This window comes from Blautia sp. St.27G3, assembly GCF_059728505.1.
This window is the reverse complement of sequence record NZ_BAAGFO010000003.1, coordinates 173,015-288,357: the sequence shown is the minus strand read 5'-3', so window position 1 is coordinate 288,357 and position 115,343 is coordinate 173,015. Positions and strand designations below refer to the sequence as shown.

Sequence of the window (115,343 nt, the reverse complement as noted above, 5' to 3'; positions counted from 1 at the left end):
ACCAGTTATGTGATTTCAGAGAAGAAGTTTATAAAAGAGAACAATACGAAACTGGAACCGTTAAAAGAATGGTTTGCAAGTAGTAAGGCTGTTAATGCTTACAACAACTGCATGTACTTTGATATGTGGGAGAAGTATGCAGCAGGGACAGAAGCTGCATGGGAGATGGAATCTCTGTCGATTTACAGTAGTCAAGAACATGAATTAATGCATATCAACAAAGATATGTATGGTGTGGTTGATTTCTTTGAAATGCCAGAGAAGCCGGAAGCTTACAGCTACTTCACAAGAAAGCTGCCACAAGACGGTGATTATGTACAAAAGAGATTCCCTAAATACAAGATTACTCGCATAGTAGGAACAGTGCTAGACAAGAATAAAGATCGGCACATGATCTCGTTACTGACTCCATCAGGAGTTGTAAGCGTAAAATTTGACAAAGGTCAGTTCGGTTATTATGATCGTCAGATTTCTGAAACAAATCCAAATGGAACAAAAACGATTCTGGAGAAATCGTGGTTCTCTCGTGGTAACAAACTATTGATTTGCGGATATAGGAATGAGGATCAGTTTAGAGCAAAGAAGTATACGGATACAGCATGGAAACATACCTGTAATCTTATTACATCAGTGAAAGACAATGGTAGTTTAGAGGTGTTGTTAGAAAGAGGAGGTGAGGAAGCTGGATGGCGATAAGTTAATAGCAACAGTAAAGATCAACACGGTAAGATTTTACAATGCTGGTTCAAATTTTGGCATCATCAGTTTCACTGTACTGGATTATGAAAGCAATAGCGAGGTAATAGATGTGCCAGGGCGTACAGTGGCAAAAGGTATTATGCCAGAACCGATCAAAGGTGCTACATATCATATAGAAGCTAAGGAAGTGTTAGATCCTAAATGGGGTAAGCAGTATAACATAGATCGGCTATATAGTAGCTTATTTGTCAATGAAGATGACACGAAGGCTCAGAAATGCTTCCTTGAAAGCCTTTTCACAGAGAAACAAATTGAATCTATGTATGAAAGCTTAAAAGATCCATATAAAGCTTTGAAAGATAAAGATGTGCAAGCGCTAGTATCTATTTCTGGATGTGGTTTTAAGACTGCATCCAGATGGATACAAAAGTTCCATGAGAACCTGAATAATTCTAAGGTGTACGTTGAACTAGCTCAGTATAATTTTTCCGCGAAGATGATTGATAAGCTGATTCAACACTACAAGTCACCTGACTTAGTAATTAACATCGTAAAGACAAATCCATATAAGCTGATGGAAGTATCAGGAGTCGGATGGAAGACGTGTGACGAGATAGCTCAAAAAGGGAACATGGACCGGCATTGCCCAGAACGTGTTCAGGCGTTCCTATTCCATCATTTGAGAACGAAAGCGGAAGAGGGGTACACTTATCTATATGCGAACGAACAGCTTATGGCGGCCATTATAGAGACGTTAGGAGACGATATACCAGATGCTCCGATACTTGAAGCATTAAAACAGTTGGAGGATAAGCTTTGGTGGAACCAAGACCATATTTTAGTCGGCCTTAAGTCTTATGTAATGTTAGAACGGAAAATTGCAGAGAAATTAATTGAATTACGCAATTCTAAAAATAATTTTGAGTATGTTAAGTGGCAATGGGTTATTAAAGAACAAGAAGCAGGACAAGGTTGGAAATATACGGATCAACAAATAGAAGGTATTAAAGCAGTGCTTGAGAACCAGGTGGTTGTGATAACTGGAGCAGCTGGATGTGGTAAATCGTCTATCGTTGCCGGAATGCTTGAGATTCTTAAAAAATATTCCTGTGTACAGTGTGCTTTATCGGGTAGAGCTGCAGCCAGACTTTCTGAGGTAACTCAATTGCCAGGATATACTATCCATCGACTGTTAGGATTCCCAAATGGTGACGAGAATCATCAAAAGTATGTTTACCATGAAGAAAATCCATTACCAGCAGACATTGTTGTAGTGGATGAATTCTCCATGGTAAGCGGTGATCTGTTCTGGGTTCTGATCAGAGCATTGAAACCAGGAACAAAGCTTATCTTGTTAGGCGATGTAGGACAGTTGGAAAGCATTGGATCATGCAATCTGATTAACGACATGCTTAAATCTCCTGAGATACCGAGTATTGCGCTTGATAAGATTCATCGACAGGCAGAAGATAGCGCGATCATTATGGAAAGCATGAGTGCAAGAAAAGGTATGTCAAATGTTCCTAGAGACTACGCAGGTGTTATGGTGAAGGGAAAACTACAAGATTTAACTTATGACTGTTTCAGCGATATTAATTGCACCTTTTATAAAATCCTAGAATATGCTTCTGAATTAAAGAGTAGAGGATGTTCAGTGCTTGACTCCCAAGTAATTGTTCCAATGAAAGATCGGCAAGCAGGAACTAACAATCTAAATCTTGCATTACAGGAAATCTATAATCCATTAGAAGGGCGAGAAGAGTTAGTTATATCCTACTCAAAAGATTTACAGATGCCTATGCGTGTTGGAGATAAAGTGATCAACACCAGAAACAACTACGGCGCATGTACTTATGTTGGGCAATGGCTTACCAAAACTAAGGAAGAAGCCAAAGAGATGGGAGAACCATGCCCTATCTTTAATGGAAATATAGGAATAGTAAAAGCAATTAATTTAAAAAGAAATGAGTTAATTGTTGATTTCTTGGATATAGGAACGGTGCTGGTTGAACAAGATAGATTGAAAGATATATCGCTTGGATACGCTGTTACTGTTCATAAATATCAGGGCAGTGAAGTGAAAAACGTGATCTTTGGTGTAGATTTTTCAGCATATGCATTATTAACACGTCAAATGATTTATACAGGAATTACAAGGGCAAAGTCACACTGTTATGTAGTAGCACAAACATCTGCTTTCAGATATGCAGTTGCTCAAAATGGTGTGAGCAAGAAACAAACATTATTACAGGATATGCTTCATGATGTGGCACATCCAAAAATGATTTTTTAGGAGGATATTATATTGACAGTACAAGAATGGTTAGGCGAAGAGAATCAATTAGGTATTGATATATGGGAAAAGAAGTATCGGTACAACGATGAGAGTTTTGACGAGTGGCTTGATAGAGTGTCAGGTGGAGATGAAAGTGTAAAACAGCTTATTAAAGAAAAGAAATTTCTCTTTGGTGGAAGAATTTTATCAAATAGAGGATTAGATAAATGCGGAAAAAAGATTTCATATAGTAATTGCTATGTGGTGTCACCACCAGAAGATTCAATAGAATCAATATATGATTGTGCAAAACAGTTAGCTCGTACATATAGTTATGGAGGAGGATGTGGAGTTGACATAGGGAAGCTTGCTCCTCGTGGTGCCAAGGTGAATAATGCAGCTAGAGAAACATCGGGAGCAGTAAGCTTCATGGATCTTTATAATTTAACTACAGATCTCATAGGACAGAATGGAAGACGAGGAGCATTGATGATTTCTATTCCATGTGATCATCCTGACCTTGAAGAATTTATAGGATTAAAATCTGATCTAAATAAGATAACCAAGGCTAATATTTCTGTAAGGATAACAGATGAATTTATGAAAGCTGTGATGGATGATAAGCCTTATAAGTTAACTTACCATAGAGATGAAACTGGAGAAACGATTGAGAAAGAGGTACGAGCAAAAGAGATCTTCCATAAGTTCTGCGAAATGAATTGGGATTATGCAGAGCCTGGAATGTTATTCTGGGACAGAGTGAGAGAATGGAATTTACTCAGTGAAGATATGGACTTTTCCTATGCAGGAGTCAATCCTTGTGCTTTAGCAGAGGTCTTGGGCGCAAGTAAAACATTCCGTAAAATCGGTGAACCCTAAGTCATAAGATATGGGAATACCGAGATCCCACTGCAGCACAGGGGATTGTAACGCATAGATGGTGAGCATTAAGTGAGCAATAATCCATCCACGAGTACGGAACTTTGGGAATATATTCTAATGATAAGGGGGCAAAAATAACTGATTATATATAAAGCAACAAATAAGGTCAATAATAAAGTGTATATCGGGCAAACAAAAAATACGTTAAAGTATAGAAAAAATCAACATGCTAGAGAGGCTAGGTGTAATAAAAGACCAACAGTGTATTTTCATAATGCGCTGAATAAATATGGAATAGACAATTTTACGTTTGAACAAATAGATCAGGCCAATACACATGAAGACTTGAATGAAAAAGAACGTTATTGGATTCAATATTACAACTCTAATAATAAAATGTTTGGTTATAATTTAGATTCAGGTGGGAATTCACAGGGAGAAAAATCAGAAGAAACAAAGAAGAAGATAGGTTTAACGACCAAAGAAAAATGGAAAGATCCTATAACAGCTAAGAAAATGAGAGATGGCCTGTTAAAAGGAACAGAAACTATGAAACAAAATATTAAAAAATACCCTATTGGATGTCCTGTTTGTAAGCAAATTTTTTATTATCCCCAGCATATAGCCAATTCAAAAAAATTTTGTAGTCTTGAGTGTAGTGCTCGCGCCCGTACTTGGGAAAAAGGTGTAGACGCAGCCGCAACAAAAACCCATCTTAAGAATCTTCGTTTAAAATCCACTATTAAACATAAAATAGAAGAATGGACATTAGAAAATCGAAGCCTTGTTTTAAATTGCCCATATAATAAAATTGTTCCAACATTACAACCTTTATTAGACTTAATGCAGGTAGAGTATGGAATAAAGGATATTCGTAGTCTATTTGCTTGTTATGAAAATGTAAAATCTAAAAAAGAATTCTTAAACGCATTAAAACATGTAATAGATATTTCCAAAGAAAATGTATGCTAGACTGGTCTGAATTGACAGACGTATCTCATAGACTTCTGCCGAACTATGAGTATGAAAGAAATTTCCAGAAGCAAAAGATAAAAAGCTTTTGCGGTAATAATTAGGAGGAGCCTCTTCCGGCAGGCGGGTCGTGCTTACTCGGTAGTATTAATCTATCTGAATTTGTAACCGACGACAAGAAATTTGATTATAAATCATTTACAGATGCTGTACATATAGCTGTAAAAGCTTTAAACAATGTCTTAGATGAAGGACTTCCGTTGCATCCATTACAGGAGCAACGTGACAGCGTTAGAGACTGGAGACAAATTGGTTTAGGTATCTTTGGTCTTGCAGATATGCTTATTAAAATGGGAATTAGGTATGGAAGCAGCGATTCACTGAGACTATGTGATGAAATAGGACGTACAATGGCTAGAGCGGCTATAACATCTTCTCTGTGGATAGCAGAAGATGCTAATCCATATCTTAAATGGAATGCAGAGAAAGTAATGGCATCACGATTCGCCCAAGGGCATATGCCATTATCTCTCAAAGATAAAATTTTCTATAATGGTTTAGCCAATTCACAACTCTTAACGATTGCGCCTACAGGTTCACTTTCGTCAATGCTGGGGGTGTCAGGCGGTATAGAGCCAATTTATGCGAACTATTATGAACGTAAAACAGAATCGCTACACGGACATGACGAGTATTACAAGGTGTATACACCTATAGTTAAAACGTATATGGAAGAACATGGTCTTACGGATGATTCACAGCTTCCGGACTATTTTATCACAGCTCAAGATCTGAATTACAAAGAGCGTATCGGGATGCAATCAGTATGGCAAGAACATATTGACGCTTCAATTAGCTCTACTGTGAATGTACCAAACGATTTTACCATTGAACAAGTTGAAGATCTATATATGCTTGCATGGCAAAAAGGTCTTAAGGGCGTAACAATCTTTAGGGATGGCTGTAAACGTACAGGGATCCTTTCTACTACTGGCAATTTGCCAGAACAATCCACAACACATCAATCAATTGAATTACAACGAGGCATGATTATTAAGGCCGACGATAATTGTGTAGGCCGTAAACGTACATTGAGAACTGGATGTGGCACACTTCATTGTGAAGCTTTCTTTGATCCAGATACCGGAGAGCTTTTAGAAACATATTTCAGCAAAGGGAGTCTCGGTGGATGCAACCAATTTATGATTGGTTTATCTAGGTTAATTTCACTTGCAGCACGAGCTGGGGTGGACATTTACTCAATTGTCGATCAACTTAAAAGTAGTGGGACATGCCCTTCATATGCAGTAAGAGCAGCGACTAAGAAGGATACAAGCAAAGGATCTAGCTGTCCTGTCGCTATAGGTAATGCACTAATTGACATGTACGAAGAGTTGCAGAGAGATTTGTCATGTGACTCTGATGCATCTCAAGAAGATGAAATAGCAACAGATAAACAAGTAATAAATCCATGCCCGAAGTGCGGAGAAGAGCTTCGCTTTGAAGGTGGTTGTATGACCTGTCCTTCATGTGGATGGACAAAGTGCGACTAAGGAGAAGAAGATGTTTTTAGTATTGATATGTAAAAAATGTGGACACCGTGTATATGTGGAGGCGGGACCACATGAAAGCTTATTTAACAAACTAGCTTCGATGCCAGAATATGACTGCCCGAATTGTGGCGAATCTGGATATGAAAATTGGCTGATCGGATGGACAGCCTCGCAATTTAATCAATAAGAAAAGGAGAAAATACATATGAGCAATGCGATTAGAAAAGTAGAAAGAGGAGTAGTTAGAAAACAGTCAACAAGAGGAGGATTTGTTGATGCATGGGGGGCCTACAGAGAAAAGAAGTGGGATGGAAATGTCCCACGAGATACCTCTAAGAAGAAAAGATACTTTGCAGACAACCCGAAGGTTCTGTGTGCAGAAATTAAAGCTACACATGCTATTAAAGAAGCATTTGCTAAAACCATCAAAGACTCAATTAAAGCAAAGCGTGAGGCTTCTAAGGAGGAGAACTAATGGAGCCGATCAGAATTAAATATTTTACCGATGAGATCGAAAAGCTTACAAAGATTGATAAGGGTGACTGGATTGATCTTAGGACAGCCAAAGAAGTTACATTAAAAGCAGGAGAGTTTGCTTTGATTCCTTTAGGAGTCGCTATGCGGTTACCAACAGGCTATGAAGCTCATGTTGTACCACGCAGCTCTACATTTAAGAACTTTGGTATCATCCAAACAAATCATCAGGGTGTTATTGATGAGTCTTATTGTGGAGATAATGATCAGTGGTTCTTTCCGGCATATGCTCTTAGAGATACTGTAATCCATGTAAATGACCGCATCTGTCAGTTTAGAATTGTTCAGAAGCAGCCAGAGATCCAGTTCGATGAAGTGGCTGTTCTCGGTAATGAAGACCGTGGAGGTCATGGTAGTACAGGTAAACAGTAATCAGTAGATTAAACAGACAACTATGGAGGGTTTCAGTAAAAAAATAAAGCTGTGACCAGTTAGCCACAGCTTTATTCACTCCTTCCTGCACTTTTATATTACTTATAAAAGCGACCTGTAATTTTTAATCCATCTCGCATGTTAAGTTTGATACTTATATTTCTAATTTTGTCGCATTTGGTTAACAAGAAAATTATAATTTTAGTACCACACAGAACACAGATGGAGCCAAAATAGAATGAAAAAGCGTTCATTCTTTATCGCCTCCTTGTGCAGAAAAGTCGCATAACAAGGAATGTTGGATATTCTGTCGTGCAAGTGGATTGCAATGCGCTACATACAATCACAAGAATATCTGAGAATATTATACAACAAGCGACGAGGGAAATAAATACTGGAATCATCTTTAGTTTTTATAACTAAAAAGAAAGGAACGTACACAATGAATAACAATCTTATAGAAGTAATTTTTATATTAGATGAAAGTGGATCCATGAGTCCACTCAAGGACGACACCATTGGAGGGTTTGACTCATTTATTGAAAAACAGAAGAAAGAAGCAGGAGAATGTAAAGTAACTACGGTGTTGTTTAATAATGCAGTATATAAAATACACGATGCAGTAGATATTAATGAAGTTACATCACTGGATATATCTTATACACCTATGGGGACAACAGCATTGCTTGATGCGATAGGAACAACAATTGATGAAGTTGGAATACGACTTGCTAATACTCCAGAGGAGGAGAGGCCGGGAAAGGTACTTGTAGTCATCACTACAGACGGTTACGAGAATGCTAGTAAGGAATACACACAAGATATGGTCAAACGTATGATTCAGCTTCAACAGAATACTTACAATTGGACTTTTATGTTCTTAGGAGCTGGCATAGACGCAAAACAGGTTGGCGGGTCTTATGGTATCAGCCATTCTCATACGTATACTAAGAGTGCTGGTGGACTAAGCAGTACATACACTGTCGTAGCTGATACTACATCGTATATGAGATCTAGGGGTGTAGTTTCACAAGATGAGCTGTCTGCAACAATACAGAAAAATTTGGAGAATATTCAGTAAGGAGGGCACTGTATGATTTACGTTACTGGAGATACTCATAGACACATAGATAGCTTGAAAATTAAATACCATGAAATGAAAGAAGAGGATTACCTTATCGTCTGTGGTGATTTTGGATGGTTATGGGACGACAGTGAATTTGAACATGAGTCGTTGGATCTTTTAGATAAAATGCCAGGTACGATCTTATTTGTTGATGGTAATCATGAAAACTTTCCTTTGATTTTTTCCTTCCCAGAAGAAGAGTGGCATGGTGGAAGAGTACATAAGATTCGCCCTTCTATTTTACACCTTATGAGGGGAGAAGTATTTGATATAGAAGGTAAGAAGATCTTTGTAATGGGCGGTGGAACTTCTGTTGATAAGGTGTACCGTATAGAAGGAATTAGCTGGTGGCCTGAAGAACTACCATCAGAAACAGAATATAAGAATGCGCTTGCTAACCTCGATAGAGTAGATTGGAAAGTAGACTATGTATGCACTCACGCAGCTCCAACCTTAACTCAGTATGAAACACTGAGGAAGTTATTAAAGCCAAATGTTTTAAAAGGATCAGATGACTTAACTGATTTCTTGCAAGAACTGGCTAATCAGTTGGATTATAAGATGTGGTATTTTGGCCATTATCATGGAGATATGCAAGTTAGTGAAAAGCATCATTTGCTTTATAACTCTATTATTCCAATAGAAGAGGTAACAGAAGGACGTATCGGTTAAACAGTGTAGACGATGTAAAAGCGTTATATTCTTTATGCTTTAAATACAAAGACGAGCTATCATTTGATGTTAAGTGTGGTAGCAGGACAATAGATGGATTATCTATCTTAGGTCTTACTATGCTAATGGGAAATACAGTTGTAGTCACCGCTATAGGTGATGAGAGTAAAGTACAAAATTTTTATGATAAATTGGAGGAATTATAAATGTTGAAATTTGAAAATACAGATACATATGGATTTGAACACGCACTCAGAGGAATGCGTAATCCTATGAATTCTTGGGACAAAGCTGATAGTTCGGCATTTTATGAAGAAAAGGCATGTGACAAATGTCCCAATAATATTGAGGAAACATGTTCAATGCTTCTTCCATGTCCAGTAGAGTTAAAATTTGTTATTGGACCAAATGATTTGAAACTCGCACAGTCGCTTATTAAAGCTGGATCAGAGCATCGTAAGTTCTTAAGACAGATCGAAGTTTGGGTTGATATTACGGCCCCGTTGTATTGGTGGAAAGAGTACGATACTTACAAAGTAGGAACTGTAGCGAATAGTTGTAGCACGATGCATAAGATTACAGCTAAAGCATTTGCATTAGCAGACTTTTCGTATGAACGCTTGGAGCCAATATCTCTAAAAGCCTTACAAAATACGATTGATGTACTTAACTACTGGAGGGAAATTTATGTGTTGGGCAACAAAGATCGCCAGCCGAAAGATAAGGAAGTATGGTATCAGTTAATTCAGTTACTGCCATCAAGTTATAACCAGAAGCGTGCAGTAACACTAGACTACGAAAACATCTATTCTATGATCCGCCAGAGACAGCACCATAAGCTTGATGAATGGTCAAAAGACTTTATAGCATGGGCAAGATCACTTCCGTATGCAGATGAACTTCTTTTCTATGGCTTAGACGATACAGAGAAATCTGAAGCGTCTGTCAGTGCCACAACTACCCCAGTACCTGTTGAATCAACTACACAGTTTGATGCAGTTAGTAAACCGTCTCATTATGCTGCAGGAGACATTGAATGCATAGATGCTATGATTGCGGCATATGGTTCAGAAGCTGTGAAGGATTTCTGCAAGTGTAATGCATTCAAATATCAGTGGCGGTTTGACAAAAAGAATGGCGAAGAAGATATTAAGAAAGCTCAGTGGTATCAGAACAAGCTGATGGAGTTAAATAATGCCAGTTAAAATAGTATATTGCGACTGCATAACATGCCCTAAGCAGGACTGTTATTATCACTACTGTAGAGCGCCTTGGGGAGAACCTTTTAGTATGAAAAAATATAAGATAAAGAATAAAGAATGTACAAAATATAAAAGTATTGAAGGAGAAAACGATGAAATTAAATAACATAACGAATATTGAAGGACTGTTTAAAGTGATTGACACGTGTCAGGGAAAAGTGGAATTGGTAGGAGACGACATTAGGCTGAATCTTAAGTCTAAGCTCGCGCAGTATTTCAGTATTGCGAAGCTGTTTTCTGATGGGTGTATTGATGAAATGGAGATCGTGACATACGATCCTAATGACACCAATAAACTGATTAATTTCATGATAAATGGTATGTAATAATAGAGGGTAGGGGTGGAGGAGGGATCTCTCTTCACCCTTAAAAATATTTATTGAACAGGAGTGATGAATTATAGGCCAACAATCAACAAATGAATTATTGAAGTATGCACTGGATAATGGTATAATTGACATGACAAGCATCCAGCAAGGTGTAGAGATGACGAAGAAAGAAAAAATTTTAAAAGAGCATCCTCAGAGCATTTGGCTGGGCAAAGATGGTTACTGGCATACTTACATTATCGTAAATGAAAAAAGAAAACACATCAAGAAAAAGAATAAGGAGGATATAGAAGCAGCCATTGTCGATAACGCCAAACAAGGTGATCAATTTTTATTTAAGTGTCGGTATGACATATGGGTGCACAGACAGGAAGTATGTGGCCGGTCGCCTAATACTATCTATAAGTACAAAGCTGATTATAAACGCTTTTTTGAAAACACTCCATTTGAAAAAAGAGATGTCAGGTATATAACAGAAGAAGCCATATCGGAACACCTTACTAATATTTTGACGACAAAAGAGATTCCCTATCGCGCATTAAAAGGTGCTTTTGGATATCTAAGGGGTGTATTTGAAAAATGTCGTACCGATAAGCTGATTAAGGAGAATCCGTGCGACTATGTAGACCTCCCTATATTCCAAAAACTATGTGCAGAGCCTAAGAAGAAAACAGCTAAAGAAAGAACAGTATCGAATGAAGAAAAAACAGCTTTAATTTATAAGTTCAGAAGAAGGCCAACAGTAGAAAAATGTGCCATTGAGTTCGCTTTCTACACAGGTATGAGAGCTGGAGAGTTATCCGGTTTAAGATGGAGTGATATAGATTTTGAGAACCAATTGATCCATATACATGCTTCAGAAAAACTTAACAGGATAACAGGAGAATATACCATTGAATGCACAAAAAATGGTAAAGAACGTTACATCCCTTTAACAGATGATATGGCGAAGGTTCTGGAAATGACTTATGAATTAGAAGAAAAGAATCGTTGGGTGACAGAGTTCGTGTTCAGTGGGGCGCATGGAAGAGTACATGCGAACTATATTTCTAATAGTGCCACAAAGAATACAAGCACAAGTGAGTTTTCCAGTCGCAAGGGGGTACATGCTTTACGTAGAACGCTGAATTCTAACATGAGGTGCAACGGCGTATCAGCAACAGTAGCAGCTGCCTTACTTGGACATAGTGAAAAGGTGAATGAACATAATTACACGTATGATGTGTCTGACATGGCAACGAAAAAGAATTGCATTGAGCAAGCTGGAGCCATCTAAATTAAAAAAGTTTTAAAAAATGAAAATAGTGCTTTACAAAATACGAATTTACTGGTATAGTATGAAACTGTGGTCAGGAGATACATACTGATTACGAAGTGGTTACATTTGATAACTACGATCTGAGAACCCTTATAAATCAAGGGTTGTAGGGTAGGGTAGTGGGTTCGATTCCCATCACCCGCTTTCCTGAGTCTGTAGCTCAGTTGGATAGAGCAACGGCCTTCTAAGCCGTGGGTCGGGGGTTCGAATCCCTTCAGGCTCGTTTTTAAAATATATGGTGGGTATAGCGCAGTTGGTTAGCGCGCCAGATTGTGGCTCTGGAGGCCAAGGGTTCGAATCCCTTTATCCACCCTGTTATTTTTAAATACCCCGTAGATTTCTGCGGGGTATTTGATTAATGGGTCATCGCCAAGCGGTAAGGCACAGGACTTTGACTCCTGCAGTCGCTGGTTCGAATCCAGCTGGCCCAGTTTACCAGTCTGTATGATCGTCTGGTATCTTTTGTTTAAAAGTTATTTGATGTGCGGATATGGCGGAATTGGCAGACGCGATGGTTTTAGGTGCCATTGGGAGACCGTGCAGGTTCGAGTCCTGTTATCCGCATCAGATTATGATGATCCGGGTCCTGTTCTCATTGAGGAGGCTTCGGATTTTTCCGTTCTTTTTCTTTTCTATTATTCGTTTATTCCTGGCATATTCTGCTGTAGAGGTTCCTTTTAATGTTCTGCGATTTGAAATTTTTATTTGTTTGGGAACTTTTCAGAGAGATGTGGAAAAGAAAAATGACGTTTGCATAGATGAGCATTCAGATTGTTTAAGGGGGAAAATGATGGAAAAGATGAGGCAATGCAGGTGGATTGCAAAAGGATGCATAAAATTTCTGTTTTTGTCGTTACTGGTATGCATTTGGGGGCAGAAGAGTGATGCGAAAGAGTCAAATGGCTTAAATTTTCAGGAGTTGAACAGTAAGACTACTCAAATCGAGGTTTTGCAGAAGACGGTGAAAGGTTTAGCCTCCGGGAACGAACTGTCGGAAGGGAAAACTTATTCAGGCCCGTACTCTTTTTGGTGCGGCAATCTGGATGATGATGTAGAACCAGAAATGATTGTCGGTGTCATCGAAATGGACGAATGGGATAGACCGGTTGAACGGCTGCTTGTTTTTGACTTGAAAGGAAAAGAAGAGGTGACCTCGGAATTGCTGTTTATCACAGATCCTCCGATACCGATTCGCTACGGATTCGCAAGCACAGCGGACGGGGAGCGTATGGTATTCAATTGTGTGGTATCAGCTGGAACCGGCGAGATTTCAGAAGGCATTGTCAGATTGAATGACAACAAAACAGAACTCGTGTATACGGAAACCGGAAGCTACAGTCTTGCCGACGGCGGGAGTTCTTCTTTTGAGACAGAAGATACTTCCGGTTGTTATGATCCTCTGAGTGAAGAGAATACCTACTGGGGACCGCTGGCGTCGACTGTAATAAAAACTCGTAATCTGGTATTGGGCGTGGATAACAACAGTTTTTATCACACTGAGGAAGGCCTTAATAAGCGTGAGAAATACGAGATTACGGAAGCACAGAAGAAAGTTTTGCTTGCCGGCGAAAAAAAAGGAACGGCTGCGGATATTGAAAGGCAGTTATCAAGAGAAAGAGGCGGGATTTGTTACGGCATTTCAGCTATGATGGGGCTTGTGAAAGAGGAAAAGCTTTGGGTTTCTGATTTTGATACAGAGGCAATGACCTTCTTCGGAATGGAGACACCGAATACCAATGACGACTTGTATCATGAGCTTTGTTACCTTTATATGATGCAGTTTTTGATGGAAAAAGAAGATTATAACAGTATTGTCCATACTGGCTGGTTTGGCCGATGGAAACCGGATGATCTTAAGAGCATGGTAGAGGAGATTGCAAATTCCGACAAACAGCAAATGCTGACCTACTCGTATGACGGGGGCGGACACGCGGTAGTAGTAAAAGATCTCATTTCTTATCCGACTTTGGGGATTTATGACCTTGTATTTTATGATATAAATTCTGTCAGGGAAGAGAATCCGGATGGTTTTTATTACCATATGTACATCAAAGATGATTATTCTGATTTTGTAATACAAAGTTATAGCCATGAGATTCGTCCGGATAATTTCAGTAATTTACAGTTAATTGATATTGATAAAATAGCAAAACATAAACCTGTGAAAGTATCTGAGGAGGATGTAGAGGAGCTTGACAGCCAAACGGAAAGCGATATGATAGAAAGCGGCAAGAAGTCTATTATATCTGTTATTCTGCCTCTTTCATTTTTACGGATCGACTGGGATTCTTCTTCGGAGGGAATCCTTTTAGAGGATGGACAAATGACGGGTGAGACTCAGGCAGTGAATTGGATGCCCAGTATTGTGAACGATTTGGGGGACAATGCAAGTCAGGTATACTCCCGCATGGAGCTTCCCGATTCCGGAAATTATTCGATAAAATGTTCGCCGGATGAGGATGTCAATCTCAGTATCAATACCGGAGAGGGCTATTATTTTATAGAAGCAAACGGCATTGAAGATGTTTCTGTTTCGGCGGAAAACGGAATTGCGTTTACCGGCGATGATTTTACTTTTCAGGCAGGACAGATGCTTACAGGAAATGAGGAAGTTATCCTTGCGCAGGCTGCTGGCACGGGCACAGGTACTGTCAGTATCAGTGAAACTGGAAATGAACTTCATGTGAACTCGCAAGAGCCTGTTCAAATTGAGAGCATTACAACAATACAGAACATGGAAGTCACACGACATGAAGTAAATCAGGAAACAACAGATTTTATTTGGAAGCCTGACAGCACACCAAAAACAGAGTCGTCTGTGAATTGGTCATTCATGCTGGGCGTTGGGATTCCGGTTTTGACGGTTTCCAGCGTATGGTTTGTTTTAGCTCATTAATCAATAAAGAAAAATAGACTTAGCTGAAGTCTAAAATGCAAAATGTGCACTATCCTGAATAACAAAAAACCGCGTAAATACGGCATTTCCGTAAATACGCGGTTTTTCAATCGTGGAGATAGGGGGACTCGAACCCCTGACCTATGCGTTGCGAACGCATCGCTCTCCCAGCTGAGCTATATCCCCAAAATGGAGTATACGGGACTCGAACCCGTGGCCTCCACACTGCCAGTGTGGCGCGCTCCCAGCTGCGCTAATACCCCGTTTCATTTCATGCTTCGCTTTGCGTTGCTATGAATAACTGCAAATGAAGCATGCTCCATACCTTCTATGGGAATCTTCTGTTTAGTTTTGCACTGTTTGTATTATATCATACGGAAGCTGAAATGCAATATTATTTTTAAAAATCGTTTTATCGTACTTTTCGGATCTCTGTGAAGGTGAGATGGAATGCACGGTTTATTTGCTTGATGCATATATTACGTTAAGCTGATAAAAAGGAGATTTTTATGAAAAGAAAAGTTTTGTCACTCGCATGTTCTCTGGGGCTGATGCTTGGCAGTATGTCCGGCGTTACAGCAGCAGAGGAGGTGGAAAAAGCACCGGAGCTTCAGGAGGTCACATTAAACGAAGTAGCACACTCTATTTTCTATGCACCGCAGTATGCAGCGATTGAGCTTGGCTATTTTGAGGAAGAAGGAATCAAATTGACGCTGGTAACTGGTTTTGGAGCAGATAAGACTATGACTGCTCTTTTGTCAGGTGAGGCAGATATTGGATTTATGGGATCGGAAGCATCCATTTATACGTACAGCGGCGGTGCTCAGGATACTCCTGTGAATTTTGCGCAGCTGACACAGCGTGCCGGCAATTTCCTGGTAGCAAGAGAAGAAATGCCGGACTTTTCATGGGAAGATTTGAAAGGGAAGGATGTACTTGGCGGTAGAAAAGGCGGTATGCCGGAAATGGTCTTTGAGTATATTCTCCGGCAGAATGGCATTGATCCGCAGAACGATGTCAACATAGACCAGTCGATTGATTTCGGTTCAACGGCAGCAGCATTTTCCGGTAATCAGGGGGAGTTCACCGTAGAATTCGAGCCTGGTGCCACAACGCTTGAGAAAGAGGGCGTCGGATATGTTGTCGCTTCTCTCGGTACGGATTCCGGTTATGTGCCGTATACGGCGTACAGCACAAAGACCAGCTATATGGAGGAACATCCGGATCTGGTGCAGGGTTTCACAAACGCACTTCAGAAGGGAATGGATTATGTGAATACCCATACACCGGAGGAAATTGCAGAGACAATTGCACCGCAGTTTGCAGAGACAGATCTTGAGACCATTACAACGATTGTAACACGTTACTATGAGCAGGATACCTGGAAAGAAAATCTCGTATTTGAAAAAGAGAGTTTTGAGCTTTTGCAGGATATTCTGGAAGATGCAGGAGAGCTTGAAGAACGGGTTCCGTATGAAGCGCTTGTAAACACAGAGTATGCGGAAACGGCAGCAAAATAGTTGGATCGATAGATCCGGTTAAGGGCATTTGTTGAATTTTATTTGATTTCTGGTTATAATAAGTAAGGACGCTCTGGCAGGGAGGATGCAGGGCGTTCTGCTTTTTGGTCGGCAGGAATGCTTTGGACATCCTGTCCGATTCTTATTTTATGCAAAGGTAAAAAGTAAGCGTAAATCAGCAAAACGCAACGTGTTTTGCGTGCGATAAATCTTTGAAAGGAGATGGAAAAATGAGGAGTGTGTTGGATTCACATGCCCATACGATTGCGAGTGGCCATGCGTATAATACGATTTATGAGATGGCGCAGACAGCGGCAGAAAAAGGACTTGAGCTGTTGGCGCTGACCGAGCATGCAATGGCAATGCCAGGGACCTGTCATGAGTTTTACTTTTTAAATCTTAAGGTTTTACCGAGACAGATGTTTGGCATCGAGGTGCTGTTTGGAACGGAAGTGAATATTATGGATTTTGAGGGGAAGCTTGACATGGAGCAGGGGCTTCTTGCACAGATGGATGTTGTGGTAGCCAGCTTGCACACACCGTGCATCCGGCCGGGAACGCAGGCAGAGAACACGAGAGCATATCTCAGGGTAATGGAAAATCCGGCAGTGAATATTATCGGGCATCCGGATGACGGACGTTATCCGGTGGATTATGAGGAGCTTGTGGCGGCAGCAAAAGAGCATCATGTTCTTCTGGAGCTGAATAACAGTTCTCTGAGTGCGAAGGGCGCACGCAAGAATCCGGTTCCAAATGACAGAAAGATGCTGGAATTATGCCGTTCTTATAAGACGCCCATTATTGTAAACAGTGACAGCCACTGTGCTGCGGATGTTGGGAACCATACGTATGCAGACAAGCTTTTGAAAGAGATGAATTTTCCAGAGGAGCTCATTGTGAACCGCAGCGTGGAGGAATATAAAAAATATACGAATCGGTTTCGGAAACAGAAACAGTGAGAGGAGAAAGTGGGGGATAGTTGCAGGCGGCGCAAGTTCTTAAAAATATATAAAACACTTTACAGTACTAAAGTAACGTGTTAAAATAAAAAGAGAATGCAGTTTTGCAACTATTGATATAGGAGAGGGCTGGATATGAGTAAAAAGATTCACACTGACGCAGTGGATGAGCTGTTTGAGGCTGTGATGTGTCTCAGAAACAAAGAGGAGTGTTATCTGTTTTTTGAGGATGTATGTACGATCAATGAGCTGCTTTCGCTTTCTCAGCGGTTTGAAGTGGCGCATATGCTGAAGGAAAAGAAGACGTATCTGGAGATTGCAGAAAAGACCGGCGCTTCTACGGCAACGATCAGCCGTGTGAATCGTTCTCTGAATTATGGGAACGACGGATACGAGATGGTCTTTGCACGTATGAAAAACGGAGAGACGCGGGAAATTAAAGAAAGCTGATACGACATACATAATGAAGCTTATTATTTCAGTTTCGAAAAGGGCTGTGCAGAAACATTGATTTTGCACAACCCTTTTTGCATTGATTTTATCTTCCATAATACCACTATTTTTTTTCGTCGGGTAATCTGGGCAGCGAGTCGACCATTTTTTCTATGACCTCTTTTTTCAAGTAAATGTCGAAACTGAGCAGGCAGATAAAGGAAAATAGCTGCATGAACTCGCGTTTTTCTTCCGGGCAGTCCTTAAAGGAATTGGCAGCGTGATGAAAGCTGTCTATGATATCCTGTATCGTTTCGCTGATCTGTGTTTTGCCGAGCGAATATATTTCGGAATAGATATTCTGAATATTGTAATCCTGATTTGCGTTAAAAAAGTGCTCTGTTACAGGCGTTAAAATCGCCTGAATGTCTCCGAGCGGAAGGAAACTTTTAAAATAATAGATAAAGATCAGAACCAGCATATGCTCTTTGGAGTACCGCTTTTTTTGCGGAGGCGGAAGGAGCTTGTTTTTCGTATAATTGTTTATCATGGTTTTGGTGAGGATTTTATCATCTTGGTAGCGTTTGGAGCCTTCCAGATGCTCTTCCATGAAGTGTGTGACCTGATCCATATATAAATCAATGTTCGGAATATCATTCAGCTGGATGTGATCCGTATTTGCCATCTGTTTTAGAACATTAGACAGAAGTTTTGTGTATTCCTGTTTCATGAATTCACCTCTTTTTACAAACTGTATTAAGGAATTGTAAAACGCCGGGAAAAGTTTCGCAATGATCCGTTTATAAACTGGATTATACAGTTTTTGAAAGGATATGACAAGTGTGAAATGGAGAGCTAAGGCTTGAAAAAAGCGAAAAAACAGGAGAAATGTTTGAAAAAGGCAATCTGAAAATAACTGAGGGAAGAGAATTTATGGTTGCAAGGAAAGCCTGTATCAGGTAAAATAAAAGTTACGGATTACGTCAGGTTCTGTCAGAATGCAGAAGAAAAAACATTTTTGATCTTGGCAAAGGAGGCAGCGGATGCGCAGAATGGAATTTAAAATGGAACGGGAGGGGCTGGTAAAACCGGGAGATCCGGTTACAGTTTCCGAAGGGGTACTTCCAGCGAGCTGGTATTATACGATTGAGCCGGCTATTGCGATGTCTGCAAATTATACGAACAGGGAACGGCTTGTAGTGCGGGAAGGTGTTGTGGCAGAGGTACGGGCCGATGAGAGCGGCTACACGGTTGTGGCAGAATTTGATGAGTAGAGAAGAACAGTGGAAAGAGGGAAAGGCGGAAAAACAGCATGAGTATATATGATACTTTAAATCCGGAGCAGTATGAGGCAGTGTGCCATTATGAGGGCCCGCTTCTGATTCTTGCAGGGGCCGGTTCCGGGAAAACGAGGGTGCTGACGCACCGGATTGCGTGGCTGATGGAGGAGCGGGGCGTTGATCCGTGGAACATTATGGCGATTACGTTCACAAATAAGGCAGCCGGGGAAATGCGGGAGCGCGTCAACCACATGCTCAATGGGGAAGCTGACCGGGCCTGGGTGACCACGTTTCACAGTACATGTGTCCGCATTTTGCGCCGCTACATAGACCGGATTGGTTTCAACACGAATTTTACAATTTATGACGCGGACGACCAGAAATCCGTGATAAAAGAAATCTGCAAACGGTTGCAGGTGGATACAAAGCTCTATAAGGAGCGTTTTTTTATGAGCGTCATTTCTTCCGCAAAAGATGAACTGACCGGCCCGGAAGAGTATGCGCTGAAAGCACAGGGGGATTTCCGGCTGCAAATGGCTGCCAGCGTTTACCGCGAGTATCAGAAGGAGCTCAAAAACTGCAATGCGCTGGATTTTGATGATCTGATTTTTAAAACAGTGGAACTGTTTCAAAGTTGCCCCGATATACTGGATTCTTATCAGGAACGTTTTCGATTCATCATGGTGGATGAGTACCAGGACACCAATACGGCGCAATTTAAGCTGGTGAGTATGCTGGCTTCCAAATATGGAAATCTGTGTGTGGTGGGAGACGACGACCAGTCTATTTACAAATTCCGGGGAGCAAACATTGGAAATATTCTGAATTTTGAACAGTTTTTCCCGGATGCGAAGGTGATAAGACTGGAACAGAATTATCGTTCTACCCAAAATATTCTTGATGCGGCAAATGAGGTGATCAGTCACAACAGCGGAAGAAAGAGCAAACGTCTGTGGACGGCAAACGGTTCTGGGGACAAGGTGAAATTCCGCCAGTTCATGAATGGTTTTGAGGAGGCGGAGTATGTTTCCGGTATTATCAATGGCCACGTACAGCGCGGTGACTGGAAATATGGAGCGTGTGCGATTTTGTACCGCACGAATGCTCAGTCGCGTATGTTCGAGGAGAAATTTCTGCTGGCGAACATTCCCTACAAGATTGTGGGCGGCGTAAATTTCTACGCGCGTAAGGAAATTAAGGATATCCTGGCATATCTGAAAACAATTGCAAATGCGGAAGATGATTTGGCAGTACGCCGAATTATCAACGTGCCAAAGCGTGGCATTGGCGCAACGACCATTACTCGCGTACAGGAATATGCGATTGCGCATGAAGCAAGTTTTTATAATGCGCTGCGTGTGGCTGAGACGATCCCTGGAATTGGAAAAAGTGCGATGAAGCTCCAGAATTTCGTACAGATGATTCAGACGTTTCGCAGTAAAGAAGAGTTTTTTACTGTGAAGGACCTGATTGAGGATGTGATCGAGACCACCGGTTACCGCAGAGAATTGGAAGCAGAGGGCACGGACGAGGCACAGGAGCGTATTGAAAATATTGGAGAGCTTTTGAACAAGGCAGCAGCCTACGATGAAAATCAGGATCATGAAACACACAGCCTGAATGGTTTTCTGGAGGAAGTGGCTCTTGTTGCGGATATAGACAGTCTGGAAGAAGATCCGGATCATGTGCTGATGATGACCCTGCACAGTGCAAAGGGCCTCGAATTTCCCAATGTATTTCTTGTCGGGATGGAGGATGGCATGTTTCCGAGCTATATGAGCATTACATCAGAAGATCCGCTGGATATTGAAGAGGAGCGAAGACTTTGTTATGTGGGCATTACGCGTGCCATGAAGCAGATTTATCTGACTGCGGCGCGGCAGCGTATGGTGCGTGGAGAGATCCATTACAACCGGGTTTCCCGTTTTGTTGAGGATATTCCGCAGGAGCTGTTCCAGCGGCAAGAAAATGTCTCCAAAGAAAAGGAACAGCCGAAAACGCAGCGTGAGCGGGCGCAGACGCATTATCAGCAGGCACGTGAAGTGTTCCGCACAAAAGCGTTTGTTCCGCAGCAGTTCCAGGTGAAAAAGTCATCTGAGCTCGACTATGCAACAGGCGACCGTGTACGTCACATAAAATTTGGCGAGGGAACGGTTAAAAATATCGTGGAAGGCGGCCGCGACTATGAGGTGACGGTCGAGTTTGACCGAGTTGGCGTGAAAAAAATGTTTGCTTCCTTTGCGAAGCTTGTGAAAATATAATAAAAGTCGAAAATTTTTATAGTAAAATTCCGGTCACTGTGATATACTATCTTAAAGTGAACGTAGGAAAAGAAAGGACGTGTTCAAAATGAATAAATTTGACGAACTTTTAGCATTATTACAGAAGAAAGAGGATGAGAAGCATAAAAATGCACTGCTCTGGATTCTGGCTGTGATTGGTGCAGTGGCAGCAGTTGCAGGAATTGCATACGCCGTATATCGTTATTTCTCACCGGATTATCTCGAGGATTTTGAAGAGGACTTCGACGACGACTTTGAAGATTTCTTTGAGGACGACGATTTCCCGGAGATGGACGAAGAGAAAGTTGAAAAGCAGGAAGAAAAGAAAGAGCCGGAAAAGGAAGCTGAGCCGGAGGCAGAAGTTTCAGAGGAGACACCGGAGCAGAAAGTCGAAGAATAAAATCAAGAAAAGAGCAGATGTCGACAGGCACCTGCTTCTTTTTATATCAGTAGGTAAAAACTGCTCGCGTGGAACAACATAGACAAAATAGTATTACGTCAGAAGTATTGAAATTTTATGTTTTGAGACAGGAGGATTACAGATTGAAAAAGGGACAGATTGCAGAAGGAATCATTGAGCGGGTGGACTTCCCGAATAAAGGAATTGTGCGGACAGAGGAAGGGAAGGTGATCGTAAAAAACGGGATGCCGGGCCAGAAGGTTCGTTTTATGGTACATAAAAAGAGAAAAACGCATGCGGAAGGCCGACTGATGGAGGTGCTGGAAAAATCACCTTTTGAAACAAGGGAGCCGCAATGCAGTATTTTTCCTGCCTGCGGGGGCTGTATGTATCAGACGATGGAATATGAGGAGCAGCTGAAGATGAAGGAAAATCAAATCCGGCAGCTTCTGGATGAGGCGTTGAAGGCAGGCGGACAGGTGGATGCGGACGGAAACCCGGACTACCAGTTTGACGGAATCCATCCCAGTCCGAGTGAGTTCGCCTATCGCAATAAGATGGAATTTTCCTTTGGAGATGAATACAAGGACGGACCACTCTGCCTTGGACTGCATAAAAAAGGAAGTACTTATGATATCCTGACGGCAGAGGATTGTAAAATTGTTCATACGGATATGAACCGAATTCTGTCCTGTATTCTGAAGTACTGTAAGGATAAGAATCTGCCGTATTATCATAAAATTTCTCATGAGGGTTTTCTGCGCCATCTTCTGCTGCGCCGCGCTCAGACCACTGGTGAAATTCTTGTCAACCTTGTGACAACGAGTCAGGCCGATTGGGATTTCACTCCTCTGGTGGAACAGTTGCGGGCGCTTGCTCTGGAGGGAAAGATTGTGGGAATTCTTCATATTATAAATGATTCTCTGGCAGATGTTGTTCGCAGCGATGAAACCAGAATCTTGTTTGGTCAGGATTATTTTTATGAGACAATCCTGGGGCTTCGGTTTAAAATAACGCCGTTTTCCTTTTTTCAGACCAATTCACTCGGCGCGGAAGTGCTGTACAGTGCAGCACGCGGGTATATTGGCGATACGAAAGATATGACAGTCTTTGATCTCTATAGCGGGACAGGCACCATAGCACAGATTCTTGCTTCGGTGGCAAAAAAGGTGATCGGTGTGGAGATTGTGGAAGAGGCTGTGGAGGCGGCACGGGAGAATGCTGCGTTGAACAACCTTACAAATTGCGAATTTATTGCAGGAGATGTTCTGAAGGTATTAGATGCAGTGACCGAGAAACCGGATTTTATCGTTCTTGACCCGCCGCGCGACGGCATTCATCCGAAGGCTTTGCCGAAAATTATTGATTATGGCGTAGAGCGGCTCGTGTACATCTCTTGTAAGCCGACGAGCTTGGTAAGGGACCTTGCGGTGTTTTTGGAGAAAGGATACCGGGTGGAGTGGGCGTGTTGCGTGGATATGTTTCCTCAGACGGTGCATACAGAATGTGTCGTGTTGATACAAAGGAAACATATCTAGAAATCCTTTATTTTAAGCAGTTTTATAAGCATTTTGTGTTTGTGGAAGATGAGAGAGGGAATCGGGATAAGAGGATTGAGAAGTATTTTGAGGTTTCGGCGGTGGTTGATGTGGGGTGTGGGGGTACAAAGGAATTTGTTTAATAAGAAAACATTAGAGGACAAATCAGTTGTTCGGAATTTCCGAACAACTGAAAGATATTTGGAATGCTTAGCCGAAAAAGAGATATATAATTTCAATGCTTGTGTTGCTTATCTAAAGCTATCATATAATACTAACTATGTATAGTTAAGATACTATTTGGAGGTGCAAGAGTGAAGAATGAAAAAAAGGAAATGATAGATAATAAAGAATTTCAGACTTTATATGATAAATCAAAGAAGTTAATTGATAGTGCCAGAAACAATATGGGTCAAATGGCAAATGCAATCACGGTACTCACCAGTTTTTTGTTAGGAAGATATATTGTTGAGCAGGAACAACAAGGCTCTGAAAGGGCAAAATATGGAGCTAAAATAGTAGATTCTTTGTCGACATATCTGACAGAAGAATATGGTAGAGGTTTTTCAAGAAGCAATGTGGCAGGGATGCGGCAGTTTTATGTGGCATATAAAGACAGGGAAGATGAAATTATCCAGTCGGGAATTGGACGATTCGAGCAGACTTTTGAAATTATCCAATCGGGAATTGGACAATTGGAAATGGCATATAACAATCTACCTTTTAAACTTAGTTGGACGCATTATCAGGTGCTTATGCGTATAGAAAACAGGGATGAAAGAGATTTTTATGAGAACGAGGCGATTCGCTCGAATTGGAATGTAAATACTTTAAAAAGACAATTTCATTCTAGCTTGTATGAAAGGCTTGCATTAAGCAGAGATAAAAATGATGTGATGAGGCTGGCAAATGAAGGAGCTGTTCCGCAAAAACCGCAAGATATTTTACATACGCCATATGTATTGGAGTTTGCGGGATTAGAAGACAGGGCTTCTTATCATGAAAGTGATTTGGAATCAGCAGTAATAGAAAAGATGCAAAAGTTTCTTTTAGAATTAGGTAAGGGTTTTCTGTTTGAACAGCGCCAAAAGAGATTTACATTTCATGATAAAAATTTTTATGTGGATTTGGTTCTATATAACCGACTGTTAAGATGCTATGTCCTTATAGATTTTAAAATTGATGAACTTACGCATCAGGATTTAGGACAGATGCAGATGTATGTGAATTATTTTGACCGTTATGAAAGGGTTGAGAGTGAAAATCCGACAATAGGTATTCTACTTTGCAAACAGAGTGATGAGGCTCTTGTGAATTTGACACTTCCAGAGAATGCTAACATTTATGCAAAAGAATATAAATTGTATCTGCCAGATAAAAAGTTGTTACAGAAAAAATTGAAGGAATGGTTAGATGAGGAACAGAAAAATGATTTATAATGTGTGAGAATGAGATGAAATATCAACTTGTCGGAAATTCCGACAGGTTCAAGAAAAAGATATGATTTGATAATAAAAATTGTGTGATATTAGAAAAAGAGGAGAGATACATATGAAAGCAGATAATTTGAGTTTTTTAGAGTTTATTGGGGCAGGTAAAAGAACTTTTTATATACCTGTATACCAGAGAAATTATGATTGGAAAAGGATGCAGTGTATTACACTGTTCAGAGATATAGAATCAATTGCAGTAGATGAAAATAGAAATAGCCATTTTTTAGGAACATTAGTATATGTAGAAGGAGAGTCCACAGCAAACTTCAGGCAATTTATCGTGATTGACGGACAACAACGTTTGACTTCTATTATGTTGCTTTTAAAAGCAATTTTAGATTCCACTTTAATAGAGGAATTGAAAATTGAGATAAAAGAAAGCTATTTGACAAATAGATTCAGCCCAGAAGCATTAAGAATAAAATTAAAGCCGATGAAATCAGATTCATGCAATTTTCAGAAACTAATTAATGATCAAATTGATGATATGGAAGAATCACAAATATTAATGAATTATAATTTATTTATGGATTTGATTAGAGAGTCGTTTTTATCTCCAGAGCAAATATATCAGGGGATACAGAAGTTAGAAATAGTATATATCCAGTTAACAAAGGAAAAAGAAAATCCACAGTTGATTTTTGAATCATTAAATTCTACTGGATTAGATTTGACACAGGCTGACCTTATCAGGAACTATTTATTAATGGGACAAGCTTATGACTGTCAGGAAAGATTATATAATAGTTATTGGATAAAGCTGGAGAATCTGCTACCAGATGCAATGATATCAGATTATATTCGAGATTATTTGACGTTAAAAACAGGTATGATTCCTAATAAAGATAGTGTGTATAACAATTTTAAGGAATATTATTTAAGACTAGACAATTATGATGCAGAGGGGTTTCTTGATGAATTGACGACCTATGGAGAATATTACAGTTGGTTTAAATATTGTAATAGTCCTGACGAGGAAGTGAATGGGAGGTTGTCGCAGTTACAGAGGTTAAAGTCAACGACGGTTTATCCTTTTTTGCTAAATATATTTGAAGATTGCTATATGTATCATAATATTGATATGCAAATGGTGTGTAAAACGCTGGATGTTATTCTATCATATGTGATGCGGCGGTTATTGTGCGAAATGCCTACAAATGCACTAAACAAAGTATTTGCTTCAATGGTAAAAGATATAGAACAATATAAAGACAAAGAGTTATGCGACAGGGTTGCTGCAGTATTAGCAGGGAAGAAGGGCAAGGTGGTTTTTCCAAATGACAATTTGGTAAGAGATAAATTGTCGTTGCGTGACAGCTATAAATTCCCACATATAAAGTATGTTTTAGAACAGGTTGAGCGTAAACAGGGAAAAGAAGTTGTTTCTTTTGATGAATTGACGATAGAGCATATTATGCCGCAGACGCTTAATGCAAAATGGAAAATAGATTTAGGTAAGAAAGCAGTGGAGATACATGAAAAATATGTTCATTGCATAGGTAATCTAACGGTTACTGGATATAATTCAGAAATGTCCAATGACAGTTTTGAAGAAAAAAAGAGATTGTATCAGGAATCCAATATCTATATCAATAAAGAGCTTTCTAAAATAGACGCATGGAATGAGGTAGAAATTGTCAAAAGAAGTGGATGGCTTATCGATGAAATATGTTCTATATGGCAATGTCCTGATGCAATTAGTTTGAGTGAAAATGATGTTGATACAAGAACTGAGTTTGATATAATGGATGAAGTTGATGTAACTGGTCGGACACCCTGTCAAATTGAAATATGCGGTGGGACGATTCCCGTGGATTCATGGAGAAGTTTTTTAAAGAGTATTTGTATGCAGATGTATGAATACGATGCTCAGATATTCCGAAGCTTGATTCGTCATAAAGATTTTAAAGGCAGGAGCAAACGAATTATAAATGATACGAATGATAATATGAGAGTGCCGAAAAAGATAGCGGAGGGTATTTATTTAGAAATGAATTTAAGTGCTAATGAAGCGTTGAACTACGCCAAGCTGGTTATTGATAAATATGAAGGAATGGAAAATGAATGTTCCTATAAATTGAAGCCAATAGCTTGAAAATTGTGTTCCTATAGGAGCAACGAGGCTGAAAAATTGTGTTTACATAGTAGCTCCAACACACGTTGAAACAATCTGTAAATTAGTGCGAAAATAAGCATGTTTAAGCGGTTTTGAAAGATGAAAAACATTGTTTTGCCTACCATCCCCCAATAACCTCAGCCTTTCTACAGAACTGTCTCGTTCTGTTTTATATGGGAGCGTCCCAAAGTTTGTGCAAAACTTATGCCATTGTAATTATAAATTCTGATAGAAGAAATGGAGCGATCATATGCTTTCTGCTGAAACACAAAAGATGTATGTATCTATTTTAAAAGAAGAGCTGATACAGGCAACGGGTTGTACTGAGCCAATAGCGATTGCCTATGCAGCTGCACGATTAAGAAGCATTTTAGGAAAAGAGCCTGAAAGAATTCGTGTGGAAGTGTCTGGAAACATTATAAAAAATGTTAAAAGTGTTATTGTACCAAATACAGGTGGACTGAAAGGGATATCAGCAGCTATTGCGGCTGGAATAATAGCTGGTGACGCATCCAAAATGTTACAGGTAATATCTTATGTTCCGGAAAAATTACATACCCAGATAGCTTCATATGCTGAAAATACCCCAATAGAAATTGTGTGTGCAGATACTCCCTATTTATTAGATATCTGTCTTATTGGGTGGAGGGACGGGCATTATGCGAAAGTGAATATTGTGAATAATCACAGTAATATTGTACTAGAAGAAAAAGACGGAACAGTACTGTTAGAAAAGGAAATCAGTAATTCCGCAGAAGACAGCCTTACAGATAAAAGTGTATTGAATGTGAAAGATATCCTGGAATTTGCAAATAAAGCAGATCTTAGTGAAGTAATACCATTATTGGAACAACAGATATCCTGCAATCTCGCGATAGCTGAAGAAGGACTGAAAAACAATTGGGGAGCTAATATTGGTTCTGTATTATTAAAGGAATATCCGCAGGAAATAAAAACAGAAGCAAAAGCATGGGCAGCGGCCGCAAGCGATGCCAGAATGAGTGGTTGTGAGTTGCCAGTTGTAATAGTATCGGGTTCTGGAAATCAGGGAATTACAGCTTCTGTGCCTGTGATCAGGTATGCGATGAAGCTTGGCGTTTCACGTGAGAAACTGTATCGGGCGTTACTGGTGAGCGATCTTGTTACCATACATCAAAAGAGCGGTATTGGACGTTTATCAGCATACTGCGGAGCCGTTAGTGCAGGCAGTGGAGCTGGGGCAGGAATCGCATATCTTTTGGACGGAAGTTATGAGGCAATTGCACACACAATTGTAAACGCAGTAGCAATCATTAGCGGAACAATCTGTGATGGTGCAAAACCTTCCTGTGCAGCTAAAATTGCGGCAAGTGTGGATGCTGGAATTCTTGGATATGATATGTACCGGAACCAGCAGGAATTTAAAGGCGGCGATGGAATTGTTACCAAAGGCGTTGAAAATACTATTGCCAATATCGGTGCATTAGCTCAGGAAGGTATGCGTCAGACTGATAAAACGATATTGTCTATAATGACAGAAAAACTTAAGAAATAGGCACTTGAAAATCCAGCAGAATAAGGGTAAACTGCGAAAATAAAACCAGTATACAAAAATCGGTGGGCTGCTTGTCCTGGCATTTCCAATTCTTTTGCTGATCGGGGTAGTATCGCTGTTCTGTTTCAGAAAACCGTGGTAAATCATAACAACAGTTTCAGAAAGAAGGATTGATTGGAGATTATTTTACAAATAAAACATCTGCAGGTATGATAAATGCAATGAATAAGAATTCTATTAATAAGAAAGGGCTTGGCATTGTAAAAATAGTTGGTAACTACATGGAAAAAATGAAATAGAAGTGATGGTAATATTGGAGATGAATATTGATAATGACTAACATATAATCAGAGACGTAATATTAAGATTTTGTGATATATTGGTGGCGTTTGTGGGAAAGAAGTAATACCGTTGAAACTATTGTGTTGATACAAAAGAAAACGTAACTTACAGTATATTGGAAAAGCTCAAGGTAAAAATAAGGCGAAGTTGCAAGGTTTCCTTCCGCTATTTAACGTTTATTATAAAACAGTCTGTTATAGAGCAGGCTGTTTTTATTATGCGAAAATAGGAGGAATTTAGATGGCTAAGGAGTATGGATATGTCCGGGTATCAAGCACCGACCAGAATGAGGATAGGCAGATGAATGCGTTACAGGAGAAGGGGATTTTAAATAAGAATATTTATATGGACAAGGTATCCGGAAAAGATTTTAACAGGCCAGAGTATAAAAAATTAGTTAAAAAGTTACAAGCAGGAGATATATTGTATATTCTAAGTATTGATCGTTTGGGGAGAAATTATGAAGAGATTCAAACACAGTGGAGGCTTCTTACAAAAGAAATAGGGATTGATATTTGTGTGATTGATATGCCATTGTTGAATACGCGGAATGGAAAAGATCTGATGGGAACATTTATTGCGGATCTGGTACTTCAGATTCTTTCCTTTGTGGCTCAAAATGAGCGGGAAACGATCCGAAAACGGCAGGCTCAGGGCATAGCTGCTGCAAAAGCAAAGGGGGTTCATTTAGGCAGGCCGGTGAAAAAAGCTCCGGATGGTTTCACAGAACTTATAAAGTTATGGGAAAAAAAGAAAATATCTCTTAAAGATGTTCTTGTACAGTGTGATATGTCAGAATCAACTTTCTATCGAAGAATCAGAGAACATAGAATTGTATCAGACAAAAGAAAGTAACTCTCAAAAGGTGTACCTTTTGATTAATTCTTAATATTTCAAAAATTAGGTAAAAATATATAATTTTAAAATAATTGTATTGTGAAATTCATTGATTTTTATATATCTGTATGCTAAGATAATGTTTGGAAAAGTAACTTTCAAAAAGTACACTTTTTGAAAAAGATATAGTATAGACCAATTACGAAACGGGTAGAAAAGCTGAGAAAGTTTCTAAGTTATAATATTATATAGAGACAGAAATGAAAAAAGATACTATGCCACTTATAAATGATTTTTGGCACAAGATAGCAAAACTTCTGCATAAAAATATTTAATGCTAATGCGCGTATAAGCGCAAGATTTTTGATTGTATGCTCAGCGGCAATCGCTTCTTTGCCTTAAGCGATCGGAGCGGTAGCATACGGACATCATGGTAAGGCGCTGTATGAAGTATTCAAATACATCGGTGTCTGCCCAGATGAGATCGGTTACAATCATCCCCGAAGCATGTACCGTATCGTACGGAGAATCCATTTGCATAAAAATCAGGAAATGGGGCTGTTATGCACAGAGCTGTATACCTGCTCTTTTCTTACAAAAATAACATGACTATGACGGTAACATCCTATCGGTTTTCAGTAAAAAATAAAAAGAATCTGTGAGTGAGTATGAAAAGACGTAGACGGAAGAAATATGCAGTGTACCTTGCACTGGCCGGATTAGCCGCCGCTATTATTCTGACAATAGTAGGGGGAAGTTATTATATTCGGTTTGTCGGAAACAAGGAGTGGAGGAAGCTGCACAGTACCAGAGAATGCAAGCGATATTATGTGATGATTCCGGACGATTCAGAATCCGTTTTATGGCAGGACATTTATAAAAGTGCCAAAGAAGAGGCGGAAAAGCACGATGTCTATGTCGAACTCTTGTGTGACTGGCGCGCTGAGGATTATAGCACGCTTTCTTACATGGATATTGCAAAAACATCAAAAGTGGACGGGATTATTGTAAAGCCGGATGGCACTTTCAAAATGACAGAGGCCATTGATAAGGCGAATGAGGCAGGCATCCCGGTTGTTACGATTTTGAATGATGATACGGCAAGCAGCCGGAAAAGTTTTGTGGGCGTAAACAGCTATCAGATGGGAACCACGTATGGCCGCCAGGCGCTGGAATATATTGATGCCTCCACCAAAATCATAACCATTCTTATGGACAGCCGAGAAAGCGGAAAAGAGCTGATTTTCAAAGAAATAAAGGCTACAATACAGGCAGGATTGCCGGCAGCGCTGAAGGAGCAGGTACAGATCCAGTTAAAGACAATTAAGGCAACCAGTACGTTCGAGGCGGAGGAAGTGATCAGGGATCTCTTTGTGCGTCCCGAGGAGCGTCCGGATATTTTTATTTGTATGAACGAGGTGTACAGTGAATGCGCCTGCCATGCGATTGTAGATTACAATCGAGTGGGTGATATTGCAATAATCGGCTCCTATCGTTCAGAGGTGATGTTGAATGCCCTGAGAAAGGGGACGGTGATGACTGCTGTTGCGCTGGATACGGAGCAGATGGGGCAGTGCAGTATTGAAGCGTTGGAAGAATACTACAGTATGGGACACACGAACAATTATTTTAGTGTTGGCCTGGACATTATTACCAGTGAAAATGTGGACCAGTACAAAAAGAAGAGCGACCAGGAGTGAGCGCAGGTGGGAAAAAGAAAAAAACAAGGGCTGTTTTGGCGGCTTTCAATCCAGACAAAGCTGATTATGACATTTGCGCTCACAGCGGTACTGATGTTTGTTATCAATATTATCCTTTATGGCGAGGTCAACCATTCCATGCGGTCGCTGGATGAAGTGTATGCCACCAACGTAAGCCTGAATGCCCTGGCTGAATGTCTGGAAGAAATTCACGGAAATATTCTGGAATATCTGAATACAAAGAGCAGCGATTCACTGGAGGATTACTATCGGAAGGTGCAGTCATACCAGGAGATGCTGACAAACTTTAATGACAAAACCGTGGATAATGAAATGAAAATTCTGGAGAGGAATATCTGCAAGATGTCAGAAAACTATCTAGTGCTGGCAGAGGAGACCATTCAGGCAAAGCGCGGCCGGAATGTAGAACGTTATAAAGCAGCTTTTGCCGAGGGCTCCAGAAAATATCAGTATATCCAGGATGCAGTTTATAATTTGAACAGTATGCAGTTCCAGAGAAATTCGACGAATTACCAGATGTTGCTGGAATCGCTTGGCTATACGGAAGTTTTAAGCTCAGGGATCGTGGTTATAGTGGCTGTTATCAACATTTTGATTCTGATTTTGTTACTGCGTACCATCACGGAACCGCTTCGCATGCTGGCTGTATCGGCAAACGAGGTTGCACGTGGAAACTTCGATATTACTCTGCCGGATTATGACAGCGGCGATGAACTGGGGGTCGTAACGCGGGCGTTTTCCAAGATGATTGACAGTCTTCGGGAATATCTTGCAAAACTGCGGGACAGCATGGAAAAAGAGCAAGAACTGAAAAAACGGGAGTTCCGTATGGAAACCTATCTGAAGGATGCGCAGCTGAAATACCTACAGGCTCAGATTAACCCTCATTTTCTGTTTAATTCGCTGAACGCGGGTGCTCAGCTTGCAATGCTGGAGGATGCGGAAAAAACAAGTATTTTTCTTGTAAAAATGGCTGATTTCTTTCGTTGTAATGTACGCAAAGCGGAAAAGACGGCAACCCTGCTGGATGAGCTTAAGTCAGTAGACAATTATGTCTATATATTGAATGTCCGGTTTGCAGGCGAGATCGGGTACGAAAAGGAAATTGCCCCGGGTGTGGACGAAGTACAGCTTCCGAGTATGATCCTGCAGCCGATTGTGGAAAATGCGGTGAATCATGGAATCCGCGATGTGGAATGGGCCGGGCATATCCAGCTTATTGTCCGGCATATATCGGAAGGACTGGTAATCAGTGTGAAGGACAACGGGCAGGGAATGACGCAGGAACGAATCCGGGAGGTTCTGGAGGGAAGAGTGCATGAAAATGAGGAACAGAAGGATTCTACCGGAATCGGAATGGATAATGTAATAAACCGTCTGGAACTGTTTTTTGGCATAAAAGGCCTGCTGCAGATTTACAGCGAGGGAATCGGAAAAGGAACCGAGATACGGATCATGATTCCGGAGAAGGCTCTGGTCATGCAGCAGCAGGCAAAGGAAGCGCAGGAGTGGGAAAAGATGCAGGGGCAGGACGGAGTTTTACCGTGACAGGTATGAGGTGTGAGATGTACAGAATTTTGATTGCAGATGATGAAGGAATTATGCTGGAAGCCCTGAAGAGTATTATTATAAGCAATTTTGGAAATCAGTGTGAACTGGCATTTGCAAAAACAGGGCGCGCGGTGGTGGAGCTGGCAGAGAGCTTTCGCCCGGATATTGCGTTCATGGATATTCAGATGCCTGGAATCAATGGGATACAGGCTATTAAAGAAATAAGAAAGTTTCATATTTCGACAAAGTTCATTATTATCACGGCATATGACAAATTCGACTATGCGAAAGAAGCCATTAATCTTGGGGTAATCGAATATCTGACCAAGCCGGTGAAAAAGAGTGTTGTGGTGGAAGCTCTGGAACATGTGATGAAACAGATTTCAGAGGAGCGCCAGAAGCGCAGTGATAACCTCAGAATACAGGAACAGCTCGAAACCGTCATACCGATTGTTGAAAATGGTCTGGTTAATAATATGATTTTGCAGGAACAGGGTGCCAGTGATATCAGTTACTATAAAATACTCCTCGATATTCGTCAGGAGTATGCGTATGTTGTTCTGATTCAGTTTGGCATTTCTGGAGAAAACGATGTTCTGACAACTCCGGTCGGAATGAGCGCACACATGCAGTCCCATTATGCGGAATGCCGTTCGATCTGCAAGGAATTTTTTCCATGTATCGCCGGACCGATCATGACCAACCGGATCGTTCTTGTTGTTCCGTGTGATGAGAGCACACAGGAGTATCGGAAACGAATTGAGATGATTGAGCAGGCGAGACATCTGACCAGGAAACTGAGCCGCCGTTTTGAAGCAAAATTCCGTGCAGGAATCGGGAAAACCTACCGAATGGAAGAGTTGAAACTTTCCTATTTAGAAGCGTATCGGGCGCTGAGCCAGAGCAACAGCAGTGTGGCGCATGTAGATGACCTGACTCTGCAAGGAGAATATACGGATGATTATCCGAAAGACATGGAACGAAGACTTTTTCAGCAGGTTACAAGAGGCGACCGGAATGGCATGCGGCAGACAGCCAATGAACTTTTCGACTGGATGATTCGTAACTATTATGATTACAGAGAAGGTATTCAGCTGAAAGTGCTGGAATTTGTTATTTGCGCGGAGCGGGAAGCATCTTTGAATGGCGGAATTGAACCGTATGGATTTCACTCCCGAAAAGATTACATGAAGATGGTGCTGGAATGCGCTGGTTATACGGCGCTTCGCGCCTGGTTTTTGCAAAAACTGGAAGATGTATGCAAAAAGGTTGCAACGAAGCAGGAAAAGCAGTCGGAAAGTATCGTCTCAAAGGCAAAGCTGTATATCAACCAGAATTTTTCAAAAGAGCTGACACTGGATGAAGTATCGAGAAATGTGAATATCAGCCCGTATTATTTCAGTAAATTGTTTAAAGAAGAGACCGGAGAAAATTTTATCGAATATCTGACGAAAATCAGAATACGGCATGCAAAGGAGCTGTTGAAAAACCCACTGCTCAGTATTAAGGAAATCTGTGTGATGTCCGGCTACAGTGATCCCAATTACTTTAGCCGTATTTTTAAGAAACAGGAGAGGGTGACACCGAGTGAATACCGGGAGAGTTTGTAATGGCTGAAAGAAAAAAAGGAAAAAGGGCCGCTTTCTTTGCCTGTGTTTTGCTTGCCAGCAGTATGCTGGGAGGCTGCGCACTGTCGGGAGAGCATGAAGAGGAAACAAAACAGTATCAGGAGGAAGGGCTTCAGGTGGGGATGAGCTTTGACTCCTTTGTGATTGAGCGCTGGCTTCGGGACCGGGATCTGTTCGAACTGACAGCCAAAAATCTCGGGGCTGCGGTGAATGTGCAGGTGGCCAATGGCGATCTGCAGGAACAGATTTCACAGATTCGTTATTTTATTAAGAAAAAGGTTGATGTGATTGTTGTGATTGCAGCAGATGGTGGAGGACTCAGCAGTGTGATTTCAGAGGCAAAAGCGCAGGGCATTCGAGTGGTTTCTTATGACCGGCTGGTGATGAATGCCAATACGGATCTGTATATTTCTTTTGATAACGAGAAGGTGGGCACACTGATGGGAGAGGCCATGGTTGAGGCGCTTCCGGAGGGCGGCAACATCTTTGCAATCTATGGCTCGCCGGCTGATTATAATGTATGGATGTTACAGAAGGGCTTTTGCGATGTGATTAATGACAGCGGTCTGAACATTATTTATTCGGCTTACTGTGAGAACTGGCTGGCAGAGCTGGCTTTTGACGCAGTCGAGAAAGGCCTTGGCAAGAGTCCGCGCAATCTGGTCGGCGTGATGTGCGGCAATGATGATCTGGCCGGCCAAGCTTTCCGGGCGCTGGCGGAGAATCGCCTGGCCGGAAAAGTCGTGCTGGTGGGGCAGGATGCAGACCTGGCGGCCTGTCAGCGTATTGTGGAAGGCACACAGACAATGACAGTCTACAAGCCGATGGAGAAGCTTGCTCAGAAAGCAGCGGAATTTGCCTGTGCGCTCGGGTATGAAAAAATGATGGAGGAAGGCCGCATCGACCGGTCAGAGGTTCCGGAGATCGCGCTGGAGCGGGAAAAAGAATTGAGGACACTCAACAAGATCAGCGACCGGGGAAGCGCTCTGGAAATCATGAAAAGACAGGCGAACGCAGAGGAAAGCAGTCCGTATGGACAGGACAGGGACGACGGCTTACAGAAGGAGGGCAATGTGCCGTACTATAGTCTGGAACCGATTGCCGTGACAAAAGAAAATATAGACGAGATGATTATTAAAAGTGATTTCCATACGCAGGAAGATGTTTATCTGAATGTAGAACGGGAATCAGAAAAGAAATAGAGTCTGTTTTGGAATACAGCTGGACAATCTTGTCGCAAAAATTTCCTGTATTTTACAGGAATTTTTTTTATGCGCTAAAAATATGAAGCTGATTGCAAACATGTCCAGATTTGTTTGTAGTAAACTAAAAATAACTTAAAAAGTGAAAACAAAAAAGGAGGAATTCAATTATGAACAAGAAAATTGTTATGATGACAGCTGTAGCGGCACTTTCCGTAGCAGCATTCGGAACAGTTGCAAGCGCTGAGGAAAAAAGTGTAATCGGTGTAGCAATGCCGACGCAGGACCTTCAGAGATGGAACCAGGACGGCGAGAACATGAAAGCTCAGCTGGAGGAAAAGGGATATACCGTAGATCTTCAGTATGCCGGAAATGATGTACAGACGCAGGTTTCTCAGGTTGAGAACATGATTGCAAACGGCGATCAGCTTCTGGTAATCGCTTCGATCGAAGGCGACTCTCTTGGAACTGTTCTTGCTCAGGCAAAAGAAGCGGGCATTCCGGTTATCGCTTATGACCGTCTGATCATGAACACAGACGCTGTTTCCTACTATGCAACATTCGACAACTATATGATTGGTAAAACACAGGGCCAGTTCATCGTAGATACACTTGATCTTGAGAATCAGGACGGACCGTTCAACCTTGAGCTGATTACAGGTGACCCGGGTGACAATAACGTGAACTTCTTCTTTGGTGGTGCTATGGATGTTCTTCAGCCGTACATCGATGCGGGCAAGCTTGTTGTTCCGTCAGGCCAGATGACAAAAGACGAAGTAGCTACAGTAAACTGGGCAACGGATGCAGCACAGGCAAGATTTGAGAATATCCTTTCTTCTAACTATGCAGATGGCACAAACCTTGATGCAGTTCTTGCATCCAACGACTCTACGGCTCTTGGTGTTATCAATGCTCTGGCAGCAAACTACACAGGCGAATATCCGATCATTACCGGTCAGGACTGTGATATTGCAAACGTTCCGCACATCGTAGACGGAACACAGGCAATGTCTGTATTCAAGGATACACGTGCTCTGGCAGCTAAGGTTGTTGAGATGGTTGACGCTGTTATGCAGGGCAACGAGGTTCCTGTTAACGATACAGAATCCTATGACAACGGAACAGGCGTTATTCCGTCATACAATTGCGATCCGACACCGGTTACCGCTGAAAATTACAAAGAGATGCTGATTGATTCCGGATATTACACAGAGGATCAGATTCAGTAAGACGGATACTGTAAAACAAAATGATACAGGCGGGCATGTCGCCCGCCTGTTGTACATGTGGGGTGCCACATGTTTATTTTATCTAGGTCTGGAGGGAGCAATTTTGGCAAAGATACTGTTGGAAATGAAAAATATTACCAAAACATTCCCTGGTGTGAAAGCGCTTGACAATGTAAATCTGAAGGTGGAAGAGGGAGAAATTCATGCACTGGTCGGCGAGAACGGTGCAGGAAAGTCCACTCTGATGAATGTACTTTCCGGCGTGTACGGATATGGTACGTACGAAGGTGATATCGTGTACGATGGGGAAGTATGTAAATTTCATGACATCAAAAACAGTGAGGAAAAGGGAATTGTTATTATTCACCAGGAGCTGGCACTGATTCCGTATATGTCGATCGGTGAAAATATGTTTTTGGGTAACGAACGTGGAAAAAAGGCTGCCATCAATTGGGATGAGACTTATGGTATGGCAGAAAAATATATGAAGCAGGTTGGCCTGTCAGAATCTGCAAGGACGCTGGTCAAGGATATTGGCGTCGGAAAGCAGCAGCTGGTAGAGATTGCGAAAGCACTGGCCAAAAATGCAAAGCTGCTGATTCTGGATGAGCCGACCTCATCTTTGAATGAGTCGGATTCCAGAGCGCTGCTTGACCTGCTGCTGAGTTTCAAAAAAGAAGGAATGACCTGTATTATCATCACACATAAGCTGAACGAAGTCTCCTATGTAGCGGACAAGATCACGGTAATCCGTGACGGTTCCACCATTGAGACGCTGGTTAAGGGAGTGGATGATTTGTCTGAAGACCGCATCATCAAGGGAATGGTTGGTCGTGAGATCGCCGACCGTTTTCCGAAACGCAAAGACAGCAAAATTGGTGATGTCAACATGGAAGTGAAGAACTGGACTGTGTACCATCCGCTTTATACGGAACGTAAGGTTGTGGATCATGTATCAATCAAGGTACATAAAGGTGAAGTGGTCGGCATATCCGGTCTGATGGGCGCGGGGCGCACTGAGCTTGCAAAGAGCGTATTCGGAAGGAGCTACGGAACGAATATCAGCGGAACGCTTCTTTTAAATGGCAAAGAGGTGCATCTGAAAAATGCGAAAGATGCAATCAGACATAAGCTTGCATATGTGACAGAGGACCGGAAAGGCGACGGATTGATTTTGGGTAATCCGATCAAGGTGAATACGACACTTGCGAATCTGGAGGCAATCAGCAGCCATTCTGTAATCGATAAGGATAAAGAATATGCTGTGGCAGTGGAATACAAAGAAAAGTTAAAAACAAAGTGTCCGACGGTAGAACAGAACGTTGGTAATTTAAGCGGTGGCAACCAGCAGAAGGTGCTGTTGGCAAAATGGATGTTTGCCGATCCGGATGTCCTGATTCTGGATGAACCGACCCGCGGTATTGATGTAGGGGCAAAGTATGAAATCTACTGTATTATCAATGATCTGGTAGCAGCAGGAAAATCTGTAATTATGATTTCTTCGGAACTTCCGGAGATTCTCGGTATGTCTGACCGGATTTATGTTATGAATGAAGGAAGGATTGCCGGCGAGCTGAAACGGGAAGAGGCTACCCAGGAAAAGATTATGTCCTGTATTCTGAAGTCAAGTAGTAAAGGAGAGTAAGCGATGGATAAGGCGAAATTAAAAGTAGGGATTCAAAAGTATACAATGATTATCGTACTGGTGCTTGTGATGCTGTTTTTTACCTGGGGTACTCAAGGAAAAATTTTACTGGCACAAAATATCACCAATCTGATCTCACAGAATGCATATGTGTTTGTGCTTGCAACCGGAATGCTGTTATGTATTCTGACGGGAGGTAATATTGACCTTTCTGTTGGTTCTGTTGTGTGTTTCGTAGGAGCAGTAGGCGGCGTTATGATGGAAAACATGAAATTGCCGGTGGGCATCGCAGTCATTTTAATGCTGCTGCTGGGCGCTGTTATCGGTGCATGGCAGGCATTCTGGATTGCATTTCTGCGTATTCCTCCTTTCATCACAACACTGTCCGGCATGCTTGTATTCCGCGGACTTTCGAATGTGGTGCTCGGAGGAAAGACGCTTCCGATTAAGTCAGAGATGTTTGTCCGGCTGTTTGGCGGAGGCGCAAACTGTTATGTACCGGATTTCCTTGGCAACGGAGAAGGGCTGAACCGTGTAGCGCTTGTATCGGGTATTCTTGCATGTATAATTTACATATTTGTTACCGTGCGCGGCCATGTGAACCGCGTGAAAAGAGGTTACGATACAGGAAACGTAGGCGCAATGTACGGAAAAATGGTTGTGATCTGCGCCGTGATTCTTGCTGTATCTTACAAGTTGGCACAGCATAAGGGAATCCCGACCTCTCTGGTATGGGTATTGATTGTTGTTCTGATTTACGGTTATATCACAAGCAAAACCACAATCGGAAGATATTTCTATGCCGTGGGTGGCAATGAGAAGGCGACAAAACTTTCCGGTATCAATACGGACAAAGTATACTTCATTGCGTATACGAACATGGGGCTTCTGGCTGCGCTTGCCGGTATGCTGACAATCGCACGTATGACGTCTGCCCAGCCGACTTACGGACAGAACTATGAAATGGATGCAATCGGCTCCTGTTTCATCGGCGGAGCTTCCGCATATGGTGGTATCGGTACTGTCCCTGGAGTTATTGTGGGTGCCGTGCTAATGGGCATTATCAACCAGGGTATGTCGATTATGGGTACCGACCAGAATATGCAGAAGGTTGTAAAGGGACTGGTTCTTCTGGCTGCGGTTATTTTTGACGTAGTATCAAAGAAGAAAAATTCATAGTCCTCAAGAAATAATTTTGAGGATGGGCTTACAAAAGTGGTTCCAAACAAAAACTCAAAAATTGGGAAATATCTGAATAATTGAAGAGCATGGAAACTGAAAAACAGGGCAGGGGCAGTGAGTAAGATCACGCCCCTGCCCTGTTTTAATAATATCAAAATAGCTTACAGCATGATCGAGGATAGAAGAAGCGTGAAGATCAGATGAATATGGAAATTTTTGTAAGATAGTATATTTTTACTGTAAAAATTTTCTGTCATTTTTCCTATGACCATCTAGTTAACAAAATTTTACAGTTAATAATAAATTTGTCTAGATATTTAGGTGTTATAATGACTACTATCCTAAATCTTAATTTCTTTTATAAAAGAGAAAGAAGACGCACAGGTACGAGTAACTTTATTATCAGTTGCTCGGTTGCTGCGCTACAATAATGGGCCCATGTAGGCAGCTGCCGCAACATCTGACAACTGGGAAGGAAGTGATGAGTAAAATATTTACTTATAGCAAACAAGCGAAACAAAGATTGATATCCACCACAGGATTTGATCAGAATTATCCCGGATCATCAATCCACACATACTTCCAAAGAAACACGCCACTTTCTGGACAGCATGCCAAAGAGACGTTTTAAATCGCTGGAAATATAAAATGGATGAAAGTAGTGAGGATAAAGCGGCATCAGTTTAATATGGCAATTATTTATTTTTCAACGTAGTAGTATAACAACAAGGAAGGAGAATCTTATGAAGAAGAAGTTAGTATCTATTTGTTTATCGTTCCTCTTCGCAGGCCTTTGTTTTACGGGCGCGAGCGCTGAAACCGCTGATTCAACGGACGCTCTGCCGGTAGTGGCATCGGAAAAGGAGTTCATGCAGAACCCGACCACGTACTGTAATCCCATTTCTCTTACTCAGGGATCAGGAAGACTGCTCAGAGGCGGCGAGCCGGTTATCACAATATTTGAAGATGACTACTATCTGTTTGTAAGTCATAAAAAAGGTTATTGGTGGTCACCGGACTTCGTAAACTGGACGTATGTCGATGCACCGGAATTACAGGCCGGAATAGTTGGCGTTGTGGAGATCGACGGCAAATTGTATAACTACGCAGGAAATACCAATGACAAGGTAATGACGACTGACGACCCGAAATCAGGTGTCTGGTATGATGCAGGTACATTCTCCAGCAACAACTACGGCGACGCCAGCATGCTTTACGATGAAGAAACCGGCCGTCTGTTTATGTACTATGGATGGTCTCAGCTTCTTGGTATCCGCGTCGTTGAACTGGATAAGACAACCTTCAAGGAAATCAGCGAACCGGTTGTCTGCATCTGGGGCGACCCGCATAACCATGGCTGGGAAACCAGATATAAAAAGGACAATATCTTCCCGTACTTCGATTACAGAGACTACCGTGAAGAGGAGTATGGCTGGACGGAAGGCGGCCACCCGCTCAAGTACAATGGCAGATACTATCTGCTGTATTCATCTATCGGTCTTGAGTTCTACTCCTATGGTCAGGGCGTATACGTAGCAGATGATCCGATGGGGCCTTATGTATATGAGGAAGAAAATCCGTTTACTCTGAAGACCACAGGCGTAGCTCCGGGCGGCGGCCACGGCAGTATCTTCGTAGACAAGAACAATAATGTTTGGGGCGCTGCTATGATGCCGTTCGCACAGTCCGGTGGACGTGGTGACACGCTTATCTCTCTCTACCCGGCAGGCGTCGATGAAGACGGCGTAATGCACGGAAAAACGGAATTTGGTGATTATCCGCAGTATCTTCCGGGCGTCGTAGAGAATCCGATTGAAGACGGCTTTACGGGATGGGTACTTTTGTCTCTGGACAAAAAGATCGAAGCATCTTCCACGCTTGAGAACTGCTGGACGGCACATGCAGTAGATGAGAATACGAAGTCATTCTGGTCTGCTGAAACAGGCGATCCGGGCGAATATATCACCGTAGACCTTGGCGCAGAATGTGATATCCGCGGTATCCAGATTCTGTGGGACAAAGATCCTGACACTACACGGAGTCGTGATCCGCTTGACCGTTATCAGTCCTATACGGTTGAAGTATCTGACGACAACGAGAACTGGACCATGGTTATTGACAAGAGCAATAACGTTCAGGATCTGCGAAGCGATTACACAGAACTTCCGGCTCCTGTATACGCACGCTATGTGAAGCTGACAAATGTATTTACGCCAGACGATGGAAAGTTTGCTGTAAAAGCGCTTCGTGTTTTCGGTAATCCGGAAGAGGCAACTTGGACAAAGGTAGAGAATGTAACGGTTGTTCGTGACAAATTAGACCGCCGCTACGCTCATCTGGTATGGGAGCAGGTGGATGGCGCCGAGGGATATATTGTGCGCTACGGCATCGCACCGGACAAACTGTATAACAGCTATATGGTTTACTGGGACAGCTACTTAGACATTCCGAGCCTGAACGTTGATCCGGAATATTATTTTGAGGTTGAGGCTTTCTCCAGCAACACACCGCGTTACGTGGAAAACACATTTGAAACGCAGGGTAGAGGCGCTGAACTCGATCTGATAAAAGAGGCCGACGAAGAAGCAGGGACAGAGAGTAGTACGGAAAGAATTATGACGTATGAAACTTACGGAAGAGACGAGGTATATGTATTTGACGACATCACACCTGGTACTTACTCTGTAAGACATACTTTCGGCGTTGGCATCTGGGGCCCGGTAGAACTGACAGAAGAAGAGCTGATCGGAACAGGCACCGAGCCTACGATCACTGCACTCAACCTGACACAGTTTGGTAATGGTTCAACTCAGTGGGGTACCGTTGAAGTAAGAGTATATCCTGGTGAGGAGAGCGGAAGAATAGAAGTAACATTCAAATACGACAAGTAATATTCAGAGGCCACCGGCATAGCCGGTGGCCTCGGTTTGTCTACAAAAGACCGCGTTTCCCACGATAACATGGTATAATAAGAATCGTGAGATAGGAGGAAACGCTGATTTAATTGAACATTTCGACTGACTGAACTCGCTACATCTGTTATAATAATGATATCGCGAAAGGGGAACAGTCATATGAAACAACAGACTTTCAGCGATATCGAATATTCCAACCGCAGGAAAAAAATAAACGGTAGGAAGGAAACTTTGCAATGACACACAAAAATGAAAGGAATCTAAAATGCGTCTGAAAAATGTATTAATTGTAGTCAGTGATATAGAAAAATCAATTGCTTTTTATAAAGACTTGCTTGGTCTAAATGTTATTTTGGATCAGGATGGCAACGTGATTATGAGTGAAGGGCTTGTCCTTCAGGATAAAGCGATCTGGGAGCGTTTTCTTGAAAAAGAGGTTATTTTCCGAAATCATGCATCGGAACTGTATTTTGAGGAAGCTGATCTGGAAGCGTTTGCGAAGAAGCTGGAAAATTACCACGAGCCGATTGTATATGTGAATCGGCTTATGGAGCATGCATGGGGGCAGAAAGTGATTCGTTTTTACGACCCGGATGGAAATCTGATAGAAGTTGGAACACCTATGAGGACAACAGATGATTGATTTATATTATGTTGAAGATGATCCGGATATTGCACAGATTGTAAAAGAATATCTGGAACGTCATGAGATGAAGACAGAGCTGCTATGCAGCATTGCAGATGCGAAGCAGGTATTACAGCGGAAAATCCCGGCGCTTTTGATCGTTGACCGGAACATGCCGGATGGGAATGGCGATGAACTGTGCAGGTGGGTCCGGCGCCGGTTTGGAGGCAAGATCCCGATCCTTTTTCTGACCGTCAGGGGTGAGACTGCCGACATTGTCCAGGGATTTCAGGATGGAGCTGACGATTATGTGGTAAAACCTTTTGAACTGGAAGTGCTGTATTCACGGATCATGGCGCTGCTTCGAAGGACAGGCCTGAGGAAAGAGACGCGGCTTTTTTGCAATGATATTGTTGTGGATACGGAAAAACTATCCGTTTACTGTGGAACCGAGGAGATTTTGCTGAGTCAGCCAGAATACCGGCTGCTGGTATTGCTGCTGGAGAATAAAGGAAGAACCGTGACCAGAAAACAGTTGCTGGAACAGGTCTGGGACAGCGAGGGAAATTATGTGAACGATAATACACTGACGGTTGCTATGAAACGGCTCCGTGAGAAACTACATCATCCTTCCTGTCTGAGGACGATCCGCAGTTTTGGTTATCGGATGGAGGACAGCGTATGATAAAGCAGGGAATACAGAAAAAATACCGGTTTGGGAAATGGCCGGCAGTGCTTGTATATCTGGTCTGTGTGCTTGGCATAGCGTTTTGGGGTGTGAACAGATACAGATGGGCGGTTTATGAATACTTTTCCGGGTTTTGTGCGCTATTTGTAGAGGAGCATCCGGAAGCAGAGGCAGAAGTGATTTCATGTGTGAAAGCGTATGATGTTTTGCCGAAGTGTGGAAGTCAGTTTCTGGAGCAGTATGGATATAAAGGCAGTGAGTTTTTGGAAGGGATTGCATGGGAGGCTTTGGCTTTTTTTGCAGTATGGGCCGGGCTGTTGGCCGGAGGATTCCTTCTTTTTTTATATTGCCAGGAAAAGAATTACAGGAAACGGATTGTAGAACTCACAGAATATCTGGAGCAGGTGAATACGGGTGATAGCGGGACAATTTTGCAGGTACGGGAGGATGTATTTTCGCATTTGCAGGATGAAATGTATAAGACAGTCACTGCACTGTATCAGACGCGGGAACATGCCGTGGAGGCAAAGAAGAATTTTGCGGAGAATCTGGCGAATATCGCACATCAGCTAAAAACACCGATTAGCGCATTATTTTTGTCGATGCAGCTTATGGAAAAAGAAACGCCACATGCCGGTACAGAACAGATGAAACGTCAGCTGGAACGGCTGTACCGGCTGGAAGAATCGTTGCTGATGCTCGCCAAGATTGATGCGGGAATTTTGCGGCTGGAGCGTGAGAAGGTAGATCTTTATACAGCGCTGAATCTTGCAGCTGAGAATCTGGAAGAGCTGTTGGCAAAAAAGAAAATTTCTGTGGAGATCCCGGAGCGGGGGTGTGTTGAGATAAACGGAGATTTGGAATGGACCATGGAGGCCTTTTTGAATCTGATAAAAAACTGCATGGAGCATTCGAAACCAGGGCAAAGCGTACATTGTGATTATTCCCAAAATCCGTTGTATGCTGAGGTTTTGATCTGGGATGAAGGTACGGGGATTGCAAAAGAGGACCTTCCGCATCTTTTTGAACGGTTTTACCGGGGGAAAGGGGCTGCCGATGGCGGGGTTGGGATTGGTCTGGCGCTTGCACGTTCTATATTGGAGCTGGAAAATGGCAGTATTGCTGTGCGGAATCTTCCAGAGGGCGGGGCCTGTTTTGAAATAAGGATTTACAGTCACTGAGATGTCACTTTCTTTTGTTATACTGGGGCAGTAGATGACCGTTTATAACAGAAAGGAGTGTGTGTATGGAAATACTGAAGTGTGAAGGGGTACGAAAAATTTATGGTTCTGGCAATAATCAGGTGGTTGCTTTGGATCGGATTGACCTGTCTGTGGAAAAGGGGGAATTTGTCGCGATTGTCGGGGCATCCGGTTCCGGGAAATCGACGCTTCTGCATATGCTTGGCAGTGTCGATCAGCCGACAGAGGGAAAGATTTTTGTGGAGGGAACGGATATTTCTACGATGAGCCGGACACAGGCCGCCATATTTCGGCGCAGAAAGGTAGGACTGGTGTATCAGTTCTACAATCTGATTCCGACGCTGACCGTGCGAAAAAATATTCTGATGCCGCTTGCGCTGGATAAGCGAAAACCAAACCAGGAGTATCTGGAACAGATTGTTGATTCACTGGGGATTGCGGATAAAATGGAATGTCTGCCGAACGAGCTGTCAGGCGGTCAGCAGCAGCGGGCAGCCATTGCGCGTTCTCTGATTTACCGTCCGGCACTGTTGCTGGGAGATGAACCGACAGGGAATCTTGACCGTAAGAATTCGAGGGAGATTATTGATTTGCTGAAACTGTCGAACCGGAATCTGAATCAGACCATTTTGCTGATTACGCATGACGAGAAAGTTGCGCTGGAGGCAGACCGCATCGTAACGATAGAGGACGGGCGTATTGTCAGTGATGAGAAGCGGAGGTAGATGGCATGTGGAGAGAGTATTCAGCGGATTATATCAAACAGAATCGTTCCTCTGGACTGTCGATCGTGGTGGCAGCTTTTATTGCTGCGCTGTTTCTGTCTTTTCTGTGCAGTCTTTTTTACAATTTCTGGCTGGACAATGTGGAAGGAACAAAAATGGAAACCGGAGACTGGCATGGACGTATTACAGGCGCTTTTCATGCAGAGGACCTGGAGTTGATTGAGCAGTTTGCCAATGTGGAGAAGGCAGTCGTGAACGAAGAACTGTCTGGTGAACAGAAAACAACCGTAGATGTTCTTTTTTTCAATAAAAGAACCGTTTATCGGGATATGGAGGCCATCAGAGCGTGGTTCAAAGCGGCAGAAAGTGATGTTACATACAATTATCAGCTATTATCGCTGTATTTTATCCGTATTCCGGGAGATTCGATGCCGAGGCTTCTGATGCCAGCGTACCTGGCTGTGGTGCTGATTGTGTGTGTTTCTCTGATTCTGGTCATCCATAATTCCTTTGCGGTGTCGATGGACAGCAGGGTTCATCAGTTTGGTATTTTTTCCAGCATCGGGGCTACGCCAGGACAGATACGGATTTGTCTGCTTCAGGAAGCGTTTCTGCTATGCGCAGCTCCCATTTTTGTGGGACTTCTCGCAGGAATAGCGCTCAGTTTTGGTACCATGAAGGCGATGGGGATGCTGACGGCGGAGCTGGTAGGAGGTCGACAGGTGAACTTTTACTGGCATCCGGCAGTTTTTGCAGGGATTCTTTTTCTGTCTTTTTTGACAGTGCTTATTTCGGCATGGATTCCGGCGAACAGACTAAGCAGACTTACGCCGCTTGAAGCAATAAAAGGGACTGCTGAGATGCAGCTGAAAAAGAAAAAGAGGTCGCCCATTCTGACAATGCTGTTCGGCGTGGAGGGTGAACTGGCGGGGAACGGGCTAAAGGCCAGAAAAAAGGCGCTGCGGACCACTTCGCTTTCGCTGATGCTTGCCTTTTTTGGATTTATGATGATGCAGTGTTTTTTTACACTTTCCGGGATCAGTACGGATTATACTTATTTTAAGGCGTATCAGGATGTCTGGGATGTTATGACAACTGTGAAGGATACAAAAATTGAAGCATTTGGACTGACAGCTGAGCTGAAGGAATTGCCGGGAGCGGACAACACCGTCTTGTACCAGAAAGCAGAAGCTTTGTGCAGACTGCCCAAGGATGCGGAAAGTGAGGAGCTGAAAAATCTTGGCGGGGTAACAGTGTTTGGGGAAGAAGTGGCAGACGACGAAGCGGATTTTCGGAAGGTGAAAGCGTCTGTCATCATACTGGACGATGAGAGTTTTAAAGAATTCTGTGGACAGGTCGGGATAGCGCCTCGCATCGACGGCGCAATTCTGTTAAATCGTATTTGGGACAGTATCCACAGTAATTTTCGCTATCCGCAGTATATTCCTTATGTCAGAGAGGATTTAGATACCGTTGTTTTGCACAGAATGGCGGCCGCTGGAGAAGCGGGGCAGGTTATGGATGAAAAAGATTCCGCAAAAGTTCCGGTACTTGCCTGTACAGATATGACTCCGGCGCTGAGGGAGGAATATGGAAAGTCAGATCATGATCTGGTACATTTTATTCCATTGTCTTTGTGGCGGGAGATTTCAGGTAAGGTAGGGGGCGCGGAGCCGGACTGCTATATCCGGGCGCTGGCCGGTGATCGGACGTCTCCGGAAGCATTGTGTGCGCTTGAGGACGAGATTATAAAAAATGTGGGCCAGACATATGAAGTGGAAAGTGAAAACCGAATTCAGGAGAAGCTTGATAATGATAAAATGATTGCAGGTTATGAACTTGTATTGGGAGGATTTTGCGTGCTCCTAGCTATCATTGGAATTGCGCATGTATTTTCGAATACACAGGGATTTTTGCGGCAGAGGAAGAAAGAATTTGCCCGTTATATGTCAATAGGGCTGACACCCAGAGGAATGTGGAAAATATTTTGTATAGAAGCTTTGGTTACAGTCGGACGTCCGATGTTCCTTACTCTGGTATTGACGATAATGGCAATGGCAGTTATGATAAAAGCAAGTAATCTGAATGCTTTGGAGTTTATCCGGGTGGCTCCGGTTCTTCCGATTCTGACATTTATTTTTACTGTTTTCGGGTTTGTGGCGCTGGCTTATTTTCTTGGAGGAAGAAAGCTGAGCAAGTGTGAACTTGCCAAGACGCTGAGGGGCGACAGTATGTCGGAATGATCTGAAAAGATCATAGAGAAAGAAAAGTTTCGCAGAAAATTTTTGAAACATGACATATAGCTGTCATGTATCCTTTGTTATAGTTTCGGTAGTCTGGCGGGCAGGGGATTTTACAAAAGTTATGGAAGCATGTGAACACAAATATATGGTTATGATAATCAGGATAATAGGAAGGTGCTAGAAGATGGCAAGTAAAGCAGAATTTGTGGAATATATTGCAGATCAGCTGTCAGGTGCAGGGCAGATTACATACCGAAAAATGTTTGGGGAATATGGCATGTACTGCGACGGCAAAATTTTTGCATTGATCTGTGGAGACGAATTGTTCATCAAAATTACGGAAGCGGGAAAGGAGCTGGAGCCGCAGCTTCCGCAGAAACCGCCGTATGAAGGGGCTAAGCCATATTTTTTGATTGAAGATACGGATAACAGAGAATGGCTGACACAGTTTGTATCAGAAACGTGCCGGGCGCTTCCGGCTACGAAGCCGAAGAAAGGAAAGAAAAGCTGATATGGCATTTGATTACAAAAAAGAGTATCGGGAGTTTTATATGCCGCCAAAGAAGCCGGATTTCGTCGAAGTACCGGAGATGAATTATGTCGCGGTCAGGGGAAAGGGCGATCCGAATGAACCGGATGGAGCATATAAAAAGGCGATTGGTCTGTTGTATGCAGTGTCGTTTACAATCAAAATGAGCAAAATGGGTTCCAATAAGATCGAGGGCTACTTTGATTATGTCGTTCCGCCACTGGAAGGACTTTGGTGGCAGAGCGGCACAGAGAAAATTGATTATTCCAGAAAAGAAAACTTTTCGTGGATTGCGATGATTCGTCTGCCGGAATTCGTGGGAAAAGATACGTTCGACTGGGCTGTGAGAGAAGTATCAGAAAAGAAACAGATGGATGTATCAGATGTATTTTATTTTACGTATCAGGAAGGATTGTGCGTGCAATGTATGCACATCGGCGGGTACGACAACGAGCCAGAAACGATGGAGCGAATGGAAGCGTTTACAGAGGCGGGCGGTTATGAGGCGGATTTGTCGGGAGGACGCCTGCACCATGAGATATATTTGAGTGATCCGAGAAGGTGCAAGGAGGAAAGGCTTCGTACTGTGATACGCACACCCATCAAGAAGAAAGATGCTTAAAGGGGCATGGTAAAAGATGTAGGAGAGAGAAATTCATATGAGGGAATGAGAGGATGAAGCAAAATGGTGCTTTATCCTTTTTTTGTTTGTTTTTGTTTGTGAATGTTTCCTTTATTTTTCAGAAAGAGTTTTTCTTGACATATCGTGTTTCGCCTGATAATATATAAAAATAATATATATAAAATTTTTATATATAAGAAAAAAACATATGAGAGGTGATGATTTGTACTATCCGGTTTCTTCACTTATGATAGAGTATTTAATTCTTGCGGTGATCAACAGGCATGACTCTTATGGGTATGAAATCAGCCAGACCGTAAAGCTTGTTGCGGCGATTAAGGAGTCAACGCTGTATCCCATTTTGAAGCGGATGGAAAGCAGTGGATTTGTGTGCACCTACAAAGAGGATTTTCAGGGCAGAACACGAAAGTATTATTCCATAACGGAGCAGGGAAAGGAACAGCTGGGATTTCTGGCACAAGAATGGATATCCTACAGAGATACGATACAGGCAATTATTGACGGGAGGTTATAGGTGTGAATAAGGAAGCATATTTGAATCAGCTGGAGAAATATTTGAAAAGGCTGCCGCGCGAAGAGTTTGAGCAGGCAATGGATCATTTCAGAGAGCATTTTGAAGATGCGGGAGAGGCGCATGAGGCGGCAGTGATTGAAGAGCTGGGAAGTCCGCGGGAGGCAGCGGCCGAGCTGCTTGGAAATCTTTTGGCAAAACAGACAGAACAAAAAGGAAAACAGAACCAAATTTTTCAGGGAAAAAGCATTAAGCTTACGGTGCTTGCCCTGTTGGCTGCACCAATCGGCATTCCGCTTTTTGCGGCGGGAATTCTGACGCTGCTGAGTGGGATTCTGGCAGGGATATGCGTGCTTGCGGGCGCGGCCTGTGCTGTAGCAGGAGGCGTATTGATCGGCGGGAAGCTTTTGATTCGGGGGATTCTGGCTGCTCCGTACTCGATTTCCGGATTTTTATTTATAACGGGCAGCGGAATTTTACTGTTTGGGCTTGCAATCCTTGTAGGAGTTGGGCTCTGGAAGCTAAGTCGTTTAATGGAAAGAGGTCTGATGGCACTTGTGAAAAAAATTTTGCGAAAGGGGAAAGCATAAAATGGAAAAAATAACAAAAAGAATTCTGATAGCAGGCTGTATTTGCAGCATTGCAGGGGCATGCTTCTGCGGTCTTGGATATGCGGCAGGCGGCTGGGATTATGCGAAGGAGGCAGATCTGAATAAGCTGGACGGGGCTGCAAAGAGAAGTGATACGCAAGGCATGAAAGAGGATTGTATTCTGCTGGACGAAGTTTCGGCTGTTGATGCAGAACTTGGCGATTATAATTTTGAGATCAGAAAATCAGAGGATGAAAACTATTATCTTTCTTACTGTTTGCAGGAGGAAAAGGGGGAGCTTCCACTGCTGTATGAGGTGGAGCAAGGAAATTTGAAACTGCGGAAAAAAAATTATTTTTATATTATGCAGATTTCGATACCGTGGTTTGAAACAGAGATAAAAGAGGAAAAGGTTATCCTGTATATTCCGGAAAATGCAGTGCTAAAGGAGTGCAGAGTTTCAGCAGCGGACAATGACCTTACATTTGATAATCTGGAATGTGAGGAAGTGGAAATCAAACAGAAATACGGCGTTTTGGAAATAAACGATTGTGTATTCCGACAGGGAACGGTTTCCTCAAAGGACGGAGGGGTAGATGCAGAGCGGTTCTGTTTCCAAAAGGTTGATTTTGAGTTGCATGACGGCGATCTGGAATTGCATGACGGGATTTTGGATGATGTGATATTGAAGTTTTCTGACAGCGATCTGGAAGCAGAAGAGCTGGAGCTCAAAAATGAGATTGCGATAGATGGTCATTACGCAGATCTGAGTCTGAAGCTGAAAAAGGGACAGGAGGAGAACCTTTCTTTGATTCTGGATACGAAGGACGGCAGTATTGAGGTGGCGCCGGAATATTACGGGGCATCGTCTGTGACGGAAGACGGAGACAAGGAGCATTTCGAATACAATACCAGGGAAGCAGCGGGAACACTGAAGGCTGAAATTCGGGATGGAGGTATAACGATCAGCTAGGGCGCGCAGAACGTGAGGCTGAGTTTTTAAATGTACCCTGGTATCTGCCAGGAGGAAACGGTACACAGGCGACCGCGTTTGTGTACCGATATTGCAGGAAAAGCTTGACTTTCCGGGCTTGTTCGTGTTACACTATACGAGCGTATGGAAGCAGGCTTTTTTTTTATGCCTAAAAAACAGCGGGTTTCCGCTGACGTAAACTAAACGGAAGGTGAGGTGGAAGTTGTGCGTGTAAGAATCACATTGGCATGTACAGAGTGTAAGCAGCGTAATTACAACATGACGAAGGATAAGAAAACGCATCCTGACAGAATGGAAACGAAGAAATACTGTCGTTTCTGCAGAACACACACATTACACAAGGAAACGAAATAATCGGTAGACCGTGCAAAGGAAGTGAGAACATGGCAGAAAAAGCTGAAAAGAGTTTAAAGAAAAGCTGGTTCAGTGGCCTGAAGGCTGAATTTAAAAAAATCATCTGGCCGGATCAGAAATCACTGGTGAAACAGACAGGTGCTGTCGTTGCCGTTTCTATCGTACTGGGAATCATGATTGCCATTATGGATTTTATTTTCAAATATGGTGTGGATGTTCTGGTAAATATCAGTTTCTAAAAGAATTGAGGGCATAGGTGATTGTATGGCAGAGGCTAACTGGTATGTAGCGCATACTTATTCAGGGTATGAAAACAAAGTAAAGGCCAACATCGAGAAGACGATTGAAAACAGACATCTGGAAGATCAGATTCTGGAAGTCCGTGTGCCGCTTCAGGATGTTGTCGAAGTGAAAAATGGTGTGAAGAAAACAGTTCAGAAAAAGTTGTTTCCGGGCTATGTGCTTCTCAACATGGTGATGAACGATGACACCTGGTATGTTGTACGGAACACACGTGGCGTGACGGGATTTGTCGGGCCGGGTTCCAAGCCGGTTCCGCTCACGGATACGGAGATGTTTAATCTCGGTATTCAGGCGAATGATACTACCGTTGAATTCGCAGAAGGGGATTCAGTTACAGTAGTCGGCGGTGTTTGGAAGGATACAGTCGGAATGATCCAGGCTGTGAACCAGGGCAAGCAGAGTGTCACAATCAACGTTGAACTGTTCGGCCGTGAAACGCCGGTAGAAATAAGTTTCACAGAAATCAGAAAGCTGTAATCCTGCTGGGCAGAGTGCACAGAGGATTCACAGAGTAACAGCAAGCAGTTCCCTCTGCAGAGGCAGAGGGGCGTGGGAGGGAAGAAACCCCCGACATTACCACATAGGAGGTGCCTGACATGGCAAAAAAAGTAACAGGTTATATTAAATTACAGATTCCTGCTGGAAAAGCAACACCGGCTCCGCCAGTTGGTCCGGCTCTTGGACAGCATGGTGTGAACATTGTTCAGTTTACAAAAGAGTTCAACGCAAGAACGGCAGACAAGGGTGATCTGATTATCCCGGTTGTTATTACCGTTTATGCGGACAGAAGTTTCAGCTTCATCACAAAGACTCCGCCGGCAGCAGTTCTGCTGAAGAAGGCATGCAACCTGAAGTCTGGTTCCGGAGTTCCGAACAAGACAAAGGTAGCTACGATTTCCAAGGATAAAATAAGAGAAATCGCTGAGATGAAGATGCCGGACCTGAATGCAGGCAGCGTTGAGGCTGCTATGAGCATGATCGCAGGTACTGCGCGCAGCATGGGTATCACAGTAGAGGAGTAGGCACTGAACGCTTAGCGAGCACGAGCGAAATATCGTGCGCCTTTCGTTGAGCGGACATACCCTTAAAGAATAAATATTTTGTAAACGAACAAATAAAGTGGGAGGGAATTTCCCGCAAACACCACCAGGAGGTCATTTAATATGAAAAGAGGAAAAAAATACGCAGAGGCTGCAAAGGCAATCGACCGTACAGTTCTCTACGATGTAAACGACGCTATTGCACTGGCTAAAAAGTCAGCAGTGGCAAAATTTGATGAGACAATCGAAGTTCATATCAGAACAGGCTGCGACGGACGTCATGCAGATCAGCAGATCCGTGGCGCAGTTGTACTTCCGCACGGTACCGGTAAGAAAGTTCGTGTCCTGGTATTTGCAAAGAATGCAAAGGCAGACGAGGCACTGGCAGCAGGCGCTGAGTACGTAGGCGCTGAAGAACTCATTCCGAAGATTCAGAATGAAGGCTGGCTGGATTTTGATGTAGTAGTTGCTACACCGGACATGATGGGCGTTGTAGGACGTCTGGGTCGTGTACTTGGACCGAAGGGCCTGATGCCGAACCCGAAGGCAGGTACTGTTACAATGGATGTAACAAAAGCTGTTAATGATATTAAGGCTGGTAAGATTGAATACAGATTGGACAAGACAAACATCATTCATGTGCCAATTGGAAAAGCTTCCTTCACAGAGGAGCAGTTAACGGACAACTTCCAGACGCTTATTGAAGCAATCAACAAAGCAAGACCGGCAGCTGTAAAGGGCCAGTTCCTGCGGAGCGTTACCATCGCACCGACTATGGGACCTGGAATCAAGCTGAATCCGACAAAGCTTGCTTAATCAGACATTGCATATGATCCCCGAAGGTACGCGCTTCGGGGATTTTTTGCGCGTTGGCAATGAGCCGTGCCATCAGCAAGATACCCCCGCTGCATGAGCTTACCTCATGTGCAGCGGGGGGTATCTTGCTGATGATAGGGCGAAGCCCGCGATCCGGACGAGTTTACTCGTCCGGATGCACGGTGTAGTTACAGTGGGGGTGAAAAAACACTTGACAAACCGCCCGCACACGTGATATCTTGTACAGGATGACTGCCGAAGACAGCAGGTGCCGAAAGGCATAAGGAGAAAACGCCTGCCGAGGAGTATAGAGATTCTCAGGAAGAATTTATGCCCTCTGTCTGACAGAGGGATTTTTTATGCACACGCCCGCATTAGGAATACAGTTGCTGATGCAACATGTGGGTGGCACAGCGAGCAGGGAAAGAAATTTTCCCTACTCGATTTATCTCCTGCATAATCCGGCGGTACACTTAAATCTATAAGGAGGTGCACCATTCATGGCAAAAGTTGAACAGAAGAAACCAATCGTTGCAGAGATTGCAGAGAATATCAAAGACGCTCAGTCTGTTGTTCTGGTTCATTACAGCGGTATTACGGTGGAAGCAGATACAAAGCTTCGTAAAGAATTAAGAGAAGCCGGTATCACTTACAAAGTATACAAAAACACAATGATGAACTTTGCATTCGAAGGAACTGACTGCGAGCCGCTTTGCAAACATCTGGATGGACCGAATGCGATCGCTATTTCCAAAGATGATGCGACAGCACCGGCAAGAATTATTTCCAAGTATGCAAAAGAAGCTCCGACAATGAAGATGCTGGCTGGTATCGTAGAAGGTGGTTACTACGATGAGAAGGCGGTAAACGCTCTGGCATCTGTTCCGTCAAGAGAAGAACTTCTTGGAAAACTTCTTGGAAGTATCCAGTCACCGATTACCAATCTCGCTCGTGTGCTTAATCAGATTGCAGAAGCAAAGGCTGAGTAAGAAAAGGGATCGCTATTAAAACGAAAAACTATTATAATCAGGAGGAAAATAAAATGGCAAAATTAACAACAGCTGAATTTATCGAAGCTATTAAAGAGTTATCTGTACTTGAGCTGAACGAGCTGGTAAAAGCTTGTGAGGAAGAATTTGGTGTATCTGCAGCAGCAGGCGTTGTAGTTGCAGCAGCAGGCCCGGCAGAGGCAGCAGAAGAGAAGGATGAGTTCGATGTAGAACTTACAGATGTAGGCCCGAACAAGGTTAAGGTTATCAAGGTTGTTCGTGAAGCTACAGGTCTTGGTCTGAAGGAAGCAAAAGAAGTAGTAGACGGCGCTCCGAAGGTAATCAAGGAAGGCGCTTCCAAGGCAGAGGCAGAAGAGCTGAAGACAAAACTCGAAGCAGAAGGCGCAAAAGTAACACTGAAATAATCGGAAAAATTTTCAGTTGTGCACAAAGAAATGAGGGCAGCCCGAAAGTCAGAAATGACTGGGGCTGTTCTTTTTTTATACTTAGTATAAGCATAGCAACTTTTGTCCTTGACACAACTTTCCAATTGTGCTAAAGTGTAAGTTGCATTATTGTGCAGGATTGTACCCCATGGTATAACTATGCCCAAAAGTTGAATCAGACTGCAGAAAGAACAGAGGTGAAACATCAATGGAGAAAAACAGGATACATCCTATTACAAATGGGAAAGGCTTCCGAATGAGCTATGCGCGCCAGAAGGAAGTCCTTGAGATGCCGAATCTTATTGAAGTTCAGAAGGACTCTTACCAGTGGTTTCTGGATGAGGGTCTGAAAGAAGTCTTTGATGATATCTCTCCAATAGAAGATTACAGCGGCAAGCTGAGTCTTGAGTTTGTTGATTTCAAATTGTGCGAAGATGATGTGAAGTACACGATCGAAGAATGTGTGGAGCGTGACGCGACGTTTGCTGCACCGCTTAAGGTTCGGGTTCGTCTTCATAATAAAGAAAATGACGAGATCAGTGAGCATGATATTTTTATGGGAGATCTTCCGCTGATGACAGCGACTGGCACGTTCGTAATCAATGGTGCAGAGCGTGTTATCGTTAGCCAGTTGGTTCGTTCTCCTGGCATTTATTATGCAATCGCGCATGACAAGCTGGGTAAAAAACTTTATTCGTGTACGGTGATTCCGAACCGTGGCGCCTGGCTGGAATATGAAACAGACTCCAATGATGTTTTCTATGTACGAGTAGACAGGACGAGAAAGGTTCCGGTTACTGTCCTGGTTCGTGCTCTTGGTATCAGTTCCAATGCAGAGATTATAGATCTGTTCGGTGAAGAACCGAAAATTGTTGCGACCCTCGCGAAAGATACTTCAGAGAATTATGAAGAGGGTCTGCTTGAGTTGTATAAAAAAATCCGTCCCGGTGAGCCGCTTGCGGTGGAGAGCGCAGAAAGTCTGATTATGAGTATGTTCTTCGATCCGCGCCGTTACGATCTGGCCAAGGTGGGAAGATATAAATTCAACAAAAAGCTGTTGCTGCGCAACCGCATCAGCGGACATATTCTGGCAGAGGATGTAATTGATACAACAACTGGAGAGATCATTGCGGAAGCAGGCACAGAGGTTACGCGGGAGCTGGCGGATCAGATTCAGAACGCCGCAGTGCCGTTCGTGCTCATTCGTACCGAAGAGCGGGATGTAAAGGTTCTTTCCAGCATGATGGTGGAACTGAGCGATTTTGTTGACTGTGACCCGCACGATCTGGGTATTACAGAGTTAGTATACTACCCAGCGCTTCAGAAAATACTGGAAGAAAATGAGAATATTGAGGATATCAAAGATGCGATCCGGAGATCGGTTCATGAACTGATTCCGAAACACATCACAAAAGAGGATATCCTTGCCTCCATCAATTACAATATACATCTGGAATATGGCATCGGCAATGACGATGATATTGACCATCTGGGCAATCGTCGTATCCGTGCAGTCGGTGAGCTGCTTCAGAATCAGTACCGTATCGGTCTTTCGAGACTGGAGCGCGTTGTCCGTGAGCGTATGACCACACAGGAGATTGAGGGTATTTCCCCGCAGTCTTTGATTAATATCAAACCGGTCACAGCAGCTGTAAAAGAGTTCTTTGGTTCCTCTCAGCTGTCACAGTTCATGGATCAGAACAATCCGCTGGGTGAGCTGACACACAAGAGACGTCTCTCTGCACTTGGACCGGGAGGTCTTTCCAGAGATCGCGCCGGATTTGAGGTGCGTGACGTACATTATTCTCACTATGGAAGAATGTGCCCGATTGAGACGCCTGAAGGTCCGAACATCGGACTGATTAACTCGTTGGCTACGTATGCGCGAATTAATGAATATGGCTTTGTAGAGGCGCCATACCGTAAAATTGACAAGACAGATCCGAAGAATCCGCGGGTTACAGAGGAAGTTGTTTATATGACAGCGGATGAAGAGGATAATTATCATGTGGCGCAGGCAAATGAGGCGCTTGACGAAGAGGGACATTTTATCCGTAAAAATGTTTCCGGTCGTTATCGTGAGGAGACACAGGAATATGAGAGAAGTATGTTTGATTACATGGATGTCTCCCCGAAGATGGTATTCTCAGTTGCTACAGCGTTGATTCCGTTCCTGGAAAATGACGATGCAAACCGTGCTTTGATGGGGTCCAACATGCAGCGTCAGGCCGTTCCGCTTCTGACTACAGAGGCTCCGGTTGTCGGTACAGGTATGGAAACCAAGACGGCAGTAGACTCCGGTGTCTGCGTGGTAGCACGCAATGCCGGTATAGTAGAGCGTTCAAGCTCCAAAGTAATTGTGGTTCGTACGGATGACGGTATGCGTGATGAGTATCATCTGATGAAGTTTGTGCGAAGCAACCAGAGCAACTGCTACAACCAGAGGCCGATCGTTTATAAGGGCGACCGTGTGGAAAAAGGTGATGTAATTGCGGATGGTGCCTCCACATCGAATGGTGAAATTGCACTCGGAAAGAATCCGCTGATCGGTTTCATGACCTGGGAAGGCTACAATTACGAGGATGCCGTTCTTTTAAGTGAAAAACTGGTTATGGAAGATGTTTATACATCCGTCCATATTGAGGAATATGAGGCAGAGTCCCGCGATACAAAGCTGGGGCCGGAAGAAATTACAAGAGATGTTCCTGGCGTCGGAGACGATGCACTGAAAGACTTGGATGAAAGAGGTATCATTCGTATTGGCGCGGAGGTTCGTGCGGGAGATATCCTGGTCGGAAAGGTTACGCCGAAGGGCGAGACAGAGCTGACCGCAGAGGAACGTCTGCTTCGGGCGATTTTTGGAGAGAAGGCGCGTGAGGTCCGCGATACTTCTCTGAAGGTACCGCATGGTGAGTACGGTATTGTTGTAGATGCGAAGGTATTTACGCGCGAGAATGGCGATGAGTTGTCGCCTGGCGTGAACCAGGCTGTCCGTATTTACATTGCTCAGAAGAGAAAGATTTCCGTTGGAGATAAAATGGCCGGACGTCATGGAAACAAGGGTGTTGTTTCTCGTGTGCTTCCGGTAGAAGATATGCCGTTCCTGCCGAATGGCCGTCCGCTGGATATCGTGCTGAATCCGCTGGGCGTGCCGTCGCGTATGAATATCGGGCAGGTGCTTGAGATTCATTTGAGCCTTGCTGCAAAGGCGCTTGGCTTTAATGTGGCAACACCGGTATTTGACGGTGCAAATGAGATTGATATTATGGATACTCTGGATTTGGCAAATGATTATGTAAATCTGGAGTGGGAAGAATTTAAGGCAAAACACGAGGAAGAGCTTCTGCCGGAAGTTCTGGACTATCTGTATGAAAACAGAGATCACAGAGCACTCTGGAAGGGCGTTCCGATTTCAAGAGATGGAAAGGTACTGCTTCGTGACGGACGTACCGGAGAGTATTTTGACAGCCCGACAACGATTGGTCACATGCATTATCTGAAACTGCATCATCTGGTAGATGATAAGATTCATGCGCGTTCTACCGGCCCGTATTCTCTCGTTACACAGCAGCCTCTGGGTGGTAAGGCTCAGTTCGGCGGACAGCGTTTCGGAGAGATGGAGGTTTGGGCGCTTGAGGCGTACGGCGCATCCTACACACTGCAGGAAATCCTGACAGTAAAATCGGATGACGTTGTAGGACGTGTCAAGACCTACGAAGCGATCATTAAGGGAGAAAATATCCCTGAACCGGGTATTCCGGAGTCCTTCAAGGTGCTCTTGAAAGAGCTTCAGTCGCTTGGCCTGGATGTCAAGGTGCTCCGTGAAGATAATACAGAAGTTCATCTTATGGAGTCTGTTGATTATGGCGATACAGACCTGCGATCTGTTATTGAGGGTGACCGCAGATACCACAACAAAGAGGAAGAGTCCTTTGGCAACTATGGTTTCAGCAAGCAGGAGTTTGAAGGCGGCGAGCTGGTAGACGTGGAAGAGGAAGAAGATACAGAGGGCGATGAGGACTTTTTGGAACTGGAAGAAACTTTTGACGAAGAGTAGCGTGTGAAAGGAGTACCATCAATGCCAGAAACAACAAACAATGAAGTGCATCAGCCAATGACGTTTGATGCCATTAAAATAGGGCTTGCTTCTCCAGAGAAGATCAGAGAATGGTCTCATGGAGAAGTAACAAAGCCGGAGACAATCAACTACAGAACTTTAAAGCCGGAGCGCGACGGACTTTACTGTGAGCGTATTTTCGGACCGAGCAAGGACTGGGAATGTCATTGTGGAAAGTACAAGAAGATTCGCTATAAAGGCGTTGTCTGCGACCGATGCGGCGTGGAGGTTACAAAGTCGAGCGTGCGAAGAGAGCGTATGGGTCATATTGAACTGGCAGCTCCCGTTTCCCATATCTGGTATTTCAAAGGCATTCCCTCCAGAATGGGACTGATCCTGGATCTTTCTCCGCGTACACTGGAAAAGGTATTATATTTTGCAAATTATATCGTTCTTGATCCGGGCACGAGTGATTTACAGTACAAACAGGTACTGACAGAGCGTGAGCACCAGGAGGCAAGAGAGAAATGGGGAAGCAGCTTCCGCGCCGGCATGGGGGCCGAGTCCATCAAGGAACTGCTGGAAGCCATTGATATGGAAAAGGAATCCGAAGAACTGAAGAAAGGTCTTCGTGAGTCTACCGGCCAGAAGCGTGCCAGAATTATCAAGAGACTGGAAGTTGTTGAAGCGTTCCGTGAGTCAGGAAACCGTCCGGAATGGATGGTAATGACTGTAATTCCAGTGATTCCGCCGGATCTGCGTCCGATGGTTCAGCTCGACGGCGGTCGTTTTGCAACCTCTGACCTGAATGATCTGTATCGCAGGATTATCAACCGTAACAATCGTCTGAAAAGACTGCTGGATCTCGGTGCGCCGGATATTATCGTAAGAAATGAAAAGCGTATGCTTCAGGAAGCGGTGGATGCACTGATTGACAACGGTCGTCGTGGACGTCCGGTCGTTGGTCCGGGCAACCGTGCGCTGAAGTCATTGTCTGATATGCTGAAAGGTAAATCAGGACGTTTCCGTCAGAATCTTCTTGGAAAGCGAGTAGATTATTCCGGACGTTCCGTTATCGTGGTTGGGCCGGAGCTGAAGATTTATCAGTGTGGTCTGCCGAAAGAAATGGCTATCGAGCTGTTTAAGCCATTTGTTATGAAGGAGCTGGTTGCAAACGGCACTTCACACAATATCAAAAATGCCAAGAAAATGGTAGAACGCCTTCAGCCAGAGGTTTGGGACGTGCTGGAGGATGTGATCAAAGAGCATCCGGTTATGCTGAACCGTGCGCCTACGCTGCATCGTCTTGGAATCCAGGCATTTGAGCCGATTCTGGTCGAAGGTAAGGCGATTAAGCTGCATCCGCTTGTTTGTACTGCGTTCAACGCGGACTTTGACGGTGATCAGATGGCCGTCCATCTTCCACTTTCAGTGGAAGCACAGGCAGAATGCCGTTTCCTTTTGCTCTCTCCGAACAATCTCTTGAAGCCGTCCGACGGAGGTCCGGTAGCCGTTCCTTCTCAGGATATGGTGCTTGGTATCTATTATCTGACACAGGAGAGGCCGGGAGCACCGGGAGAGGGCAAGTATTTCAAGGATGTAAATGAAGCAATTCTGGCATACGAAAATAAAGTTCTGACTTTGCAGTCCAGGATTAAGGTCCGTATGCGGAAAACACTGGAGGACGGACGTTATATAGAAGATGTTGTAGAATCGACACTGGGTCGTTTCCTGTTTAATGAGATTCTTCCGCAGGATCTCGGATTTGTAGATCGTTCTGTTCCGGGCAATGAACTGAAGCTTGAGGTGGATTTCCTGGTTGGAAAGAAGGGACTGAAACAGATTCTGGAAAAGGTTATCAATACACATGGCGCAACAAAGACTGCCGAGGTATTGGATAACATTAAATCCACAGGATACAAATATTCCACGAGAGCTGCCATGACGGTATCCATTTCCGATATGACGGTGCCGCCTGAGAAGCCGGAGCTGATTCAGAAAGCGCAGGACACTGTTGATAAGATTACAAGAAACTATAAGCGCGGTCTGATCACAGAGGAAGAGCGCTATAAAGAAGTTGTTGAGACCTGGAAGGAAACGGACGAGATTCTGACAAAAGCCCTGCTTGACGGACTTGACAAATATAACAATATTTTCATGATGGCTGACTCCGGAGCGCGTGGTTCTGATAAGCAGATCAAGCAGCTTGCAGGTATGCGTGGCTTGATGGCTGATACGACAGGACATACGATCGAACTCCCAATCAAGTCAAACTTCCGTGAGGGACTTGACGTACTGGAGTATTTCATGTCTGCACACGGAGCGCGTAAAGGACTTTCCGATACAGCTCTTCGTACAGCTGACTCTGGTTATCTGACGAGACGTCTTGTTGACGTATCACAGGAACTGATTATCCGTGAAGTGGACTGCTGTGCAGAGCGCGGTGAGATTCCGGGTATGTATGTGAAGGCATTCACAGACGGAAGAGAAGAAATTGAGAGCTTGCAGGAGCGTATTACAGGACGTTTCTCCGGTGAGACAATTTGCGATAAAGACGGCGAAGTGATTGTAAAGGCAAACCATATGATTACACCAAAGCGTGCCGCACGTATCATGAAGGATGGCGTGGACGCAGAGGGTAAGCCGTATGAGAAGATCAAGATTCGTACGGTTCTGACCTGCCGTTCGCACAGCGGTATCTGTGCAAAATGCTACGGCGCGAACCTGGCAACGGGCGAGTCCGTACAGGTAGGTGAGTCTGTCGGTATTATTGCTGCACAGTCTATTGGTGAGCCGGGTACACAGCTTACGATGCGTACGTTCCATACGGGAGGCGTTGCCGGAGGCGATATCACACAGGGTCTTCCCCGTGTCGAGGAGCTTTTTGAGGCAAGAAAGCCGAAGGGACTTGCGATTATTACAGAGATTGCAGGCGTTGCTTCGATTCGTGATACAAAGAAAAAACGCGAGATCATTGTGACAAACAACGAGACGGGTGAGGCAAAGACATACCTGATTCCGTATGGTTCCAGAATTAAGGCAGTAGATGGTGTCTATCTGGAGGCCGGAGATGAGCTGACAGAAGGTAGTGTGAATCCGCATGATATTCTGAGAATCAAAGGCGTTGAGGCTGTGCAGGATTACATGCTCCGTGAGGTACAGCGTGTATACCGTCTGCAGGGTGTTGAGATTAACGATAAGCACATTGAGGTGATCGTTCGCCAGACCTTGAAGAAGATTCGGATTGAGAACAACGGAGATACAGAATTCCTGCCAGGCTCTCTTGTGGATATTCTGGATTACGATGATGTAAATGAGCAGATGCTTGAGGAGGGTAAGGAGCCAGCGGATGGCAAGCGGGTTATGCTCGGTATCACAAAGGCAGCTCTTGCAACCAATTCCTTCCTTTCAGCGGCATCCTTCCAGGAGACAACGAAGGTTCTCACAGAAGCTGCAATCAAGGGTAAGATAGACCCGTTGATTGGTCTGAAGGAAAATGTTATCATCGGTAAGCTGATTCCGGCTGGTACTGGCATGAAGCGGTATCAGAGTGTGAAGCTTGATATTACAGGCACGGATGATTATAAATATGATCTGGCTATGGAAGATGAAGTGGCTCTGAATGAAATGGATGACGAAGATGAGCTGGATTTCGAAGAGCTGGATGACATGTTTGAAGAAATGGAAATTTCTGAAGAGCTTGACGTAGTGGCGGAAGAACCAGTGTTGGCCGGAACTACGGAGGAAGAATAAAAAGACAACAAAAAACAGGATACATCGTTTAAACCGATGTATCCTGTTTTTTTGTGTTTTTCTGTTCTGCTTTTTGTTCCTTCAGATTTTTTACAAGGTTTTTTAAGGACATGTCTTCGGAAAGGCGGTCCGAGGTCTCGGTTTTTGGAGAAGGAGCCGGACCCGGATAGGGAGGATACGGCATTTTCATATAAGGAGGCTGTGAATATCCCGGATTTTGTTTTGCGGGATGACCAGGTGGCATATTGCTGCGCGGCGGGTAATAGGATGCGCCGGGGTCGTGTGGATAGGCCATATTTGGTTGCGGCCCGGTCGGAGGATAGGGCGTGTTTCCAGGAGCGTTATTTTGCATGTAAGGCATTCCGGGATAGGGTTGGCCTGGATTTCCGGTATACGGGTATGGATAGGGCGCTTGTTCCTTTGATACGTCCGGCCGTTTCTTTTTGGAGAACGGACGGAAGATCGTTTTTCTACCGGTCCAGCCGATAATGCGCACTACGATGATTCCGAAAAAAATACCGATGGAATCAATGAATACATCACGTTTTGAGGGACTTCGGCCCGCGACGAAAGATTGATGGTATTCATCGGCACAGGCGAAAGCGACACAGAAGAAACCGGCCACAATCATCAGAAGGATTCCGCGGAGCCCGTAAACGTAGAGCGGGAATGCAACTGCCACAGCCAGAGCAAAATATTCTGTCATGTGAGCGATTTTCCGTACAGCACCGTGAAAACGTGTTGCAAGATTATCAATTTCCCAGGGATCGAAATGAGCTCCAAGCAGTTCGCCGCTGGTTTCGATGATTTTATAACTGACTTTGTAGCTGAGCTGGGAAGAAGTGAGGCCATCCTGCGCGGAAAATGTAAAGATCATATACATCAGTAAAATCGCAGGCAGGAAGGACAAAGGTTTTAAAAGTCTTAGCATATTCGTACCTCTTTTAATCTGTATTCTTTCCTATTATAATAGGAAAAGTGTCATGAGTTCCTGAATTTCCGATATTGTATCATCGGAGAAAACTTTTTGTCCAGTGGTTTAAGAAAATTCTAAGATAAATATAATCGAACAGATTCATAGAAAGCAAGTCCTGAAAATGAGAAAAAATGGCTTGACAAGGGGAAACTGCAAACGTATAATGTAAAAGTGCGTGACTACGTATTGTATTTTTTGCGCATTATTTCAGGCAACCACAGGAGTGAAGACTCAATCAAATCAGGAGGTGAAAGATTCATGCCAACATTTAATCAGTTAGTTAGAAAAGGCAGACAGACATCAGTAAAGAAATCTACTGCACCGGCTCTCCAGAAAGGATTTAATTCCCTTCAGAAGAAGGCTACGAATGCATCTTCTCCGCAGAAGAGAGGCGTTTGTACCGCAGTTAAGACAGCCACACCGAAGAAGCCGAACTCAGCTCTTCGTAAAATTGCCAGAGTACGTTTGTCAAACGGTATCGAGGTAACAAGCTACATTCCGGGTGAAGGACACAACCTTCAGGAGCATAGCGTTGTTCTCATCCGTGGCGGCAGGGTAAAGGACCTTCCGGGTACCAGATACCATATCGTCAGAGGTACACTTGATACAGCAGGTGTTGCCAAGAGAAGACAGGCCCGTTCCAAATACGGTGCCAAGAGACCGAAAGACGCAAAGAAATAATTACAGGGCGTTTCGGTTTTTCGTATCACAAACTGGATTTTGTTTCACCTTATGTATGTGGAGTTCTTGTTGCCGGGTGGTTGCAGGTTAATATAGAAGTCCCAGCATGAACACGAAACACAATCGTGAGTACCTGTGATTTAATGCAATATTGATTAAGGAGGGAAGTAACGTGCCACGTAAAGGACATACTCAGAAAAGAGACGTTTTAGCAGATCCGTTATACAACAACAAAGTGGTTACAAAGCTTATCAACAACATTATGCTTGATGGTAAGAAGGGCGTAGCACAGAAAATCGTATACGGTGCATTCGGAAGAATGGAAGAGAAGACCGGAAAACCGGCTCTCGAAGTATTTGAAGAAGCAATGAACAACATCATGCCGGTACTGGAAGTAAAAGCAAGACGTATCGGTGGTGCGACATATCAGGTTCCGATCGAAGTAAGAGCGGACCGTCGTCAGGCTCTGGCACTGCGCTGGATCACCATGTTCTCACGCAAGAGAGGCGAGAAGACCATGGAGGAAAGACTGGCGAACGAGCTTATGGATGCTGCAAACAACACGGGCGCATCTGTTAAGAGAAAAGAAGATATGCACAAGATGGCAGAGGCAAACAAGGCATTTGCGCATTATCGCTTCTAATTAGGAGGAAAAAATTTTGGCTGGAAGAGAATATCCATTAGAGAGAACCAGAAATATCGGTATTATGGCTCACATCGATGCTGGTAAAACTACCACCACCGAGCGAATCCTTTACTATACCGGTGTTAACTATAAGATTGGTGATACTCACGAAGGAACTGCTACAATGGACTGGATGGAGCAGGAACAGGAGAGAGGTATCACAATTACTTCAGCCGCTACCACATGTCACTGGACATTGCAGGAGAATTGCAAGCCGAAGCCAGGTGCCCTGGAGCATCGTATCAATATTATTGATACCCCAGGCCACGTTGACTTTACGGTTGAGGTTGAGCGTTCTCTGCGTGTACTGGACGGAGCAGTTGGTGTTTTCTGTGCAAAGGGCGGTGTTGAGCCTCAGTCAGAAAACGTTTGGCGTCAGGCTGATACGTACAATGTACCGCGTATGGCATTCATCAATAAAATGGACATCCTTGGTGCAAATTTCTACGGTGCAGTAGAGCAGATCAAGACTAGACTTGGCAAAAATGCAATCTGCATCCAGCTTCCGATTGGTAAGGAAGATGAATTCAAGGGCATCATTGATCTGTTTGAGATGAAAGCTTACATTTACAACGACGACAAGGGCGACGATATTTCTATCGTTGACATCCCGGAAGATATGCAGGATGATGCAGAGCTGTATCGGACAGAGCTGGTAGAGAAGATCTGTGAGCTGGATGACGATCTGATGATGGCATATCTGGAGGGCGAAGAGCCGTCTGTAGAAGATCTGAAGAGAGTTTTGAGAAAAGCAACTTGCGAATGTACAGCAGTTCCGGTTTGTTGTGGAACAGCATACAGAAACAAAGGTGTTCAGAAGCTTCTGGACGCAGTTGTTGAGTTTATGCCGTCACCGCTTGATATTCCGGCTATTAAGGGTACAGACATGGATGGCAATGAAGTGGAGAGACATTCTTCTGATGAAGAGCCGTTCTCTGCACTGGCGTTCAAGATCATGGCTGACCCGTTTGTTGGAAAGCTTGCATTTTTCCGTGTATATTCCGGTACGATGAATTCCGGTTCTTACGTACTGAATTCTACAAAGGGCAAGAAGGAGCGTGTAGGACGTATCCTTCAGATGCATGCAAACAAGAGAGCAGAGCTGGATAAGGTATATTCCGGTGATATCGCTGCTGCGGTAGGTTTCAAGATTACAGGAACCGGTGATACGATCTGTGATGAGCAGCATCCGGTAATCCTTGAGTCCATGGAGTTCCCGGAGCCGGTTATCGAGCTTGCAATCGAGCCGAAGACAAAGGCTGGACAGGGTAAGATGGGCGAAGCTCTTGCAAAGCTTGCAGAAGAAGACCCGACCTTCCGTGCACACACGGATCAGGAAACAGGCCAGACAATTATTGCTGGTATGGGAGAGCTGCATCTTGAGATCATTGTTGACCGTCTGCTCCGTGAGTTTAAGGTAGAGGCAAACGTAGGCGCTCCGCAGGTTGCTTACAAAGAGAGCTTCACAAAAGAAGTTACAGTTGACAGCAAATATGCGAAGCAGTCCGGTGGACGTGGACAGTACGGACACTGTAAAGTTATCTTCACGCCGATGGATCCGAACGGCGAAGAAACGTTTAAGTTCGAGTCAACCGTTGTCGGTGGTGCTATTCCGAAGGAATACATTCCGGCAGTTGGAGAAGGTATTGAAGAGGCTGCAAAGGCTGGTATCCTTGGCGGATTCCCGGTACTTGGTGTTCATGCAAACGTATACGATGGTTCTTACCATGAGGTCGATTCAAGTGAAATGGCATTCCATATCGCTGGTTCCCTTGCATTTAAGGATGCTATGAAGAAGGGTGAGCCGGTACTGCTTGAGCCGATCATGAAGGTAGAGGTAACAATGCCTGAGGAATACATGGGTGATGTTATCGGTGATATCAACTCCCGTCGTGGACGTATTGAAGGTATGGATGATCTGGGCGGCGGCAAGATCGTAAGAGGCTTTGTACCGCTTGCTGAGATGTTTGGTTACTCTACAGACCTTCGTTCCAAGACACAGGGCCGTGGTAACTACTCTATGTTCTTTGAGCGTTATGAGCAGGTACCGAAGTCTGTACAGGAAAAGGTTCTGAGCGCAAAAACGAAATAATAATATATGATATTCCAGCACTTTACCGCCTGGTGCAGACCGAGTTCTGCACTGGGTAAAAGGCTGAAAAATAAAGCATTACAATGAAAAAATAGCTTGAAAACCCGGCTGTTTTGAAATATAATAAAGTCTAGCTGGGTGTAATATCCAAGAAATGATGCGAAAAGCAATTGATTAAGGAGGACATTCAAAATGGCAAAGGCTAAATTTGAAAGAACAAAACCGCATTGTAACATCGGTACCATCGGACACGTTGACCATGGTAAAACTACCCTGACAGCAGCTATCACAAAGGTTCTGTCCGAGAGAGTTGCTGGTAACACAGCTACAGATTTCGAAAATATCGATAAAGCTCCGGAAGAGAGAGAGCGTGGTATCACAATTTCTACTGCTCACGTTGAGTACGAGACAGACAACAGACACTATGCACACGTTGACTGCCCAGGCCATGCTGACTATGTAAAGAACATGATCACTGGTGCTGCTCAGATGGACGGCGCTATCCTTGTAGTTGCTGCTACAGATGGTGTTATGGCTCAGACAAAGGAGCACATCCTTCTGTCCCGTCAGGTAGGCGTTCCGTATATCGTTGTATTCATGAACAAATGTGATATGGTAGACGACGAAGAGCTTCTTGAGCTGGTTGACATGGAGATCCGTGAACTTCTGAACGAGTACGAGTTCCCGGGAGATGACACACCGATCATTCAGGGTTCTGCTCTGAAGGCTCTGGAAGATCCGAGCAGCGAGTGGGGCGACAAGGTTATGGAGCTGATGGCAGCTGTAGACAGCTGGGTTCCGGATCCGCAGCGTGCAACAGATCAGCCGTTCCTTATGCCGGTTGAGGATGTATTCACAATCACAGGTCGTGGTACAGTTGCTACAGGCCGTGTAGAGCGTGGTATGCTTCATATCAATGAGGAAGTTGAAATCGTTGGTGTTAAGGAAGAAATCCAGAAGACTACAGTTACTGGTATTGAGATGTTCCGTAAACTTCTTGATGAGGCTCAGGCTGGTGACAACATCGGTGCTCTGCTTCGTGGTATCAAGAGAGAGAACATTGAAAGAGGTCAGGTTCTCTGCAAACCGGGCTCAATCAAATGCCATACAAAATTCACAGCTCAGGTTTACGTACTGACAAAAGACGAGGGTGGCCGTCATACACCGTTCTTCAACAACTACCGTCCGCAGTTCTACTTCAGAACAACTGACGTAACAGGCGTTATCAACCTTCCGGAAGGAACAGAGATGTGTATGCCTGGCGATAACGTAGAGATGACTATCGAACTGATTCACCCGATCGCTATGGAGCAGGGTCTTACATTCGCTATCCGTGAGGGTGGACGTACTGTAGGTTCAGGCCGTGTTGCTACAATCATCGAGTAATTATAATCTGTTTACAGAATATTAAGCTCAAATATTACCCCGGAAACTTCGGTTTCCGGGGTTTTGGTATTGTATGAAAATGAAAATTACGTTTGTGGTGTTATTATGGATAGAGGGAAATCAAGTGCCGGGAGGAAATACGAATGCAGGAAAGCAGATTATTTAAGATTGTGTACTATCTGCTGGATAAGGGACAGGCAACGGCCCCGGAGTTAGCAAAAAAGTTTGAGGTATCGGTCAGAACAATTTACAGAGATATTGATGCTTTGAGTGGGGCAGGTATTCCAATTTATGCAGAAGCAGGGAGAAATGGCGGGATTCATTTGATGCGTGGTTTTGTTTTGGACAAGGCTGTATTGTCAAAAGAAGAAAAGCAGGAAATTCTTACAGCTTTACAGAGCATAAATACTGCGCAGAATATGAACAGCAGTCAGACATTGCAGAAACTCTCAGCAGTGTTTCATCTTGAGTCGGAGAATTGGCTTGAGGTGGATTTTTCCAGATGGGGGAACAAAGCATTTGATAATAAAAAATTTGAATTATTGAAATGGGCAATTATTCATTGTAAGGGTGTGAAAATTCATTATGCAGGTTCTTATGAGACAGTAAGTGAAAGAGTTGTGGAGCCATATAAACTTGCTTATAAAGCAAAAGCATGGTATTTGAACGCGTATTGTACAGAAAAACAGGATTGGCGGATATTCAAATTAAATCGCATTTTGGATTTGGAAATCTTAAGCGAGAGTTTTTCACGCCGAAATTTTCCGAAAACAACGGAATGCTTAGAGGAAGCATACAATGAAATTTTACTTCGCTTCCCGAAAGAAATGGCATACCGTGTATTCGATGAATTTGATGAAACGCAAGTACAACGGCAGGAAAATGGAGATTTGATTGCTTCTGCGAAAATGCCGGAGGATACGTGGTTGATCGGATTCCTCTTGTCCTTTGGCACTCAGGTGGAAATCCTTTCGCCTGTTTATTTGAAACAAGTTATAGCTGAGCAGGCAAAACTTATATACGAAAAAAATAAACCCTGACATAAGGTGTCAGGGTTATTCTGCTAATATAATCAAGAAAGATTTAAAGTTTAGAACTGTAAAAAAGCAATACGGGCTTTCAATTTTAGGAAGGAAGAGAAATATGGGCAGACCAACTACAAAAAAAGACTTATTAACGGCAGCAGCAGCCAACTATGAAAAACTAAATGTATTAATTTCAGGATTAACAGAAAAAGAATTGGAGACAGCTTTTGATTTTTCAGAGGATGCAAAAAAGAAAGAGGCACATTGGAAACGAGATAAAAATCTGCGGGACATTTTAATCCATCTCTATGAATGGCATCAGCTTTTGCTTGACTGGGTTGCGTCGAACCAAAAGGGAGATCGTAAGCCTTTCATACCTGAGCCTTATAACTGGAAAACTTATGGGGATATGAATGTAGAATTTTGGAAGAGGCATCAAGATACATCCTTACATGATGCAGAGTGTATGCTTCAGAAATCTCACGCTGAGGTTGTAAGGCTGGCAGAACTCTTTTCTAATGAGGAATTGTTTTCGAAAGGGGTTTATAAGTGGGTTGGCGGAAGCACCCTCGGCTCCTATTTTGTCAGTGTTACGGCAAGTCATTACGATTGGGCAATGAAGAAACTAAAAGCACATAGAAAAATTTCTTACCGGACAAGGTGTGTCTAGTGCAGGAAAATACGGCAATTCTCGCTTTGTGTCGTGTTTTTTGCATGAGAGATGTACTATCTTGATTTCGAAAGGGGGGAAGGGTCATTGGATCAGAAAGTAATTGGAGGTTTCCTAAAAGAGCTGCGAAAAGAGAAGGGAATTACGCAGGAACAGTTTGCGGAAATCATTGGTGTGTCAAGCAGAAGCGTTTCCAGGTGGGAGACGGGCTCCAACATGCCGGATTTGGATGTTCTTATTCTTATTGCAGACTATTACGAAGTGGAACTCCGGGAAATTTTAGATGGAGAAAGGAAAAGCGAGAAAATGAATCAAGAATTAGAGGATACGGTATTAAAGGTTGCAGATTATAGCACAAACGAAAAAAGAGTGTATGCTGGAGACGAGTGGAAGGCTCGCAAAGTGGAAAAAGTTGAAAAAAAGGCTATGGGGCCGGATTGTTCCGTAAAAAGGAAAGTCAGGCTTTGCGCGGAAAGGGGCTGCACGATGTGCGGTCTTTTTCTTTTTTTAAAACAGGAAATGAAAAGGTATTGTGATACGCAGATGTTTTCTGATAAGATGGAAAAAGGATATAAGAAAAAAGATCGGATAAATATTGTGACGAACTGGAAACTTCTGCGTCTTATAGGCACAAGGAGGTGAAGAGGGACGGAAATGGATATAGAGGAATTGTATGATCGATATTTTACAGCTGTATACAAATACCTGTTTTCCGTTTCCCAGGATAAACATATTGCGGAGGAGCTGACACAGGAAACATTTTTTAAGGCATTGCAGAAGATTTATGAGTTTCGTGGGCAGTGTGAGATCCGGGTATGGCTGTGCCAGATCGGAAAGAACGCATATTATGATTATTTGAGAAAAAACAGGCGGTGTTGTCCGAGTGTAGAGGAAGAAGAAAGGGCGGACGGACAGAGTGTAGAGCTGAATTTTGAAAAGAAAGAAACAGCGCATCAGATTCATCGGATTCTCCACAACCTGAATGAGCCTTACAAAGAAGTATTTTCTCTCCGAATATTCGGGGAATTGTCTTTTCGGGAAATCAGCAGCCTGTTTGGGAAAAGTGAGAGTTGGGCAAAAATGACTTATTTGCGGGCAAAAAGAAAGATAAGGGAGGCGATGGAATATGAAGATCACGTGTGAGGTGATTCAAGATTTGCTGCCGCTTTTTGTGGATAATATTTTGAGCGGAGACAGCTGCCATCTGGTGGAAGAACATCTGGAAACCTGTGATGCTTGCCAAAAGGTATGGGAAGAGCTGCGGAAGGAACAGCATTATATCGAGGAGCCGGACAGCAAAAATGAAATAGAAAGAGAAGCAAAAGCTGCATTCCGGGGCGTGCGCCGTTCTATTTTGATAAAACGAGTATTGGCGGTGTGTCTGTCTATTGTCTGTGTGCTGGCAACAGTGCGTGCCGGATATTATTTTTATGCGGAAAAACAGACCTATATTCCTTTTGAAGAAAGCGGGCTTGTTATGGAGGGCGACCGGCTGTATGCGTCGAAAACCTATTATGGGAGGCTGACAGCGATCATTTCGCCGGATCAGAAGGTACAGTTCTGGCGTATGATGGAGACTGCAGAGATCAAAAAACGATATCCATCCAGGCAGGAAAATATGCTGATTGTTGATTACGGGGAACAGCTGGAACAAGGGCAGGGCACGCAGGGGTCTGAAAACAGGATGAGTGGAATTGAAAGGGTATACTATCTGCCGAAAGCATATGCAAATTTTCAATTTGATTATGACAATCCGGAGCTTGGGGCACAACAGACTCTGGAGTTGGAAAGTAAATCCGTCCTTCTGTGGGACCGAGCAGGAAATGGCAATCAGAAAACAAATGCAGAGATAGAAGCGGAAAATCATGTTGGCGAAGGTTTTATTCCTCCGAAAGGCTCCCGGAGAGATAAAAACGGAAATATTGTAGATCAGATGGGAAATACGTTCAATGAGAAGGGGGAGTGGCAGATTCCCGAGGGTGGAAGTGTGGATGCAAAGGGGCGAATCCTTGACCGCAACGGAAACATCATGGGCGGAGGCGCCGTTGTAGGAGCATCAGGCTGAGCACAGGAAAAGGAGGGAGAACTGTAAATGCAGACAAGAGAAGAAGCGCTTCAATATGGCCTGTCCTTTCCGGACACTTATGCCGATACTCCGTTTCATGATCCAAACTGGGTACTGGTCCGTTACAAAAAGAACAAAAAGGCATTTCTGTGGACATACGAGCATGAAGGGCGGATGCAGATCAATCTTAAAGTGCGACCTGAGTGGAGAGATTTTTGGAGGAATGCATTTGAGGCTGTCATGCCGGGATATCATCAGAACAAGGAACATTGGAATACCGTGATTCTGGATGGCAGTATTCCGGATGAAACAATTCAAATCATGATTGGGGATAGTTATGATTTGATTGTCGGGAAAAAATAGAACCGTGGCTGTCAGCAGAAAATTGATGTGGGAAAGGAAAATACAAGGATTCCACTTGTAAAAAGGTGCATTTTTGTGGTAGGATAAAAAAATAGGACAGGCGTACACCACAGGCAGACACAGGAAAGAACGAGTGTTGACTGGTTGGGATAAAAGCTCGGAGGCAAGTGCCATAGTAGCGCTTGCTGTTTGGCATAAAGACACGCAGGTGAACGCAGCACGAAGGAAGGAGAAAGAAAGATGAAGCAGGATATGATTGTAATTCTGGATCTTGGAAGTACAGAGAATACTGTGCTGGCTCGACAGATTCGGGCGCTCGGGGTTTACAGTGAGATTCACCCTCATGATATTACAGTGCAGGAGCTTCAGGCTCTTGACAATGTAAAGGGTGTGATTTTGAACGGTGGAGAGAACCGCGTTGTGGATGGAGTACAGGTCGAAGTACGTCCGGAGCTTTATGACTGTGGTTATCCGGTAATTTCCATAGATTATCCGCAGTCCCAGTGTAAAACGCAGTATCAGGTACTTCCCGAAGAGGCAGAATTAAAGGCGTTTGTTTTTGATACATGCAAAGCAGAGCCAAACTGGAATATGAAAAATTTTATCGAGGATCAGGTGGAACTGGTACGCCGTCAGGTAGGCGACCGTAAGGTTCTTCTGGCTTTGTCTGGTGGTGTGGATTCTTCCGTTGTAGCGGCCCTTTTGATTAAGGCCATCGGTCAGCAGCTGACATGCGTGCACGTAAACCATGGTCTGATGCGTAAGAATGAATCAGAGAGCGTAGTGGAGGTATTCCGGAATCAGCTTCATGCGAATCTGATCTATGTGGATGCGACAGAGCGTTTCCTCGGGAAGCTTGAACATGTAGCAGACCCGGAACAGAAGCGTAAGATTATCGGCAGCGAATTTATCCGTGTATTTGAGGAAGAGGCGAGAAAGCTGGAAGGAATTGATTTCCTCGGACAGGGAACGATTTATCCGGATATCATTGAAAGCGGTACGAAAACAGCGAAAATGGTGAAATCACATCATAACGTAGGCGGCCTTCCGGAAGACCTGAAGTTTGAGTTGGTTGAGCCTTTGAAGCAGCTTTTTAAAGATGAAGTACGTGCCTGCGGAATTGAATTGGGCCTTCCTGCCTCTATGGTATACCGTCAGCCATTCCCGGGACCGGGACTTGGCGTGCGCTGCCTCGGAGCCATTACGCGGGACCGTCTTACGGCAGTACGCGAATCGGATGCAATCCTGCGCGAAGAATTCGAAAAAGCAGGCCTGGACAAAAAGGTATGGCAGTACTTCACAGTCGTACCGGATTTCAAGTCAGTCGGTATGAAAAATCATGCAAGATGCTTCGAGTACATGGTTATAATTCGCGCTATTAATACCATTGATGCGATGAGCGCTACGATTGAGCGAGTTGACTGGGATGTGCTGCAGAAAATTACGGACAGGATTTTGGCTGAGGTGGAGAATGTAAACAGAGTATGTTATGATATGAGTCCGAAGCCGCCGGCTACCATAGAGTTCGAATAAGCAAAAATGCTTAGTAAACCCAGTGTTTATGCGGGTTTGCGGCATTTCAAAAGGTCTTTTGATAACAAATTGATAACAGTCGTTTGAGTGCGATTATTCTTACTGTCAAGTGGTTTATAAGTGGCAGAATGATTTTTAAGCGGTTTAGATGACTGAAATAAATCCATATTATAACGCCCTTAGCTGTGGGTAGGAACTCATGGCTAAGGGCGTTTTTTGTCGTGCTTGTCAATCAGTTTTTAGTTTGTCTTTAAATGATTCGACTAAGACATCGCTCAATTCCTTAGAGGGGACTTTCGCCCAATGCTGCGTGGTGTCAAACTTTGGATAATTATACCGCCACTGGTCGTAATTTTCCCTGCTGATTTCCTCGGCAGAGAGCTTGTCCGCCTGCTCTTTCCAAGCGCAGAGCATTTTCAGCAGCTCGTCGGCGTTCTTGCTTTTGTCTTTGCTGACTTTTAAGCAGATTTCACCGTCTGATTCACTGACGGTAAGACCGTAAATGTCCTCAAGGGTAAATAAGGTGTGCATAAGCCCGATGTAACTGTCAATGTCGGGTATGTCCAGAGCCTGCGGCGCAACGTCAAGAGCCTGCGCCAGTGCAGCCGTCAAGTCTGCCTTTGGCTTGCGTGAGCCAGTTTCATACTGTGCCAGACGCACGTCTGCGCTCCGTTCGGGAAAACCGACAAGCATACCAAGGTATTTCTGTGTCATGCCCCGCATGATGCGGAAAAAATGTATTCTTTCGCCAATCGCCATAATGTTTCACTCCTTGTTCGTATGTTTATAAGGAGTATAGCATATATGCTTAGAAAAAGTCAAGAATAAGCGAAACAAAAAAGTTTAATATTTTCTTGCAAACCTATTGACAGTAGCAAAAATGTTTAGTATTATGAATTAAGCAAAAACGCTTAGAAAGAGAAAGGAGAGGTTGTATGGACAATAAATTTATCCGTGTGGACGAGGTGGCGCAAGAGCTTTCCATATCGAAGCCTTACGCCTACAAGCTCATTAAAAAGTTGAATGACGAGCTGAAGGAGCAGGGATTTATCACGATTGCAGGGAGAGTCAACCGCCAGTATTTCCAAGAAAGGTTTTACGGGGCAGGAGAAAAACAGGGAAGGGAGATGGAATAAATGCCAGTATTTAAGAACGAGGGCAACGGCACATGGTATGTGATGGCTCGGTATGTGAACTGGAAAGGAGAACGGAAACAGAAGTGTAAGCGTGGATTTGCCACAAAACGGGAGGCGCAGGAGTGGGAACGGAAGTTCCAGTTACAAAATTCCGCTGACCTTGACATGGACTTTGAAGCCTTTACGGAGCTTTATGCGAATGATGTCAAGAACCGACTGAAAGAGAACACTTGGCTGACAAAGGAGCATATCATTCGGACGAAGATTCTCCCATATTTTGGAAAGATGAAAATTAGCGGGATTGGCACAAAGGAAATCATTGCATGGCAGAATGAGCTGCTTGCCTACCGTGATGAAAAACGTAATCCCTATTCGCAGACGTATCTGAAAACAGTTCACAATCAGCTTTCAGCGATATTCAACCATGCGGTACGGTATTATGACCTCCGCTCCAATCCTGCGGCAAAGGCGGGCAATATGGGGAGCGAGGAACACAAAGAAATGCTGTTCTGGACGAAAGAGGAATATAAGAGGTTTGCGGATGAAATGATGGACAAGCCAGTTTCCTATTATGCGTTCCAGATGCTTTACTGGTGCGGAATCCGAGAGGGAGAATTATTAGCTTTAACCGCCGCTGATTTCAATTTTGATAAGGAAACGGTCACGATTAACAAATCCTACCAACGCCTGCATGGGGAGGATTTGATTACCTCTCCGAAAACGAAAAAGAGCAACCGCACAATTAAGATGCCGAAGTTTCTCTGTGAGGAAATGCAGGAATATATTGGTATGCTGTATGGTTTACAGAAAAAAGACCGTATCTTTACAATAACAAAGAGCTATCTTCATCACGAGATGGACAGGGGCGCAAGAGCCGCAGGGGTGAAACGCATACGGATTCACGATTTGCGCCACAGCCATATCAGTTTATTGATTGACATGGGTTTCTCGGCGGTGGCGATTGCTGACCGAGTGGGGCATGAGAGCATTGAAATCACTTACCGCTATGCACACCTGTTTCCATCAAAGCAGACAGAGATGGCAGACAGGCTTGACGATTTAGGGAAGGGGGATTTTTGATATGTCGGCAAAGAATTTAGACAACTGCAATCGTTGGAGGAACAAGACCGTCGCCTTTCGGGTATCCCCCGAAGAAAATGAGCGGATTGACAAAGCGGTGCGGCTTTCGGGGCTTACCAAGCAGGACTATATTACAAGGCGGCTCTTATGCCAAGACGTGGTTGTGCAGGGCAATCCGAGGGTGTATAAGGCACTCCGCAATGAGCTTTCCGCCGTCCTTGCAGAATTGCAGAGGATTGAAGCGGGTGGCGTAAATGAAGAATTGCTTGACACAATCGAACTGATTGCGGTTATCCTCGGCGGTCTGAAAGGAGAAAGTGAAGATGGCGAATAAAAAAGAAGTGACTGCCCCGAATGTATCTGTTGGCGCAGATACGGAGCAGCCAATTCAAAAATGTAGTATTAACAGTATAACCCCAAAAAACGCAAAATTCAATATTTTCGTAGAAAAAGGCGGTGGTTGCAATGGCTGAGCTTAAAATTTTGAACATGGACGAGATACCTGCAACCGAGGTCGGGTGGCTTTGGTATCCGTATATTCCGTATGGAAAGATAACCATTGTCCACGGAGACCCCGGCGACGGAAAGACAATGATGATTTTACAGTTAGCTTCTATCTTATCGAGGGGAGATAAACTGCCTTGTGATGATACGGAGCGTGAGCCGATAAGGGTTATTTACCAAACCGCAGAGGATGGGCTTGGCGACACAATTAAGCCCCGCCTGCTTGCAGCCAATGCCGACTGTACGCAAATCAAGGTAATTGACGAGTCGGAAGCCGCACTTTCAATGCTTGATGAAAGAATTGAACAGGCAATTATTGAAACAGGCGCAAAGGTAATTATTTTAGACCCTGTGCAAGCGTATATCGGCGCACAAATTGATATGAACAGTGTTAGCGCCAATGATAAAATGTAAGAAAACGCCGAAGAAAAAATGTAGATTTATGGCGGAGAGAAAGAAAAAAAGATAGACTCCTGATAGGACGAAAAATGTCCGGGAAAGGAGTCGGAAATGAGAGGAGAAAGCTGGATGGACATACGAAGTGACAGACAAAAAGGAATGAGCTATGTGGAGCTTGGGAAAAGATACCACATGGATCCCCGGACAGCAAAGAGGTATGCACAGTCACCACAGAAGCCGGAGTACACACTGACACAGCCAAAGCCAACAAAACTGGATGCCTACAAGCAGCAGATAGACCAATGGCTGGAAGAAGCGCCCTATTCTGCGGTACGGATACTGGAGAAACTGCAGGAACAGGGATTTGACGGAAAATACAGCATCGTGAAGGAATACGTCCGGGGGAAGAAAATGGACCTGGATGAAAAAGCAACGGTGCGGTTTGAAACCATGCCGGGAAAACAGGGGCAGATGGACTGGGGCTTTTTTGAGGACCATCTGGTATACGAAGACGGGAAATGGAAGAAACTGTACTGTTTCCTTATGATACTGGGATATTCGCGGATGCGTTATATCGAATTTGTGACGGACATGAGCACAAATACACTAATCCGGTGCCATCAGAACGCGTCCCGGTATTTTGGAGGTTATCCGGAGGAGATACTCTATGACAACATGAAACAGGTGGTCATCAAACGCCTTTTAAAACAGGAAGATTCCACGCTGAACCGGCAGTTTGAAGATTTTGCAGGCTTCTACGGCTTCAAACCGGTTTTGTGCCGCCCCTATAGAGGACAGACAAAAGGCAAGGTGGAACGGACGGTGCAGTTTGTACGGGACAATTTCATGGTTGGAATCAAATACGAGAGTCTTTCAGACCTCAATGGCCAGGCGCAGGCCTGGTGCAACAAGATCAATGGAAAAGTTCACGCCACCACCAATGAAATCCCCTTTGAACGTCTGAAAGCGGAACGGTTAAACCCTCTGTGCCGGGAGTACATCATGGACAAAATCAACCTGCGCCGGGTACAAAAAGACTGCCTCATCTCCTATGCCGGAAACCAGTACTCCGTGCCGGCGGAGTACATCGGCAAAGATGTGGCAGTCGTAGCCCTCGACAGTATGCTGGCTGCCTACTATGAGGGAAAGCAGATAGCTCTGCACCGGATATCGTATCAGAAAAAAGATATGGTTGTCAATCCGCAGCACTATAGGCGGCTCACTATGAAACAGACAATGGATGCAGAAAATATACTTTTGGAACAGGACAAGGTCATTGATTTTCCCCTGAAATCTTCTGACCTGTCCAGATATGACGAGGTGCTGTATGAATGAATTGACCATGGACAGGCTGAAAGAGAATCTGGAAAGCCTCAAGATGAAGAACACTCTGGAGATTCTGGACAACTACCTGGAACGGGCGGTGGCGGAGAAATTAAATGTCGTGGATGTTTTGGATCACATTTTTGCTGAAGAAGCGAAATCCAAGCGCAGACGCGCATATGAGAAACAGATTCAGATGTCCGGTTTCCCCATTAAAAAGACTCTGGACGACTTTGATTTTTCTTTCCAGCCCTCTATTGATAAACGCCAGATCGATGAACTGGCAACCATGCGTTTTCTGGAAAACGGGGAAAATGTAGTCTTTCTGGGGCCGCCGGGAGTGGGAAAGACGCATCTTGCCTCAGCCCTTGGGCTTGTAGCTGCAAGACACAGGTTTTCAACCTACTACATCAACTGTCACCAGCTCATTGAACAGCTCAAGAAAGCCCACTTTGAGAACCGGCTGCCGGACAGGCTCAAAATCCTGTCCAAGTACAGGATGCTTATCATTGATGAGATTGGATATCTCCCTATGGACATTCAGGGGGCCAACCTGTTTTTCCAGCTCATCGCAAGGCGGTATGAAAAGACATCCACGGTCTTTACCTCTAACAAGACTTTTTCGCAGTGGAATGAGGTGTTTGCTGATGTCACCATTGCCTCAGCCATTCTGGACCGTGTTCTGCATCACTGCACAGTAGTCAACATCAAAGGCGAATCATACAGGCTGAAAGAACGCAAGGAATTCATGCGTCAAAAGCAGCAGATCGTAAACACACTTTTTGAGCAGGGAAACACTTGAAAAGGTTACATGACTCCGCCGAAAAACTACAAAATATAATCGGCGTTTTCTTACATTTTTAATTCGGCGTTGACAGATTCCGATGCCGACCAGTTTTTGCTATTTGTAAACTTTTTTGAATCGTATTGTCTTTTCATTTGTTTTGTGTTATAGTGTTATGTATAATAGTATAACACTTAAAACAGCAAGAAGGTGAGATGGATTGAAACTAATTATTTCAAATGTATCAGGCATACCCATCTATGAGCAAATTAAGCAGCAGGTCAAGGCGGCGATCCTATCTGGAGAACTGAAAGAGGACGAAGCCTTACCTTCTCTCAGAACGCTGGCAAAAGATTTGAAAATCAGCGTTCTAACGGTTACACGGGCCTACACAGAATTAGAGCAAGAGGGATTCGTCAAAAATGTTCAGGGGCGCGGCTGCTTTGTCATGGGCCGTGGCTCTGAACTGATGAGAGAGCAGCTTATTTGTAAAGTGGAAAATGGGTTGACCGATGCAATCAAGGCGGCAAGAATCGCAGATCTTCCAAACGAAGAACTGCACCGTCTTTTAGATATTTTATTGGAGGCGAATAAAGATGACTAACTATTTAGAGGTGAAAAACCTGTCGAAATCCTTTGACAGTTTCCAGCTTCACAATATCAGCTTCACCTTGCCGAAAGGATATATTATGGGGCTGATCGGGCCAAACGGCTCCGGCAAGACAACCACCATCAAACTCATCCTGAATATGCTCAAGCGCAACGGCGGCGAAATCAAAATCATGGGGCTGGATAATATCGCTGACGAGCAGAAAGCAAAATCGGAACTTGGTGTTGTATTTGATACCAACTATTTCAGCGATGATTGGCAGGTAACACAGGTAGAAAAATCTATCTCCGTTTTCTATCCCAACTGGAAGTCGGAACGGTTTGCGGAGATGCTGCGGAAGTTTCACATCGCTCCCACCAAGAAAGTGAAAGAACTCTCAAAGGGGATGCAGATGAAGTTGATGCTGGCCTGTGCGTTCTCTTACGACGCAAAGCTGCTGATCCTGGACGAACCTACCAGTGGTCTCGATCCGGTTTCTAGAGATGAACTGCTGCAAATTCTCTCGGAGTATATTGAGGATGGAGAACACAGTGTTTTGTTCTCTACCCATATTACCGGAGATCTGGAACGCGCTGCGGACTATATTACTTATATCAGCTATGGAGAATTGTTTTTCAGCGGCAGCAAGGATGAATTTGTCGATATGTTCCGCATTGTCAAGGGAGGAACGGAAGAACTGTCTGCTGACCTGAAAGAAAAAGCGGTTGGTGTTCGCACATTCCCTACGGGCTTTGAGGCTCTGGTCAAGGCCGAAGATACGGGTGCTTTTTCCTCTTTGAGCATTGAACCGGCAACCATTGATGAAATTGTTGTATTCACGAGCAAGAAAGGTGACGATTATGAGTAACACATTGAAAGCAACAAAATTGGACTTTTCGCTGGTAAAGCCATATATCAAGGTGATTGGGTTTACCATGCTTCTTCCTATCGCTTTTGCGGCCATTAACCGTTCGATCCTGACAGGCGTTTCCTTTGCCATGTGCTTTATCGCTATGACCACAGGCTACACTTTCTCGGTAACGGAGAAAAACAGCATGGAGCGTTTGTATGGGATTTTACCAATCAAGAAAAGCGAAATGGTAACAGGACGGTATCTCTTTGTTCTTGCGCTGGGCGCGCTGGCTCTGGTGGTTTCTCTTATCACACAGCCGATTGTGCTGCGGGTAATGGGTGAAAGTGTTGGAGCATTTGATATGATTAGCGCAGCCATCGGTGGCCTGTTCCTGTTCGCCCTTTATACCGTATTTCAGATTCCGGGCTATTACAAATATGGAGCCATCAAAGGCCGTGTGTTCATGTATATTCCCGTGGCTGGATTTTTGGCGACCTTGTTTTTCCTGCCCAAGATGCCCGCAGACAATCCCATTGTGGCTACGGTTGTAAGTTCCCCGGTACTGCTGATCGGCCTTGTGCTTGTACTCGTCGCTGTCATGTACGCTGTGTCTATCTGGTTCTCTATTCGGATTATGGAAAACAAAGAAATGTGAGGTGAGCAATATGGATTTTACAATTTTAGCGGTAGTCCTTCTGATTGGCGTTGGTATTCCTGTCCGTAACAAGCTGATCCGTAAGTATCGGGAGGAAAAAAGAAAAAAGGATGATTCTGAAAAGAGGCGTTGAAGCTCTTTGAACGAGGGATAAAATGAAGCAAAAAATATTGATGATAGAAGATGACCCGTTGATACGAAATGAACTGGACACCCTGCTACAAAGTAACGGCTATGAAACAGCCGCGCCGGAGGATTTTGACAATGTAATTGACCAAATCAAGGCGGAACAGCCGCACTTGATTTTGCTGGACATCAAACTGCCGGGAACCAGCGGATTTTCCCTCTGCACTCAAATTCGCACCTTCTCCCAGGTGCCGATCATCTTTGTGACAAGCTGCAACACGGATATGGACGAACTCAACAGTATCATGCTGGGCGGCGACGCCTTTATTACGAAGCCATACCATACGGCCATCCTGCTGGCGAAGATTGCCTCCCTGCTCAAGCGGGCGTACCCGGTCCAGCAAAGCGAGCAAATGACCTGCGGGGGTGCGGTGCTGCGCTTGGAATCCAGCAGTCTGGACTATGACGGGCAGAGTGTGGAGCTGACCAAGAACGAACTGAAAATCCTCTATTACCTGTTCAAAAATGCGGGGAAAATTTGCGCCCGCGGAGATCTGGTAGAGTTTTTGTGGGACAACCAACTTTATGTGGATGACAACGCCTTGAGCGTCAACATCAACCGCATCCGGGAGAAATTGGCGGGCATTGGACTAACCGATTTTATTAAGACCAAGCACCGGCAAGGGTACATGATATGAATAGCAGACGATATTGGAAAAACAGAATCCCGTTTTTGCTAACCAACCTGATCTGCATGGTGGCCCTCATCGTGTTCCTGCTGGTGTGCGGTAACTCCATCTCGGTGGTGCTTCTGATTCTCGTGGTGTGGGCGGTGGTTCTGCTGTCGGGACTGTTCCTCACCTACTGGAAACGGAAACAGCAGATGCAAAAACTTTTAGATATGGCTGGATGGCTGTCGGAACGCTATCTTATTTCCGAAGTGATGGAGCTGCCGGAGCAGGCAGAGGATCAGGTGTACTACCAGCTTTTGAAAATGGCCGGGAAGTCTATGCTGGAGCAGATCGGGGAGGTTCGGCGGGAGCGCCTGGAATACAAGGAGTACATTGAGCAGTGGATTCACGAGATCAAGACGCCTATCACCGCCATGAAGCTGTTATGCGAAAATCACCGGACGGACTGGACAAAGGAACTTCTTCTGGAACTGGAAAAGACCAACCGCTTTACCGAACAGGCGCTCTACTATGCCCGCAGCGAACACACCGAGAAGGATTATTCCGTCCGGGAAATGTCCTTGTCCCAAGTGGTGCATCAGGCGATTGCGGACAACAAATACCTGCTGCTTCAGAGCGGGGTGCGGCTGGAAGTAGAGGAAATGGCGGATACGGTTTATTCCGATGAAAAATGGGTGCGGTTTATCCTGAACCAGCTGATTGCCAACGTAGTCAAGTATCGGTCCGGACAGCCGGTTCTCCGCTTTTCCACCCGCAGGCAGCAGGATCAGGTAATCCTCGTGGTGGAGGACAACGGCATCGGGATTTCTCCCGCCGACCTGCCGCGCGTCTTTGAGAAGGGGTTTACCGGGCAGAACGGGCGCATGGTCCAGCAGTCCACGGGCATCGGCCTGTACCTGTGCAAACGGCTCTGTGACAAGCTGGGCATCGGCATTGCGGCGGAATCATCGGGACAAGGAACCGCCATTTCCCTGGCGTTTCACATCAACTGTCTGATCCATGAAGTGCAGGGCTGATTGTAGTCCTGCACTTCTTACATTTTTGTTAGAACTTTGTAAGAAAACTTGATACAAACGCCGTTCGCACTATTTTACAATAGAGAGCAGAGGTGATAGTTATGAAAGAAGTATTGAAGCTGGAACATATCCAGAAATATTACGGTAACGGCGGGAATGTCACAAAAGCCATTCAGGACATCAGCTTTTCCGTGGAGGAAGGGGAATTTGTGGGGATCATGGGCGCGTCCGGCTCCGGCAAGACCACCCTGCTCAACTGCATTTCCACCATTGATACCGTCAGCGCGGGACATATCTATTTAGATGGAACCGATGTGACCGAAATCAACGAAAAGCAGATTGCCCGGTTCCGCCGGGAGAACCTGGGCTTTGTGTTTCAGGATTTTAACCTGCTGGACACCCTGACCATCTCCGAAAATATCGCCCTGGCGCTGACCATCAACAAGGTCCCCGCAGGCGAGATCGATGGTCGGGTGCGGGAAATAACCAGAAAGCTGAACATCACAGATATTCTGGACAAATACCCCTATCAGGTGTCCGGCGGCCAGAAGCAGCGGTGCGCCTGCGCCAGAGCCATCATCAACAATCCCAAGCTGATTCTGGCGGACGAACCCACCGGCGCACTGGACAGCCACTCATCCCAAATGCTACTCTCCACTATTCAGGGCATCAACGAAACCTTGGGGGCGACCATTCTTATGGTAACGCATGATGCCTTTTCCGCAAGCTATGCAAACCGTATTCTCTTTTTACGGGACGGTGCGATTTTCACGGAAATCCGCAAAGGCAGCGATTCTCGTAGGACTTTCTTTAACAAGATTTTGGATGTCCTCACCATGATGGGAGGGGGGAGTGAATGATGTACTCTAAACTGGCTTTTCGGAACATCCGCAGGAGCTTGCGGGATTATATCATCTACTTTGTAACGCTCACCCTGACGGCGGCGTTGATGTACTCCTTCCTGGCGCTGGGGTTCTCCCCGGATATTCTCGCCATGACGGAGAATATGTCCATGCTCACCTCCGGTATCCTGATGCTGTCGGTGCTGGTCGCGCTGCTGTCCTCCTTTGTTGTGGGATACGCCATCCGGTTTATGCTGGGCCAACGGAAAAAGGAGTTTGCCGCCTACGAACTGATGGGCATGGAAGTGAAAACGGTCCGAAACCTGTTTCTGGTGGAAAACAGCATCATCGGCGGAGCCGCCTTTTTGCTGGGGTCTCTGCTGGGAACCGCCATGTCAGGGTTACTGAATCAGGTAGTCCAGAATATTTTTGAAATTCCTCACCGCTATCAGGTCTTGTTCTCTCTCCGTGCGTTAGGGATGACCCTTTTCTTTTTCATCCTGATGTATGGATTTGGGATGCTGCGCGCGGCAAAGGTGATCCGGCGTAGGAAAGTGATTGACCTGCTTTATGATAATCAGAAGAATGAAGAAGCCGGGTTCCAGCCCTTGCATCGGAGCGTCCTGACCTGTCTGCTTTCCCTTGCCGCGATGGTGGCGGGAGTGATTTTGCTGGAAAAGGGATTGCACATTCAGACCAATGAAGCAATGCTGTATTGGGGTGGGGCCTGTCTACTGATCCTTGCGGGCGTTTATGAGTTGCACCGCAAAATCCCCATGCTGTTGTACCAACTGGCAAAACGAAACCCGCACCGGAAGTACCGGGAAGAAACGCTGTTTTTCCTGGGACAGATCGGCAGGCGCATCCAATCTTCCGGGCGGACAATGGCGGTGGTGGCGATCCTGCTGACCGTTTCCCTTGCGACCATGTTTGTGGGGATGACGATGGGTGCGGGCTATAAGGCCAACATGGAGGCGTATTACCCCTATGACGCCGGTGTAGCCATTGACGCGCCGCTGACCAAGGACAGCATGGATTCCGTCCGTTCCTTTGTAGAGGAACGCTGCGAAGTGGAGGACAGCGTAACCTATTACCTGTATGCGGTTCCCAATGAAACGATTGAAGCCTTGTCCTTGTCCGATTATAACCACCTGCGGGAGATTCTGGGGCTTTCCCCTGTGTCCATGAACAACAATGAATTTCTGGTTCACTGTGATACCTGGAACTATATGGACGGCATCCGGCAGGGCTTAGAGCAGAAGCCGGAGATCACGCTGAACGGCTGGACGCTGACGCCTGCCGAAACTCCGATTTTGACAGAGCCGATGGAGCAGTATCAGATGGCCGGAACAAAGGGATATGTTCTGGTTCTACCGGATGAAGTGGCTTCCCGGCTGTCCGGGGAGAAAATCCGTCTGGTGATGAAACTTGAGGATAGCGGATACCCGGAACTGAAAAACGAACTCAAGCAATTCCTGAACAGCGGTAAATGGCAGCCTGACATCCAGCCCGGACAGGAATTGCCGGAACGGGTGACGATGGGGGTAACAGTAAAGGCGTGGGGCGTTGCCAATTCGCTCACCGGATTCACAACACTTTCTTTCTGCGGCCTATATCTGAGCATTATTTTTATCATTCTTTCCTGTTCAGTGCTGGCCTTTGAGCAGCTTTCCGCTATTGACCGGAACCGGAAAAATTATGCGGTGATTGACCGGCTGGGCGTATCGGGCCGCAGGCAGGCTTCCCTCGTCCGCAGGGAACTGTCCACCGTGTTCCTGATCCCGCTGTTTTTCCCTATCGTTCTTACGGTTCTGCTGATTGTGGGGACGCAGTTCTTTTTCGGGGAAGCAATTTTGCAGGAAGGACTGGTGCTGTTTTATGGTCTGGTCACAATCCTGCTGTTCTGCGCGATATATCTGACCTATTTCGGCGCCACGATGTCCCTGTTCAAACGGGTTATTTTGCGGCCTGAAATGCACTGAATTTTGAATTTCTACAAAAATGAAGCAATTCGGGCTGTTTTTCTGTCGAAAGAAGTGGGCGTTAGGACAATTCTGCAACAATTCAGTTTTAGAATAAAAAAATAATAGTATTTGGATCAACTGCCATGCGGCGGTAAAGAAAAAAAGCCGTTACATAGCAGTTGTATTCATACGCCTATTTTATTTTGTGGCGGCTCTAAATTTGAGCCGCCGCTTCTTTTTGCTCAAAGGGTAACGACGACCCTACACCTTGCAATTTAGCATGGCGGCAACAGGAGGACGCCGCCATGCACGACAAAGTTTTTCGACATAAAACGACAATACCCGTCTTGTCAAAAAAAGCCTGAGTTTTGCCCGGGTACATTATGCCCCTCCACCGGCATTATCATGGCAGTATTTCCGGCATTATCATACTTTATTCTGCTGCGCCAATTTCCTTTTACGGGAGACTGGCGCTTTTGTTTGCTCTTTTTTAGAAAGGCATCCTGGACCTTACCATTGCCGGTCCCCACCTCCATTCGATTCACCCGTCAACCACGCCTGAATCGAAATGGAGGAAAACTATGGGATTTCACTATGGATACGAAAAAAGGAAGTTTGATACAGAATGGACCCGGCTGGAACAGGAATACCGTGCAGCCGGTATGGACGATAGGCAGATCGCGGCCATGAAGGAATATGACTGGACCTGGTTTTGCAGCCAGCGGGCCTATCTAAACCGCGTACAGGCCCTTCCCGGCGAACAGTGTGAGGACGAGAGCGAGCAGTCCTGCCTGTTCCGAAAATTTGAATCCCTGTCCTGCACCTGGGACACCGGCGATGTGGATTCCCGGCGGTTTGGCTGGCTGTCCTCCCTGGAGGATGAACTGCTGTACCGGCGGCTCTGCAAATTGCCGGAGGACGATCTGGAACTGCTGACCCTGCTCATTGTGGACGGATACCGGCAGGCTGATGTCGCAAGGCTGTGGAACTGTTCCCGGAGCGCAATCACACAGCGAATAAATAAAATCAAGATTTTTTTGAAAAAGGCTTAACAAATCGCCTTTCCCAATGCCTACACATTGAAGGGACAAGTCCTCTTGCCCCTCATTGCAGCTTGACAACTGAATATACGGCATAACAGGTACATAACCCGTATCGAAGCGGAAAAGGCGCGCCGCCAGGACGGTTGCTTGCAGGAGGTGATGACAGACAGGCAATCCGAGCGATCTACGTCCAGCCTTAAACCCGGAGATGGCGTTCCGGGCGCGATGATGGTGCGGGGGCTTAAAGATACTTCCTCACGGCCCGCCAAAGACTTGGGGGGAACCCTGCGGCGCACGAGAAAAACGGCGCTGCGGAGTTATGACAGCTCTGCCGGGAGCGGCCTGTTATGTCCCCATCGTCAGGGGGCGTGGCAAATATGACGAACCATCCAAACAGAATTGCAGCAGCCGTACCGGACGGTATCCAGCGGCAACCGCCGCCCTTATCTTTCGATACGGCTGCTTTTTAACCATAGAGTAAAAACAATTTTTGAACGGAGGTGCGTCTTTATGACCAAACAGACAACCCCGACAAGCTCCTACAAAGAGGTGCGGATCGGGAAAACAATTTATCGCGTCACCAGCTTTTTTTCGGGAGAAAAGGACCTGGGAAAGACGCTGGAACAGCTGGCAGTCAGACGCGCCATGTCGGAAGCCATTCCAGCTGCCAGCGGTTCCAAATAACAGAAAGCCTCGCGGCCTGCCGTATCCTTGCGCGGCGGTGGATTCTCCGGTAAGATATTCATGCAGGGTAAAACCTGCGGAGCCATTTTGCCGCACGAGGTATGGATTCTGAGATGGTCGGGAGGTAAAAGAAAGATGATGGATACAACATACAACGTGGGCATCTACTGCCGGTTAAGTAACGACGATGAACGTGATGGGGAATCGGTCAGCATTGAGAACCAGAAATTGCTGCTTCAAAACTATGTCAGGCAGCGCGGCTGGAATGAGGTCGATGTCTATATCGACGACGGATACTCCGGCACGAACTTCAACCGTCCAGGCGTCAGGCGGTTAATCGAGGACGCAAAGGCCAAGCGGATCAATGTGATTCTGGTGAAGGACCTTTCCCGTTTTGGCCGCAACTACATCGAATTTGGGCAATATACGGATTACCTGTTCCCCTCTCTTGGATGCCGGTTCATCGCGCTGAACAACGGCATTGACACCATGAGTGACAACGGAAGCACCGATGTCATGTGCTTTTTGAACTTATTTAATGAGTTTTACAGCCGGGACACCAGCAAGAAGGTCAAGGCGGTCAAGAGGGCCTGTGCCGAAAACGGAAAATTCATGGGAACCTACCCCGCCTATGGCTACCGGCGCGACCCGCTGGATAAGCACCATCTGGTGATTGACGAGGAAACCGCGCCGGTTGTCCGCCGTATCTTTGAGATGCGGGCATCAGGCATGGGATTTCACGCCATCGCGGTGGCGCTCAATGAAGAAGGGATTCAGCCGCCCGGTGTGCTGTACTACCAGCGCAAGGGCCAGAGCGACCCCCGCAGGGTCAACCACAAGTGGGCCGACCAGACGGTAAAAAACATGGTCCGCAACGAGGTCTACATCGGGAACATGGTACAGGGCAAAAGCGGCACACTCTCCTATAAATCCCGCAAGCTCGTCAATAAATCGGAGGACGAGTGGATTCGGGTGGAGGGGACCCACGAGGCTATTATTTCGCGGGAACTGTGGGATACCGTAGCCAGCATCGGCAAAAAGAAGGTGCGGAAAAGCGCCCCGTCCGATGGCTGCAAGAGTATCTTCACCGGACTTGTGTACTGCGCCGACTGCGGTTTCAAAATGCGGAACCATATCGAAAAATTCACCTATAAGGACGGCAGGCCGGGACGGTACAGCTCTTTCATCTGCGGCAACTACTCCCGCAGCGGAAGGGGCGCGTGTACCATCCACACCATCTATGAAACGGTGCTGACCCAGCTGGTATTGGAGGACATCCGGGAAAAGGCCCGCTTTGCGGAATATGACCCGGACCGGCTGATGGGCGAGATTCTCCGGCTGAAGGAGAAGGAATCCCACACCCGGCTTTTCTCCTATGAGCAGGAATTAAAATCCTCCTTAGCCCGTATTTCCGATTTGGAGCGCCTGATGCAGAATCTCTATGAGGACAAATGCACCGGCTCCATCCCGCAGACGGTATTTCAGACCCTGATGCAGAAATATGAGGCGGAACGGGCAGAAAAGGCGGAGGCAGTCCCGGAGCTGGAAAGGAAAGTCCGGGCGCACCTGGAAAACCAGGTGGATACCGACCGCTGGCTGGAAATTATCCGGCGCTATACCGAAATTTCGGAACTGGACGAAACCATTCTCTTTGAACTGGTAGACCGGATCGAGGTTGGCGATACCCAGAAGGTCAACGGGCAGCGGATTTGTGAGGTCAAGGTCTACTACCGCTATGTCGGGAATGTGGATGGGGCGCTGGCACAGGAAAGGGGGCAGGATTATGGCGAAGCAATATAAAGTCGGTATCTACTGCCGCCTGAGTGTGGATGACGCCTCCAATTCCGCAAAAGCGAAGGGCTATATCCCCAGCGATGAATCGGTGAGCATTGAGAACCAATATGAAATCCTCTCCAAATTCGTCATGCTGAACGGCTGGATTGAGGTCAAGACTTATCAGGACGATGGGTACAGCGGCGGCAATTTTCAGCGGCCCGGATTTTTGGAAATGCTGGAGGACGCAAGGCATGGCCTGATTAACCTGATTCTGGTAAAGGACCTTTCCCGCCTGGGCAGGGATTTTGTGGAGGTGGGCCGTTATACGGACGTCATTTTCCCTTCCCTCGGATGCCGGTTCGTATCGGTTCTGGACTGCCTGGACAGCGAGGGGGACAACACCGATATGCTGCACTTCCGCAGTCTGATGAATGACTACCATCTCAAGGACCTGTCCAGCAAGGTCAAGTCAGTGCTTCATGCCAAGAAGAAAAGCGGCCAGTATCTTGCCGCCTACGCTCCCTACGGATACCGCAAGAGCGAGGAGGACAGACACAAGCTGGTGATTGACGGGGAATCCGCCGCTGTTGTGCGGCAGATATTCCAGATGCGTCAGTCCGGCATGGCCTATGGGAAAATCGCCGCCGCCCTGAATGAGAAAGGGATTCTCCCTCCCCGCTGGTACTGGGCGGTCCATTACGGAAATGGCAGCTGCAAGTATTCGCGGCTGTGGGCTTACGCAACCGTCCGAAGCCTTCTGAACGATGATGTTTATGCCGGTACGCTCACACAGAACTGCACCGGTTCCCGTTCCTATAAGGATAAGACCATGATAAGGAAACCGGAATCGGAATGGATTTCCCATGAGGGCGCGCACGAGGCAATTATCGGGCCGGAGCTGTGGGAGGCTGTCCAGAAAATCAATCAGGCGGCGAAACAGATTTCCGCTAACAATACGCCGCCCCAAGCATCTCTGTTTACCGGAAAGCTGGTCTGCGCGGACTGCGGGCATCCTCTGGTTGCCGCCCGCGAAACACAGCGCCGGAAAAATGGCACTGTCAAGCACTATACTTCTTATTTCTGCTCCCGGTTTGCCACTACCGGACACAGCATCTGCTCCTGGCACCGGATTTTTGAGATCAGCCTGAAAAACCTGGTGCTGAGTGAAATCCGGGCGCATGGCAAAGCGGTTGCAGCCGATGAAGCCGCTGTACTGGATAAGCTGAAACAGCACATACAATCCGCAAGCGCCGCGCAACAAGAGGACTGCCGACAGGAAATCAGCCGTTTGCGGCGGCGTTTGGAGGAGCTGGAACAGATCACCGCAAAACTTTATGAAGATAAGGTAAGCGGGGCAATCAGCGGCGATTCCTTCTCGGTTCTGATTCAAAAGAACGAGCAGGAACGCATCCAGAAATCGGAACGCCTGGACAGCCTGTTAGCCGGGGAACGGAAAGCCCAGCAGGACATCGCCAATATCCACCAGTGGGCCGGAACCATCCGGCAGTATCTGGACTTGCAGGAACTGAACCGGGAAATCATTGAGGAACTGATTGACCGCATTGAAGTTGGAGAACGAACCGTCATAGACGGTCAAAGACACCAGGACATTAAAATTTACTACCGCTTTGTTGGGCTGGTGTGATCGGGCAAAAAAAGCGCCTGACCGCATCAGCAGCCAGACGGAAACATTCTGTAACAGCAGCGATATTTGATTGTTGCACACTGATTTGTCGAATTGGAGAGAAATTAGCAGTTTACCCCTCCCAAATGCCTCGTGTTCTTCATCACATTTGTAATCGGGACGATAATACTGGAAACGCTGTCTGGGTTGAGATAGCTGTCCACATTTTCAGCAAGACTGATAAAGCGGACACCCATCTGAACAAACAGGTTATCAATCAGACTTCCCGCATCGCTGTAATTTCTTGCAAAACGGGAAAGGTCTTTTACTACCACGCAGTTTATTTTCCCGCTCATTACATCGGAAAGAAGTCGCTGGAAATTCTCCCGGTTGGCATCCGTTCCCGTGTGCCCATCGTCTACATATTCGGAAACACTTTCAAATTCTCCGATATGCTTCTGGTAAAAGTCATTGAGCAGATCACGCTGGTTGATGACGCTGTTGCTGTCGTCCTTTCCCTTTTTCAAGTCCTCCTTGGAAAGCCGGATGTATTCGCCCAACCGCCAGCGGCGGACGGTATAAGAGGGAGAGAAACTCTGTTGCAATCCTCTGTTTTTTGTTCGTGCCATTGTTCCTCCTTCCCTATCACATTACATCTATATTATACCTCTGCCCGGGCGGGACAACAAGGATGCCTCCGCCTCGGGACACTTTGTCTCGAAGTAAAAACGGGCCATAACCGCAGTTACAGCCCGCTTTTTTGCCGGAGCAGGAAGTCCGTTAGTATGTCCTGCAAGGACGGCCCGCTTTCCGCAAATTCAATTTTTACACCGATCCCACCGATGCAAAAGCAGTATGGATTTTCTACCGCCTGCAAAAACAGAGCGATCCGCTCCTCCTGGGGGAGAGAGGTGTCAAAGGCCATGCCACTCACATCCGGCAGGGACTCGGGAGCCACTGCGCCGATGTCAACGCTTTTCATTTGTTCCAGTTCCTTTGCCGTTAATCTCACGGTAAAATCTCCTTATCAAAAATAGGATACGCCTCCCGCATATCGTGGGGAAACGCAAGAGGGCAACACCCAAACGATGCTACCCTCTTGTCTTGCTCCACATTGGGACACAATGTCTCGAAGTCAGAAAAGGCTTTTTTGATAGTGGGCTTCGGCCTCCTCCAGAGAAACGAAGTCAAATAGCTCATGGAGCTCGGCCATCATACGGCGGATGTCATCGCCAGCAAAGCCGCAGTTTTCCATCGCCATAATCACATAACCACGGCAGGCTCCGTTGCTCCACGGCTGGGATAACAGGGCCGCCAATTCTGCGGGATCATAGTTCATAGACTGTACCTCGCTTTCCTAAAATTAAGGGATCGCCGCCCACATTTTCTTGACCTGTCCAAAGACAACAACTCTCGGAACGGCGATCCCGCACAGATTAGAGGGCGGCCCGGAGGGACAGGCGGCCAGCCTGTCCTATGCCGGATCGTGGCCGTGGGTTGGCCCGGCCCAGTTGCGGTGTTGGTGTTGTTCGCTCGTTCTTCCGAAGAAAAAGTCACAGCGCACCCACCGACCGGCTCCCCGGACTATGCCCGGGGCCGCCGCTGTTTATCTGCGGAAAGAAGAATATCTCCTTTCATAAACCGAGACATTTTTTCATCATTTCCAAGTGGGGAAAATGAAAAAATCAAAAAGTTTTTTTCATGCGCTCAAGCCCACGCTTGATCGACTGGCGGACAGACTCCTCATGTACGCCCTCGGCCTCGGCAATTTCCTTGATGCTCTTTCCGAGAATGATGTGGGCATCAATCCTGCGGCCCTGGATCTCCGGCAAAGAGTTGAGTGCGTTCCACAGACGGATAAACAGCTCCATGCGCTCCAGAAGCTCCTGGGGCGTTGGCTCGTGCAGGCAGGCGGAATATTCGATCCCGTCATCGCAGTCCAGAGAATACTGCGCCTTATGCCGGGAGAGCCGCCGCTGGTAGGCCATTTCGTGCCGGGCATCGGCCACAAATACTTCGGCTATCTCGTCAGAAACCTCGATAAACTGATCCTGTGTGTACCAATAATAAAAATCCTTCAGATTGATTGTAGTCATAAATAAACCTCCGTTTCGGTGTTGGGTGGATGAGTGACCGAAACGGGGCTCGGCGGAGAGCGGCATCCCGGGGAGCCGCCCCGCACCTCGGGACAATTTGTCTCGAAGTACAAAAAAGCGCCTGGGCGACACAAAGCCACACAGACGCATGAAGTTATATATTCATTTATGTACCGTCTAATTTCATATCCATAACCAGACTGCCCCGGAGGGGGAGCTACGCTTTTTTTAGTTGGTGCAGATTATGGGTATTGTGAAAAAAGGCAAAAATAGACACGGCGGCAATCCTCCTATATGCCGCCGTGGATTTACACGGTGTTAGGTCGTCGTTGATTTAGGATAGACGAAAAGGAACGGCGGCTCTGAAAATCAAAGCCGCCGTTTCATAGGCGCGTGAAAATGTGTCTGCTGTACGACGGCTTTTTTTCTTTTGCCGTCGTGCGGCAGCTATATTTTAGGTGATAATCAATTATCTATTCTCTTTATTGCGGTGCTGTATATTCTTTTTGTACGGCTGTGGGAAGCTCGTCATACTGAACTTCAACCCATTCCAGCACTCCACGAATGGGCATTACCGTCAGACGAATAAAGGCGTCCTCTTTCAATTCCCTCGATGTTCCAAAGGTAATGTCCTTTTCGTTTCCGTCCTCGTCATAACAACGCAGCGTGTAGGAGTAGTCCATGCTTCCCCCAAAGTTAATTACACCTCCGGCAGATCCCGTCTGCTCGATCTTGGTGTTGTCGATCTGTGAATAGTAATAGGTGCTGCCTGCACCTGAAAGCAGGAAAATACCAAAACAGATTGCCACGAAAGCACCGGCACCAATCCCAATCAATATTTTTTTCTTCATGTGTAAGTCCTCCTGTTTACCAGCCTTTTTTGAGGGCGGTTTTTTTCGGCTTTTTAACAACTTTTGCGGATGAAACATTTTTTGTTGTAACTACAATAGCCACAGAAATCAATAAGACGACTATCATACTTAGGCTGCATAAGCCTATATTCCAATGAACAGCCGCATCATGGCTTCGGTACTGGATCAGTCCCATACTCGCTGTAATCGGATAGAGATTTGCAAGGGACATATTTCCGGCTGCGAACATTCCCCCGTAGCCATAGACAAATGCAAGAATAACACCTATCATGTGCCCGTTAGGAATACGGGCGGTAAAGGCTATAATCGGAGTTACGGCTATATACAAAAATAAGGTATTAAGGGTGATCTGTATCAAAGCCTGTATTACGGCTGTTACCGAAAATCCCGGAAAGCCAACAAGTAATTCCGCAGCGACAGTAAAAAATGTACTTGCCATACCCAAAAATACGGACAGGAAACCGCAAACAATCAGTTTTCCGCCAATCAACGCAGGGTAGGAAACAGGTATTGTCATAATGCTTTTTAAGGTATCATCTGATTTTTCACGAGCAATGATATATCCTGCAATCAGAGTAATGCACATAGGAAAAATGGTTGTCGTATTATTTTGAATGACGCGTTCGACCAAATGAGGGAAAGTCCAAACTGTACCATCTAATGCAGTAGAAGCAAAAAGAGTAATTCCAACGGAAAGAAGCATTAGCAGAATACCAGCCCAAATGATATGATACCGCTTTAACTTCCATAATTCTGTTTTAATGATCCGATACATTTTATTCCCCCCTTTTCTTGTATAAGAAGTCGATCAATGAGATTGATGCAACAGCCATTATCCCAAGAATGATAACCGTCTGAAAGGTTGAGGGAATAATTGCTTCCAAGGCATTTACATTCAATGGAAACCCATGTTTCACCATATCTCCCGCACCCCAGAGCGTTGTAAGCGGGATAGGCATGAGCCAACATAACCATTTAGGCAATGTTCCGAACAATGTTTCGACGGTAAGGCTCACTACACTGTAAAACACACATAGCAGAATGGAGAAGATGTATGTTTTGCTGAAAAAGACCACAAGTACGATAATCGGCAAAGTTCCCGCTGTAATGAATATTCCAAGTTCAACTGCAACAAGTAGTTTATAGGTAAGACCATGCACTTCCATTGAGAAACTGCCGCAAACAATGGTAGCAAGCATGGAAGCAAGGCAAAAGATAACTCCAAAAATAAATAGCACAATGATCTTTGCCATAATCATCTGTGTACTTGTTACCGGGATTGTGCGTAAATTTTTGAAAGTGTCATTGTCCCGTTCCATAAAAAACAGCATTGCTGCAATGACACCGATGATACACGGCAAGAGAAAAATAACGCCATATCCCATAACCATATTGAACAATCCATCAAAAAGGACTGATTTATTTGGGTACTTCTCCAACATTCTCGGTGTTGCCATCAGAAAGGTAATGGGAATAGGAAATAAAAAAGCGGACAAAAACACAAGCGGGATGATTTTTTTTCTCTTCAATTTCGCGAACTCACATTGAACCAGTTTAAGCAATTCCCTCACCCCCTGTTACTCTCTTGAAATAATCCTCAAGACTTTCTTCACAGGTATGCGCCTCTGATACCTCCAATCCGTTTTCTACAAAGGCAGTTACAATTTTCCCCACAGGTAGATCAAGGTTGTGCAGGCGCAAATTGTGGTCGTCCTGTATGGAGAAATGGTTTTCATGGAAATTGCGTTCCAAAATTCTTGCCGCCTGTGCAGTATCAGAGAGCGTAAACCGGATATGCTTACTGCTTTTTTGCTCCAGCTCAGCAAGGCTTTCTTCTTCCAGCAATGCGCCGTGGTCGATAATCCCAATATCGTCAGCCAGCAGGGAAATCTCCGAAAGAATGTGACTGGAAATCAGAATCGTTTTTCCTCTTGCGTCGCAAAGCTCCCGGATAAAGGAGCGTACTTCTGCAATACCGATGGGATCAAGTCCGTTGATTGGCTCATCCAAAATCAAAAGTTCTGGATCGTGCATCACGGCAAGGGCGATGGCAAGCCGCTGCTTCATACCAAGAGAATACTGAGAAAAGAGCTTTTTATCTTTGTAGGGCAGTCCTACCAGATCCAGAGCATCTTTGATGGCATGATTGTTTGGTACCCCCCGCAGGGTGGCAAAGATACGCAGGTTCTCTGTGCCGGTCAGATTAGGATAAAAGCCGGGGGACTCAATCAGGCTGCCGATACGGGGCAGCAGCTTCTTTTCATTCCCCTGCAAAGATTTTCCCCAGATTTTTACCTCTCCGGAAGTCGGCTTCGTTAAGCCCAACAGCATTTTCATGGTAGTGGTTTTTCCGGCTCCGTTTCTGCCCAGCAGACCATAAATTCTCCCACGCTTCACATGGATATTTAAGTCAGCCACACTCTTTTGTGAGCCGTATTGCTTCGTCAGATTTTTTGTTTCAATGATGTAATTTGTATCCATATTCAAAACCTCCTGTTCTGTAAGGTATTCTATCACGCCAACCTTGCATTAACCTTGCCACAACCTTGCATTAACCTTGCAATTTGAAATCCGGCAAAATGACAAAGGCTCCCGCCATAAAGACGGGAACGCGCTTAAATCTCCAAAGGAAAAAGCAACATAAATGCAGTTCCTTTTCCCGGAAAACTTTCAACTGTTATGCTTCCACCCATCTTTTCTACAAGCTGATGGACAATAGAAAGACCAAGACCGCTGCCTTTTTCAGACCGGCCTTTATCACACTTATAAAGCCGTTCAAAAATGTGTTTCAAATCTTCTTTCTCAATTCCCACTCCATTATCCGCCAGCAGCAGCTCCATGTTATTTTCCTTCTTTGACAGGACAATTTTGATTTTGTCCGCATGGCTGTGAGCGATTACATTTTGAATGAGATTATTGATGATCCTCATATAGCTGTCCATATCCAGTCTTACCCAGACAGGCTGTTCAGGAATATCAATATCATAATCAACCTGTTTATCCTCAAAAATCGGTATCCAGTCAATCAGGATATTTCTTGTCAGCTCTGCGGCCTCAACAGGCTGGATTTCCAAAGCGAACTCGTCGGAATTTAACTTGAACCAGTCAAAGAGTACATCAATATATTCTTTCAAATCATGAGCTTTCCGGCGGGCGGTTTCAATATAATCATCCCGGTCTTTTCCTGTGACCAGTCCTTTGTGTGCAGCATCAAGATACCCAATCAGAGTGGTAAGGGGCGTCCGAACATCGTGAGAAAGGCTCGTCATAAGCTGGCGGTTGGTTTCTTCTGTCTGCCGGACAATCGAAAGTCTGCTTTCATAGGCCACAACGATCTCATTGATTTCATAGGCAAGAGGTGCGGTCAGTTCATTTGTTGCAGACAAAATACGCCGATTGCCATTTCCATTTTTCACATCAACCAGAGCGTCGGTCATTTCTGCTATTTGCTTTTTTACGCGCCGAACGAGAACGATGGAAGTCAACACAGCCACAACAGCAATCACAATGGACAAGAAAACGATGATTTCCATGCCGGCTACACCTCCTTATTAAAGCGGTAGCCAATCCCTTTGACCGTTTGGATATACTTTGGACTGGAAGGATTGACTTCTAATTTTTTACGAAGCCGACTGATAATCGCCATAATGTTACTGTCATCATAGAAATATTCTTCGTCCCATACTTCCTCATAAATCTGCTGTTTTGTCAAAATTTTTCCTTGATGCTTTGCACAGTACAGGAGCAGATCAAATTCCTTTGGCGGAAGTTCAAAAGTGCCGTTTTCCGTAGTGACAGAACGATTTTCAAGGTCAATTTGCAATCCGTCAAAATCCAGTTTTTGCATGGCTCCGGCTTGCTGATTAAAGCGGGTGTAGCGGCGAATGAGGGACGCAATACGGGCAATCAGTTCGTCCATATCAAACGGCTTTGTCAGATAATCGTCCGCACCGGCCCGTAACCCCCGCACTTTAGAAGCACTGTCATTTTTGGATGTGAACATCAAAATCGGCAGGCTGTTTTCTTTGCGGATTTCTTCCAGCGTTTCAAAGCCATCCATACCGGGCATCATCACATCCAGCACCACAAGCTGATATTTCTGCTCTTTTAATTTCTGCAATCCTTCTTTTCCGGTATTACAAAAATCGGCTTCTATATGTTCTGATTGTACGCTGCGTTTAATCAAAGCGCACAGTTCTCTGTCATCATCTATAATCAAAATTTTATTCATGGCGCAACTCCTTCCCTTGTCTTGTCCGCCCATCAATCGGCTTCTCCGCAGTTTTAGGGATCAGCCAAACACCGGCCATTTTTACAGCGCCGGGGATACGCCCTCCAGCGCAATAATAATTTACCCTACGAGGTGTCACGCCCCACTTTTCGGCGGCCTCTTTCAATGTCATATAGTCCATTTCGCACCTCCACAGGATATATTATAGTTCTCTACCTCGAATAATACAAGTTAGAGCCTACACGGATGCGAAATAAAATACTACTTAATGTAAAATTTCATTACATTCTCATAATCTAACACGAAATGTAGAATGATATAGGGTGATATGAGAATGAACCAAGATGAAAGAAGGTTTGACTTTCACGGCCTCGGGGCGGCTCTCAAAAGAGCCAGAGAAGAAAAGGGCTGGACACAAGCCTATGTTGCGGAATTAGTAGACCGTGACTCCCGTACGTTTTTGTTATTTTAGGATATTTCCTGCTCCATTTCTCATCAAAACTGTCCAGTTTCGCCAGCGCGGTCTCTTCTGTAGGAGCCGCATATACACGCTTCAAATCAGCCATCAGGGGTCTGATCTCCTTATAGGAAACAAACTTTGTTGTGTTCGAATCTGATAGATGATGTACTGCTGGATTTCTGCCTGCAGGAATTCAGTCAGCCCATCCACACAGGCAATCAGGATATCTTCCACCCCGCAGTTCCTCAGCCCGTTCAAAATGGAGAGCCAGAATTTTGCACTTTCATTCTGCCTAACATACATACCGAGCACATCTTTGCGGCCTTCCATATCAATACCGATCTCAATATAAACCGCACGTTTTACAATCCGGCCTTCGTTGCGTACATGATAATGGATAGCGTCCATGAAAACAACCGCATATATCTCTTCCAGCGGTCTTTGCTGCCATTGTTTCACAATAGGGAGTATCTTGTCTGTGATTCTGCTGATGGTACTGTCAGAAATCTCGATATCAGACAATTCCCGCATATGGCTTTCGATATCGTTTGTTGTCATGCCTTTGGCATACATGGAAGCTAAGCATTTCCGCCTTTCGATTTGATTGTATTTTGTACTGGCTGCTTGGCTTGTGGGTGACAGCTTACACATTTTTGGTGTGAAAGCAAGCTCCAAATTACTTATTTGATAAAATTACTGAAAGGCATTTCTTGTTTTATGATATGTTGAAAATAAGGATAAAATCTACTATAATATTTTGGGGAATTAAGGAGGCAAAAATTATGGAATTAAGAGTTTTGAAATACTTTCTGATGGTTGCCAGAGAAGAAAATATTACAAAGGCCGCAGCGTTATTACATCTTACACAGCCAACACTTTCCCGGCAGCTCATGCAGCTTGAAGAAGAATTAGGGGTAAAATTGTTTCATAGAAGCAAACACAGTATTATTCTAACCGAGGACGGTATGCTCTTAAAGCGTCGGGCGCAGGAAATCGTTTCATTGTCCCATAAGACGGTTCAGGAGCTTTCCCATAAGAAAGATGTGCTGTCAGGTGAAATCGCAATAGGCTGTGGGGAAACGAAAGGTATGCTCTTTTTTTCGGAACAGATCAGAAAATTCCAGCACAAATATCCCCTTGTGCAGTTTAGTATTCACAGCGCAATCGCAGATGATATTAAAGAACGGATTGAAAAAGGGATTTTAGATATAGGACTTCTTATGGAACCTGTGGATGTTGGGAAGTATGAATTTATCCGTATGCCGCAGAAAGAAAAATGGGGTATATTGGTAAGGAAAGATTCTGAATTGGCAGCGAAGAAATCTATCAATCCTGAGGATTTAACAGGTGTGCCTCTAATCATGGTAAAACGGGAATTGGTAAAAAATGAATTGGCCAGTTGGTTTGGGGATTATTACGAGGGGCTTCAAATTGCGGCTACCTATAATTTGATTTTAAATGCTGCGGCTATGGTAGAACGTGGGGTTGGCATTGCACTATGTTTTGATCTTGGTGTAGCTTTTTATGAAGACTTATGCTTTATTCCACTTGCTCCAACATTAGAAACGGGTTCGGTGTTAGTCTGGAAAAAGAATCAGACGCTTGGAGTGGCCACTTCCCAATTTATGAGTTTTCTTAAAAATGCTTTTTAGGTATTATAAGAGATTTGATGTAGGTATTAGATGTTTCTTAAAAAATAAATTAAAATGTAGGTGTTCAAGGAGGACGCCTGCATTTTTTATTATCTATGGAAAGGAGCTTACGAATGACGATTGATGAAGCAAGCACACGTTACAATATTCCCCTTGATATTCTACGTGAGTATGAGAGCTGGGGATTATGCGGCGCTGTAAAAAAGGTCATGGGCGCATGGCAGTATGACGATCAGGATATAGAACGGCTGAGTATGATTATGACGCTGCATGACATCGGCTTTCTTAATGACGAAGTAGAAAGCTATATGCGCCTGTCACTGGAAGGAGAAAGTACCGAGGCGCAAAGGCTTCATATGTTGAATAAAAGGCGCAGCGCTACTCTTGATGAAATTCATTTCAGAGAAATGCAGTTGGATCGAATGGATTATCTTCGTCACAAGATTCGGGAATCAAACAAAGGAGGAAGTAGATTATGAAGAAAAAATTATTCGCGGTTATGATGGCGAGTATGTTGACGTTTGCACTGGCAGCCTGTGGGAATACAGGAAACAATGGGGAGGAATCTACGATTCCGGAGCCGAGTACAATGAAAGCGCCGGTAGTAGAAACAGAAAGCGAATCAGAAACAGAGGAAAGCACTCTACCGGCGGATACATCAGAGGAGGCCACGGAGTCAGAAACGGAGCTGGAAGATATGGCGGTAACCGGGGTGGTTGTATATTTCTCATGGTCGGGGAACACGGAAGCGGTTGCTGCGGAAATTCAAAATCAGACAGGCGCGGATACTTTCCGTCTTGTACCGGCAGAGCCTTATACAGATGATTATGACGCGCTTTTGGATATTGCGCAGGAAGAACAGAGGAATGGGGCGCGGCCTGCAATCTTCGGCAGTATTGAGAATTTTGACAGCTATGAGGTGGTGTATCTTGGCTTTCCGAACTGGTGGGGAGATATGCCAATGATCCTTTACAGCTTTCTGGACGATTACGATCTGTCCGGTAAGACAATCGTTCCGTTTGTTACCAGCGGCGGCAGCGGATTTTCCAATACCATCCGTACAATCGAAAGTATGGAACCGGATGCGGAGGTTCTGGACGGGCTTTCTTTGGGAAGCTCTCAGGCGGCAAATGCCGGGGACGCAGTGGCGAACTGGCTGAGCGGACTTGGACTTGTAGAGTAGGCGGTGGCATAATGCAATATACAAAACTTGGAAATTCCGATCTGACAGTTTCTCGCATCTGTATGGGATGTATGGGATTTGGCAATGCAAATAACGGCCAGCATTCATGGACGATTGACGAGGAACATTCCCGTGAGATCATCCGCCGCGGGCTGAATTTGGGCGTTAATTTCTTTGATACGGCAATCGCTTACCAAAGTGGAACCAGCGAGCAGTATCTCGGCCGGGCGCTTTGGGAGCAGGTAAAGCGCGAGGATATGGTGGTGGCAACAAAATTTCTTCCCCGTACTCAGGATGATATCCGGGCCGGAATTACTGGACAACAGCATATTGAGCGGATGATAAACCGAAGCCTTGCTAATCTTGGCATGGATTATGTGGATTTATATATTTCCCACATGTGGGATTATGAAACGCCGCTTTATGACATTATGGAAGGCTTGAATAACGTGGTAAGAGCTGGTAAAGCCCGCTATATCGGTATTTCTAACTGCTTTGCCTATCAGCTTGCAAAGGCAAACGCACTGGCGGAAAAAGAAGGATTTGTAAAGTTTGTATCCGTGCAGGGGCACTACAATCTGATTTTCAGGGAAGAAGAACGGGAAATGGCAAAGCTTTGCAGGGAGGACAATATCGCCATGACGCCATACAGCGCACTGGCGGGAGGCAGGCTTGCAAGGCTTCCCGGTGAAAACTCTAAGCGTTTGCAGGAGGACAGCTATGCAAGGCTTAAATATGATTCTACTGCAGGGCAGGATGGAGTGATTATTGACAGAGTGGCGAAACTGGCGGGGCAAAAAGGTGTTTCCATGACGGAGGTTTCCCTCGCATGGCTTTTGACGAAGGTTACTTCTCCGGTAGTCGGCGCAACGAAGCTCCATCATATCGAAGGAGCGGCAAGAGCAGTAGAGTTGGAATTGTCAGCGGAGGAGCTTTCCTATTTGGAGGAACCCTATGCTCCGCATAATTTGGTGGGCGTTATGGCGCAAAATACGCAGGATTCTGCGAAAGAGAGCCATGTATGGTCTACCGGAAATCAGAAAATATAACGCAGGTACAGACATGAGCAAAAAATGGAGGATAAGATTATGGTAAAGCAGACAGCAGGCAGAGATCAGCTTGGGGATTTTGCCCCAAAATTCGCACAGCTAAACGATGACGTATTATTTGGCGAGGTGTGGAACAGGGAGGAAAAGCTCTCCCTAAGAGACCGTTCCGTTGTGACGGTGGTATCTTTAATGTCACAGGGGCTGGTGGATTCTTCCTTCCAGTATCATCTGATGAGTGCGAAGAATAACGGGATTACAAAAGAGGAAATCGCGGAGATTTTAACTCATGCAGCATTTTACGCAGGATGGCCGAAGGCATGGGCGGCTTTTAAGATGGCGAAGAATGTCTGGACAGAGGAATCACCAACGGAAGACGAAAGGGAAACCTATGAGAGGAATATGCTGTTTCCGATTGGAGAACCGAACAGCGGTTTTGCGCAGTATTTCATCGGACAGAGTTATCTTGCGCCGCTTTCCACTGAACAGGTGGGGATTTTCAATGTTACGTTTGAACCGGGATGCCGGAATAACTGGCATATCCATCATGCTGCTTCCGGCGGCGGGCAGATTCTAATCTGTGTAGGCGGGCGCGGTTATTATCAGGAATGGGGTAAAGAAGCACAGGAATTAAATCCCGGAGATGTCATCAATATCCCGGCTGGAGTGAAACACTGGCATGGCGCTGCACCGGATAGCTGGTTTTCGCATCTGGCGGTTGAGGTTTCCGGTACAGAGGTTTTTAACGAATGGCTGGAAGCAGTGGATGATACTTCCTATGGTTGTTTGAAATAAGAGAGGTGGTGGGCGGAAATATGAACAGAAAACGGAAAGGGGCCGTTGATGCTGCTATGACAGTGGCGCTGCTGTTCTTGATGGGCTATCAATTCTGGGGAGATGAAGCTCACGAATGGGCGGGAGCGGGGATATTTGTTCTGTTTGCCGTCCATCATATATTGAATTGGAGATGGCATAAAAATTTATTTCGGGGCAAATATTCACTGATGCGTGTTTTTCAGGTCGGTATGGATATGCTGACATGGTTTTCTATGATTGCCCTACTATACAGCAGCATTGTTTTGTCAAGATATGTATTTTCGTTTATGCGGATTGAAGGAGGAATGGCGTTGGCAAGGCGGTTGCATATCTTAGGCTCTTACTGGGGATTTTTACTGATGAATGTACATCTCGGTCTGCATTGGAACATGGTGATTCGTATGGCTCAAAAGAGGATACGGATAAGAAAATCATCAAAGATACGCTCTATTTTGCTGTTTTTCATTGGTACAGCCATTTCTCTGTATGGGATAGCAGTATTTATCAGAAGGGATTTTCTGACTTATTTGCTGCTCAAAAGCGAATTTGTGTTTTTGGATTACGGGGAATCTGTCTTTCTGTTCTATATAGATTATTTTGCATTGATGGGATTTTGTATATTTATTGCACATTATCTCGCAAAGCTGTTAAGAAAAGTACATGGACAAAATAATATTCAAAAAGATAAGCAGGAAAAAGAAAAGGAGGCTTCCTGATGAAAAAATGAATAATAGCTTTTCTGTCGTTCTGCATGCTGCTTGGAATGGCGGCCTGCGGTACTGAAAAAACAGAAAATATTCCAATGCCAGAGAATAAAAGTGAAAAACCGGCAGCAAATGCTTTATATGATATGCTCCCGCTGTACTTGAACTTTGAAGACTTAAATCTTGCCTGGAAGGTTAAGCTGCCTTGTGTAGATTGGCCTTTTTTTCAGAAATCTTGTTTTTGATTTTGGAAAGAATTATCTTTTTTGGATTAGGAGAGGCTATTTTGTTCTTGATTTATGTGGGTTTGCGGGCGTTGATAATAAGTTGTTTTGAATACTTCCTTATCACCGTAAAACTAAATGGCGGTGCGGTTTATATAGTAAAGGAATATCATTGCAGAGGAATTGCAGGACATCTGCTTAATATGGTTGTAGATGACTTGAAATCCAAAGATATAGCTCTAATCTATTTACTCACGGATCATATAGGATTTTATGAGAGATATGGTTGGGAATTTTTGTGCATGGTTCAGAGCGATAATGGACCCGATATGTCAAGAATGTATATTCATAGATAATTCCAGTTTGTTGGTGGTTTTATTCGCGGTTACAGAGCAAATGTTATCAACAGCAATAACAAAATGATAACATTAGCCCATATAGGCAGAATAATATGGATCATTTTACATAGCAGGTAATTTAAGGAGTATCTGCTATATATTTTTTTCTTTTATAAGCAGTCAATAGGTTCTGTCCAAATCTAGTTGGATTTACTGTGAAAAGTTTCCCAGAACAATACGTTAAACTTTAATAAATCAAAACAGTTTCCACCTCAACTGATGATATATAAAAACAAGTATATTCAAAATATCAAAGGGAAATTCTAAATTTTCTAATCCAGGAAAGACAGGCCGATTAAAAGATGTATCGGCTAAATTGAAAACAAATTCCTTGCGCATAGCTGGTAGAATGTGGAGGTATGAACAATTAATGATCAAAAGTCAAATGGAGCATTTTTCAGAGTGATTCCAGAAATATTAGCATAAAATTCACATTTTTGCCGTTAACAAAGATAAGAGAAATCAGCACAATGGAAACGATCAAAATACAAATTATATACCAAATGCAGGGTCATATTTTACGATGCCATTGAGCGGTCCGGCGGCCGGATTCAGCTTAATTGCCATAAAGCTATCATCTGGAACTTCAAAAGGAGGTTTCATTCCATACAGACGTGCAGGATGATATCCTGCTTTCGGATAATAATTCGGATGGCCAAGGACAATGGAATAATCATAGCCAGATTCCCGGGCAATTCTATGTCCCTCTGCTATCAATGCCAGACCGATCCCCTGACGTTGATAAGACGGCAAAACGGACAGAGGAGCGAGTGCGAGCTCAGTTTTCCCGTTTACAGTTACTTCCGTAAAAAGGATATGGCCTACGATGTTTTCATTGCAAATCGCAACAAGTGATAAATCAGGTACAAAGGCTTTGCTGCGGCGCAAAGCAACAACAAGCTCCGGTTCGCTTCCATCGCTATGTGTGACATTGGAAAAAGCGCTTTTGATAATTTGATAGACGGCATTGTGATCGCTGGCTTGTTCTTGTCTTATAATCATTGTTTTTCCTTTCGCTGGCTGCTATGGACAGTTTATTTTGTCGGTAAATGCTTCAGCTAAAGCTTCATAAGTCATAAAAAAGATAACATATATTTCACAGAAGTCAAGAAGGATAAAACAAAAAAGGTTAACAACTTCTGCGTGTTGATTGACATTGGGAAACCTGTTTTTCTCCCTAATAAAGAACCGTTTTAATCAGGTTTTAATTTTTATATAACCTGTGTTATAATAGTTCATGCAATTTTGTCTGCCTCGCTTTTCCCTTATCCAAAACCATAATGGCTTGCGGGAGGGGATAATGCAAGAAAAATGCTAAGGGAAAGCAGGGGGATTGTTTCCAAGGCAACGGTATTCTTTTTATTTGCGACAAGAATACATAAAGTATGAAGGGTGCTATCATTATGTACGAAAAATCAGAAAATATTGCTGACAAAGCTATTTTAGAAAAATTTGAATTCAGAAATATAAAACAGGAGGAAGCAGGGCAGGCAATCATTATAGAACAGATTTGTTTTCCTCCTCATGAAGCATGTTCAGAGCAAAATATGAAAGACAGAATTTCAACGGCGCCGGAATTATTTTTGGTGGCAGTCGATAAAAAGACGGGAAAGATAGCCGGGTTTTTAAATGGACTAGCTACCGATGAGTCTGTTTTCAGAGATGCGTTTTTTACAGATGCCAGCTTATATAATTCTGATGGGAAGAATATTATGCTGCTTGGGCTGGATGTATTGCCCGAGTATCGCAGACAGGGACTTGGCAGATCACTGGTATTCCAATATTTGCAAAGAGAGCGCGAAAAAGGCCGACATACGGTTCTTCTTACTTGTCTGAAGGAAAAAGTAAAGATGTATGAGAAATTTGGTTTTATGGATCAGGGAATTGCCAATTCTACCTGGGGCGGTGAGGAATGGCATGAGATGGGCTGTACATTGCAAGTCGAAGAACAAAAGATAGGATAATTTTTATATTTTGTGGAAACAACTACAATAATATAAAAAGAACAGGGAGCAAAACGGACGATGGAAGTCTTTGAACCATATCTGCGCACAATCGAAAATGAAGCGCATCGCACACAAATGCAGAAGGTCTTAGAATGGATAAAAACCAGGTTCCCTCAAATGGAGCCTAAAATCGCCTGGAACCAGCCCATGTTTACGGAACATGGTACCTTTATCATTGGTTTTAGTGCGTCAAAGCAGCATTTTTCTGTTGCTCCTGAGCAGGCGGCAATAAAGAAGTTTTCCGCTGAGATTGCAGCGTCGGGGTATAGTCAGGGCTCTAATATCTTCCGTATTCGCTGGGATGATGAAGTTGATTTCTCACTCCTGGAACAAATCATTCAATACAATCAGGCGGACAAAAGGAACTGTACTTCTTTCTGGAGAAAGTAACTGTCTGAAATTTCCTTATAAAAATAAAAAGATGGATGAGAAATAAGGCCTTCTGTGATAAAATTTAGCTGTCATAGATAGCCTTATTTTACGTTAAAAATAAGGCAGCAAGATGGGCGTGCTTAAAAAATTATTTTAAAAGTTTCGGGAGAAAGGGCGATATCATGAATCCTTTATTTATACAAAAGATCGGTATAGATTGGAACCGTATTGCGCCAACGAGTTATCTTCGGGGTATCCATGCACTGTGCGGACTGGAAGAGCTGGTGTTGGAGTGTCCGGTTACTTGTTTTGTGGGAGAAAATGGTAGCGGAAAGTCAACGCTTCTTGAGGCGATTGCGGTAGCGTATGGCTTCAATCCTGAGGGCGGGACAAAAAATTACAATTTTTCAACGTATGATTCTCATTCAGAGCTTTGCAATGCGGTTACGATTGGAAAGGGGTACCGTAGAAACCGATGGGGATATTTTCTACGGGCTGAGAGCTTCTACAATGTGGCCACAAAGGAGGAGGAATATGCGAGGGACCCGTTTGCAGGAGTTGTGTCGGAAGAGCTGCATTTGAAATCGCATGGCGAGAGCTTTCAGGCGATTGCTCAGAAACATTTCCGGCCGGATGGGCTGTATCTGCTGGATGAGCCGGAAGCGGCCCTGTCTCCGCAGCGACAGCTGAGTTTGATTCTTGATATCCATCGGCTTGTCAAACAAGGGGCGCAGTTTATTATCGCAAGTCATTCGCCCATTTTGCTGGGAATTCCGGGGGCTGAGCTTTTATCGTTTGATGAAGGTAAGGTTCATTCAATTGCATACGAGGATACAAGCAGTTATCAGGTGATGGAAATGTTTCTGAACAACCGGGAATATATGCTGAGCCGGCTGCTTGAAGAAGAAAAAGGGGAAGAAAGAACATGAAACAGCCGCAGGATAGAAACAACCTAAGATCATATTAGGCGAGGACAAATTTGTTCCATGATATCAAGATAGTATAAGCACTTATCAAAAATGATTACATACATCTTAAAATTGTTGAATGGTCTCTGTCCTCTCTTTTTGGTAAGCTGGAGGTACCGGTAGTTACAGGAAAAGCCAGTATATTTCTGTAACGTGTATCTTAAGTGGCGTATTTGAAAAAAGAGAACGGAGGAATGGTGTATGAAAAAGAGAAATGTGGCAGCAGTATCTTTGGGGATTCTTGCAATGGGATTTTGTGGTGTGACTGCAAATGCAAAAAACACAGATATGGTCATTACAGCCGATACGTATGTTGCTGATTTTGGTCAGACCGTGCGAAGCTTTACGCTGGAAAATGTTCCGGAAGAGGCGGCGAAGGTTAAGGCGAAAGATTTTGTGATTTCAAATGATCTGGTTATGGCAGTACAGAGTACACAGGGAACAGAGGATGTGCAGGAAGTTTCTTATGAGAATGGAAAGCTGACACTTACAGTGGGAGAGTTCCGCTATTTGCCGAGTGATTTTGTTGTAACCTACATAGGAGATCAGAATATCAATCTCAGCTTTACAAAAGAGCAGGTAGATACGGTCCATACAGAGATTGCAGATGATTTTGCAGCGTACAGTGAAGATGGTGTGAACTATAGGCTGTATATTCCGGAAGATGTATCGAAACCGCTTCCAATGGTCATCTGGACGCATGGAGGAGGGGAAAAAGGAACCGATAACTGGGCGCAGATTGCTGCCAACAGAGGGGCGACTGCGTGGATTGAACAGTTTGGAGATGTTGTAGTTCTTGCACCACAGGCTTCTGATAACTGGGATGAGACAATTTTTGAAAAAATCCGTTCGGTTATCCTGACGCTGGTTGAAGAGGGTGTGGTAGATGCCGGGAGAGTTTATGGAAGCGGCTGTTCTTTTGGCGGAGGTGGCTGCCTTTTGAACGCACAGTACAACGAGGACATTTTGGCTGCAATTATGCCGATCTGCCCGAGTATGAATGATGAAACCATGGCTGCAATGAAGAGCCTGACGGAGATTGGAGTATGGGCTTCTTCTGCATTTGAAGATACGTTCCCGACGAGAGATGATTGTATTTATGAGTGTATTCAGGCTTTGAAAGAAGCAGGCAATGAAAATGCGTCTTATACCTTCTATGCATCCGCAGAGTATCTGCCGTATGGCCTTGGTACAGCAACGATTGATTCAGAATTGGCGACAGAGTACCATCATTCATGGGTACTGACACTTCGAAATGAATATGGAATTATGGACTGGCTGTGGCGCCAGACAAAATAGGATTTATAGAAACAGAACTATCATTAGGAAAAATGTGTGATAAAAGAGCTCCTGGGCAAATGTTACATTGACTTATTTGCAGATAAAATTGTCTGTAAAAAGGCAAGGCATTCTGCGCGGGAGTTCTTTTATATCATAATCAACATTTATGATGCCGGGATGTGAATGCCTTTCCTGCGAGATAGACTTCCGAGATGAATCTTCTTGCAGTATATTGAGGCTTCTGAAAAGTCGGAAAAATATGTTAAAATAAAAGAAGGAGGGCAGAACATGGAGAGAAGAAAAAGGCAGATTTACTGGATTTCCGGTACATTTTTTATCGTGGTTCTTTATTGTATTGCAGCAGTTATTTTTTTGAAAAGCGGTTTTAAGGAAAAGCAAAGCAGCCGTGTGAAAGCGGAAAAGAAAATCACATTTATCGCGCCGCTCAGGTGGGATTTATGTGCGAAGGGTATCGAAGATGCTATAGGATCGAAAGATATAGATATAAAGCATATTATGTTTTCTAAATTAAACAGTTCTAAACAGATTGATGCAATTCGAAATGCAGTTTATGCCGGAGTGGATGGAATTATTACCGCTGGTATGGAAGAAAATGACGAATTTGTGGAGGCGATAGATGAAGCCTGGGGCAGGGGGATTCCGGTTGTCTTGATTGATACTGATCTTCCGAACAGCAAGCGGATCTGCTATGTGGGAACGGATAATTACAGCGCAGGTATGCAGGCTGGATACGACATGATGGATGCTGCCGGGGAGAAAGAACGGAAAGTTGCCGTTATTGTTTCCAACCTGGCGTCTGTTAATCAGAAAGAACGGGTCCAGGGTTTTAAAGACGTATTGAAAGATAACGATTTGATATCTGTCGAAACGATTATAGAAGGGCAGTCAAATGATATTCTGATCCGGACCATGGTGACAGATCTTTTAAAGGAAAATGAAGAGATCAATGCGTTTTATCTGGCAGAAGGCCATGCATCCGTCGTCGTGGGAGAAGTTCTGGAAGCACTTGCTTTGAGCCGGGAATTTACGATCGTCAGCTTTGGAATTTCAGATTATGCGATAGAAAAGGTCAGAGACGGATCTTATTTTTCAAATCTTTTTCAGCAATCATATGAAATGGGATATCAGGCGGCAGAGTGTCTGGTGTCGTATTATGAAGGAAAAAGTTTACCGGAAGATATTGTTTATACAGATATTCAGGATATTCGCAAGGATACGGTTGGAGAAATGGTAGGTGTGGACAAGAAGGAAGAGGGGATTATATGGCAGACGTATTATTGAAAGATAAAACAATGAAAGATTCACTGTACAGGCTGATTTTAAAAATGATTCTGATTGCAGCAATATTGTTGCTCAGTATGCTGTGGTTCTGTTCTTTTTTGTCTTATAATTATAGTCGTGACATGGAAGATATCTTTCTTCTGGATGACCTGTATGACAAGCTGGACGAGACAGATCGTATTCTGGAAGAATATGTGTGTCGTGGTGAGGAAGAACAATTTGCGCTGATGATGGAAAAAGAAACAGAGGTTTGTGATTATTTTGACCGTCTTGGCGGAATCGGCGGTACGCATTTATATCAGAGAAATTTGAGCGATGTCAGAAACATGTCAGCGCTTTATTTTGAGGAAATCCGCAGGATTGCGCAGGACATGGAAAAAATTTCTGCTAAGCCGGAACTGGAAATGAGAATACTGTACGAGGGACATGAAAAAGCGGAGCATGTTTATTTAGGAATTTTGAATGAATTTCAGGTGCTGCACAGACAGCTGATTTCATCTGTTCAGCAAAAGGAAGCAGAACGGAATCGGCTGTATCATTTCTGCATTCTGGGATTTTTTTTGATTTTACTCCTGTATTTGATTTATCAGACGGTAGAGGCGGGATATTTTGTGGCAGAGCTCACAAAACCGCTGTATTACGTAGCCGAGCATGTAAAAAATTTTAATCTTCAGAAGATTTTCGGTGAAAAAAGTTATACGGAAATCGAGACATTAAAGACGGCATTTAATTTAATGACAGACAAAATCAAAGAGCAGATGGATGAAATACGTGAAAATGCAAAAATGCGAGAAAAACTGGCACAGCAGGAAATGGTAAATCTGCGTATCAGCAATGAGCTCAAGGCGAGTGAACTGGCTGCTTTGCAGATGCAGATTAATCCTCATTTTTTATTCAATACCTTGAATATGATTGCGCAGACTGCTTTCCTGGAAAATGCAGACCAGACGATTGTGCTGCTGGATCAGACTGCAAAGCTGCTGCGGTATACGCTGGATGCTTCCGGCAGAGAAGTGACGCTGCGAAAAGAAATGGAAATGCTGGGCAGTTACGTGTTTTTGCAGGAGCAGCGGTTTGGCAAACGGATTCAGTTTATATTTACGCTGGATGAGAGTTTTCATGATATCAGAATTCCAAGCCTGGTTTTACAGCCACTTGTAGAAAATAGTATCACGCATGGAATCGGCATGCGCACAGAGGACGGAAAGATTACCATTTCGACCAAGACGGATGAACGGCGTCGAAGTGGTATGATTACGATTACGGACAACGGAGCGGGAATTACAACGGAGCGTTTGGATGAAATCCGGGAAGATTTTAGATCTGGCGGGATGGAACGCAAGAGAGTAGGATTGAAAAACGTTTATGCGAGATTGCAGCTGTTTTATAATGGACGTGCGGAAATGAACATTCATAGCATCTGGAAGCAGGGGACGAGCGTGGAAATAGTGTTGCCTTTAGACGAAGAAAAGAGGAGTGGAAGCCTTTAAAGGAGGATATCATGTATCGGATTTTGATAGCAGATGATGAGGAAATTGAGTGCCGGGCGCTGGAGCTTATGGTGCGCAATCATTTCAGTGAACTGGAGATAGTGCCAGAAGCACACAATGGAATAGAGCTGCTGGCCAATCTGGAGAGGTATAGACCGGATATTGCGATCGTTGATATTAATATGCCGGGACTGAACGGCCTGGAAGCACTTGAAATTATACGCATGAAAAACCGACGGCTGAAAATTATGATACATACGGCTTACAGTGACTTTGAATTTAGCCAGCGGGCGCTGAAGCTTGGAGTGGAGGAGTATATCCTGAAGCCGGTAACGCAGGATGAATTTGCTGCATCACTCAGAAAAATAGTTTTGCGGTTAAAAGAAGAAAATACGGCCTTTGAAGAAACTGAGAAAATACTGAAAATATCACAGGATATGCAAGTGATTGTGGGAGATCAGATATTGACATCCTTTATTTTGAAGGAAGCGGAAGAAAAAAATTTTCGGATTTACTGTCAGGCCATGAATCATACATTTACCGGGGCTGTTTTTAGCATTCTGCGTATAGATGGGGAGCTAGATTATAATATTGAAGCAAAATTAAAGCAGATTCGTGAAATTGCAAACATGCAGCTGCTAAAATTTACAAATTACGTGCTGCGGATTTACCGGGGAGAAATTTATATTCTTCTGTTGCCAGGCAGACATGTGGATGAAACGAATTATGAGGAATGGACAGAAAATATTTTTGAAATTATATTGAAAAAGGCACGGGAGATTACAGAAGAAAAGATTATAATAGGCTGCAGTAAATGGAAAACGGATTTCAGATCTATGCAGTATGGCGTGAATGAATGCAGGATACAGCTAAAAAAGCAGGGAAAAAAAGAGCAGATAAGTTTTTACCACGAAGAAAAGACGACGGATGAGGCGGATCAAGCAGAACAGATTTTTGAAGAGCTTCTTCTTTTGTTGAAACATTGGGAACATAACAAACAGGAGGTAGAAGCGAAGGTTTTTGAAAAAATGAAAAACAACCGCATCCGTTTGCCGGATCAGGCAGTTCTGTGCAGCAGCGTACTCCTTGAAGTGTTATCATGGCGGGAACAGCGTATGTGTGTTATGGAAGGCTATCATGTTGACCGTATTCTTGACTGGAAAACTTTATTAAATCCAGAGACAGAGGAACAGCTTCGGCAAAGCTTCCATGAAAGTCTGGAAAAGACCGCATTGGTTTCAGAGAAGGAACAGGCGAAAAATCCACATGTTGAACGAACTGTTATATATCTCGAAGAAAAGTATAACCAGGATATTACGCTGGAAATGGCGGCAGAAAATACGGGAATTACGCCGTTTTATCTGAGCAGGTTGCTTCGTCAGGAACTTGACCGGACCTTTGTGGAAATTTTGACGGAGATTCGTATGAGAAAAGCGATGGTGCTTTTGCAAAATAAAATGGTTTCCGTAAAAGATACAGCGGCGCTTGTTGGTTTTCAGAATTATACTTATTTTTATAAAAGCTTCAAAAAATATACAGGGATTTCCGTGGGGGAATACAGGGCTTCCTTTTTTGATGGGAAGGAAAAATAAAGCCAGGGCAGAAACTTGTTTTGAAACATTCAGCAAAAGATTTGGCCTGCACCAATTTTAGTCAGAGAAAAAAGAGGAAAGAATCTGATTTTGCAATCAGGTTTTTCCTCTTTTCTTGACTTTATTATATCACAAAATCATAAAAAATACCAGTCTTGTATGAAAAGGAAAAGAGGGTTATACTCAGCAGACATGTAAAGGGGGAGGAATGAGGATGGAAGAGAAAAACTGGCTGCTGTTGATGGCCCAGGGCCAACAGTTGGAGAAAGTGATGCAGACAAATCAGTACACAGAACAGTATGGTCTGTCGCTGTCTGAACAGGACGGTGAGCTGCTTGTCCAGGAGAGGAAAAACAATCTGAAAGCTCAGAAGAGAATCGAATTTGGGGAAGGGATTTTACCGAAGCTGATTTTCCGTTTTTGCGATTCGCCATATCTGTTTCAGGAAACGTATGTGGAGACTATCATTCGCTTACAGGAGATTTTTTATCTTTTTAAAAATGAATGTATGGATAATCTGACAGACGATGAGCTGCTGGAATTTATGAAGGAGCAGTTTGATACAGTGTGTTTTGGCGATCCGGATTATCTTGAGGGGACGTGCCTCGCGGTTTTTGCAGACGCGATTCGCTCTGGATATCGAGACTATTGCAAAACGGAAGGCCGGGGTGAGTTTTCGAAGATGGATATTGTTACCAGGTGGGATCGGGAATTATATATAGAGGCGCTGCGCGATGCGGAGTAAAAAGCGGGAGGAAGACGGAATCGCAGATGATAGTAGAAAATAAAATGCAATATACAATGGAAGAATTGCTTCCTGTGATAGCAGATCTGGCAGAAAAATATACGTCGGGCGAGAGTACATCAATTACCTTTGAGC

111 protein-coding genes, 6 tRNA genes, 4 pseudogenes and 1 other annotated feature (2 of these 122 running past the window's edge) are annotated in these 115,343 nt (G+C 44.4%); of the genes and pseudogenes, 103 read left to right on the top strand and 18 right to left on the bottom strand.

What is annotated here, in order from left to right:
• The 18 genes from AC6I2O_RS15330 to AC6I2O_RS15245 all read left to right on the top strand — a co-directional run.
• On the top strand, window positions 1-696 hold the 3' portion of the coding sequence (locus AC6I2O_RS15330; RefSeq protein WP_497743134.1) for a helix-hairpin-helix domain-containing protein. 666 nt of this gene lie to the left of the window's left edge; the window shows 696 of its 1,362 coding nt (coding positions 667-1,362); its start codon lies off the left edge, out of view; it ends in the stop codon at window positions 694-696.
• Complete coding sequence (locus AC6I2O_RS15325; protein WP_497743133.1) at window positions 674-2,992, top strand: AAA family ATPase; 2,319 nt, start codon at window positions 674-676, stop codon at window positions 2,990-2,992. Before AC6I2O_RS15330 ends, AC6I2O_RS15325 begins: the two co-directional genes overlap by 23 nt.
• A gap of 12 nt (window positions 2,993-3,004) precedes the next feature.
• Window positions 3,005-3,853: a ribonucleotide reductase barrel domain-containing protein gene (locus AC6I2O_RS15320; protein ID WP_497743132.1), complete on the top strand. Its 849-nt coding sequence runs from the start codon at window positions 3,005-3,007 to the stop codon at window positions 3,851-3,853.
• Window positions 3,854-3,994: 141 nt separating this feature from the next.
• Entirely contained in the window at window positions 3,995-4,828 is an 834-nt protein-coding gene (locus tag AC6I2O_RS15315) for a GIY-YIG nuclease family protein (protein WP_497743348.1), read from the top strand.
• 146 nt (window positions 4,829-4,974) lie between these two features.
• Complete coding sequence (locus AC6I2O_RS15310; protein WP_497743347.1) at window positions 4,975-6,381, top strand: ribonucleotide reductase barrel domain-containing protein; 1,407 nt, start codon at window positions 4,975-4,977, stop codon at window positions 6,379-6,381.
• Between the two features lie 10 nt (window positions 6,382-6,391).
• Window positions 6,392-6,568, top strand: coding sequence for a hypothetical protein (locus AC6I2O_RS15305; protein WP_497743131.1), 177 nt, complete (start codon window positions 6,392-6,394; stop codon window positions 6,566-6,568).
• Window positions 6,569-6,586: 18 nt separating this feature from the next.
• Entirely contained in the window at window positions 6,587-6,856 is a 270-nt protein-coding gene (locus tag AC6I2O_RS15300; protein WP_497743130.1) for a hypothetical protein, read from the top strand.
• On the top strand, window positions 6,856-7,287 hold the full coding sequence (locus tag AC6I2O_RS15295; protein WP_497743129.1) for a dUTP diphosphatase: 432 nt from the start codon (window positions 6,856-6,858) through the stop codon (window positions 7,285-7,287). The genes AC6I2O_RS15300 and AC6I2O_RS15295 overlap by 1 nt, the downstream gene beginning before the upstream one ends.
• A 442-nt stretch (window positions 7,288-7,729) precedes the next feature.
• Window positions 7,730-8,368 carry a vWA domain-containing protein gene (locus AC6I2O_RS15290; RefSeq protein WP_497743128.1) on the top strand — a complete coding sequence of 213 codons (639 nt, stop codon included), beginning with the start codon at window positions 7,730-7,732 and terminating at the stop codon, window positions 8,366-8,368.
• Between the two features lie 12 nt (window positions 8,369-8,380).
• Complete coding sequence (locus AC6I2O_RS15285; protein ID WP_497743127.1) at window positions 8,381-9,085, top strand: metallophosphoesterase family protein; 705 nt, start codon at window positions 8,381-8,383, stop codon at window positions 9,083-9,085.
• A gap of 206 nt (window positions 9,086-9,291) precedes the next feature.
• On the top strand, window positions 9,292-10,290 hold the full coding sequence (locus tag AC6I2O_RS15280; protein ID WP_497743126.1) for a DUF3310 domain-containing protein: 999 nt from the start codon (window positions 9,292-9,294) through the stop codon (window positions 10,288-10,290).
• A 149-nt stretch (window positions 10,291-10,439) separates the two neighbouring features.
• A complete protein-coding gene (locus AC6I2O_RS15275) occupies window positions 10,440-10,673 on the top strand; it encodes a polya polymerase (protein WP_497743125.1) in 234 nt (77 codons plus the stop codon).
• Between the two features lie 160 nt (window positions 10,674-10,833).
• Window positions 10,834-11,952: a tyrosine-type recombinase/integrase gene (locus tag AC6I2O_RS15270; protein WP_497743124.1), complete on the top strand. Its 1,119-nt coding sequence runs from the start codon at window positions 10,834-10,836 to the stop codon at window positions 11,950-11,952.
• 191 nt (window positions 11,953-12,143) lie between these two features.
• Window positions 12,144-12,217 (top strand) — tRNA-Arg (locus AC6I2O_RS15265).
• 15 nt (window positions 12,218-12,232) lie between these two features.
• A tRNA-His gene (locus AC6I2O_RS15260) sits at window positions 12,233-12,306 on the top strand.
• Window positions 12,307-12,353: 47 nt separating this feature from the next.
• Window positions 12,354-12,425, top strand: a tRNA-Gln gene (locus tag AC6I2O_RS15255).
• Window positions 12,426-12,478: 53 nt separating this feature from the next.
• Window positions 12,479-12,558: transfer RNA gene (locus AC6I2O_RS15250), tRNA-Leu, on the top strand.
• 226 nt (window positions 12,559-12,784) lie between these two features.
• Window positions 12,785-14,890, top strand: a complete 2,106-nt coding sequence (locus tag AC6I2O_RS15245; RefSeq protein ID WP_497743123.1) for a hypothetical protein — start codon at window positions 12,785-12,787, stop codon at window positions 14,888-14,890.
• Between the two features lie 113 nt (window positions 14,891-15,003).
• Here the strand turns inward: AC6I2O_RS15245 and AC6I2O_RS15240 are convergent.
• Both AC6I2O_RS15240 and AC6I2O_RS15235 read right to left on the bottom strand, forming a co-directional pair.
• Window positions 15,004-15,076, bottom strand: a tRNA-Ala gene (locus AC6I2O_RS15240).
• A gap of 4 nt (window positions 15,077-15,080) precedes the next feature.
• Window positions 15,081-15,153, bottom strand: a tRNA-Ala gene (locus tag AC6I2O_RS15235).
• A gap of 300 nt (window positions 15,154-15,453) precedes the next feature.
• On the opposite strand from AC6I2O_RS15235, the gene AC6I2O_RS15230 reads away from it, so the two are divergent.
• The 3 genes from AC6I2O_RS15230 (at window position 15,454) to AC6I2O_RS15220 (ending at window position 17,819) form a co-directional block, all read left to right on the top strand.
• On the top strand, window positions 15,454-16,410 hold the full coding sequence (locus AC6I2O_RS15230; RefSeq protein WP_497743346.1) for an ABC transporter substrate-binding protein: 957 nt from the start codon (window positions 15,454-15,456) through the stop codon (window positions 16,408-16,410).
• Window positions 16,411-16,640: 230 nt separating this feature from the next.
• Window positions 16,641-17,369, top strand: a complete 729-nt coding sequence (locus AC6I2O_RS15225) for a phosphatase (RefSeq protein ID WP_120390846.1) — start codon at window positions 16,641-16,643, stop codon at window positions 17,367-17,369.
• A 135-nt stretch (window positions 17,370-17,504) separates the two neighbouring features.
• Window positions 17,505-17,819: a YerC/YecD family TrpR-related protein gene (locus tag AC6I2O_RS15220; protein WP_120390845.1), complete on the top strand. Its 315-nt coding sequence runs from the start codon at window positions 17,505-17,507 to the stop codon at window positions 17,817-17,819.
• A 106-nt stretch (window positions 17,820-17,925) separates the two neighbouring features.
• Here the strand turns inward: AC6I2O_RS15220 and AC6I2O_RS15215 are convergent, their stop codons facing one another.
• On the bottom strand, window positions 17,926-18,531 hold the full coding sequence (locus AC6I2O_RS15215; RefSeq protein WP_120390844.1) for a DUF1836 domain-containing protein: 606 nt from the start codon (window positions 18,529-18,531) through the stop codon (window positions 17,926-17,928).
• Between the two features lie 313 nt (window positions 18,532-18,844).
• On the opposite strand from AC6I2O_RS15215, the gene AC6I2O_RS15210 reads away from it, so the two are divergent.
• The 35 genes from AC6I2O_RS15210 to rpoC all read left to right on the top strand — a co-directional run bounded on the left by AC6I2O_RS15210 (window position 18,845) and on the right by rpoC (window position 63,204).
• On the top strand, window positions 18,845-19,075 hold the full coding sequence (locus AC6I2O_RS15210) for a hypothetical protein (protein WP_497743122.1): 231 nt from the start codon (window positions 18,845-18,847) through the stop codon (window positions 19,073-19,075).
• Window positions 19,076-19,113: 38 nt separating this feature from the next.
• A complete protein-coding gene (pcrA, locus tag AC6I2O_RS15205) occupies window positions 19,114-21,342 on the top strand; it encodes a DNA helicase PcrA (protein WP_120390843.1) in 2,229 nt (742 codons plus the stop codon).
• Between the two features lie 88 nt (window positions 21,343-21,430).
• Window positions 21,431-21,763, top strand: coding sequence for a hypothetical protein (locus AC6I2O_RS15200; protein ID WP_120390842.1), 333 nt, complete (start codon window positions 21,431-21,433; stop codon window positions 21,761-21,763).
• 143 nt (window positions 21,764-21,906) lie between these two features.
• Complete coding sequence (gene rlmD, locus AC6I2O_RS15195; protein ID WP_497743121.1) at window positions 21,907-23,301, top strand: 23S rRNA (uracil(1939)-C(5))-methyltransferase RlmD; 1,395 nt, start codon at window positions 21,907-21,909, stop codon at window positions 23,299-23,301.
• 314 nt (window positions 23,302-23,615) lie between these two features.
• On the top strand, window positions 23,616-24,740 hold the full coding sequence (locus AC6I2O_RS15190) for a PDDEXK nuclease domain-containing protein (protein WP_497743120.1): 1,125 nt from the start codon (window positions 23,616-23,618) through the stop codon (window positions 24,738-24,740).
• Between the two features lie 112 nt (window positions 24,741-24,852).
• A complete protein-coding gene (locus tag AC6I2O_RS15185) occupies window positions 24,853-26,889 on the top strand; it encodes a DUF262 domain-containing protein (RefSeq protein WP_497743119.1) in 2,037 nt (678 codons plus the stop codon).
• A 271-nt stretch (window positions 26,890-27,160) separates the two neighbouring features.
• Window positions 27,161-28,444 (top strand): L-cysteine desulfidase family protein, encoded by a 1,284-nt coding sequence (locus AC6I2O_RS15180; RefSeq protein WP_497743118.1) that lies wholly within the window; start codon window positions 27,161-27,163, stop codon window positions 28,442-28,444.
• A gap of 582 nt (window positions 28,445-29,026) precedes the next feature.
• Window positions 29,027-29,641 carry a recombinase family protein gene (locus tag AC6I2O_RS15175; RefSeq protein WP_120390837.1) on the top strand — a complete coding sequence of 205 codons (615 nt, stop codon included), beginning with the start codon at window positions 29,027-29,029 and terminating at the stop codon, window positions 29,639-29,641.
• A gap of 650 nt (window positions 29,642-30,291) precedes the next feature.
• Window positions 30,292-31,323, top strand: a complete 1,032-nt coding sequence (locus AC6I2O_RS15170) for a substrate-binding domain-containing protein (protein WP_147412224.1) — start codon at window positions 30,292-30,294, stop codon at window positions 31,321-31,323.
• 6 nt (window positions 31,324-31,329) lie between these two features.
• Entirely contained in the window at window positions 31,330-32,892 is a 1,563-nt protein-coding gene (locus tag AC6I2O_RS15165) for a histidine kinase (RefSeq protein WP_497743116.1), read from the top strand.
• Window positions 32,893-32,909: 17 nt separating this feature from the next.
• The gene (locus tag AC6I2O_RS15160; protein WP_120391321.1) at window positions 32,910-34,505 is read left to right on the top strand and encodes a response regulator transcription factor; all 1,596 of its coding nucleotides are present in this window, start codon (window positions 32,910-32,912) and stop codon (window positions 34,503-34,505) included.
• Window positions 34,505-35,725: a substrate-binding domain-containing protein gene (locus AC6I2O_RS15155; RefSeq protein ID WP_497743115.1), complete on the top strand. Its 1,221-nt coding sequence runs from the start codon at window positions 34,505-34,507 to the stop codon at window positions 35,723-35,725. Before AC6I2O_RS15160 ends, AC6I2O_RS15155 begins: the two co-directional genes overlap by 1 nt.
• 188 nt (window positions 35,726-35,913) lie before the next feature.
• The gene (chvE, locus tag AC6I2O_RS15150) at window positions 35,914-36,954 is read left to right on the top strand and encodes a multiple monosaccharide ABC transporter substrate-binding protein (protein ID WP_497743345.1); all 1,041 of its coding nucleotides are present in this window, start codon (window positions 35,914-35,916) and stop codon (window positions 36,952-36,954) included.
• 103 nt (window positions 36,955-37,057) lie between these two features.
• Window positions 37,058-38,599, top strand: a complete 1,542-nt coding sequence (gene mmsA, locus AC6I2O_RS15145; RefSeq protein WP_120391320.1) for a multiple monosaccharide ABC transporter ATP-binding protein — start codon at window positions 37,058-37,060, stop codon at window positions 38,597-38,599.
• Between the two features lie 3 nt (window positions 38,600-38,602).
• Complete coding sequence (gene mmsB / locus AC6I2O_RS15140; protein ID WP_497743114.1) at window positions 38,603-39,778, top strand: multiple monosaccharide ABC transporter permease; 1,176 nt, start codon at window positions 38,603-38,605, stop codon at window positions 39,776-39,778.
• A gap of 746 nt (window positions 39,779-40,524) precedes the next feature.
• Window positions 40,525-42,672: a discoidin domain-containing protein gene (locus AC6I2O_RS15135; RefSeq protein ID WP_120390833.1), complete on the top strand. Its 2,148-nt coding sequence runs from the start codon at window positions 40,525-40,527 to the stop codon at window positions 42,670-42,672.
• A 289-nt stretch (window positions 42,673-42,961) separates the two neighbouring features.
• Complete coding sequence (locus tag AC6I2O_RS15130) at window positions 42,962-43,339, top strand: VOC family protein (RefSeq protein WP_120390832.1); 378 nt, start codon at window positions 42,962-42,964, stop codon at window positions 43,337-43,339.
• Entirely contained in the window at window positions 43,332-44,006 is a 675-nt protein-coding gene (locus AC6I2O_RS15125; RefSeq protein ID WP_120390831.1) for a response regulator transcription factor, read from the top strand. The genes AC6I2O_RS15130 and AC6I2O_RS15125 overlap by 8 nt, the downstream gene beginning before the upstream one ends.
• The gene (locus AC6I2O_RS15120) at window positions 44,003-45,190 is read left to right on the top strand and encodes a sensor histidine kinase (protein WP_497743113.1); all 1,188 of its coding nucleotides are present in this window, start codon (window positions 44,003-44,005) and stop codon (window positions 45,188-45,190) included. The genes AC6I2O_RS15125 and AC6I2O_RS15120 overlap by 4 nt, the downstream gene beginning before the upstream one ends.
• 65 nt (window positions 45,191-45,255) lie before the next feature.
• On the top strand, window positions 45,256-45,936 hold the full coding sequence (locus AC6I2O_RS15115) for an ABC transporter ATP-binding protein (RefSeq protein ID WP_120390829.1): 681 nt from the start codon (window positions 45,256-45,258) through the stop codon (window positions 45,934-45,936).
• 5 nt (window positions 45,937-45,941) lie between these two features.
• Window positions 45,942-48,179 carry an ABC transporter permease gene (locus AC6I2O_RS15110; protein WP_497743111.1) on the top strand — a complete coding sequence of 746 codons (2,238 nt, stop codon included), beginning with the start codon at window positions 45,942-45,944 and terminating at the stop codon, window positions 48,177-48,179.
• Window positions 48,180-48,363: 184 nt separating this feature from the next.
• On the top strand, window positions 48,364-48,690 hold the full coding sequence (locus AC6I2O_RS15105; RefSeq protein WP_120390827.1) for a TfoX/Sxy family protein: 327 nt from the start codon (window positions 48,364-48,366) through the stop codon (window positions 48,688-48,690).
• A 1-nt stretch (window position 48,691) separates the two neighbouring features.
• Entirely contained in the window at window positions 48,692-49,330 is a 639-nt protein-coding gene (locus AC6I2O_RS15100; RefSeq protein ID WP_120390826.1) for a GyrI-like domain-containing protein, read from the top strand.
• A 208-nt stretch (window positions 49,331-49,538) separates the two neighbouring features.
• Window positions 49,539-49,865, top strand: coding sequence for a PadR family transcriptional regulator (locus tag AC6I2O_RS15095; RefSeq protein ID WP_497743109.1), 327 nt, complete (start codon window positions 49,539-49,541; stop codon window positions 49,863-49,865).
• A 2-nt stretch (window positions 49,866-49,867) separates the two neighbouring features.
• Entirely contained in the window at window positions 49,868-50,452 is a 585-nt protein-coding gene (locus AC6I2O_RS15090; RefSeq protein WP_497743108.1) for a DUF1700 domain-containing protein, read from the top strand.
• Window position 50,453: 1 nt separating this feature from the next.
• Complete coding sequence (locus AC6I2O_RS15085; RefSeq protein WP_120390824.1) at window positions 50,454-51,425, top strand: DUF4097 family beta strand repeat-containing protein; 972 nt, start codon at window positions 50,454-50,456, stop codon at window positions 51,423-51,425.
• A gap of 225 nt (window positions 51,426-51,650) precedes the next feature.
• Window positions 51,651-51,800: a 50S ribosomal protein L33 gene (rpmG, locus tag AC6I2O_RS15080; RefSeq protein ID WP_120391318.1), complete on the top strand. Its 150-nt coding sequence runs from the start codon at window positions 51,651-51,653 to the stop codon at window positions 51,798-51,800.
• Window positions 51,801-51,829: 29 nt separating this feature from the next.
• The gene (secE, locus tag AC6I2O_RS15075) at window positions 51,830-52,039 is read left to right on the top strand and encodes a preprotein translocase subunit SecE (RefSeq protein ID WP_120390823.1); all 210 of its coding nucleotides are present in this window, start codon (window positions 51,830-51,832) and stop codon (window positions 52,037-52,039) included.
• Window positions 52,040-52,064: 25 nt separating this feature from the next.
• Window positions 52,065-52,580, top strand: a complete 516-nt coding sequence (nusG, locus tag AC6I2O_RS15070; protein ID WP_120390822.1) for a transcription termination/antitermination protein NusG — start codon at window positions 52,065-52,067, stop codon at window positions 52,578-52,580.
• A 119-nt stretch (window positions 52,581-52,699) separates the two neighbouring features.
• Window positions 52,700-53,125 (top strand): 50S ribosomal protein L11, encoded by a 426-nt coding sequence (gene rplK, locus AC6I2O_RS15065; RefSeq protein WP_120390821.1) that lies wholly within the window; start codon window positions 52,700-52,702, stop codon window positions 53,123-53,125.
• 141 nt (window positions 53,126-53,266) lie between these two features.
• Window positions 53,267-53,959 (top strand): 50S ribosomal protein L1, encoded by a 693-nt coding sequence (rplA, locus tag AC6I2O_RS15060; protein WP_120390820.1) that lies wholly within the window; start codon window positions 53,267-53,269, stop codon window positions 53,957-53,959.
• Window positions 53,960-54,196: 237 nt separating this feature from the next.
• Window positions 54,197-54,327, top strand: a sequence feature (ribosomal protein L10 leader region).
• 132 nt (window positions 54,328-54,459) lie between these two features.
• Entirely contained in the window at window positions 54,460-54,948 is a 489-nt protein-coding gene (gene rplJ / locus AC6I2O_RS15055) for a 50S ribosomal protein L10 (protein ID WP_120390819.1), read from the top strand.
• A gap of 53 nt (window positions 54,949-55,001) precedes the next feature.
• Window positions 55,002-55,373 (top strand): 50S ribosomal protein L7/L12, encoded by a 372-nt coding sequence (rplL, locus tag AC6I2O_RS15050; protein ID WP_120390818.1) that lies wholly within the window; start codon window positions 55,002-55,004, stop codon window positions 55,371-55,373.
• 229 nt (window positions 55,374-55,602) lie between these two features.
• Window positions 55,603-59,451 (top strand): DNA-directed RNA polymerase subunit beta, encoded by a 3,849-nt coding sequence (gene rpoB / locus AC6I2O_RS15045; RefSeq protein WP_120390817.1) that lies wholly within the window; start codon window positions 55,603-55,605, stop codon window positions 59,449-59,451.
• Window positions 59,452-59,472: 21 nt separating this feature from the next.
• Window positions 59,473-63,204, top strand: a complete 3,732-nt coding sequence (gene rpoC / locus AC6I2O_RS15040) for a DNA-directed RNA polymerase subunit beta' (RefSeq protein WP_120390816.1) — start codon at window positions 59,473-59,475, stop codon at window positions 63,202-63,204.
• A 28-nt stretch (window positions 63,205-63,232) separates the two neighbouring features.
• Here the strand turns inward: rpoC and AC6I2O_RS15035 are convergent, their stop codons facing one another.
• Window positions 63,233-64,135, bottom strand: coding sequence for a VanZ family protein (locus AC6I2O_RS15035; RefSeq protein WP_120390815.1), 903 nt, complete (start codon window positions 64,133-64,135; stop codon window positions 63,233-63,235).
• Between the two features lie 303 nt (window positions 64,136-64,438).
• Here AC6I2O_RS15035 and rpsL point away from each other — a divergent pair, with 303 nt between their 5' ends.
• From rpsL to guaA, 11 genes are all read left to right on the top strand, one after another.
• Window positions 64,439-64,861 (top strand): 30S ribosomal protein S12, encoded by a 423-nt coding sequence (gene rpsL / locus AC6I2O_RS15030; protein WP_120390814.1) that lies wholly within the window; start codon window positions 64,439-64,441, stop codon window positions 64,859-64,861.
• Window positions 64,862-65,033: 172 nt separating this feature from the next.
• Window positions 65,034-65,504, top strand: a complete 471-nt coding sequence (rpsG, locus tag AC6I2O_RS15025; RefSeq protein WP_497743107.1) for a 30S ribosomal protein S7 — start codon at window positions 65,034-65,036, stop codon at window positions 65,502-65,504.
• Window positions 65,505-65,520: 16 nt separating this feature from the next.
• Window positions 65,521-67,638 carry an elongation factor G gene (fusA, locus tag AC6I2O_RS15020; RefSeq protein WP_120390812.1) on the top strand — a complete coding sequence of 706 codons (2,118 nt, stop codon included), beginning with the start codon at window positions 65,521-65,523 and terminating at the stop codon, window positions 67,636-67,638.
• Window positions 67,639-67,830: 192 nt separating this feature from the next.
• Window positions 67,831-69,024, top strand: coding sequence for an elongation factor Tu (gene tuf, locus AC6I2O_RS15015; protein ID WP_497743105.1), 1,194 nt, complete (start codon window positions 67,831-67,833; stop codon window positions 69,022-69,024).
• A gap of 143 nt (window positions 69,025-69,167) precedes the next feature.
• Window positions 69,168-70,064, top strand: coding sequence for a helix-turn-helix transcriptional regulator (locus AC6I2O_RS15010; RefSeq protein ID WP_120390810.1), 897 nt, complete (start codon window positions 69,168-69,170; stop codon window positions 70,062-70,064).
• A gap of 103 nt (window positions 70,065-70,167) precedes the next feature.
• Window positions 70,168-70,719, top strand: coding sequence for a ClbS/DfsB family four-helix bundle protein (locus tag AC6I2O_RS15005; RefSeq protein WP_497743104.1), 552 nt, complete (start codon window positions 70,168-70,170; stop codon window positions 70,717-70,719).
• Window positions 70,720-70,806: 87 nt separating this feature from the next.
• Window positions 70,807-71,361: a helix-turn-helix domain-containing protein gene (locus AC6I2O_RS15000; RefSeq protein WP_497743103.1), complete on the top strand. Its 555-nt coding sequence runs from the start codon at window positions 70,807-70,809 to the stop codon at window positions 71,359-71,361.
• Window positions 71,362-71,373: 12 nt separating this feature from the next.
• Window positions 71,374-71,862, top strand: a complete 489-nt coding sequence (locus AC6I2O_RS14995; protein ID WP_497743102.1) for an RNA polymerase sigma factor — start codon at window positions 71,374-71,376, stop codon at window positions 71,860-71,862.
• Window positions 71,846-72,784, top strand: coding sequence for a zf-HC2 domain-containing protein (locus AC6I2O_RS14990; protein WP_497743100.1), 939 nt, complete (start codon window positions 71,846-71,848; stop codon window positions 72,782-72,784). Before AC6I2O_RS14995 ends, AC6I2O_RS14990 begins: the two co-directional genes overlap by 17 nt.
• Before the next feature lie 27 nt (window positions 72,785-72,811).
• Complete coding sequence (locus tag AC6I2O_RS14985) at window positions 72,812-73,147, top strand: MmcQ/YjbR family DNA-binding protein (protein WP_120390805.1); 336 nt, start codon at window positions 72,812-72,814, stop codon at window positions 73,145-73,147.
• Between the two features lie 240 nt (window positions 73,148-73,387).
• Window positions 73,388-74,680, top strand: coding sequence for a glutamine-hydrolyzing GMP synthase (guaA, locus tag AC6I2O_RS14980; protein WP_120390804.1), 1,293 nt, complete (start codon window positions 73,388-73,390; stop codon window positions 74,678-74,680).
• Window positions 74,681-74,908: 228 nt separating this feature from the next.
• On the opposite strand, the gene AC6I2O_RS14975 is transcribed toward guaA, so the two are convergent.
• Window positions 74,909-75,439: a helix-turn-helix domain-containing protein gene (locus AC6I2O_RS14975; RefSeq protein ID WP_120390803.1), complete on the bottom strand. Its 531-nt coding sequence runs from the start codon at window positions 75,437-75,439 to the stop codon at window positions 74,909-74,911.
• Between the two features lie 176 nt (window positions 75,440-75,615).
• Here AC6I2O_RS14975 and AC6I2O_RS14970 point away from each other — a divergent pair, with 176 nt between their 5' ends.
• From AC6I2O_RS14970 to AC6I2O_RS14880, 19 genes and pseudogenes are all read left to right on the top strand, one after another.
• The gene (locus tag AC6I2O_RS14970; RefSeq protein WP_120390802.1) at window positions 75,616-75,816 is read left to right on the top strand and encodes a helix-turn-helix transcriptional regulator; all 201 of its coding nucleotides are present in this window, start codon (window positions 75,616-75,618) and stop codon (window positions 75,814-75,816) included.
• A complete protein-coding gene (locus AC6I2O_RS14965; RefSeq protein ID WP_120390801.1) occupies window positions 75,817-76,896 on the top strand; it encodes a site-specific integrase in 1,080 nt (359 codons plus the stop codon).
• 1 nt (window position 76,897) lies between these two features.
• Window positions 76,898-77,230, top strand: coding sequence for a plasmid mobilization protein (locus AC6I2O_RS14960; RefSeq protein ID WP_120390800.1), 333 nt, complete (start codon window positions 76,898-76,900; stop codon window positions 77,228-77,230).
• A complete protein-coding gene (locus tag AC6I2O_RS14955; RefSeq protein ID WP_497743098.1) occupies window positions 77,220-77,369 on the top strand; it encodes a hypothetical protein in 150 nt (49 codons plus the stop codon). Before AC6I2O_RS14960 ends, AC6I2O_RS14955 begins: the two co-directional genes overlap by 11 nt.
• Window positions 77,362-77,787: pseudogene (locus AC6I2O_RS14950) on the top strand (AAA family ATPase); the annotation flags it as partial. The gene AC6I2O_RS14955 and the pseudogene AC6I2O_RS14950, both read left to right, overlap by 8 nt.
• A gap of 141 nt (window positions 77,788-77,928) precedes the next feature.
• Entirely contained in the window at window positions 77,929-79,134 is a 1,206-nt protein-coding gene (gene istA / locus AC6I2O_RS14945) for an IS21 family transposase (RefSeq protein ID WP_497743096.1), read from the top strand.
• A complete protein-coding gene (gene istB / locus AC6I2O_RS14940) occupies window positions 79,127-79,924 on the top strand; it encodes an IS21-like element helper ATPase IstB (RefSeq protein WP_120393878.1) in 798 nt (265 codons plus the stop codon). The genes istA and istB overlap by 8 nt, the downstream gene beginning before the upstream one ends.
• Before the next feature lie 202 nt (window positions 79,925-80,126).
• Window positions 80,127-80,510: a GntR family transcriptional regulator gene (locus AC6I2O_RS14935; protein WP_004074184.1), complete on the top strand. Its 384-nt coding sequence runs from the start codon at window positions 80,127-80,129 to the stop codon at window positions 80,508-80,510.
• A complete protein-coding gene (locus AC6I2O_RS14930) occupies window positions 80,503-81,363 on the top strand; it encodes an ABC transporter ATP-binding protein (protein WP_016307573.1) in 861 nt (286 codons plus the stop codon). Before AC6I2O_RS14935 ends, AC6I2O_RS14930 begins: the two co-directional genes overlap by 8 nt.
• Window positions 81,356-82,003: an ABC-2 transporter permease gene (locus tag AC6I2O_RS14925; RefSeq protein WP_004075245.1), complete on the top strand. Its 648-nt coding sequence runs from the start codon at window positions 81,356-81,358 to the stop codon at window positions 82,001-82,003. The genes AC6I2O_RS14930 and AC6I2O_RS14925 overlap by 8 nt, the downstream gene beginning before the upstream one ends.
• Window positions 82,004-82,013: 10 nt before the next feature.
• On the top strand, window positions 82,014-82,136 hold the full coding sequence (locus AC6I2O_RS14920) for a hypothetical protein (RefSeq protein ID WP_004075246.1): 123 nt from the start codon (window positions 82,014-82,016) through the stop codon (window positions 82,134-82,136).
• 22 nt (window positions 82,137-82,158) lie between these two features.
• The gene (locus AC6I2O_RS14915; protein ID WP_016307574.1) at window positions 82,159-82,827 is read left to right on the top strand and encodes a response regulator transcription factor; all 669 of its coding nucleotides are present in this window, start codon (window positions 82,159-82,161) and stop codon (window positions 82,825-82,827) included.
• Complete coding sequence (locus tag AC6I2O_RS14910; RefSeq protein WP_016307575.1) at window positions 82,824-83,837, top strand: sensor histidine kinase; 1,014 nt, start codon at window positions 82,824-82,826, stop codon at window positions 83,835-83,837. The genes AC6I2O_RS14915 and AC6I2O_RS14910 overlap by 4 nt, the downstream gene beginning before the upstream one ends.
• A gap of 101 nt (window positions 83,838-83,938) precedes the next feature.
• Window positions 83,939-84,697 carry an ABC transporter ATP-binding protein gene (locus AC6I2O_RS14905; RefSeq protein ID WP_120393677.1) on the top strand — a complete coding sequence of 253 codons (759 nt, stop codon included), beginning with the start codon at window positions 83,939-83,941 and terminating at the stop codon, window positions 84,695-84,697.
• Entirely contained in the window at window positions 84,694-86,661 is a 1,968-nt protein-coding gene (locus AC6I2O_RS14900; RefSeq protein ID WP_004075255.1) for an ABC transporter permease, read from the top strand. The genes AC6I2O_RS14905 and AC6I2O_RS14900 overlap by 4 nt, the downstream gene beginning before the upstream one ends.
• A gap of 563 nt (window positions 86,662-87,224) precedes the next feature.
• Window positions 87,225-87,695, top strand: a complete 471-nt coding sequence (locus tag AC6I2O_RS14895) for a sigma factor-like helix-turn-helix DNA-binding protein (RefSeq protein WP_103242681.1) — start codon at window positions 87,225-87,227, stop codon at window positions 87,693-87,695.
• 501 nt (window positions 87,696-88,196) lie between these two features.
• On the top strand, window positions 88,197-88,370 hold the full coding sequence (locus AC6I2O_RS14890; protein WP_002578908.1) for a hypothetical protein: 174 nt from the start codon (window positions 88,197-88,199) through the stop codon (window positions 88,368-88,370).
• Window positions 88,371-88,505: 135 nt separating this feature from the next.
• The gene (locus AC6I2O_RS14885) at window positions 88,506-90,170 is read left to right on the top strand and encodes a recombinase family protein (protein WP_002578909.1); all 1,665 of its coding nucleotides are present in this window, start codon (window positions 88,506-88,508) and stop codon (window positions 90,168-90,170) included.
• Window positions 90,154-91,791, top strand: a complete 1,638-nt coding sequence (locus AC6I2O_RS14880; RefSeq protein ID WP_120393680.1) for a recombinase family protein — start codon at window positions 90,154-90,156, stop codon at window positions 91,789-91,791. The genes AC6I2O_RS14885 and AC6I2O_RS14880 overlap by 17 nt, the downstream gene beginning before the upstream one ends.
• A gap of 134 nt (window positions 91,792-91,925) precedes the next feature.
• Here the strand turns inward: AC6I2O_RS14880 and AC6I2O_RS14875 are convergent.
• The 11 genes and pseudogenes from AC6I2O_RS14875 to AC6I2O_RS14825 all read right to left on the bottom strand — a co-directional run.
• Window positions 91,926-92,399, bottom strand: a pseudogene (locus AC6I2O_RS14875) (recombinase family protein); the annotation flags it as partial.
• Between the two features lie 116 nt (window positions 92,400-92,515).
• Window positions 92,516-92,782 (bottom strand): DUF6870 family protein, encoded by a 267-nt coding sequence (locus tag AC6I2O_RS14870; protein WP_497743090.1) that lies wholly within the window; start codon window positions 92,780-92,782, stop codon window positions 92,516-92,518.
• A gap of 123 nt (window positions 92,783-92,905) precedes the next feature.
• A complete protein-coding gene (locus AC6I2O_RS14865) occupies window positions 92,906-93,109 on the bottom strand; it encodes a hypothetical protein (RefSeq protein WP_120393682.1) in 204 nt (67 codons plus the stop codon).
• A gap of 346 nt (window positions 93,110-93,455) precedes the next feature.
• On the bottom strand, window positions 93,456-93,866 hold the full coding sequence (locus AC6I2O_RS14860; protein WP_120393683.1) for an RNA polymerase sigma factor: 411 nt from the start codon (window positions 93,864-93,866) through the stop codon (window positions 93,456-93,458).
• Window positions 93,867-94,348: 482 nt separating this feature from the next.
• Entirely contained in the window at window positions 94,349-94,717 is a 369-nt protein-coding gene (locus AC6I2O_RS14855; protein WP_120393684.1) for a YxeA family protein, read from the bottom strand.
• 16 nt (window positions 94,718-94,733) lie between these two features.
• On the bottom strand, window positions 94,734-95,513 hold the full coding sequence (locus AC6I2O_RS14850; RefSeq protein ID WP_005933580.1) for an ABC transporter permease: 780 nt from the start codon (window positions 95,511-95,513) through the stop codon (window positions 94,734-94,736).
• Between the two features lies 1 nt (window position 95,514).
• Complete coding sequence (locus AC6I2O_RS14845; protein WP_014080808.1) at window positions 95,515-96,300, bottom strand: ABC transporter permease; 786 nt, start codon at window positions 96,298-96,300, stop codon at window positions 95,515-95,517.
• The gene (locus tag AC6I2O_RS14840; protein ID WP_007860248.1) at window positions 96,293-97,219 is read right to left on the bottom strand and encodes an ABC transporter ATP-binding protein; all 927 of its coding nucleotides are present in this window, start codon (window positions 97,217-97,219) and stop codon (window positions 96,293-96,295) included. The genes AC6I2O_RS14845 and AC6I2O_RS14840 overlap by 8 nt, the downstream gene beginning before the upstream one ends.
• 134 nt (window positions 97,220-97,353) lie before the next feature.
• Window positions 97,354-98,271, bottom strand: coding sequence for a sensor histidine kinase (locus AC6I2O_RS14835; protein WP_120393685.1), 918 nt, complete (start codon window positions 98,269-98,271; stop codon window positions 97,354-97,356).
• Window positions 98,272-98,276: 5 nt separating this feature from the next.
• Window positions 98,277-98,969: a response regulator transcription factor gene (locus AC6I2O_RS14830; protein ID WP_120393686.1), complete on the bottom strand. Its 693-nt coding sequence runs from the start codon at window positions 98,967-98,969 to the stop codon at window positions 98,277-98,279.
• A complete protein-coding gene (locus tag AC6I2O_RS14825) occupies window positions 98,962-99,150 on the bottom strand; it encodes a helix-turn-helix domain-containing protein (RefSeq protein ID WP_120393687.1) in 189 nt (62 codons plus the stop codon). Before AC6I2O_RS14825 ends, AC6I2O_RS14830 begins: the two co-directional genes overlap by 8 nt.
• Window positions 99,151-99,303: 153 nt before the next feature.
• Here AC6I2O_RS14825 and AC6I2O_RS14820 point away from each other — a divergent pair.
• Window positions 99,304-99,432: pseudogene (locus AC6I2O_RS14820) on the top strand (helix-turn-helix transcriptional regulator); the annotation flags it as partial.
• Here AC6I2O_RS14820 and AC6I2O_RS14815 read toward each other — a convergent pair.
• Window positions 99,422-100,011: pseudogene (locus AC6I2O_RS14815) on the bottom strand (IS256 family transposase); the annotation flags it as partial. The pseudogenes AC6I2O_RS14820 and AC6I2O_RS14815 overlap by 11 nt on opposite strands.
• A gap of 200 nt (window positions 100,012-100,211) precedes the next feature.
• Between AC6I2O_RS14815 and AC6I2O_RS14810 the strand changes: the two are divergent.
• From AC6I2O_RS14810 to AC6I2O_RS14780, 7 genes are all read left to right on the top strand, one after another.
• Window positions 100,212-101,081 carry a LysR family transcriptional regulator gene (locus AC6I2O_RS14810; protein WP_497743087.1) on the top strand — a complete coding sequence of 290 codons (870 nt, stop codon included), beginning with the start codon at window positions 100,212-100,214 and terminating at the stop codon, window positions 101,079-101,081.
• A 113-nt stretch (window positions 101,082-101,194) separates the two neighbouring features.
• On the top strand, window positions 101,195-101,560 hold the full coding sequence (locus AC6I2O_RS14805) for a MerR family transcriptional regulator (RefSeq protein WP_120393689.1): 366 nt from the start codon (window positions 101,195-101,197) through the stop codon (window positions 101,558-101,560).
• Complete coding sequence (locus tag AC6I2O_RS14800; RefSeq protein ID WP_497743085.1) at window positions 101,557-102,264, top strand: flavodoxin; 708 nt, start codon at window positions 101,557-101,559, stop codon at window positions 102,262-102,264. The genes AC6I2O_RS14805 and AC6I2O_RS14800 overlap by 4 nt, the downstream gene beginning before the upstream one ends.
• Window positions 102,265-102,275: 11 nt before the next feature.
• Window positions 102,276-103,313, top strand: a complete 1,038-nt coding sequence (locus AC6I2O_RS14795; RefSeq protein ID WP_497743083.1) for an aldo/keto reductase — start codon at window positions 102,276-102,278, stop codon at window positions 103,311-103,313.
• Between the two features lie 39 nt (window positions 103,314-103,352).
• Entirely contained in the window at window positions 103,353-104,105 is a 753-nt protein-coding gene (locus tag AC6I2O_RS14790; RefSeq protein WP_497743081.1) for a carboxymuconolactone decarboxylase family protein, read from the top strand.
• A gap of 20 nt (window positions 104,106-104,125) precedes the next feature.
• Complete coding sequence (locus AC6I2O_RS14785) at window positions 104,126-104,842, top strand: DUF4405 domain-containing protein (protein WP_120393704.1); 717 nt, start codon at window positions 104,126-104,128, stop codon at window positions 104,840-104,842.
• 289 nt (window positions 104,843-105,131) lie between these two features.
• The gene (locus AC6I2O_RS14780) at window positions 105,132-105,410 is read left to right on the top strand and encodes a GNAT family N-acetyltransferase (RefSeq protein WP_497743344.1); all 279 of its coding nucleotides are present in this window, start codon (window positions 105,132-105,134) and stop codon (window positions 105,408-105,410) included.
• Window positions 105,411-105,944: 534 nt separating this feature from the next.
• Here AC6I2O_RS14780 and AC6I2O_RS14775 read toward each other — a convergent pair.
• Entirely contained in the window at window positions 105,945-106,454 is a 510-nt protein-coding gene (locus AC6I2O_RS14775) for a GNAT family N-acetyltransferase (RefSeq protein ID WP_497743079.1), read from the bottom strand.
• Window positions 106,455-106,855: 401 nt separating this feature from the next.
• On the opposite strand from AC6I2O_RS14775, the gene AC6I2O_RS14770 reads away from it, so the two are divergent.
• From AC6I2O_RS14770 to AC6I2O_RS14730, 9 genes are all read left to right on the top strand, one after another.
• Window positions 106,856-107,416 (top strand): GNAT family N-acetyltransferase, encoded by a 561-nt coding sequence (locus AC6I2O_RS14770; protein ID WP_497743078.1) that lies wholly within the window; start codon window positions 106,856-106,858, stop codon window positions 107,414-107,416.
• A 60-nt stretch (window positions 107,417-107,476) separates the two neighbouring features.
• Complete coding sequence (locus AC6I2O_RS14765; protein ID WP_497743077.1) at window positions 107,477-107,848, top strand: iron chaperone; 372 nt, start codon at window positions 107,477-107,479, stop codon at window positions 107,846-107,848.
• A gap of 164 nt (window positions 107,849-108,012) precedes the next feature.
• The gene (locus AC6I2O_RS14760) at window positions 108,013-108,759 is read left to right on the top strand and encodes an AAA family ATPase (RefSeq protein WP_497743075.1); all 747 of its coding nucleotides are present in this window, start codon (window positions 108,013-108,015) and stop codon (window positions 108,757-108,759) included.
• Between the two features lie 240 nt (window positions 108,760-108,999).
• Complete coding sequence (locus AC6I2O_RS14755; RefSeq protein ID WP_497743074.1) at window positions 109,000-110,097, top strand: hypothetical protein; 1,098 nt, start codon at window positions 109,000-109,002, stop codon at window positions 110,095-110,097.
• A gap of 270 nt (window positions 110,098-110,367) precedes the next feature.
• Window positions 110,368-111,381 carry a substrate-binding domain-containing protein gene (locus AC6I2O_RS14750; protein ID WP_497743072.1) on the top strand — a complete coding sequence of 338 codons (1,014 nt, stop codon included), beginning with the start codon at window positions 110,368-110,370 and terminating at the stop codon, window positions 111,379-111,381.
• Complete coding sequence (locus tag AC6I2O_RS14745; RefSeq protein WP_497743071.1) at window positions 111,363-112,871, top strand: sensor histidine kinase; 1,509 nt, start codon at window positions 111,363-111,365, stop codon at window positions 112,869-112,871. Before AC6I2O_RS14750 ends, AC6I2O_RS14745 begins: the two co-directional genes overlap by 19 nt.
• Before the next feature lie 11 nt (window positions 112,872-112,882).
• Window positions 112,883-114,463: a response regulator transcription factor gene (locus tag AC6I2O_RS14740; RefSeq protein WP_497743070.1), complete on the top strand. Its 1,581-nt coding sequence runs from the start codon at window positions 112,883-112,885 to the stop codon at window positions 114,461-114,463.
• 214 nt (window positions 114,464-114,677) lie between these two features.
• Window positions 114,678-115,208, top strand: coding sequence for a DUF6323 family protein (locus AC6I2O_RS14735; RefSeq protein WP_497743069.1), 531 nt, complete (start codon window positions 114,678-114,680; stop codon window positions 115,206-115,208).
• Window positions 115,209-115,234: 26 nt separating this feature from the next.
• Window positions 115,235-115,343, top strand: partial view of a DUF6179 domain-containing protein gene (locus tag AC6I2O_RS14730; protein ID WP_497743067.1) — the start only. The gene runs 740 nt beyond the window's last position; only the first 109 of its 849 coding nucleotides appear in the window; it begins with the start codon at window positions 115,235-115,237; its stop codon lies beyond the right edge, outside the window.

What these genes read in the sequence shown, in the direction of transcription:
- AC6I2O_RS15275 (WP_497743125.1), top strand. Translation starts at nt 10,440, where the DNA reads ATGAAATTAAATAACATAACGAATATTGAAGGACTGTTTAAAGTGATT.
- AC6I2O_RS15110 (WP_497743111.1), top strand. Translation starts at nt 45,942, where the DNA reads ATGTGGAGAGAGTATTCAGCGGATTATATCAAACAGAATCGTTCCTCT.
- AC6I2O_RS15160 (WP_120391321.1), top strand. Translation starts at nt 32,910, where the DNA reads ATGTACAGAATTTTGATTGCAGATGATGAAGGAATTATGCTGGAAGCC.
- AC6I2O_RS14905 (WP_120393677.1), top strand. Translation starts at nt 83,939, where the DNA reads ATGAAAGAAGTATTGAAGCTGGAACATATCCAGAAATATTACGGTAAC.
- guaA (WP_120390804.1), top strand. Translation starts at nt 73,388, where the DNA reads ATGAAGCAGGATATGATTGTAATTCTGGATCTTGGAAGTACAGAGAAT.
- AC6I2O_RS14785 (WP_120393704.1), top strand. Translation starts at nt 104,126, where the DNA reads ATGAACAGAAAACGGAAAGGGGCCGTTGATGCTGCTATGACAGTGGCG.
- AC6I2O_RS15035 (WP_120390815.1), bottom strand. Translation starts at nt 64,135, where the DNA reads ATGCTAAGACTTTTAAAACCTTTGTCCTTCCTGCCTGCGATTTTACTG.
- AC6I2O_RS15290 (WP_497743128.1), top strand. Translation starts at nt 7,730, where the DNA reads ATGAATAACAATCTTATAGAAGTAATTTTTATATTAGATGAAAGTGGA.
- AC6I2O_RS15280 (WP_497743126.1), top strand. Translation starts at nt 9,292, where the DNA reads ATGTTGAAATTTGAAAATACAGATACATATGGATTTGAACACGCACTC.
- AC6I2O_RS15270 (WP_497743124.1), top strand. Translation starts at nt 10,834, where the DNA reads ATGACGAAGAAAGAAAAAATTTTAAAAGAGCATCCTCAGAGCATTTGG.
- AC6I2O_RS15005 (WP_497743104.1), top strand. Translation starts at nt 70,168, where the DNA reads ATGGGCAGACCAACTACAAAAAAAGACTTATTAACGGCAGCAGCAGCC.
- tuf (WP_497743105.1), top strand. Translation starts at nt 67,831, where the DNA reads ATGGCAAAGGCTAAATTTGAAAGAACAAAACCGCATTGTAACATCGGT.
- AC6I2O_RS14735 (WP_497743069.1), top strand. Translation starts at nt 114,678, where the DNA reads ATGGAAGAGAAAAACTGGCTGCTGTTGATGGCCCAGGGCCAACAGTTG.
- AC6I2O_RS14930 (WP_016307573.1), top strand. Translation starts at nt 80,503, where the DNA reads ATGACTAACTATTTAGAGGTGAAAAACCTGTCGAAATCCTTTGACAGT.
- AC6I2O_RS14755 (WP_497743074.1), top strand. Translation starts at nt 109,000, where the DNA reads ATGAAAAAGAGAAATGTGGCAGCAGTATCTTTGGGGATTCTTGCAATG.
- AC6I2O_RS15295 (WP_497743129.1), top strand. Translation starts at nt 6,856, where the DNA reads ATGGAGCCGATCAGAATTAAATATTTTACCGATGAGATCGAAAAGCTT.
- AC6I2O_RS15155 (WP_497743115.1), top strand. Translation starts at nt 34,505, where the DNA reads ATGGCTGAAAGAAAAAAAGGAAAAAGGGCCGCTTTCTTTGCCTGTGTT.
- AC6I2O_RS14840 (WP_007860248.1), bottom strand. Translation starts at nt 97,219, where the DNA reads ATGGATACAAATTACATCATTGAAACAAAAAATCTGACGAAGCAATAC.
- AC6I2O_RS14970 (WP_120390802.1), top strand. Translation starts at nt 75,616, where the DNA reads ATGGACAATAAATTTATCCGTGTGGACGAGGTGGCGCAAGAGCTTTCC.
- AC6I2O_RS15085 (WP_120390824.1), top strand. Translation starts at nt 50,454, where the DNA reads ATGGAAAAAATAACAAAAAGAATTCTGATAGCAGGCTGTATTTGCAGC.
- AC6I2O_RS15130 (WP_120390832.1), top strand. Translation starts at nt 42,962, where the DNA reads ATGCGTCTGAAAAATGTATTAATTGTAGTCAGTGATATAGAAAAATCA.
- AC6I2O_RS14990 (WP_497743100.1), top strand. Translation starts at nt 71,846, where the DNA reads ATGAAGATCACGTGTGAGGTGATTCAAGATTTGCTGCCGCTTTTTGTG.
- AC6I2O_RS15115 (WP_120390829.1), top strand. Translation starts at nt 45,256, where the DNA reads ATGGAAATACTGAAGTGTGAAGGGGTACGAAAAATTTATGGTTCTGGC.
- AC6I2O_RS14800 (WP_497743085.1), top strand. Translation starts at nt 101,557, where the DNA reads ATGAAGAAAAAATTATTCGCGGTTATGATGGCGAGTATGTTGACGTTT.
- AC6I2O_RS14770 (WP_497743078.1), top strand. Translation starts at nt 106,856, where the DNA reads ATGTACGAAAAATCAGAAAATATTGCTGACAAAGCTATTTTAGAAAAA.
- AC6I2O_RS15120 (WP_497743113.1), top strand. Translation starts at nt 44,003, where the DNA reads ATGATAAAGCAGGGAATACAGAAAAAATACCGGTTTGGGAAATGGCCG.
- rplK (WP_120390821.1), top strand. Translation starts at nt 52,700, where the DNA reads ATGGCAAAAAAAGTAACAGGTTATATTAAATTACAGATTCCTGCTGGA.
- AC6I2O_RS15175 (WP_120390837.1), top strand. Translation starts at nt 29,027, where the DNA reads ATGGCTAAGGAGTATGGATATGTCCGGGTATCAAGCACCGACCAGAAT.
- AC6I2O_RS14910 (WP_016307575.1), top strand. Translation starts at nt 82,824, where the DNA reads ATGAATAGCAGACGATATTGGAAAAACAGAATCCCGTTTTTGCTAACC.
- rpoC (WP_120390816.1), top strand. Translation starts at nt 59,473, where the DNA reads ATGCCAGAAACAACAAACAATGAAGTGCATCAGCCAATGACGTTTGAT.
- istA (WP_497743096.1), top strand. Translation starts at nt 77,929, where the DNA reads ATGGACATACGAAGTGACAGACAAAAAGGAATGAGCTATGTGGAGCTT.
- AC6I2O_RS15180 (WP_497743118.1), top strand. Translation starts at nt 27,161, where the DNA reads ATGCTTTCTGCTGAAACACAAAAGATGTATGTATCTATTTTAAAAGAA.
- AC6I2O_RS14925 (WP_004075245.1), top strand. Translation starts at nt 81,356, where the DNA reads ATGAGTAACACATTGAAAGCAACAAAATTGGACTTTTCGCTGGTAAAG.
- AC6I2O_RS14900 (WP_004075255.1), top strand. Translation starts at nt 84,694, where the DNA reads ATGATGTACTCTAAACTGGCTTTTCGGAACATCCGCAGGAGCTTGCGG.
- AC6I2O_RS15010 (WP_120390810.1), top strand. Translation starts at nt 69,168, where the DNA reads ATGCAGGAAAGCAGATTATTTAAGATTGTGTACTATCTGCTGGATAAG.
- AC6I2O_RS15245 (WP_497743123.1), top strand. Translation starts at nt 12,785, where the DNA reads ATGGAAAAGATGAGGCAATGCAGGTGGATTGCAAAAGGATGCATAAAA.
- AC6I2O_RS15215 (WP_120390844.1), bottom strand. Translation starts at nt 18,531, where the DNA reads ATGAAACAGGAATACACAAAACTTCTGTCTAATGTTCTAAAACAGATG.
- AC6I2O_RS15200 (WP_120390842.1), top strand. Translation starts at nt 21,431, where the DNA reads ATGAATAAATTTGACGAACTTTTAGCATTATTACAGAAGAAAGAGGAT.
- mmsB (WP_497743114.1), top strand. Translation starts at nt 38,603, where the DNA reads ATGGATAAGGCGAAATTAAAAGTAGGGATTCAAAAGTATACAATGATT.
- AC6I2O_RS15125 (WP_120390831.1), top strand. Translation starts at nt 43,332, where the DNA reads ATGATTGATTTATATTATGTTGAAGATGATCCGGATATTGCACAGATT.
- AC6I2O_RS14740 (WP_497743070.1), top strand. Translation starts at nt 112,883, where the DNA reads ATGTATCGGATTTTGATAGCAGATGATGAGGAAATTGAGTGCCGGGCG.
- pcrA (WP_120390843.1), top strand. Translation starts at nt 19,114, where the DNA reads ATGAGTATATATGATACTTTAAATCCGGAGCAGTATGAGGCAGTGTGC.
- AC6I2O_RS15100 (WP_120390826.1), top strand. Translation starts at nt 48,692, where the DNA reads ATGGCATTTGATTACAAAAAAGAGTATCGGGAGTTTTATATGCCGCCA.
- AC6I2O_RS14805 (WP_120393689.1), top strand. Translation starts at nt 101,195, where the DNA reads ATGACGATTGATGAAGCAAGCACACGTTACAATATTCCCCTTGATATT.
- rpsL (WP_120390814.1), top strand. Translation starts at nt 64,439, where the DNA reads ATGCCAACATTTAATCAGTTAGTTAGAAAAGGCAGACAGACATCAGTA.
- AC6I2O_RS14895 (WP_103242681.1), top strand. Translation starts at nt 87,225, where the DNA reads ATGGGATTTCACTATGGATACGAAAAAAGGAAGTTTGATACAGAATGG.
- nusG (WP_120390822.1), top strand. Translation starts at nt 52,065, where the DNA reads ATGGCAGAGGCTAACTGGTATGTAGCGCATACTTATTCAGGGTATGAA.
- AC6I2O_RS14960 (WP_120390800.1), top strand. Translation starts at nt 76,898, where the DNA reads ATGTCGGCAAAGAATTTAGACAACTGCAATCGTTGGAGGAACAAGACC.
- AC6I2O_RS15230 (WP_497743346.1), top strand. Translation starts at nt 15,454, where the DNA reads ATGTCCGGCGTTACAGCAGCAGAGGAGGTGGAAAAAGCACCGGAGCTT.
- AC6I2O_RS14975 (WP_120390803.1), bottom strand. Translation starts at nt 75,439, where the DNA reads ATGGCGATTGGCGAAAGAATACATTTTTTCCGCATCATGCGGGGCATG.
- AC6I2O_RS14965 (WP_120390801.1), top strand. Translation starts at nt 75,817, where the DNA reads ATGCCAGTATTTAAGAACGAGGGCAACGGCACATGGTATGTGATGGCT.
- rpoB (WP_120390817.1), top strand. Translation starts at nt 55,603, where the DNA reads ATGGAGAAAAACAGGATACATCCTATTACAAATGGGAAAGGCTTCCGA.
- AC6I2O_RS14760 (WP_497743075.1), top strand. Translation starts at nt 108,013, where the DNA reads ATGAATCCTTTATTTATACAAAAGATCGGTATAGATTGGAACCGTATT.
- AC6I2O_RS14920 (WP_004075246.1), top strand. Translation starts at nt 82,014, where the DNA reads ATGGATTTTACAATTTTAGCGGTAGTCCTTCTGATTGGCGTTGGTATT.
- AC6I2O_RS14865 (WP_120393682.1), bottom strand. Translation starts at nt 93,109, where the DNA reads ATGAACTATGATCCCGCAGAATTGGCGGCCCTGTTATCCCAGCCGTGG.
- rplA (WP_120390820.1), top strand. Translation starts at nt 53,267, where the DNA reads ATGAAAAGAGGAAAAAAATACGCAGAGGCTGCAAAGGCAATCGACCGT.
- AC6I2O_RS14885 (WP_002578909.1), top strand. Translation starts at nt 88,506, where the DNA reads ATGATGGATACAACATACAACGTGGGCATCTACTGCCGGTTAAGTAAC.
- AC6I2O_RS15105 (WP_120390827.1), top strand. Translation starts at nt 48,364, where the DNA reads ATGGCAAGTAAAGCAGAATTTGTGGAATATATTGCAGATCAGCTGTCA.
- AC6I2O_RS14985 (WP_120390805.1), top strand. Translation starts at nt 72,812, where the DNA reads ATGCAGACAAGAGAAGAAGCGCTTCAATATGGCCTGTCCTTTCCGGAC.
- chvE (WP_497743345.1), top strand. Translation starts at nt 35,914, where the DNA reads ATGATGACAGCTGTAGCGGCACTTTCCGTAGCAGCATTCGGAACAGTT.
- AC6I2O_RS14790 (WP_497743081.1), top strand. Translation starts at nt 103,353, where the DNA reads ATGGTAAAGCAGACAGCAGGCAGAGATCAGCTTGGGGATTTTGCCCCA.
- AC6I2O_RS14750 (WP_497743072.1), top strand. Translation starts at nt 110,368, where the DNA reads ATGGAGAGAAGAAAAAGGCAGATTTACTGGATTTCCGGTACATTTTTT.
- AC6I2O_RS15135 (WP_120390833.1), top strand. Translation starts at nt 40,525, where the DNA reads ATGAAGAAGAAGTTAGTATCTATTTGTTTATCGTTCCTCTTCGCAGGC.
- AC6I2O_RS14835 (WP_120393685.1), bottom strand. Translation starts at nt 98,271, where the DNA reads ATGGAAATCATCGTTTTCTTGTCCATTGTGATTGCTGTTGTGGCTGTG.
- AC6I2O_RS15225 (WP_120390846.1), top strand. Translation starts at nt 16,641, where the DNA reads ATGAGGAGTGTGTTGGATTCACATGCCCATACGATTGCGAGTGGCCAT.
- AC6I2O_RS14955 (WP_497743098.1), top strand. Translation starts at nt 77,220, where the DNA reads ATGGCGAATAAAAAAGAAGTGACTGCCCCGAATGTATCTGTTGGCGCA.
- AC6I2O_RS14850 (WP_005933580.1), bottom strand. Translation starts at nt 95,513, where the DNA reads ATGTATCGGATCATTAAAACAGAATTATGGAAGTTAAAGCGGTATCAT.
- AC6I2O_RS14830 (WP_120393686.1), bottom strand. Translation starts at nt 98,969, where the DNA reads ATGAATAAAATTTTGATTATAGATGATGACAGAGAACTGTGCGCTTTG.
- AC6I2O_RS14825 (WP_120393687.1), bottom strand. Translation starts at nt 99,150, where the DNA reads ATGGACTATATGACATTGAAAGAGGCCGCCGAAAAGTGGGGCGTGACA.
- AC6I2O_RS15170 (WP_147412224.1), top strand. Translation starts at nt 30,292, where the DNA reads ATGAAAAGACGTAGACGGAAGAAATATGCAGTGTACCTTGCACTGGCC.
- rplJ (WP_120390819.1), top strand. Translation starts at nt 54,460, where the DNA reads ATGGCAAAAGTTGAACAGAAGAAACCAATCGTTGCAGAGATTGCAGAG.
- AC6I2O_RS14890 (WP_002578908.1), top strand. Translation starts at nt 88,197, where the DNA reads ATGACCAAACAGACAACCCCGACAAGCTCCTACAAAGAGGTGCGGATC.
- AC6I2O_RS14915 (WP_016307574.1), top strand. Translation starts at nt 82,159, where the DNA reads ATGAAGCAAAAAATATTGATGATAGAAGATGACCCGTTGATACGAAAT.
- AC6I2O_RS15210 (WP_497743122.1), top strand. Translation starts at nt 18,845, where the DNA reads ATGCGCAGAATGGAATTTAAAATGGAACGGGAGGGGCTGGTAAAACCG.
- AC6I2O_RS14795 (WP_497743083.1), top strand. Translation starts at nt 102,276, where the DNA reads ATGCAATATACAAAACTTGGAAATTCCGATCTGACAGTTTCTCGCATC.
- AC6I2O_RS14855 (WP_120393684.1), bottom strand. Translation starts at nt 94,717, where the DNA reads ATGAAGAAAAAAATATTGATTGGGATTGGTGCCGGTGCTTTCGTGGCA.
- AC6I2O_RS14880 (WP_120393680.1), top strand. Translation starts at nt 90,154, where the DNA reads ATGGCGAAGCAATATAAAGTCGGTATCTACTGCCGCCTGAGTGTGGAT.
- AC6I2O_RS14745 (WP_497743071.1), top strand. Translation starts at nt 111,363, where the DNA reads ATGGCAGACGTATTATTGAAAGATAAAACAATGAAAGATTCACTGTAC.
- AC6I2O_RS14860 (WP_120393683.1), bottom strand. Translation starts at nt 93,866, where the DNA reads ATGACTACAATCAATCTGAAGGATTTTTATTATTGGTACACACAGGAT.
- AC6I2O_RS15285 (WP_497743127.1), top strand. Translation starts at nt 8,381, where the DNA reads ATGATTTACGTTACTGGAGATACTCATAGACACATAGATAGCTTGAAA.
- rplL (WP_120390818.1), top strand. Translation starts at nt 55,002, where the DNA reads ATGGCAAAATTAACAACAGCTGAATTTATCGAAGCTATTAAAGAGTTA.
- AC6I2O_RS15300 (WP_497743130.1), top strand. Translation starts at nt 6,587, where the DNA reads ATGAGCAATGCGATTAGAAAAGTAGAAAGAGGAGTAGTTAGAAAACAG.
- AC6I2O_RS14765 (WP_497743077.1), top strand. Translation starts at nt 107,477, where the DNA reads ATGGAAGTCTTTGAACCATATCTGCGCACAATCGAAAATGAAGCGCAT.
- AC6I2O_RS15095 (WP_497743109.1), top strand. Translation starts at nt 49,539, where the DNA reads ATGAGAGGTGATGATTTGTACTATCCGGTTTCTTCACTTATGATAGAG.
- AC6I2O_RS15305 (WP_497743131.1), top strand. Translation starts at nt 6,392, where the DNA reads ATGTTTTTAGTATTGATATGTAAAAAATGTGGACACCGTGTATATGTG.
- AC6I2O_RS14775 (WP_497743079.1), bottom strand. Translation starts at nt 106,454, where the DNA reads ATGATTATAAGACAAGAACAAGCCAGCGATCACAATGCCGTCTATCAA.
- secE (WP_120390823.1), top strand. Translation starts at nt 51,830, where the DNA reads ATGGCAGAAAAAGCTGAAAAGAGTTTAAAGAAAAGCTGGTTCAGTGGC.
- AC6I2O_RS15220 (WP_120390845.1), top strand. Translation starts at nt 17,505, where the DNA reads ATGAGTAAAAAGATTCACACTGACGCAGTGGATGAGCTGTTTGAGGCT.
- AC6I2O_RS15185 (WP_497743119.1), top strand. Translation starts at nt 24,853, where the DNA reads ATGAAAGCAGATAATTTGAGTTTTTTAGAGTTTATTGGGGCAGGTAAA.
- AC6I2O_RS14995 (WP_497743102.1), top strand. Translation starts at nt 71,374, where the DNA reads ATGGATATAGAGGAATTGTATGATCGATATTTTACAGCTGTATACAAA.
- istB (WP_120393878.1), top strand. Translation starts at nt 79,127, where the DNA reads ATGAATGAATTGACCATGGACAGGCTGAAAGAGAATCTGGAAAGCCTC.
- AC6I2O_RS14810 (WP_497743087.1), top strand. Translation starts at nt 100,212, where the DNA reads ATGGAATTAAGAGTTTTGAAATACTTTCTGATGGTTGCCAGAGAAGAA.